This is a genomic window from Plantibacter sp. CFBP 8798, from assembly GCF_014841195.1.
Taxonomy (GTDB): domain Bacteria; phylum Actinomycetota; class Actinomycetes; order Actinomycetales; family Microbacteriaceae; genus Plantibacter; species Plantibacter auratus.
Window position 1 is genome coordinate 1 of record NZ_JACYTS010000004.1, and the last position, 112958, is coordinate 112958.

General features: G+C 69.5%; 109 protein-coding genes and 1 pseudogene (1 of these 110 running past the window's edge). 24 read left to right on the plus strand and 86 right to left on the minus strand.

The window, feature by feature from the left end:
• Nucleotides 1-392 precede the first annotated feature (392 nt).
• Both IFU30_RS17650 and tyrS read right to left on the minus strand, forming a co-directional pair.
• Nucleotides 393-2297 (minus strand): outer membrane protein assembly factor BamB family protein, encoded by a 1905-nt coding sequence (locus IFU30_RS17650; RefSeq protein WP_192006503.1) that lies wholly within the window; start codon nt 2295-2297, stop codon nt 393-395.
• Between the two features lie 43 nt (nt 2298-2340).
• Entirely contained in the window at nt 2341-3651 is a 1311-nt protein-coding gene (gene tyrS / locus IFU30_RS17655) for a tyrosine--tRNA ligase (protein ID WP_274500940.1), read from the minus strand.
• 168 nt (nt 3652-3819) lie between these two features.
• On the opposite strand from tyrS, the gene IFU30_RS17660 reads away from it, so the two are divergent.
• Together IFU30_RS17660 and IFU30_RS17665 are read left to right on the plus strand one after the other, a co-directional pair.
• Complete coding sequence (locus IFU30_RS17660) at nt 3820-4452, plus strand: DNA-binding protein (protein WP_192006507.1); 633 nt, start codon at nt 3820-3822, stop codon at nt 4450-4452.
• The gene (locus IFU30_RS17665; RefSeq protein ID WP_192006509.1) at nt 4449-5048 is read left to right on the plus strand and encodes a hypothetical protein; all 600 of its coding nucleotides are present in this window, start codon (nt 4449-4451) and stop codon (nt 5046-5048) included. Before IFU30_RS17660 ends, IFU30_RS17665 begins: the two co-directional genes overlap by 4 nt.
• A gap of 9 nt (nt 5049-5057) precedes the next feature.
• Here the strand turns inward: IFU30_RS17665 and IFU30_RS17670 are convergent, their stop codons facing one another.
• From IFU30_RS17670 to IFU30_RS17710, 9 genes are all read right to left on the minus strand, one after another.
• Nucleotides 5058-5675 (minus strand): DNA-3-methyladenine glycosylase, encoded by a 618-nt coding sequence (locus IFU30_RS17670; RefSeq protein WP_192006511.1) that lies wholly within the window; start codon nt 5673-5675, stop codon nt 5058-5060.
• A gap of 15 nt (nt 5676-5690) precedes the next feature.
• Complete coding sequence (gene argH, locus IFU30_RS17675) at nt 5691-7121, minus strand: argininosuccinate lyase (protein WP_192006513.1); 1431 nt, start codon at nt 7119-7121, stop codon at nt 5691-5693.
• A gap of 69 nt (nt 7122-7190) precedes the next feature.
• Entirely contained in the window at nt 7191-8132 is a 942-nt protein-coding gene (gene argF / locus IFU30_RS17680; RefSeq protein ID WP_192006515.1) for an ornithine carbamoyltransferase, read from the minus strand.
• Between the two features lie 35 nt (nt 8133-8167).
• Nucleotides 8168-9352 carry an acetylornithine transaminase gene (locus IFU30_RS17685; RefSeq protein ID WP_192006517.1) on the minus strand — a complete coding sequence of 395 codons (1185 nt, stop codon included), beginning with the start codon at nt 9350-9352 and terminating at the stop codon, nt 8168-8170.
• Nucleotides 9349-10254: an acetylglutamate kinase gene (gene argB, locus IFU30_RS17690; protein ID WP_079707058.1), complete on the minus strand. Its 906-nt coding sequence runs from the start codon at nt 10252-10254 to the stop codon at nt 9349-9351. The genes IFU30_RS17685 and argB overlap by 4 nt, the downstream gene beginning before the upstream one ends.
• 2 nt (nt 10255-10256) lie before the next feature.
• Entirely contained in the window at nt 10257-11426 is a 1170-nt protein-coding gene (argJ, locus tag IFU30_RS17695) for a bifunctional glutamate N-acetyltransferase/amino-acid acetyltransferase ArgJ (protein WP_192006519.1), read from the minus strand.
• Nucleotides 11423-12466, minus strand: coding sequence for an N-acetyl-gamma-glutamyl-phosphate reductase (gene argC, locus IFU30_RS17700; protein WP_192006521.1), 1044 nt, complete (start codon nt 12464-12466; stop codon nt 11423-11425). The genes argJ and argC overlap by 4 nt, the downstream gene beginning before the upstream one ends.
• Nucleotides 12467-12667: 201 nt before the next feature.
• The gene (locus tag IFU30_RS17705) at nt 12668-13357 is read right to left on the minus strand and encodes a response regulator (protein WP_192006523.1); all 690 of its coding nucleotides are present in this window, start codon (nt 13355-13357) and stop codon (nt 12668-12670) included.
• Nucleotides 13354-14637, minus strand: a complete 1284-nt coding sequence (locus IFU30_RS17710; protein ID WP_192006525.1) for a sensor histidine kinase — start codon at nt 14635-14637, stop codon at nt 13354-13356. Before IFU30_RS17710 ends, IFU30_RS17705 begins: the two co-directional genes overlap by 4 nt.
• Before the next feature lie 140 nt (nt 14638-14777).
• Between IFU30_RS17710 and IFU30_RS17715 the strand changes: the two genes are divergently transcribed.
• The gene (locus tag IFU30_RS17715; protein ID WP_192006527.1) at nt 14778-15425 is read left to right on the plus strand and encodes a hypothetical protein; all 648 of its coding nucleotides are present in this window, start codon (nt 14778-14780) and stop codon (nt 15423-15425) included.
• Between the two features lie 36 nt (nt 15426-15461).
• Nucleotides 15462-17021, plus strand: a complete 1560-nt coding sequence (locus IFU30_RS17720) for a helix-turn-helix domain-containing protein (protein WP_192006529.1) — start codon at nt 15462-15464, stop codon at nt 17019-17021.
• A 75-nt stretch (nt 17022-17096) separates the two neighbouring features.
• Here IFU30_RS17720 and pheT read toward each other — a convergent pair whose 3' ends face one another.
• The 10 genes from pheT to infC all read right to left on the minus strand — a co-directional run bounded on the left by pheT (nt 17097) and on the right by infC (nt 26458).
• A complete protein-coding gene (gene pheT, locus IFU30_RS17725; protein WP_192006531.1) occupies nt 17097-19610 on the minus strand; it encodes a phenylalanine--tRNA ligase subunit beta in 2514 nt (837 codons plus the stop codon).
• A 2-nt stretch (nt 19611-19612) separates the two neighbouring features.
• Nucleotides 19613-20653: a phenylalanine--tRNA ligase subunit alpha gene (pheS, locus tag IFU30_RS17730; RefSeq protein WP_124769496.1), complete on the minus strand. Its 1041-nt coding sequence runs from the start codon at nt 20651-20653 to the stop codon at nt 19613-19615.
• A gap of 91 nt (nt 20654-20744) precedes the next feature.
• Nucleotides 20745-21644: an amino acid ABC transporter permease gene (locus IFU30_RS17735; RefSeq protein WP_138944586.1), complete on the minus strand. Its 900-nt coding sequence runs from the start codon at nt 21642-21644 to the stop codon at nt 20745-20747.
• A complete protein-coding gene (locus IFU30_RS17740; protein WP_124769498.1) occupies nt 21641-22288 on the minus strand; it encodes an amino acid ABC transporter permease in 648 nt (215 codons plus the stop codon). The genes IFU30_RS17735 and IFU30_RS17740 overlap by 4 nt, the downstream gene beginning before the upstream one ends.
• A gap of 107 nt (nt 22289-22395) precedes the next feature.
• Nucleotides 22396-23292: a glutamate ABC transporter substrate-binding protein gene (locus IFU30_RS17745; protein ID WP_079707066.1), complete on the minus strand. Its 897-nt coding sequence runs from the start codon at nt 23290-23292 to the stop codon at nt 22396-22398.
• A 91-nt stretch (nt 23293-23383) separates the two neighbouring features.
• The gene (locus IFU30_RS17750) at nt 23384-24103 is read right to left on the minus strand and encodes an amino acid ABC transporter ATP-binding protein (RefSeq protein ID WP_079707380.1); all 720 of its coding nucleotides are present in this window, start codon (nt 24101-24103) and stop codon (nt 23384-23386) included.
• Nucleotides 24104-24324: 221 nt separating this feature from the next.
• A complete protein-coding gene (locus tag IFU30_RS17755) occupies nt 24325-25125 on the minus strand; it encodes a TrmH family RNA methyltransferase (protein WP_079707067.1) in 801 nt (266 codons plus the stop codon).
• Nucleotides 25126-25168: 43 nt separating this feature from the next.
• Nucleotides 25169-25555 carry a 50S ribosomal protein L20 gene (rplT, locus tag IFU30_RS17760; RefSeq protein ID WP_064294422.1) on the minus strand — a complete coding sequence of 129 codons (387 nt, stop codon included), beginning with the start codon at nt 25553-25555 and terminating at the stop codon, nt 25169-25171.
• Nucleotides 25556-25582: 27 nt separating this feature from the next.
• Nucleotides 25583-25777, minus strand: coding sequence for a 50S ribosomal protein L35 (gene rpmI / locus IFU30_RS17765; protein WP_056012069.1), 195 nt, complete (start codon nt 25775-25777; stop codon nt 25583-25585).
• 15 nt (nt 25778-25792) lie between these two features.
• Nucleotides 25793-26458 (minus strand): translation initiation factor IF-3, encoded by a 666-nt coding sequence (gene infC / locus IFU30_RS17770; protein WP_194719021.1) that lies wholly within the window; start codon nt 26456-26458, stop codon nt 25793-25795.
• Nucleotides 26459-26688: 230 nt separating this feature from the next.
• On the opposite strand from infC, the gene IFU30_RS17775 reads away from it, so the two are divergent.
• A complete protein-coding gene (locus tag IFU30_RS17775; protein ID WP_056012072.1) occupies nt 26689-27060 on the plus strand; it encodes a DUF1844 domain-containing protein in 372 nt (123 codons plus the stop codon).
• A gap of 27 nt (nt 27061-27087) precedes the next feature.
• On the opposite strand, the gene IFU30_RS17780 is transcribed toward IFU30_RS17775, so the two are convergent.
• The 4 genes from IFU30_RS17780 to hisB form a co-directional block, all read right to left on the minus strand.
• Nucleotides 27088-27915 (minus strand): SseB family protein, encoded by an 828-nt coding sequence (locus IFU30_RS17780; protein ID WP_192006533.1) that lies wholly within the window; start codon nt 27913-27915, stop codon nt 27088-27090.
• Nucleotides 27899-28645, minus strand: coding sequence for a bifunctional 1-(5-phosphoribosyl)-5-((5-phosphoribosylamino)methylideneamino)imidazole-4-carboxamide isomerase/phosphoribosylanthranilate isomerase PriA (priA, locus tag IFU30_RS17785; RefSeq protein ID WP_079707068.1), 747 nt, complete (start codon nt 28643-28645; stop codon nt 27899-27901). Before priA ends, IFU30_RS17780 begins: the two co-directional genes overlap by 17 nt.
• An 85-nt stretch (nt 28646-28730) precedes the next feature.
• Complete coding sequence (gene hisH, locus IFU30_RS17790; RefSeq protein ID WP_159879037.1) at nt 28731-29366, minus strand: imidazole glycerol phosphate synthase subunit HisH; 636 nt, start codon at nt 29364-29366, stop codon at nt 28731-28733.
• On the minus strand, nt 29363-29971 hold the full coding sequence (gene hisB / locus IFU30_RS17795) for an imidazoleglycerol-phosphate dehydratase HisB (protein WP_079707070.1): 609 nt from the start codon (nt 29969-29971) through the stop codon (nt 29363-29365). Before hisB ends, hisH begins: the two co-directional genes overlap by 4 nt.
• 110 nt (nt 29972-30081) lie before the next feature.
• Here hisB and IFU30_RS17800 point away from each other — a divergent pair, with 110 nt between their 5' ends.
• Complete coding sequence (locus IFU30_RS17800; protein WP_192006536.1) at nt 30082-31389, plus strand: SufS family cysteine desulfurase; 1308 nt, start codon at nt 30082-30084, stop codon at nt 31387-31389.
• Complete coding sequence (gene sufU, locus IFU30_RS17805) at nt 31386-31823, plus strand: Fe-S cluster assembly sulfur transfer protein SufU (protein ID WP_191941341.1); 438 nt, start codon at nt 31386-31388, stop codon at nt 31821-31823. The genes IFU30_RS17800 and sufU overlap by 4 nt, the downstream gene beginning before the upstream one ends.
• 34 nt (nt 31824-31857) lie before the next feature.
• Here sufU and IFU30_RS17810 read toward each other — a convergent pair whose 3' ends face one another.
• From IFU30_RS17810 to IFU30_RS17820, 3 genes are all read right to left on the minus strand, one after another.
• Nucleotides 31858-32937, minus strand: coding sequence for a histidinol-phosphate transaminase (locus IFU30_RS17810; protein ID WP_192006538.1), 1080 nt, complete (start codon nt 32935-32937; stop codon nt 31858-31860).
• 31 nt (nt 32938-32968) lie between these two features.
• Nucleotides 32969-34429, minus strand: a complete 1461-nt coding sequence (locus tag IFU30_RS17815; RefSeq protein ID WP_192006540.1) for an amino acid permease — start codon at nt 34427-34429, stop codon at nt 32969-32971.
• 89 nt (nt 34430-34518) lie between these two features.
• Nucleotides 34519-34911 (minus strand): LysM peptidoglycan-binding domain-containing protein, encoded by a 393-nt coding sequence (locus tag IFU30_RS17820; protein ID WP_137243224.1) that lies wholly within the window; start codon nt 34909-34911, stop codon nt 34519-34521.
• 271 nt (nt 34912-35182) lie between these two features.
• On the opposite strand from IFU30_RS17820, the gene lexA reads away from it, so the two are divergent.
• Entirely contained in the window at nt 35183-35881 is a 699-nt protein-coding gene (gene lexA / locus IFU30_RS17825) for a transcriptional repressor LexA (protein ID WP_064294432.1), read from the plus strand.
• Between the two features lie 84 nt (nt 35882-35965).
• On the opposite strand, the gene metE is transcribed toward lexA, so the two are convergent.
• Entirely contained in the window at nt 35966-38293 is a 2328-nt protein-coding gene (metE, locus tag IFU30_RS17830; protein WP_192006542.1) for a 5-methyltetrahydropteroyltriglutamate--homocysteine S-methyltransferase, read from the minus strand.
• Nucleotides 38290-39288, minus strand: coding sequence for a methylenetetrahydrofolate reductase (locus IFU30_RS17835; protein WP_192006543.1), 999 nt, complete (start codon nt 39286-39288; stop codon nt 38290-38292). Before IFU30_RS17835 ends, metE begins: the two co-directional genes overlap by 4 nt.
• A gap of 236 nt (nt 39289-39524) precedes the next feature.
• Between IFU30_RS17835 and IFU30_RS17840 the strand changes: the two genes are divergently transcribed.
• Nucleotides 39525-40439, plus strand: coding sequence for a hypothetical protein (locus IFU30_RS17840; protein WP_192006544.1), 915 nt, complete (start codon nt 39525-39527; stop codon nt 40437-40439).
• 9 nt (nt 40440-40448) lie between these two features.
• On the opposite strand, the gene hflX is transcribed toward IFU30_RS17840, so the two are convergent.
• The gene (hflX, locus tag IFU30_RS17845) at nt 40449-42053 is read right to left on the minus strand and encodes a GTPase HflX (RefSeq protein ID WP_228498742.1); all 1605 of its coding nucleotides are present in this window, start codon (nt 42051-42053) and stop codon (nt 40449-40451) included.
• 41 nt (nt 42054-42094) lie between these two features.
• On the opposite strand from hflX, the gene IFU30_RS17850 reads away from it, so the two are divergent.
• Nucleotides 42095-42718, plus strand: a complete 624-nt coding sequence (locus IFU30_RS17850; protein ID WP_192006546.1) for a class I SAM-dependent methyltransferase — start codon at nt 42095-42097, stop codon at nt 42716-42718.
• A 5-nt stretch (nt 42719-42723) separates the two neighbouring features.
• Here IFU30_RS17850 and dapF read toward each other — a convergent pair whose 3' ends face one another.
• The 16 genes from dapF to dapA form a co-directional block, all read right to left on the minus strand.
• Complete coding sequence (dapF, locus tag IFU30_RS17855) at nt 42724-43605, minus strand: diaminopimelate epimerase (protein WP_124769508.1); 882 nt, start codon at nt 43603-43605, stop codon at nt 42724-42726.
• A 9-nt stretch (nt 43606-43614) separates the two neighbouring features.
• Nucleotides 43615-44529, minus strand: coding sequence for a tRNA (adenosine(37)-N6)-dimethylallyltransferase MiaA (gene miaA / locus IFU30_RS17860; RefSeq protein ID WP_192006548.1), 915 nt, complete (start codon nt 44527-44529; stop codon nt 43615-43617).
• Nucleotides 44526-46127, minus strand: a complete 1602-nt coding sequence (gene miaB / locus IFU30_RS17865) for a tRNA (N6-isopentenyl adenosine(37)-C2)-methylthiotransferase MiaB (RefSeq protein WP_192006550.1) — start codon at nt 46125-46127, stop codon at nt 44526-44528. Before miaB ends, miaA begins: the two co-directional genes overlap by 4 nt.
• A 35-nt stretch (nt 46128-46162) precedes the next feature.
• Nucleotides 46163-47041, minus strand: coding sequence for a regulatory protein RecX (locus tag IFU30_RS17870; RefSeq protein ID WP_192006552.1), 879 nt, complete (start codon nt 47039-47041; stop codon nt 46163-46165).
• A 26-nt stretch (nt 47042-47067) separates the two neighbouring features.
• Nucleotides 47068-48210, minus strand: a complete 1143-nt coding sequence (recA, locus tag IFU30_RS17875; protein WP_079707085.1) for a recombinase RecA — start codon at nt 48208-48210, stop codon at nt 47068-47070.
• A gap of 281 nt (nt 48211-48491) precedes the next feature.
• Nucleotides 48492-48716 (minus strand): DUF3046 domain-containing protein, encoded by a 225-nt coding sequence (locus tag IFU30_RS17880; RefSeq protein ID WP_079707086.1) that lies wholly within the window; start codon nt 48714-48716, stop codon nt 48492-48494.
• Between the two features lie 92 nt (nt 48717-48808).
• Nucleotides 48809-49117 (minus strand): helix-turn-helix domain-containing protein, encoded by a 309-nt coding sequence (locus IFU30_RS17885; RefSeq protein WP_056012120.1) that lies wholly within the window; start codon nt 49115-49117, stop codon nt 48809-48811.
• A gap of 219 nt (nt 49118-49336) precedes the next feature.
• Nucleotides 49337-49852, minus strand: coding sequence for a CinA family protein (locus tag IFU30_RS17890; RefSeq protein ID WP_079707087.1), 516 nt, complete (start codon nt 49850-49852; stop codon nt 49337-49339).
• A complete protein-coding gene (gene pgsA, locus IFU30_RS17895) occupies nt 49849-50457 on the minus strand; it encodes a CDP-diacylglycerol--glycerol-3-phosphate 3-phosphatidyltransferase (RefSeq protein WP_192006553.1) in 609 nt (202 codons plus the stop codon). The genes IFU30_RS17890 and pgsA overlap by 4 nt, the downstream gene beginning before the upstream one ends.
• 2 nt (nt 50458-50459) lie before the next feature.
• Nucleotides 50460-53354 carry an FtsK/SpoIIIE family DNA translocase gene (locus IFU30_RS17900; RefSeq protein WP_192006554.1) on the minus strand — a complete coding sequence of 965 codons (2895 nt, stop codon included), beginning with the start codon at nt 53352-53354 and terminating at the stop codon, nt 50460-50462.
• A 77-nt stretch (nt 53355-53431) separates the two neighbouring features.
• Nucleotides 53432-53923 (minus strand): GNAT family N-acetyltransferase, encoded by a 492-nt coding sequence (locus IFU30_RS17905; protein WP_079707090.1) that lies wholly within the window; start codon nt 53921-53923, stop codon nt 53432-53434.
• A gap of 58 nt (nt 53924-53981) precedes the next feature.
• On the minus strand, nt 53982-55220 hold the full coding sequence (locus IFU30_RS17910) for an ABC transporter permease (protein ID WP_192006555.1): 1239 nt from the start codon (nt 55218-55220) through the stop codon (nt 53982-53984).
• Complete coding sequence (locus IFU30_RS17915; protein ID WP_079707092.1) at nt 55213-55917, minus strand: ABC transporter ATP-binding protein; 705 nt, start codon at nt 55915-55917, stop codon at nt 55213-55215. The genes IFU30_RS17910 and IFU30_RS17915 overlap by 8 nt, the downstream gene beginning before the upstream one ends.
• A complete protein-coding gene (locus tag IFU30_RS17920; protein ID WP_124769515.1) occupies nt 55914-56906 on the minus strand; it encodes an efflux RND transporter periplasmic adaptor subunit in 993 nt (330 codons plus the stop codon). The genes IFU30_RS17915 and IFU30_RS17920 overlap by 4 nt, the downstream gene beginning before the upstream one ends.
• A 147-nt stretch (nt 56907-57053) precedes the next feature.
• On the minus strand, nt 57054-58730 hold the full coding sequence (locus IFU30_RS17925; protein ID WP_064294449.1) for a ribonuclease J: 1677 nt from the start codon (nt 58728-58730) through the stop codon (nt 57054-57056).
• Between the two features lie 20 nt (nt 58731-58750).
• The gene (gene dapA, locus IFU30_RS17930; protein WP_124769516.1) at nt 58751-59728 is read right to left on the minus strand and encodes a 4-hydroxy-tetrahydrodipicolinate synthase; all 978 of its coding nucleotides are present in this window, start codon (nt 59726-59728) and stop codon (nt 58751-58753) included.
• Nucleotides 59729-59836: 108 nt separating this feature from the next.
• On the opposite strand from dapA, the gene IFU30_RS17935 reads away from it, so the two are divergent.
• The 4 genes from IFU30_RS17935 (at nt 59837) to IFU30_RS17950 (ending at nt 62252) form a co-directional block, all read left to right on the plus strand.
• The gene (locus IFU30_RS17935; protein ID WP_192006556.1) at nt 59837-60271 is read left to right on the plus strand and encodes a thioredoxin family protein; all 435 of its coding nucleotides are present in this window, start codon (nt 59837-59839) and stop codon (nt 60269-60271) included.
• Nucleotides 60268-60768, plus strand: coding sequence for a DUF4395 domain-containing protein (locus IFU30_RS17940; protein WP_192006557.1), 501 nt, complete (start codon nt 60268-60270; stop codon nt 60766-60768). The genes IFU30_RS17935 and IFU30_RS17940 overlap by 4 nt, the downstream gene beginning before the upstream one ends.
• Nucleotides 60769-60896: 128 nt before the next feature.
• Nucleotides 60897-61322 carry an OsmC family peroxiredoxin gene (locus IFU30_RS17945; RefSeq protein WP_079707096.1) on the plus strand — a complete coding sequence of 142 codons (426 nt, stop codon included), beginning with the start codon at nt 60897-60899 and terminating at the stop codon, nt 61320-61322.
• Between the two features lie 39 nt (nt 61323-61361).
• Nucleotides 61362-62252 (plus strand): TIGR01777 family oxidoreductase, encoded by an 891-nt coding sequence (locus IFU30_RS17950; protein ID WP_192006559.1) that lies wholly within the window; start codon nt 61362-61364, stop codon nt 62250-62252.
• 23 nt (nt 62253-62275) lie between these two features.
• Here IFU30_RS17950 and IFU30_RS17955 read toward each other — a convergent pair whose 3' ends face one another.
• The 15 genes from IFU30_RS17955 to IFU30_RS18025 all read right to left on the minus strand — a co-directional run bounded on the left by IFU30_RS17955 (nt 62276) and on the right by IFU30_RS18025 (nt 76840).
• A complete protein-coding gene (locus tag IFU30_RS17955; protein ID WP_197977658.1) occupies nt 62276-62698 on the minus strand; it encodes a hypothetical protein in 423 nt (140 codons plus the stop codon).
• Nucleotides 62699-62709: 11 nt separating this feature from the next.
• Nucleotides 62710-63528 carry a 4-hydroxy-tetrahydrodipicolinate reductase gene (gene dapB / locus IFU30_RS17960; RefSeq protein WP_159879073.1) on the minus strand — a complete coding sequence of 273 codons (819 nt, stop codon included), beginning with the start codon at nt 63526-63528 and terminating at the stop codon, nt 62710-62712.
• Between the two features lie 73 nt (nt 63529-63601).
• Nucleotides 63602-64204: a histidine phosphatase family protein gene (locus IFU30_RS17965; protein ID WP_071262315.1), complete on the minus strand. Its 603-nt coding sequence runs from the start codon at nt 64202-64204 to the stop codon at nt 63602-63604.
• Complete coding sequence (locus IFU30_RS17970; RefSeq protein ID WP_124769523.1) at nt 64205-65572, minus strand: M16 family metallopeptidase; 1368 nt, start codon at nt 65570-65572, stop codon at nt 64205-64207.
• Nucleotides 65573-65642: 70 nt separating this feature from the next.
• Nucleotides 65643-66722, minus strand: a complete 1080-nt coding sequence (locus IFU30_RS17975) for an aldo/keto reductase (protein WP_079002693.1) — start codon at nt 66720-66722, stop codon at nt 65643-65645.
• 194 nt (nt 66723-66916) lie between these two features.
• A complete protein-coding gene (locus IFU30_RS17980) occupies nt 66917-67996 on the minus strand; it encodes a hypothetical protein (protein ID WP_192006560.1) in 1080 nt (359 codons plus the stop codon).
• Nucleotides 67993-68595, minus strand: coding sequence for an ATP-binding cassette domain-containing protein (locus IFU30_RS17985; protein ID WP_159879079.1), 603 nt, complete (start codon nt 68593-68595; stop codon nt 67993-67995). The genes IFU30_RS17980 and IFU30_RS17985 overlap by 4 nt, the downstream gene beginning before the upstream one ends.
• Nucleotides 68586-69596 (minus strand): peptidoglycan-binding domain-containing protein, encoded by a 1011-nt coding sequence (locus IFU30_RS17990; protein WP_192006563.1) that lies wholly within the window; start codon nt 69594-69596, stop codon nt 68586-68588. The genes IFU30_RS17985 and IFU30_RS17990 overlap by 10 nt, the downstream gene beginning before the upstream one ends.
• A gap of 40 nt (nt 69597-69636) precedes the next feature.
• Entirely contained in the window at nt 69637-70227 is a 591-nt protein-coding gene (locus IFU30_RS17995) for a hypothetical protein (protein ID WP_192006565.1), read from the minus strand.
• The gene (locus IFU30_RS18000) at nt 70220-70480 is read right to left on the minus strand and encodes a hypothetical protein (protein ID WP_124769527.1); all 261 of its coding nucleotides are present in this window, start codon (nt 70478-70480) and stop codon (nt 70220-70222) included. Before IFU30_RS18000 ends, IFU30_RS17995 begins: the two co-directional genes overlap by 8 nt.
• A 129-nt stretch (nt 70481-70609) precedes the next feature.
• Nucleotides 70610-71452, minus strand: a complete 843-nt coding sequence (locus IFU30_RS18005) for an aldolase/citrate lyase family protein (protein WP_192006567.1) — start codon at nt 71450-71452, stop codon at nt 70610-70612.
• Nucleotides 71449-71946 (minus strand): MaoC family dehydratase, encoded by a 498-nt coding sequence (locus IFU30_RS18010; RefSeq protein ID WP_137243786.1) that lies wholly within the window; start codon nt 71944-71946, stop codon nt 71449-71451. Before IFU30_RS18010 ends, IFU30_RS18005 begins: the two co-directional genes overlap by 4 nt.
• A 7-nt stretch (nt 71947-71953) precedes the next feature.
• Nucleotides 71954-73120: an acyl-CoA dehydrogenase family protein gene (locus IFU30_RS18015; protein ID WP_064294458.1), complete on the minus strand. Its 1167-nt coding sequence runs from the start codon at nt 73118-73120 to the stop codon at nt 71954-71956.
• Complete coding sequence (locus IFU30_RS18020; protein WP_192006569.1) at nt 73117-75228, minus strand: acetyl/propionyl/methylcrotonyl-CoA carboxylase subunit alpha; 2112 nt, start codon at nt 75226-75228, stop codon at nt 73117-73119. Before IFU30_RS18020 ends, IFU30_RS18015 begins: the two co-directional genes overlap by 4 nt.
• A gap of 4 nt (nt 75229-75232) precedes the next feature.
• Nucleotides 75233-76840 carry a carboxyl transferase domain-containing protein gene (locus IFU30_RS18025; protein ID WP_342450894.1) on the minus strand — a complete coding sequence of 536 codons (1608 nt, stop codon included), beginning with the start codon at nt 76838-76840 and terminating at the stop codon, nt 75233-75235.
• Between the two features lie 105 nt (nt 76841-76945).
• Here IFU30_RS18025 and IFU30_RS18030 point away from each other — a divergent pair, with 105 nt between their 5' ends.
• On the plus strand, nt 76946-77578 hold the full coding sequence (locus IFU30_RS18030) for a TetR/AcrR family transcriptional regulator (RefSeq protein WP_192006573.1): 633 nt from the start codon (nt 76946-76948) through the stop codon (nt 77576-77578).
• Nucleotides 77579-77593: 15 nt separating this feature from the next.
• Here IFU30_RS18030 and IFU30_RS18035 read toward each other — a convergent pair whose 3' ends face one another.
• From IFU30_RS18035 to IFU30_RS18060, 6 genes are all read right to left on the minus strand, one after another.
• The gene (locus IFU30_RS18035; RefSeq protein ID WP_192006575.1) at nt 77594-77971 is read right to left on the minus strand and encodes a VOC family protein; all 378 of its coding nucleotides are present in this window, start codon (nt 77969-77971) and stop codon (nt 77594-77596) included.
• Between the two features lie 118 nt (nt 77972-78089).
• A complete protein-coding gene (locus IFU30_RS18040) occupies nt 78090-79433 on the minus strand; it encodes a dihydrolipoamide acetyltransferase family protein (protein WP_192006576.1) in 1344 nt (447 codons plus the stop codon).
• Nucleotides 79430-80476, minus strand: a complete 1047-nt coding sequence (locus tag IFU30_RS18045; RefSeq protein WP_192006578.1) for an alpha-ketoacid dehydrogenase subunit beta — start codon at nt 80474-80476, stop codon at nt 79430-79432. Before IFU30_RS18045 ends, IFU30_RS18040 begins: the two co-directional genes overlap by 4 nt.
• Nucleotides 80473-81621, minus strand: a complete 1149-nt coding sequence (pdhA, locus tag IFU30_RS18050) for a pyruvate dehydrogenase (acetyl-transferring) E1 component subunit alpha (RefSeq protein WP_192006580.1) — start codon at nt 81619-81621, stop codon at nt 80473-80475. The genes IFU30_RS18045 and pdhA overlap by 4 nt, the downstream gene beginning before the upstream one ends.
• Nucleotides 81622-81876: 255 nt before the next feature.
• Nucleotides 81877-84168: a polyribonucleotide nucleotidyltransferase gene (locus tag IFU30_RS18055; protein WP_192006582.1), complete on the minus strand. Its 2292-nt coding sequence runs from the start codon at nt 84166-84168 to the stop codon at nt 81877-81879.
• A 301-nt stretch (nt 84169-84469) separates the two neighbouring features.
• Nucleotides 84470-85552, minus strand: a complete 1083-nt coding sequence (locus tag IFU30_RS18060; RefSeq protein ID WP_192006584.1) for an FUSC family protein — start codon at nt 85550-85552, stop codon at nt 84470-84472.
• A gap of 117 nt (nt 85553-85669) precedes the next feature.
• Between IFU30_RS18060 and IFU30_RS18065 the strand changes: the two genes are divergently transcribed.
• Nucleotides 85670-86782, plus strand: a complete 1113-nt coding sequence (locus IFU30_RS18065) for an acyltransferase family protein (RefSeq protein WP_249404923.1) — start codon at nt 85670-85672, stop codon at nt 86780-86782.
• Here IFU30_RS18065 and IFU30_RS18070 read toward each other — a convergent pair.
• Nucleotides 86772-87692 carry an NADP-dependent oxidoreductase gene (locus tag IFU30_RS18070; protein ID WP_192006585.1) on the minus strand — a complete coding sequence of 307 codons (921 nt, stop codon included), beginning with the start codon at nt 87690-87692 and terminating at the stop codon, nt 86772-86774. The two genes, IFU30_RS18065 and IFU30_RS18070, sit on opposite strands and share 11 nt — an antisense overlap.
• Before the next feature lie 117 nt (nt 87693-87809).
• On the opposite strand from IFU30_RS18070, the pseudogene IFU30_RS18075 reads away from it, so the two are divergent.
• Nucleotides 87810-88295, plus strand: a pseudogene (locus IFU30_RS18075) (DedA family protein); the annotation flags it as partial.
• A gap of 144 nt (nt 88296-88439) precedes the next feature.
• Here the strand turns inward: IFU30_RS18075 and IFU30_RS18080 are convergent.
• The 5 genes from IFU30_RS18080 to IFU30_RS18100 all read right to left on the minus strand — a co-directional run bounded on the left by IFU30_RS18080 (nt 88440) and on the right by IFU30_RS18100 (nt 93274).
• A complete protein-coding gene (locus IFU30_RS18080; RefSeq protein ID WP_071262327.1) occupies nt 88440-89927 on the minus strand; it encodes an amino acid permease in 1488 nt (495 codons plus the stop codon).
• A gap of 248 nt (nt 89928-90175) precedes the next feature.
• A complete protein-coding gene (rpsO, locus tag IFU30_RS18085; RefSeq protein WP_056012204.1) occupies nt 90176-90445 on the minus strand; it encodes a 30S ribosomal protein S15 in 270 nt (89 codons plus the stop codon).
• Nucleotides 90446-90547: 102 nt separating this feature from the next.
• Complete coding sequence (locus IFU30_RS18090; protein ID WP_192006587.1) at nt 90548-91336, minus strand: hypothetical protein; 789 nt, start codon at nt 91334-91336, stop codon at nt 90548-90550.
• 148 nt (nt 91337-91484) lie between these two features.
• Entirely contained in the window at nt 91485-92114 is a 630-nt protein-coding gene (locus IFU30_RS18095; protein ID WP_138944621.1) for an FMN reductase, read from the minus strand.
• A complete protein-coding gene (locus IFU30_RS18100) occupies nt 92111-93274 on the minus strand; it encodes an LLM class flavin-dependent oxidoreductase (RefSeq protein ID WP_192006589.1) in 1164 nt (387 codons plus the stop codon). Before IFU30_RS18100 ends, IFU30_RS18095 begins: the two co-directional genes overlap by 4 nt.
• A gap of 151 nt (nt 93275-93425) precedes the next feature.
• On the opposite strand from IFU30_RS18100, the gene IFU30_RS18105 reads away from it, so the two are divergent.
• Together IFU30_RS18105 and IFU30_RS18110 are read left to right on the plus strand one after the other, a co-directional pair.
• Nucleotides 93426-94535, plus strand: a complete 1110-nt coding sequence (locus IFU30_RS18105) for a M4 family metallopeptidase (RefSeq protein ID WP_249404924.1) — start codon at nt 93426-93428, stop codon at nt 94533-94535.
• 41 nt (nt 94536-94576) lie between these two features.
• Entirely contained in the window at nt 94577-94849 is a 273-nt protein-coding gene (locus IFU30_RS18110; protein ID WP_064294474.1) for a protealysin inhibitor emfourin, read from the plus strand.
• A 33-nt stretch (nt 94850-94882) separates the two neighbouring features.
• Here the strand turns inward: IFU30_RS18110 and IFU30_RS18115 are convergent, their stop codons facing one another.
• On the minus strand, nt 94883-95923 hold the full coding sequence (locus IFU30_RS18115; RefSeq protein WP_192006591.1) for an LLM class flavin-dependent oxidoreductase: 1041 nt from the start codon (nt 95921-95923) through the stop codon (nt 94883-94885).
• Nucleotides 95924-96091: 168 nt separating this feature from the next.
• Between IFU30_RS18115 and IFU30_RS18120 the strand changes: the two genes are divergently transcribed.
• Entirely contained in the window at nt 96092-96724 is a 633-nt protein-coding gene (locus IFU30_RS18120) for a hypothetical protein (protein ID WP_192006593.1), read from the plus strand.
• A 36-nt stretch (nt 96725-96760) separates the two neighbouring features.
• Here IFU30_RS18120 and IFU30_RS18125 read toward each other — a convergent pair whose 3' ends face one another.
• Both IFU30_RS18125 and IFU30_RS18130 read right to left on the minus strand, forming a co-directional pair.
• A complete protein-coding gene (locus tag IFU30_RS18125; RefSeq protein ID WP_137243255.1) occupies nt 96761-97042 on the minus strand; it encodes a YdeI/OmpD-associated family protein in 282 nt (93 codons plus the stop codon).
• 84 nt (nt 97043-97126) lie between these two features.
• A complete protein-coding gene (locus IFU30_RS18130) occupies nt 97127-97558 on the minus strand; it encodes a pyrimidine dimer DNA glycosylase/endonuclease V (RefSeq protein ID WP_064294478.1) in 432 nt (143 codons plus the stop codon).
• 132 nt (nt 97559-97690) lie between these two features.
• Between IFU30_RS18130 and IFU30_RS18135 the strand changes: the two genes are divergently transcribed.
• A complete protein-coding gene (locus tag IFU30_RS18135; protein WP_192006594.1) occupies nt 97691-99007 on the plus strand; it encodes an MFS transporter in 1317 nt (438 codons plus the stop codon).
• Between the two features lie 3 nt (nt 99008-99010).
• On the opposite strand, the gene IFU30_RS18140 is transcribed toward IFU30_RS18135, so the two are convergent.
• Nucleotides 99011-99541, minus strand: coding sequence for an adenine phosphoribosyltransferase (locus IFU30_RS18140; RefSeq protein WP_124769542.1), 531 nt, complete (start codon nt 99539-99541; stop codon nt 99011-99013).
• Nucleotides 99542-99629: 88 nt separating this feature from the next.
• Nucleotides 99630-100004 carry an FKBP-type peptidyl-prolyl cis-trans isomerase gene (locus IFU30_RS18145; RefSeq protein ID WP_064294480.1) on the minus strand — a complete coding sequence of 125 codons (375 nt, stop codon included), beginning with the start codon at nt 100002-100004 and terminating at the stop codon, nt 99630-99632.
• Nucleotides 100005-100282: 278 nt separating this feature from the next.
• Between IFU30_RS18145 and IFU30_RS18150 the strand changes: the two genes are divergently transcribed.
• Complete coding sequence (locus IFU30_RS18150) at nt 100283-101185, plus strand: fumarylacetoacetate hydrolase family protein (RefSeq protein WP_192006596.1); 903 nt, start codon at nt 100283-100285, stop codon at nt 101183-101185.
• Between the two features lie 74 nt (nt 101186-101259).
• On the opposite strand, the gene IFU30_RS18155 is transcribed toward IFU30_RS18150, so the two are convergent.
• The 3 genes from IFU30_RS18155 to IFU30_RS18165 all read right to left on the minus strand — a co-directional run bounded on the left by IFU30_RS18155 (nt 101260) and on the right by IFU30_RS18165 (nt 105343).
• Nucleotides 101260-102738, minus strand: a complete 1479-nt coding sequence (locus IFU30_RS18155; protein ID WP_086474295.1) for an aspartate ammonia-lyase — start codon at nt 102736-102738, stop codon at nt 101260-101262.
• Nucleotides 102739-102915: 177 nt separating this feature from the next.
• A complete protein-coding gene (locus IFU30_RS18160) occupies nt 102916-103818 on the minus strand; it encodes a phosphodiesterase (RefSeq protein ID WP_137243258.1) in 903 nt (300 codons plus the stop codon).
• Between the two features lie 73 nt (nt 103819-103891).
• On the minus strand, nt 103892-105343 hold the full coding sequence (locus IFU30_RS18165; protein WP_137243259.1) for an NCS2 family permease: 1452 nt from the start codon (nt 105341-105343) through the stop codon (nt 103892-103894).
• A gap of 135 nt (nt 105344-105478) precedes the next feature.
• On the opposite strand from IFU30_RS18165, the gene IFU30_RS18170 reads away from it, so the two are divergent.
• Nucleotides 105479-106756: a uracil-xanthine permease family protein gene (locus IFU30_RS18170; protein ID WP_079707128.1), complete on the plus strand. Its 1278-nt coding sequence runs from the start codon at nt 105479-105481 to the stop codon at nt 106754-106756.
• A 158-nt stretch (nt 106757-106914) separates the two neighbouring features.
• Here the strand turns inward: IFU30_RS18170 and IFU30_RS18175 are convergent, their stop codons facing one another.
• The 4 genes from IFU30_RS18175 to IFU30_RS18190 all read right to left on the minus strand — a co-directional run bounded on the left by IFU30_RS18175 (nt 106915) and on the right by IFU30_RS18190 (nt 111307).
• Nucleotides 106915-107250 carry a peptidase gene (locus IFU30_RS18175; protein ID WP_192006598.1) on the minus strand — a complete coding sequence of 112 codons (336 nt, stop codon included), beginning with the start codon at nt 107248-107250 and terminating at the stop codon, nt 106915-106917.
• Nucleotides 107247-108425 carry an inorganic phosphate transporter gene (locus IFU30_RS18180; RefSeq protein WP_079707130.1) on the minus strand — a complete coding sequence of 393 codons (1179 nt, stop codon included), beginning with the start codon at nt 108423-108425 and terminating at the stop codon, nt 107247-107249. Before IFU30_RS18180 ends, IFU30_RS18175 begins: the two co-directional genes overlap by 4 nt.
• Nucleotides 108426-108569: 144 nt before the next feature.
• A complete protein-coding gene (locus tag IFU30_RS18185; RefSeq protein ID WP_192006600.1) occupies nt 108570-110414 on the minus strand; it encodes a DUF2207 family protein in 1845 nt (614 codons plus the stop codon).
• A gap of 53 nt (nt 110415-110467) precedes the next feature.
• Complete coding sequence (locus IFU30_RS18190) at nt 110468-111307, minus strand: aldo/keto reductase (protein WP_079707132.1); 840 nt, start codon at nt 111305-111307, stop codon at nt 110468-110470.
• Between the two features lie 77 nt (nt 111308-111384).
• On the opposite strand from IFU30_RS18190, the gene IFU30_RS18195 reads away from it, so the two are divergent.
• Nucleotides 111385-112958, plus strand: partial view of a S9 family peptidase gene (locus IFU30_RS18195; RefSeq protein ID WP_192006602.1) — the 5' portion only. The gene runs 529 nt beyond the window's last position; only the first 1574 of its 2103 coding nucleotides appear in the window; it begins with the start codon at nt 111385-111387; the stop codon falls past the right edge of the window.

Below are 112958 nucleotides of genomic sequence, written 5' to 3' on the forward strand. Positions count from 1 at the left end.
GTGCACGCTGTTGAGTTCTCAAGGATCGGATGCTCCTGCCTTTGGCCATCACGACCGCCCTGCAGGGCAACTTCTCTAACTTACCACTTCTTCGGTTCTTGTCAAGTCGAACCAGGAGCTGATCTGAGTGGACCGGAGTCCGTCTGATCCTCACCGCTTCGATGACCCGAGAGCTGGGAAGTTCCAACCTAGTCTTGAAGTGAGACGATCTCAAGTGTGAGTTTGACTCACGTGGAGATGCTCGGCTTTTGGCTGGGTATCAGTCCCACTTGAGGCCGGGAAGCTCTTCCGCTTCCCGCACCTTTGGGGTGACGAGTGATTACTTTACGCAGACCGCCAGGGGCTGGCAAATCATCGCTGCATCCCGGGCGTGTCGCCCGGATCCACGCGCTTCAGTCCCGATCAGCGTCACCGATGCCGAGGACGGCCGCTGAGCCGGAACCGGCCGCGACGGCCGTCGCGACGGCGAGTGGGCTCCCGCCCCAGGCGGTGAACGAGTACTCGTCTCCGGCGGAGTCGACCGACCAACTGCGCTCGCCCGTGGTCGCGTCGATCCCGACGAGCGTGCCGTCGAGCGTAAGCAGGAGGGTCCGATCGCTGTATCCGACGAGGCTGCCCTCGGCGTCCTGCTCCTGGTATCGGATCTCACCATCGCGAGCGCCGACCCCGGTGTATCCGCCTTCGCCGTCACCGAGCATGATCGTGTCGCCCACGGTGTAGGCGCCGTCCCAGGTGCTCGTCAGTCCGCTGCGCCACTCGACCTCGCCGGATCGCGGGTCGAGGCGACGGACCCGCTCCCCCGACTGATCGGCGACGACCAACAGCCCGCTCGCGTCGAGCACCACCGGCAGCGCCCCGGTCGCCTTCCAGCGCTCGGCGCCGGTGCGGTCGTCCACCCCGCGGATCGTGGTGTCGTTGCCGGAGTAGTCGATCGCGACGAGATCGCCGCCCACCTGCTGGTAGTACCAGGAGAGGTCGCCCTGCCAGTCGATGGTCGATCCGTCGTCGAGCGAGTAGACCGCACCGTCGTAGAAGAGCTTGTCGCCCGCGGTGGTCGCCCGCTCGCCGGCGTCACCGCTGACCTCCCAGACCGGGTCGGTCAGGTCCGTCGACCGGTAGCGGCCGACCGTCCCGGTGCCGTCGGCCGTGGTCGACGAGATGAGCAGGTCACCCTCGAGACCCGGGACGAACGCCGCCGGCGCGGCGAAGTCGGCGAAGCCGATCCCCTCGACACTCGAGTGCTCTTGCGAGGTGGACACCACGTGCCCGTCGCGACGGCTCACGGCCACCATGAGGTCGCCCTGACTCAGCACGATCGCGGCCGCATCGGGTGGGGAGACGACCACCGGTGCGTCGAAGCGGTCGAACTCCGGAGAGAGCTCGGTGACGCGACGGTCCCAGAGGGTGTGGCCGTTCGCCGTGTTCACCAGGGAGACCACCGTCTCGCCCGGAGCGTCGTCGAGGGCCGTCTGATCCAGTGGCCGGTCGGTCGACCACACGAGCAGCGCAGTGTTGGGGCTCGCGGTGTACCCGTTGAGGTAGAGCTCGTCGCCCGCGGCCACCTCGTCGTCCAGCGGATGCGCGAGTTCCCATGTTCCGACGGTCGGCTTCGTCGGGAGGTCGCGGAGGAGCGCGAGCCCCTCGACGCGGTGGGGAACGGCCGCGACCACGATGAGCACGACCGCGACGATCGCAGCGACCACGGCGAGTGCGAGTCCGCCGAGGAGGAACCATCGTCGGCGCGAGGGGGTCCGCTTGGCCGTGGTGGGCAACGAATCAGGGTGCCAGAGGGCGCGGGGCGCGGTCGCGGTCTGTTCCCCCGGTGCCTCCCCCGCGGCGCTTGCCGAAGCCGGCCCGGCCGCAACGGCTGTCGCCGCATGCAGAGCCGACGCCGGGGCCGGGTTGGTGGACTCAGCATCTGGAACCGGTGTCGGCACGGCGATCGCCGGGATCGACGTCGCGGTATTGGCGGGCGTGGGCTCAGTGGTGTCGACGTCCGGCGACGGCAGCCGATCGGCTTCACCCGCGGGGGCATCGGTCTCGACGTGGGGTGCATCGGTCTCGACGAGGTCGCCGTCGTCGGCCGGCGTGGGCCGGTCGTCCGTCGACTCCGACTCGGGCTCGTCCGCCGATTCGTCCACCGGCTCCGGCTCTGCCGCCTCGGCCTCGGCCAGGGTCTCCACCGTCGACAGCTCGCCCGTGCGCAGCGGCAGCATGGCCCCACAACTCGGGCACACACCGTCGCGACGGTCGACGATCTCGGTCCCGCACGCCTCGCAGAGCTGCACTCGGAGCATCCCCTTCAGGTTCGGTGACGACGGCGATGCCGTCGTCGGCGGATCAGGCGGGCGCTCCGTCGAGGAACAACCCGGCGAGAGTGCGCTTGCCGCGGCGCAGCACGGCCACCCCGCCCGTGAGGAACCGGTCGTCCAGGGTCGCGTCGACGTCGTCGATCTTGCGGTTGTTCACCGAGACGCCTCCCTGGGCGACCGCGCGTCGAGCCTCACCGAGGCTCGAGCACAGCTCCGTGTCGACGAGCGCCTGGATGACGAGCGTCTCCGCGGCCACCCGCGCGTTCGGCAGCTCCGTGACGGCCGACCGCAGCGTGTCCGCGTCGAGTGCGTCCAGATCGCCCTGACCGAAGAGCGCGGCCGACGCGGCGATGGCCGCATCCGTCGCGGCGACGCCGTGGACGAGCGCGGTGACGGCGTAGGCGAGGGTCTTCTGTGCCTCCCGCTTGAACGGTTCCGCCTCGGTCGCAGCCGCCAGTCGCTCGATCTCCACCCGATCGAGGAACGTGAACACCTTCAGCCGGGCGATGACGTCCGCATCGTCGGTGTTGACCCAGAACTGGTAGAACGCGTACGGGCTCGTCATGCTCGGGTCGAGCCAGACCGCGTTGCCTTCGCTCTTCCCGAACTTCGTGCCGTCCGAGTTCGTGATCAGCGGAGTCCCGATCGCGTGGACGGTCGCCCGCTCGACCCGGTGGATGAGGTCGGTGCCGCTCGTGAGGTTTCCCCACTGGTCGCTCCCGCCGGTCTGCAGGACGCAGCCGTATTCGCGGTACAGCTCGAGGTAGTCCATCCCCTGGAGGATCTGGTAACTGAACTCGGTGTAGCTGATCCCCGCCTCCGAGTTGAGGCGGGCGCTGACCGCGTCCTTCTTCAGCATCGTGCCGACGCGGTAGTGCTTGCCGATCTCCCGCAGGAAGTCGATCGCGGAGAGCGGCGCGGTCCAATCGAGGTTGTTGACCATGCGCGCGGCGTTGTCGCCCTCGAAACTGAGGAAGCGTTCGATCTGCGCGCGGAGCGACTGCACCCACTCGGCGACGGTGTCCGGCGTGTTCAGCGTGCGCTCGGCGGTCGGTCGTGGGTCGCCGATGAGGCCGGTCGAACCGCCGACGAGCCCGAGCGGGCGGTGTCCGGCCAGCTGCAGCCGACGCATGACGAGCAGCTGGACCAGGTTGCCCAGGTGGAGGCTCGCAGCCGTCGGGTCGAACCCGCAGTAGTAGGTGATCGGCGCTCCACCGAGCAGACGCTTCAGCTCCTGCTGATCCGTCGACACGTGGACGAGCCCGCGCCAGACGAGTTCGTCCCAGACGTCCTCGAAGGTCGGATCGTTGCGCTGGTCAGGAAGAGCGAGGTTCGACACGCTTGCAAGGCTATCAGCGCGGCATCGGCTGCCGGATCGGGCGCATCGGCACCGGCGCGATCGCGGCGACCGTGACATGCAGGAATTCCTCTCATTCGTCAGAGTTGTGGAAAAACCTGCACGTTGCGACTAGGGTGATCGAGCCGACCCACCGCCGAGAGGAGAGCCGTGTACGTCCTGACCGTCGATCAGATCGCGAGCCGGACCGGCCCTGATCGCGCCGCCGGAGTCATCGAGTCGATCAACGACCGGTTCTCGGAGAGCCTGCTCCTCCAGGCCGAACGCACGGCGGGCGACGAGTTCCAGCTCGCCACCGAGGACGCCGAGGTCGCGCTCGCCATCGCCCTCGACCTCCTCCGGGATCGCGGCTGGAGCGTGGGCATCGGACAAGGCGACGTCCGGCGTCCGCTCCCCGATTCAACCCGAGCCGCGACCGGTCAGGCCTTCTACGCCGCCCGGGAGGCCGTCACGCGGGCCAAGCGGGCGCCCTTCCGGTTCGCGCTCCAGGCGGCCGACCAGCAGGGCGGCGCCGACGTCGAAGCGCTCATCGTGCTCCTCCTCCACCTCCGCGACCGGAGGACCGCCGGCGGATGGGAGGTCGCCGACCTGCTCACGGCCGGCGTGACCCAGTCCGAGGCCGCGGCACGACTCGGCATCACCGAGAGTTCGGTCAGTCGCCGGGTCGCGGCCGCCGGAGTCCGAGCCGAAGCCGCGGCGACCACCGCGCTCATCCGCCTCCTGGCGAAGCTCGACCAGGACGCCTCCGTGCACCACCCCGACGACCGAAAGGACGAGCGATGAACCTCGTCACGCTCACGCCCATCACCTGGCCGACCGTCATCGGCCTCCTCGGAAGCGCGCTCGTCTTCCTCCTGCTGGCCCGGGTGCTGAGCGCGCGTCTCGCGGATCGTCTCATGGTCGCGGCGGCTGCCCTCATGGTGATCGGGGCCCTCCTGGTCGCGCTCGTCCCCTCGGTTCCACCGACCGGTCCGGCACTCGTGATCCTCGGCGTCTTCGTCCTCGCCGTCGCGGTCGCCGGCGGTGGTCCGGTCGCCTCCTTCGTCCTCGCCCTCGCGACGAAGGGCAGCGTCGCCCCCGGGATCCACGGCGGCATCCTCGTGGAGCACCGGAACCCGAGCGCGTCACAGGTGGTCGGACGTCCCATCGAGGTGCTGCGCGGCGGCACCGCCATCGGGATCCTCGAACGGCTCGCCCTCGTCGCCGCGTTGTTCTCCGGCTATCCGGAGGCGATCGCGGTCATCGTCGCGGTGAAGGGTGTCGGACGCTTCACCGAACTCGACTCGGCCGAGGCGCGCGAGCGGTTCATCATCGGCTCGCTCGCCAGCCTCCTCTGGGCTGCCGGGGTGGCGTCGATCCTGCTGCTCGCACGAGGCTGAGTCGGCGGGTCAGTCCACGGCCCTGGGCGAACGGCGGTAGGGCGAGACGGTCGTCTCCCCGGGGAGCACGAACCGCCACGGGTAGGCGGCTCCCCCACCGACCCCGCTGACGCCCGTCCGCGGACCGGTCGCCGAGGCGAGCGGGCGCTCGGGCAGGAGCAGGTCGAAGGGCGGCTCGGCGAGGTCGTCACCCGACTGGTCGAGCGCGATCCCGAGCGCCACGGTGAGCCGCGCCGGTCCTCTGGCCAGGTCGCGATCCGGCACCCGTTCACCGCGTCGCATCCGCGCGAGCTCCAGGCCCGCGACGACCTCGCCGGCGCGCAGGAGGACGGCCGACGCCGTGCCGACCGGTGAGCACACGACGTTGATGCAGACGTGCATGCCGTAGCTGAAGTACGCGTACAGATGACCGGGCGGACCGAACATCGGACTCGTGCGCGGCGTCGGACCGCGGTGCGCGTGGGATCCGGGATCCTCGCCGACCCCGAGATAGGCCTCGACCTCGGTGAGGCGGACCGACACGGTGCCCTCGGGCGTCGTGTGGGACAGCACCGCTCCGAGCAGCGCGGGCGCGACCTCGAGGGCCGATCTCGAGGTCAGCGCCCGCAGCGGACCGGCCGTCGTCATCGGACCCCGCCCCGTCTAGAGCGAGAGGGCCTGCGACAGCGCGCCCACCCGCCCGACGAGCGTCACGAGCTGGTCCTGGACCCGCTCCGGCGCCGTCCCGCCGGCGCCGAGTCGGCTGCCGATCGAGCCGTCGACGGTCAGGACGCTTCGCACAGCCGGCGTGAGGTGCTCCGAGACACCCGCCAGGGCGGCGTCGTCCGGTTCGTCGAGGGCCAGCCCGCGCTCCTCGCAGTACCGCACGAGCTCGCCGCTGATCTCGTGGGCGTCACGGAAGGCCACACCCTGCTTGACGAGCCACTCGGCGACATCTGTCGCGAGGGAGAACCCCTCCGGTGCGAGCTCACGCAGCCGTGCCGTGTCGAAGCGGAGCGTCGCCACCATCCCGGTGAACGCCGGCAGCAACACCTCGAGCTGGTTCACGGAGTCGAACACCGGCTCCTTGTCCTCCTGCAGGTCGCGGTTGTACGCGAGCGGCAGCGCCTTCAGCGTCGCCAACAACCCGGTCAGGTTCCCGATGAGTCGCCCGGACTTCCCGCGGGCGAGTTCGGCGATGTCGGGGTTCTTCTTCTGCGGCATGATGCTCGAGCCGGTCGAGTAGGCGTCGTCGAGGGTCACGAACCCGAACTCGCGGGTGTTCCAGACGATGATCTCCTCGGCGAACCGGGACAGGTTGATCCCGATCAGCGAGGTGATGAACGCGAACTCGGCGACGACGTCGCGGCTGGCGGTCGCGTCGATCGAGTTCTCGGTCGGCCGGTCGAGCCCCAGCTCGTGCGCGACGAGCACCGGGTCGAGCCCGAGGGAACTGCCGGCGAGCGCTCCGGAACCGTACGGCGAGGCGCTCGCCCGGGCGAGCCAGTCGCGGAGCCGTTCCAGGTCGCGGGTGAGCGGCCAGGCGTGCGCGAGCAGCTGGTGGGCGAGCAGCACCGGCTGGGCGTGCTGCAGGTGCGTGCGGCCGGGCATCACCGCGTCGGGGTGTGCTTCGGCCTGGGAGACGATCGCGTCGATCAGGTGGATGGCGTCGCGGGCGATCACCCGTCCGTGATCGATGAGGTAGAGCCGCACGAGCGTCGCGATCTGGTCGTTCCGGCTCCGTCCGGCGCGCAGCTTCCCACCGAGTTCCTTGCCGGCCCGTTCGACGAGCCCGCGTTCCAGCGCCGAGTGGACATCCTCATCGCTCTCCGCCGCGACGAACGTCCCGTCGGCCACGTCGGCGTCCAGGACGTCGAGGGCGGCGAGCATTCCGCGAAGCTCGTCCTCGTCGAGGTACCCCGCCGACGCGAGCGCTTTGGCGTGGGCACGCGAGCCCGCGATGTCGTATGCGGCGAGGACCCAGTCGAACTGTGTGGACTTGCTCAGACGGGCGAGTTCCGGCGACGGTCCACTCGCGAAGCGTCCACCCCAGAGGGCCCCGGATTCGCCTGCTCGGTTCTGCTGATCTGCCACGATGGGCCTCCTGTACTGCTGGCGTCCGGAGTGCTCCGGACTGGTCGGTCGGCCGCAGCCGGGGAAGGGTCAGGCCGCGGAGCCGGCGTGCTGCTGCTCGAGCAGCCACACGAGCAGGGCCTTCTGCGCGTGGAGGCGGTTCTCCGCCTCGTCCCAGATGATGCTCTGCGCCCCGTCGATGACCTCGGCCTCGACCTCGAAGCCGCGATCGGCGGGCAGGCAGTGCATGAAGACGGCGTCGGACGCCGCGAGCCCCATGAGCCTGCGGTCGACCCGGTAGCCGCCGAAGATGGCGACGCGTTGCGCCTTCTCGTCCTCCTTGCCCATCGACACCCAGGTGTCGGTGATCATCACGTCGGCATCCGCCGCCGCCGCGTCGGGGTCGGTGGTCACGAGCACGGAGCCGCCCGTCGTCGCGGCGATGCGCTCCGCGTCGGCGACGACGTCCGCAGCCGGGGCGAACTCGGCCGGGGCGGCGATGCGGACGTGCATCCCCGCCGTCGCGCCGGCCAACAGGTAGGAGTGGGCCATGTTGCTGGCTCCGTCGCCGAAGAACGACATCGTCAGACCGGCGAGTTCGCCCTTGTGCTCGCGGATCGTGAGGAGGTCGGCGAGGAGCTGGCACGGGTGGAAGTCGTCGGACAGCGCGTTGACGACGGGCACGGTCGTCCCGGCCGAGATCTCCTCGAGACCGGACTGGGCGTAGGTCCGCCAGACGATCGCCGCGACCTGACGTTCGAGGACCCGAGCGGTGTCTGCGGCCGTCTCCTTGCCACCGAGCTGGCTGTTGGCCGTCGAGATGATGAGCGGTGATCCGCCGAGGTCGGCGATCCCCACGGCGAAGGAGACGCGTGTCCGCGTCGAGGACTTGTCGAAGATGACCGCGACGGTCTGCGGGCCATCGAGCGGCTTCCGCGACCAGCGGTCGCGCTTCAGCTCGGTGGCGAGGTCGAGGATCTCGGCCTGCTCGGCCGGGCTGAGGTCGTCGTCGCGGAGGAAGTGACGGGTCATGGCTGGTGGTCCTGTTCGTGTGGGTCGATGGCCGGTCAGGCCTGGACGGCGTCGAGCGCCGCGCGGAAGAGGGAGGCGAACTCGTCGATCTCGGCGTCGCCGATGATGAGCGGCGGCGCGATCCGGATGCTCGTCGCGTTCGGGGCGTTGATGATGAGCCCACGGTCGAACGCAGCAGCAGACAGCTCGGCCGCCACCGGGGCGCTCAAGCCGATGCCGATGAGCAGCCCGTGTCCGCGGACCTCCTCGACGAGCGGGGAACCGATGGCGGTGATGACGGCCCGCAACTGCTCACCGCGCGCGGCGGCGTTCTGCACGAGACCGGCGTGCTCGATCTCCTCGAGCACCGCGTTCGCCGTCGCGGTCGCGAGCGGGTTGCCACCGAAGGTGCTGCCGTGCTGGCCGGGTCCGAACAGCTCAGAGGCGGCGCCGAAGGTGACGAGGGCGCCGATCGGCATGCCACCGCCGATCCCCTTGGCGACGGTGATCGCGTCCGGGACGATGCCGTCCCGCTGGAACGCGAACCACTCCCCCGTCCGACCGGCCCCGGTCTGGATCTCGTCGATGATGAGCAGCACGCCGTGTGCCTCGGTGAGTGCCCTGGCACGGGCGAGGTAGCCCTCCGGCAGGTCGATGACGCCGGCTTCGCCCTTGATCGGTTCGAGGATCAGCGCGGCGACCCGGTCGTCGATCGCCGCCTCGAGTGCCTCGATCGTGGTCGGGATGTGCTCGACGCCGCCCGGGAGCGGGTGGAACCCCTCCTGCAGGGCAGGCTTGCCGGTCAGGGCGAGCGCGCCGAAGGTCCGCCCGTGGAAGGAGTTCTCCAGGGTGAGGACCCGCGTCCGCGATCCGTCGCCGTGGTTGAGTCGGGCGAGCTTGAACGCCGCCTCGTTCGCCTCGGCACCGGAGTTCGCGAAGTACACCCGACCGCCCTCGTCCGCTCCGGCGAGACGCTTGAGTCGGGCCGCGAGCTCGAGCTGCGGCGGACTCGAGAAGTAGTTGGAGACGTGCGCCAGCGTGCTCGCCTGTCGCGTGATCGCACCGACGAACGCCGGATGCGCATGTCCCAGTGCGTTCACCGCGATGCCCGCGAGGAAGTCGAGGTAGCGGTTGCCCTCGGCGTCCCAGACATGGCATCCCTCACCGCGCGTCAGCATGGCGATCGGCGTGTTGAACGTGCGCATCATGTCGCGGTCGACGCGGCTCTTCCAGTCGCTCATGAGTCCTCCGGGACGACCTCGGTGCCGGAGCCGTTCTGGGTGAACACCTCGAGCAGGATGGAGTGGGGTACGCGGCCGTCGATGATGGCGGCCTTGGCGACCCCGCCGTCGACGGCGTCGAGGCAGGCGGTCATCTTCGGGATCATGCCCGATTCGAGCGTGGGCAGCATGGCTCGGAGCTCACTCGTCGTGATCTGCGAGACGAGCGAGTCGCGGTTGGGCCAGTCGCTGTACAGCCCGGCGACATCGGTCAGGATGACGAGCTTCGCGGCACCGAGTGCCACGGCGAGCGCCGCGGCGGCCGCATCGGCGTTCACGTTGAGCGTCTGGCCGGGCTGGTCGAGGTCGGGGGCGATCGAGGAGACCACCGGGATGTTGCCGGCGTCGAGGTAGGCCTGCACCGAGGTGGGGTCGACGCTGACGACGTCGCCGACGAGCCCGATGTCCACGGTCTCGCCGTCGACGACGATCGAGCGACGACGCCCGCCGAACAGGCCCGCGTCCTCGCCGGACAGTCCTGCGGCGAGCGGGCCGTGTTCGTTGATCCGCCCCACGAGCTCGGGGTTGACCTGACCGGTGAGGACCATCCGGACGACCTCCATGGCCTCGGGCGTCGTGACCCGGTACCCGCCGCGGAACTCGCTGTGGATGTCGAGCCGCTCGAGCATCGCGGAGATCTGCGGGCCACCACCGTGCACGACGACGGGCTTCAGCCCCGCGTAGCGCAGATAGACCATGTCCTCGGCGAACGCCTGCGCGAGCTCGTCGCTCACCATCGCGTTGCCGCCGAACTTGACGACGATCGTCTGGTCGCGGAAGGTCTTCAGCCAGGGAAGCGACTCGATGAGGGTGGCGGCCTTGATCGCCGCCTCCTCGGGAGAGTTGTCTCGATACTGGGTCATCATCAGCTCGCGTACGCGCTGTTCTCGTGCACGTAGTCGTGCGTGAGGTCGTTCGTCCAGATGGTGGCTCCCGTGTCACCGGCGTGGAGGTCGATGAGCACGTGCACGGCGCGCGGCGACAGGTCGACGAGGTCGCGCGACTGATCCGGCTCGCCGGCCGTGCACACCTGGACGCCGTTCATGGCCACGTCGATCCCGTACGGGTCGAACTCGGCACCCGTGGTCCCGACGGCCGCGAGCACCCGGCCCCAGTTCGGGTCGTTGCCGAAGATGGCCGCCTTGAAGAGGTTGCTGCGGGAGACCGCGCGGGCGACCTCGACCGCGTCGTCCTCGGACACCGCGCCGACGACCTCGATCGCGACGTCGTGGGCCGCACCCTCGGCATCGGCCTGCAACTGCAGGGTGAGGTCGCGACAGACCTCCGTCAGCGCCTCGGTGAAGGCGGACAGCTCCGGGGTGACGCCGCTCGACCCGGACGCGAGGAGCGACACCGTGTCGTTGGTGGACATGCAGCCGTCGGAGTCGAGGCGGTCGAAGGTGACACGGGTCGCGCTGCGGAGCGCCTGGTCGAGCTGGGCCGGCTCGAGCACGGCGTCGGTCGTGATGACGACGAGCATCGTCGCGAGCCCGGGCGCGAGCATGCCCGCACCCTTCGCCATGCCGCCGACGGTCCATCCGTCCGCGCTCCGCGCGGCCTGCTTCGGCTTCGTGTCGGTCGTCATGATCGCGGTCGCCGCGGCGAGGCCGGCCGCTTCGCTCGCACCGTCCTCGTCGGCGACCGCGCGGGTGGCGTCCCAGACGCCCGCGGTCAGCTTGTCGAGGTCGAGCTGTTCGCCGATGAGCCCCGTGGAGCAGACGAGGACGTCGCCGGCCGAGATCGCGAGTCGCTCCGCGACGGCCTCCGCGGTCGCGTGCGTCGTCTGGAAACCGCGCGTCCCCGTGTAGCAGTTCGCGCCGCCGGAGTTCAGGACGATCGCCGAGACGATGCCGTCCTGCATGACCTGCTCGCTCCAGAGGATCGGGTTGGCCTTGCACCGGTTGCTGGTGAACACCGTCGCCGCATGCTGCAACGGACCGACGTTCTGGACGACCGCGAGGTCGAGGCCCCCGGAGGTCTTGAGGCCGCAGGCGACGCCCGCCGCGAGGAACCCTGCTGCTGCTGTCACACTCACGGTGCCACTCCATTCACACTCAAGCCGGTCGTCTCGGGGAGCCCGAGCGCGATGTTCGCCGATTGGATCGCCGCGCCGGCGGTCCCCTTCACGAGGTTGTCGACGGCGGTCACGACGACGACCCGTCCCACCGTCTCGTCGACGGCGAGTCCGATCAGCGCAGTGTTGGCGCCGAGGACGTCGGCCGTCCGGGGGAACGAGCCCTCTGGCAGCACCTGGACGAACGGCTCGTCGGCGTAGGCCGTCTCCCAGGCCTCGCGGACCGCTGCCGCCGTGGTGCCCGGGACGATGCGTGCCGTCGAGGTGGCCAGGATGCCGCGCGACATCGGGACGATGACCGGGGTGAACGAGATGGAAGCGCGATCGGCACCGGCCGCCCGGAGGCTCTGCGTGATCTCGGGGATGTGCCGGTGGGTACCGCCGACGGCGTACGGATTGGCCGTGCCGAGCACCTCGCTCGCGAGCAGGTTGACCTTCAGGCTCTTCCCCGCGCCGGACGGCCCGACGGCGAGCACGGAGACGAGGTCGAGCGGCTCGATCACCCCCGCGGCGATGCCGGGCGCGAGGGACAGGGCGACGGTGCTCGCGTTGCATCCAGGAGCGGCGATCCGCTTGGTGCCCACGAGAGCGTCGCGCCCCCGACCGGTGGACGTCTGGAGCTCCGGCACACCGTAGGCCCAGGCGCCGAAGTAGTCGCCGCCGTAGAAGGCGTCCCAGTCGGCTTCGTCGACGAGCCGGTGGTCGGCTCCGCAGTCGACGACGAGCGTCTCCGGTGCAAGCGATGCCGTGACCTCTCCCGACTTGCCGTGCGGCAGGGCGAGGAAGACGACGTCGTGTCCCGCGAGCACCTCCGGCGTCGTCGCCTCGAGGACGAGATGCCGGAGTGATCGGAGGTGTGGCTGGTGGTCGACGAGCGGTTGACCGGCGTTCGCGTGCGCGGTCACCGTCCGGACGTCGAAGTCGGGGTGGTCGGCGAGCAGCCGAAGCAGCTCGCCTCCTGCGTAGCCGGATGCTCCGGCCACCGCTACAGAGAAGGACATGGCTCTACCTTATTGAGTGGACGCTCGAGGGGCGGAGGCGGCGACTCCTGGACGACTGCACGGTCACCTGGACCGTGCGAGCACCGGGGTCGCCTATCGTCGCTCTGCGGTAGCGCGTGCGGACACGGGACGGCGGAGGGCGCGGAGCGTGATCGCCCGCGAAGAACCCTGTGCCTGGAAACGTGCCATGTCGAGAGCGTACTACGACGACGAGGATGCCGACGAATCCGCGCCCGGCGCAGCCCGCTCCGCGATGAGCGCGGCCTGGACCCGCGACCGTGCGTCGAGCTTCACGAGGATCCGGGACACGTGCGTGCGGGCCGTCGCCTCGGACAGCCCGAGCGCGGTCGCGATCCCCGCGTTGCTCAGCCCCTCGCGCAACTGCTCGAGGACCTCACGCTCCCGCGGTGTCAGTGTGGCCAGACCGGGGTGCGGCAGCGCCGGCTCCGGCACGACCGGAGGTCTGGCCGCGGCGAGACGTTCGAGGACTCGGCGGGTCACCTCAGGGGCGAGCACCGCCTCGCCCGCATGCACTCGTCGGATCGCGTCGACGAGGCCGGCAGCGGAGACCGTCTTCACCAGGAAGGCGTTCGCCCCGGCCGCCAGCGCCTCGTCGACGTACCGGTCGAGCGCGAAGGTCGTGAGCATGATGATGCTCGGCGGCGGGGTGGCCGCAGCGAGGATGGCCGGGATCGCGTCGATCCCGGACGCACGCGGCATCTGGACGTCGAGCAACACGACGTCCGGTCGGTGTCGCACGGCTTGCGCGACGACGGCCTCCCCGTCCGCCGCCTCGGCGACGACCAGGATGTCGTCCGGCTCGTCGAGCAGCGCTCCCAGACCCGCTCTGACGGCGGCATGGTCGTCCGCGATGAGGACCGTGATGGTCATGACGCCCCTCCTGCGGTGACGACCGCGGGGGTGATCGGTGACACGGGGCTCGGCACGGTGAGCGCCGTCCGCCAGTCCGGACCGTCCGGCCCCGCGACGAGGTCGCCTCCGATCAGACGTGCCCGCTCGGCCAGGCCGACGAGGCCGACCCCACCGGACCCGGCGAGCACCGAAGAGGAGGTCGCCGTCGGCAGCGGGTTGCTGAGCGTGACGGACAGGGCACCGGGCGGGAGCGAGACCTCGACCCGGACGGAGGCACCCGGTGCGTGCTTCGCGGTGTTCGTCAGGCCTTCGACGAGCGTGCGGAGCCCGACGATCGAGGTCTGCGCGGGGACCTCGGCGAGCGCCGCGTCGTCCGGTGCCAGTACCTCCACCTCCAGTCCGTTGGCACGGGCGACCTCGACCGCGCGGCGGACCGACTCGGCCGTGAGTCGGTCTGGTGCCTGGGTCGGGTCGTCGGCCGACTGGTCACCGCGGAGCACGTCGATCATGGTGCGCATGTCGGCGAGCGCGTCGAGACTGCTCGTCCGGACGAGTACGAGGCTGCGCCGCAGCGCCACCGGGTCGGTGCCGTCGCGTCGTTCCAGGGCCGCCGCCGACTGCATCGCGATCGCCGAGAGGTGACCGGCGATGACGTCGTGCAGCTCCCGACTGAGCTCGAGCCGTTCACGGGTCACGGCGTCCTGCCGGAGCGCAGCCGCCGCCTGGGCGATCGTGTCCGCGCGCTCCCGCTGGCGTTCGGCCTCGAGACGGGGGTACCGGACCATCCTGCCGTACCAGATCGAGCTCGCCAGGATGACCGGGACGATGATGAGCGAGCCGAGGACCACGCCGCGACCGAGCCGGGTGACGGCCTCGACGTCGTCGGTGAACCAGATCACCGCGAAGACACCGACGGACACGACGGCGAGCGCGGTGCAGGCGAACGCGGCGACGTCCATGACCCGGGACCGCGAGTAGAGCGCCGCCGCATAGGCGAGGTCGGACACGACGATGAGCATCCCGAGGCCGCTGCCTCCGGTGGTGAGCGCCTCGGCGAGGGCGATCAGGACGCCGACGGCCAGCGTGGTCAACGGGCGTCGACGGCGGAGCAGGTGCACCGCCAGGATGGCGGCGAGGAAGACGAGGGTGAGGAGGAGCGGCGGTTCCGACACGGTCGTCCCCCAGGGGACATGGATCCCGAGGAGGGCGAACAGGAGTCCCATGGCCGCGCACACCGTGGTGATGACCGGCTCGCGGTGTCGATCCACCCATGCGCGCGGTCCTTCGAGAGCAGCCATACCTCCATCACACCAGCTCGCGCCACGCGGCGCGAGCGCCGGAGGGACGAGCCCGCGTACGCAGTTCCGCTGACCCCGTCGCCGGAGGATCAGCAGCACGGTCGATGTGGCATGGCATCACGCCGCGACACCATCGGAACATGGACAGCTTCACTGAACTCTTCGGCACGAGCCCACTCATCTGGGCCATCCTCGGCGCGGAGGCCGCGTTCTGGATCCTCCTCTTCGGCGGACTCGCGGTGCGCTACCTCCTCCGGCGGCACCGGGTCAGCGCGATCATGTTGATCGGTGTACCGGTCGTGGACCTCGTCCTCCTGGTCCTGACCGCGACCGACCTCGCGTCCGGCGAGGAGCCCAACGTCACGCACCTCCTCGCGACCATCTACCTGGGCTTCACGGTGGCGTTCGGCCACGCGCTCATCACGAAGGCGGACGTCTGGTTCGCACACCGGTTCGCCGGCGGTCCAGCACCGCGGCCGAAGCCGAAGTCCGGGCCCGCGTACGTCCGGGCCGCCTGGTCGGAGTGGCGTCGGGTGGTCCTCGCCGTCGCGATCGCGGTCGCCGGGCTCCTCTCGATGCAGGCCATGGTCGGCTGGACCGTCCCCGCGTCCTTCGCCCTCGCGAACGAGGATGTCATCTGGGGCATGATCATCAAGCTCGTCGCGATCACCGGCATCTGGTTCGCCGCAGGCCCGGTGTACGCCGTCCTCTTCCGGAGCTCCGCGCCCGCGCCTGACACCACGGAGCGGGTTTCGGATTCCGTTCCGACATCTCAAGGGCGTCCCTAACGGCGCTCTATCTCATATCTGAGATAGAGTGACGACATGGAAGACACGGCAACGTTTGAACGAACGGACCCTGCGGCACCGCTCCGGCAGGTCGGAGCACTCATCCGCGGCGCCCGTCAGGGACGCAAACTCACCCAGGCCCAGCTGGCGGAACGCGTCGGCACGAGCCAGAGCGCGATCAACCGGATCGAGCAGGGCAGTCAGAACATCAGCATCGACCTCCTGAGCCGGATCAGCACCGCGCTCGAGAGTGAGATCGTCAGTTTCGGCGAACAGAAGAAGAACTCGCACCTCCGCGTCCAGGGCGGCCGACAGCTGCACGGGACCATCGCGGTGCGTTCGAGCAAGAACGCCTCGGTCGCGCTCCTGTGCGCCGCGCTCATGAACCGCGGCCGCACCACGCTGCACGGCATCGCCCGGATCGTCGAGGTCGACCGCATCATCGACGTCCTGCGCAGCCTGGGCGTCTCCGTGGTCTGGTCGCCCGACGGCCAGGACGTCGAGATCCACGTCCCGGACGACCTCTCACTCGAGAGCATCGACGAGGACGCCGGTCGCCGGACCCGCAGTGTGCTCATGTTCCTCGGTCCGCTGCTCGGCCGTTACGGCACCTTCGCCCTCCCCTACGCCGGTGGTTGCGACCTCGGGACCCGCACCGTCGAACCGCACCTCATCGCGCTCCGGCCGTTCGGCCTGTCCATCGAGGCGACCGCCGGCTGGTACCAGGCCACCGTCGCCCCCGATGTACCCGAGGAGCTGAGCGTCGTGCTCACCGAGCGCGGCGACACCGTGACCGAGAACGCCATCATGGCCGCCGCGGTGCGCGACGGCGTCACGACCATCCGCAACGCCAGCCCGAACTACATGGTGCAGGACCTGTGCTTCTACCTGGAGCTCCTCGGCATCACCATCGAGGGCATCGGGAGCACGACGCTCCGGATCACCGGCCGCAGCGTCATCAACGAGGACGTGGACTACTGGCCGAGTGAGGACCCGGTGGAGGCGATGAGTCTGCTCACCGCGGGGATCGTCACCGACTCGGAGATCACCGTCACGCGCGTGCCGATCGAGTTCATGGAGATCGAGCTCGCGACGCTCGGCGAGATGGGACTGCGCTACACCCGCTCCCCCGAGTATGCGGCGGCGAACGGCCGCACCCGACTCGTCGACGTCACCGTGCACCCCTCGAAACTGCACGCCCCGATCGACAAGATCCACCCCATGCCGTTCCCGGGGCTCAACATCGACAACCTCCCGTTCTTCGCGGTCATCGCGGCCTGCGCCGAGGGCGACACGCTCATCCATGACTGGGTGTACGAGGGCAGGGCGATCCACCTCACCGACCTGACGCGACTCGGCGCGAACGTCCGCCTGCGCGACCCGCACCGCATCGACGTCTCCGGGCCGACGCACTGGTCCGGCGCCGAGGTGAGCTGCCCTCCCGCGCTGCGACCGGCCGTCGTCATCCTGCTCGCCATGCTCGCCGCGAAGGGCACGAGCGTGCTCCGGAACGTCGACATCATCGCTCGCGGGTACGAGCAGTTGCAGGAACGACTCATCGCCCTCGGAGCGTCGATCGAGACGTTCCGAGACTGAGTACGACCCTCGTCCGACGGACGCGGCCCCGCAGATCGTCGATCCGCGGGGCCGCTGTCGTTCGTCCGAACGGGATCAGTCCCGGATGGTCGCGCCGAAGCGCTCCGACGCGACAGCCGCACCGGCGAGCTTCGCATCGCTCGCCTCCGCGGCCGTCAGCGTGCGGTCGGGTGCACGGAACCGCAGGGCGAAGGTGAGGCTCTTGTGCCCGTCCGGCACGCCCGAACCGCGGTAGTCGTCGACGAGACGGACGTGCTCGAGCAGGGAACCGGCGCCCTCGCGGACGGCGTCGAGGACGGCTCCGGCCGCGGCAGTTTCCGGGACGAGCAGCGACAGGTCCTGCGTCGCCGCCGGCAGGGTGCCGATGCCGACCGCCTCGGGCAGTGCGTCGCCGAGCGCGATGATGCGATCCAGGTCGAGTTCCGCGACCGCCACGACGCGCGGCAGGTTCGCCTCCTCGGCGACCGCCGGGTGCACCTCCCCCGCGTACCCCACCAGGACGTCGCCGACATGCAGCGCCGCAGTCCGTCCGGGGTGCAGTGCCTGGTGGCTGCCCTGCGAGACGGTGATCTCGACACCGGTCGCCACCGCGACGGCCTGGACGGCCTCGAGCGCGTCCGCGATACCGGCCGCGACGGCGGGCTGGCCCGGCTGCTTCGCGACGGCGTTGCCGACCGCGAGGAATCCGAGATGACGCGGTTGGGCCGGGACCCCCGCCTCGAGCTCCTCGAGCTGGGCCTCGCTCGGACGGACCGCCGCCTGCGGGAGTTCGGCCTGGCCGAACGCGCCGTGACGGGACGGACGGAACACCGCGCCCACCTCGAAGATCGAGAGGTCGGTCAGACCGCGCGAGACGTTCCGGTGGGCCACCGCGAGGAGACCGGGCAGAATCGACGCACGGAGGAAGGGGGCCTTCGCGTCGAGCGGGTTCGCGAGCTTCACGGCTGGGAACGCACCCGGCTGCGGAGCGCCGAACCGCGCGTTCTCCTCGGCGGAGACGAACGGATAGGCCAACACCTCGGTCGCGCCGCCGTAGGCGAGCGCATCGGCGACCCCACGGCGCAACCGCTGCGAACGCGAGAGCCCACGTCCCGGAGGCGCGACGGGGAGCACCGACGGGATGCGGTCGTATCCGAGGATCCGCGCCACCTCCTCGGCGAGGTCCTCCTTGCCGGTGATGTCGTGGCGCCAGCTCGGCGGCGTCACGAGCAGGCCGCCATCGGTCGCCTCGACGGCCGCGCCGATCTCGGCGAGCGCGGATCGTGTCTCGTCCGCTCCGAACGTGACGCCGATGAGGCCGTTGATGTAGTCGTCGGGGAGCAGGATCGGCTCGCGATCCGGCGCCGTGGTGACGGTGAAGCCGAGGTCGTCCGTCCGGCCACCGGCCAGGTCGACGAGCAACTGCGCGACGCGACCGGCGGCCGCGACGGCGATCTGCGGATCGACACCGCGCTCGAACCGCTTCGAGGCCTCGCTCGGCAGCTTGTGGCGGCGCGCGCTCCGCGCGATGGACACCTGGTCGAAGTTCGCGGCCTCGATGAGGACGTTGCGCGTGGCATCGGTGATCTCGGTGTCGAGGCCACCCATCACGCCCGCGAGCCCGATCGGGCCCGAGTCATCGGTGATCAGCAGGTCCTCGTCGTGGAGCTTCCGCTCCTGGCCGTCGAGCGTGACGAAGGTCTCGCCCGCCCGCGCGCGCCGGACGACGATGCCGCCCGTGAGCTTGTCGAGGTCGTACCCGTGGATCGGCTGTCCGAGCTCGAGCATGACGTAGTTCGTGATGTCGACGACGAGCGACAGCGAGCGGATGCCGGCGAGCTTCAACCGCGCCACCATCCACGGCGGGGTCGGCTTCGTCGGGTCGACGTCGCGCACGACGCGGGTGACGAAGACGCTCGACCCGACGCGATCGCGGATCGGCGCCGCATCCTCGATCGTGACGGGGAAGCCGTCGAGTGGCCCGGTGAACGCCTCGGGGACGCTCGCCGCCGGGTCGCGGAAGGCCGCACCGGTCGCGTGCGAGTACTCGCGTGCGACCCCTCGGATCGAGAACGCGTAGCCGCGATCGGGCGTCACGTTGAGCTCGACCGCAGCGTCGTCGAGACCGAGCAGGCTGATCGCGTCGGTGCCGACGGGTGCCTCGACCCCGATTGTCGAGAGACGCAGGATCCCGTCGTGGTCCTCACCGAGACCGAGCTCACGAGCCGAGGCGATCATGCCGTCCGACACGTGGCCGTAGGTCTTGCGAGCGGCGATCGGGAACGGACCGGGCAGGACGGCGCCGGGCAGGGTGACGACCACCTGGTCGCCGACGAAGAAGTTGCCGGCACCGCAGACGATGCCCCGCACGGCGCCCTCGGCGTCACCCTCGGCGACGCGGACCTGGCACCAGCGGATGGTCTTGCCGTTGGTCTGCGGCTCCTCGACGTACTCGAGGACCTCCCCGACGACGATGGGACCGGTCAGCTCGAAGCGGTGGACGTCCTCCTCCTCGAGCCCGACGCGCACGAGCGCGGCGTGGACGTCTTCGGGGGTGGTCCCCGGGGCGAGTTCGACGAACTCCCCGAGCCAGCTCAATGGAACACGCACGACTACACCACCATCCCGAACTGCTGGGAGAAGCGGACGTCGCCCTCCACCATCTCTCGCATGTCCTGCACGCCGTCGCGCAGCATCAGACCGCGCTCGACGCCCATCCCGAAGGCGAAGCCCGAGTAGACCTCGGGATCGATACCGGCGGACCGGAGCACGTTCGGGTTGATCATGCCGCACCCACCCCACTCGATCCAGCGCGGTCCGTCCTTGAAGGTCGGGTGCCAGAAGTCGAGCTCGGCGCTCGGCTCGGTGAAGGGGAAGTAGCTGGGACGCAGGCGGACCTTCGCGTCGTCACCGAAGACGCTCTTCACGAAGTGATCGAGCGTTCCGCGCAGGTGCGCCATCGTCAGGCCCTTGTCGACGGCGAGACCCTCGAACTGCATGAAGACGGGCGTGTGCGTCGCGTCGAGCTCGTCCGTGCGGTAGACGCGCCCGGGGGCGAGCACGTACACGGGGAGCTCGCGCTCGAGCAGCGAGCGCACCTGGACCGGCGAGGTGTGCGTCCGCAGGACGAGGTGCGACTCCAGCGGCTCCACGAAGAAGGTGTCCTGCATCGCGCGGGCCGGGTGGTCGGCGTCGAAGTTCAGGGCGTCGAAGTTGAACCACTCGCTCTCAACCTCGGGCCCCTCGGCGATCTCCCATCCCATGCCGACGAAGATGTCGGACACGCGGTCCTGGAGCAGCGTGAGGGGGTGCCGGGCACCGGGCATGCGTCGCAGCGGCACGGCGGTGACGTCGATCGCCTCGGCGGCGAGGCGTGCCTCCGTCTCGGCGGCGACGATCTCGCCCTCGCGCTCGCTCAACGCCTTCGAGACGCGCCCGCGGGCCTGACCGACCAGCTTGCCGAGCGCGGCCTTCTGGTCGTTCGGCACGCTGCGGAGCGATCCGTTGAGGGCGGCGAGCGGTGACGCTTCGCCGGCGTGGGCTGATCGGACCGCTTTCAGGGCGGCCGAGTCGGTGGCTGCGGCGATCGCTTCGAGAGCGGCGTCGACCGCGGCGTTCACCGCTGGTTCGGAGATTGGGGATGCGTCGGACACGAGAGCCAAGTCTACCCAGGCGGTCGGCCCACATGGGCGACCGTCCTCGCCCCGACGGCGGCCCGATCGCCCGGGCTCCGTCGGGACGACGTCAGATGCTCGCGCCGGACGACTGGTTCCCCGCCTGGATGCCGAGGATCTTGGTCGTCGTGTCCTCGGTCACGGCCTGTTCCTTCGGCGTCCGCGGCGACCGTCGGGTACGCACCTCGACGATCTTCGCGACGCCCGAGAGGATCAGGCAGAGCACGATGTAGATCGAGCCCATCACGATGATCGAGGGGATGATCGGGCTGCCGTAGAGCGCCTGCGACCCGAACTGCTTCGCGAGGTAGAGGAGCTCCTGATAGGTGATCAGGAAGCCGAGTGCCGTGTCCTTGAGGGCGACGACGAGCTGGGCGATGATCACCGGCAGCATCGCGCGGATCGCCTGCGGGAACAGGATGAGGCGCAGGACGGCGGACTTCCGCAGGCCGATGGCGTAGGCGGCCTCGCCCTGCCCCTTCGGCAGCGACTCGATACCCGCTCGGAAGATCTCGGAGAACACCGCGCCGTTGTACAGCGTCAGCGCGATGGCGACGGCGACGAACGGCGTCACGAAGGTGAAGCCGAGGGGCGGCAGCCCGTAGTACATGAGCATCATCAGGATGAGGACCGGGACCGCCCGGAAGAACTCGATGAAGATCGTGAAGGGGACGCTGATGATCTTGTGGTCGGACAGTCGGCCGATCGCCAGCACCAGTCCGAGGACGACGCTGCAGACGGCGGCGACCGCGAACGCGGACAGGGTCGCACCCGTCGCCTGGAGGATCTGCTCCCAGACACGCGGGAAGGTGAAGAGCTTCCACTTCGAGGCGGTGAACTGTCCGGTCTCGATGAAGCGGAAGACGACGAAGGCGAGGATGCCGGCGACGACGAGCACCGTCGCCGCACCGATCCAGCGATAGCGGACGATGGCCTTCGGGCCGGGGGTGTCGAACAGGACGGAGCTCATCGCGCGATCCTCCACTTCTTCTCGAAGGCCCGTTGGGCGAGGGACAGGAGCGACACGAGCGCCACGAAGATGAGGGCGACCCACAGGAGACCGACGAGCAGCGGCTCACCGCGCTCTGACAGGTTCGCGCGGATCGCGCCCGCTTCGGCGACGGAGAAGCCGGCGGCGACCGTCGTGTTCTTGAGTAGGGCGATGAGCACGCTGAACAGCGGAGGCAGCACGGCACGGAACGCCTGCGGCAGGATGACGAGCGTCATGGTCTGTCCGAACGGCAGCCCGATCGCGCGTGCGGCCTCGGCCTGACCGATCGGCACCGTGTTGACGCCGGACCGCAGGACCTCTGCGACGTAGGTCGCGGTGTAGAGGCTCAGCCCGATGATCGCGAGCGTCGTGTAGCTCACTTCGGGGAGCCCGAGCTTCGGGTAGCCGAAGGCGAAGAAGAAGAGGATGAGGGTCAGCGGGGTGTTGCGCACCGTGTTGACGTACACGGTGCCGAAGAGGCGCATCGCCGGGACCGGCGAGACCCGCATGGCACCGACGATGGTGCCGAGGATGAGCGCGAAGAACCCCGACACCACGAAGAGCAGCAGGGTGTTGCGGAAGCCCGTGACGAAGAGGTCGAGGTTGTCGAGCAGGACGTTCATGTCGCGCACGCCTTTCGGGAGGGGGACGCCCCTGGCGGGCGCCTGGGCGGAGTCGACGGGACAGCTCCCCCGGACGGCCGCTGGTCGGCGGCCGCCCGGGGCGCTGCTTAGTAGTCGTCGACCGCCGGCTGGGTCACCTTGGTGCCGGAGGCGCCGAGGGTGGCGTCGTAGATCTTGGTCCAGGTGTCGCCGCCATCGGTGAACATCGTGTTGATGAAGTGGCGGAGGGCGTCGTCACCCTTCGGCAGACCGATGCCGTACAGCTCGGTGCTGAACGGCTCGCCCACGACCTTGAGGTCGTCGGGGAACTGCGCCGCGTACCCGATCAGGATCGCCTGGTCGGTCGTGACCGCGTCGACCTTGCCGTCGTTCAGGGCCTCGACACACTGCGAGTAGGTGTCGAACTCCTCCGTCTTGGTGTCGGGGAAGTTGTCCTTGATGTTCTGGATGGGCGTGGAGCCCGTCGCCGAACACACGGTCTTGCCGGCGAGGTCGTCCTCGCCCTTGATGTCGTCGTTGTCCGCGGCGACGAGCAGGCCCTGGCCGGTCTCGAAGTACGGTCCGGCGAAGTCGATCTGCTCCTTGCGCTTGTCGGTGATCGAGTAGGTGCCGACGTAGTAGTCGATGTCACCGTTCACGATGGCCGATTCGCGGTTGGCGCTCGGGATCGCCTTGAACTCGATCTTGTCGGCGTCGAAGCCGAGCGACGCGGCGATCCAGGTGGCCATCTCGACGTCGAAGCCGGAACGCTCGCCGGTGGCGGCGTCGAGGTATCCGAGACCGGGCTGGTCCTCCTTGACGCCGATGCGGACCTTGTCGGCCTTCACCATCGCGTCGTACGTGGGGCTGCCCTCGAGCTGGACGTCGGAGGCGACCTCGAAGAGTGCGCCGCCGTCGGACGCGCCGTCGGTCGATCCGGTGCCGGCGTCGCCGCCGCTGCACCCGCTGAGCGCGAGCGCTGCTGCAGCGACTCCCGCGGTGATGAACATGAGCCTCTTGCGCATGTTTTCCTTCCTTCCTTGGTGCCCGGGACGGGCCGATCGGTTGGTCAGTTCCGGGTCGCCGCGCGGGTCGCGCGATCCGGAGTCGGATGGGTCAGTGGGTGAGGAGCTTCGACAGGAAGTCCTTCGCCCGCTCGGATTGCGGGTTCGTGAAGAACGACTCGGGGTCGGTGTCCTCGAGGATCTCGCCGTCGGCCATGAAGACGACGCGGTCGGCGGCCTTCCTGGCGAAGCCCATCTCGTGGGTGACGACGATCATCGTCATGCCCTCGCTGGCGAGCTGCACCATGACGTCGAGGACCTCGTTGATCATCTCGGGGTCGAGGGCCGAGGTCGGCTCGTCGAACAGCATGACCTTCGGCTTCATCGCGAGGGCGCGGGCGATCGCCACGCGCTGCTGCTGCCCGCCGGACAACTGTGCCGGCAGCTTGTCGGCCTGCACGCCGATGCCGACGCGTTCGAGCAGCACCTTCGCCGCATCGTCGGCGTCGCGCTTCTTCTGCTTGCGCACCTTGATCGGGCCGAGGGTGACGTTCTCGCGGATCGTCTTGTGCGCGAACAGGTTGAACGACTGGAACACCATGCCGACGTCGGCGCGCAGCTCGGCGAGCTGCTTGCCCTCCTCCGGCAGCTTCTTGCCGTCGATCCGGATCTCCCCCGAGCTGATCGTCTCGAGCCGGTTGATCGTCCGGCAGAGGGTCGACTTGCCGGACCCGGACGGTCCGATCACGACGACGACCTCACCCTTGTTGACGGTGAGGTTGATGTCCTTCAGGGCGTGGAACTCGCCGTAGTGCTTCTCGACATTCTCCATGACGACGAGGGGCTCGCCGCGCCCTGCCTGGATCGGGTTGCTCGTGGTCTCGTATGCGCCGGCGGCACCGTGCGAGGCTGCTGCATCGGGTTCCGTCGGGCCGGAGTTCGGGGACACTGTTGGCTCCATGTAACCCAAACTAGGTGACCGTGTGTTTCGTGCGCATGACGGAAGCGCTACGGTTACCGTTTCGTAACCTCGACGGTCGACGCCTCAGGCGCTCACGCGTGCTGCGCGAACGCGCTCTCGAAGACGCACACCGATGCCGCCGTGGCCAGGTTCATGCTCTCGGCACGGCCGTAGATCGGTACCGTAACCGCACGGTCGACGAGCTCGAGGTGCTCGTCGGTGAGTCCCCTGGCCTCGTTGCCGAACACCCATGCCGTCGGCCGCGCGAGCACACCTTCCGACCGGGCCACGAGGAGGTCCTCGCCCTTGATGTCGGCCGCGAGCGTCTGCAGTCCCGCTGCACGGGCCCGTTCCAGCACGGCGGGCAGCTCGACACCGACCGCGACGGGCAGGTGGAAGAGCGAGCCGGTCGTGGAGCGCACGACCTTCGGGTTGTAGAGGTCGACGGTCCGTCCGCTCAGGACGACGGCGTCCGCGCCGGCGGCGTCGGCAGCTCGGATGATCGTCCCGAGGTTGCCCGGATCGCGGACCTCCTCCAGGATGACGACAAGCTGCGGCTCTCCGGCGAAGATGTCCTTGATCGAGGTCGGGAACTGCTGCGCGACCGCGATGAACCCCTGCGGGGTGACGGTGTCGGCCATCGACTCGAGGACCTGCTCGGTGACGAACTCGACCTCGAGTCCCGCATCGGTGGCCGCGGCCCCGATCTCGGTGTAGCGCTCGAGGGCCGTCGGCGTCGCATACAGCTCGAGGATCAGGTCGGGCCGGAACTGCAGGGCCTCCGAGACCGCCTGTGGTCCTTCGAGGAGGAACAGGCCGGTCTCCTGTCTCGCCGGACGCTTGGCGAGTTTGGCGACGGAACGGACGCGCGGTGACCGCGGATTGTCAAGCACGCACCCATCCTATGGGTCGCACTCCGGACAGACGAAACNCCGACTACGCGGAGACCTTGGGCGCCGAGGTGTCGGCGGGCAGCGCGGCCTTGGCCGACGCGACGAGGGCCGCGAAGGTGGCGGGCTCGTGCACCGCGAGGTCCGCGAGGATACGGCGGTCGACCTCGATCCCGGCGAGACCGAGACCCTGGATGAAGCGGTTGTACGTCATGCCGTTGGCGCGCGAAGCCGCGTTGATGCGCTGGATCCAGAGGCGACGGAAGTCACCCTTGCGCGCACGACGGTCGCGGTACGAGTAGACGAGGGAGTGAGTGACCTGCTCCTTGGCCTTGCGGTACAGACGCGAACGCTGACCGCGGTAACCGGCGGCGCGCTCGAGGATGACGCGACGCTTCTTGTGAGCGTTGACCGCCCTTTTGACTCTTGCCATGTTCCTAGTTCCTTACGGGTAAACGGTCTAGCGACCGAGCAGCTTCTTCATGACCTTGGCGTCGGCGGGCGCCAGCACCTGGTCCTGGTTCAGGCGACGGGTGCGACGGCTGGACTTGCTCTCCAGGTTGTGTCGCATACCGGCCTGCTGCTTCATCAGCTTGCCGCTGCCGGTGACCTTGAATCGCTTCTTGGCCCCGGAGTGGGTCTTCTGCTTCGGCATGGGATTCCTCGTTTCTTATCGGTTCTCGTCGGTGGATGACTCCACCGGAGCAGCCTCGTCGGCTTCGTCGGCTTCAGCCGGACGTGCCTTGGATGCCGCACGTTGTGCGTTGGCTTCGGCTTTCGCCTCGGACTTGTTCTTGAGTGGACCGACGACCATCACCATGTTGCGACCGTCGACCATGGGGGTGGACTCGACGGTGCCCCACTCGGACACGTCCTCGGCGAACTTCTGGAGCAGGCGGACGCCCTGCTCTGGGCGGGACTGCTCGCGGCCGCGGAACTGGATCATGGCTTTCACCTTGTCACCGGCCTTGAGGAAGCCCTCGGCGCGCTTGCGCTTGGTCTCGTAGTCGTGCTGATCGATCTTGAGGCGGAACCGGACCTCTTTGAGGATCGTGTTCGCCTGGTTGCGCCGGGCCTCTTTGGCCTTCTGCGCAGCCTCGTACTTGAACTTGCCGTAGTCCATGATCTTCGCAACGGGCGGCTTGGAGTTGGGTGCGACCTCGACGAGGTCGAGATCCGCTTCCTGCGCGAGGCGAAGGGCGACCTCGATTTTGACGACGCCGACCTGTTCTCCGCCGGGACCGACGAGTCGGACCTCCGGGACGCGGATACGGTCATTGGTACGGGGATCGCTGATGCGGAGCTCCTCTGACTGGGTGGGATGCCACGCGACCAGGTCCGATACCTGCGACGCGACGAAATCGGTTCACCACACACCCGTACCCTCCGCCGGTGTTCAGAACACCTGTCGGAAGGCACCACGCCCGACGACCCGAAGCGGTGAAGCGACAGGCGGAGCGTGACAACCCGGTAACCTTATGAAGCGGTCAAGCGCGGGTGGGAGAATCTCCTCTTTCGTACCGAGACATGTCTCGGAGCACCGCACGAGTCTAACAGAGGATCCACGTGAACAACACCACCAGCCCGTACGACCACGACGACGAGTCGGGAGGGGCCGATCAGGCCACCCGGGACATCGCCGACGTCCCTGCCGTCGAGGTCATCACCACCGCCGCCGTGCACCTCATGAGCGCCGCAGCGGTCAAGTGCGGCCTCGCGGACGCCCCCGACGCCCAGACGGACCTCGACGAAGCCCGCAAGCTCATCAACGCCCTCGCCGGGCTCATCACCGCAGGTGCCCCGGAGATCAGCGACATGCACGCCCGCTCGCTGCGCGACGGCCTGCGGTCCCTGCAGCTCGCCTTCCGGGAGGCGTCCACCATCCAGGATCCCATCGGCAAGGGTCCCGGCGAGAAGTGGACCGGCCCGGTCACCTGATCGCAGCGCGGTGCTCCGCCTCGCCGATCAGTCGGCGGGGCGGAGCGACACCGCGAGCGAGTCGACGCGCGTCGCGATGACCTCGTCCGCGGCCCAGCGCTGAGCGAGCCGCGCGAGCACCGCATCGAGCTCCTGCTGGGTCAGTCCCTGCAGCAGGCCGAGCTCGACCACGAGCTCGGATCCGGCGAGCTTCGCCTCAGGATCTCCGGCTCGCAGACGCACACTCACGACCGCGAGCTCCTGCTCGATCGACCGCTCGAACGCTTCGCGCACCAGCGGGTCCGCGAAACTGGGCGTCCACGGCTGCGACTGCGCGATCGCCCACAGCGCGGGGCGGCGTACGGCGAACTCGGTGCTCGACGTCGGATCGAGGACCACGACGTCCGTCTGCTCACTCGCGGCCGCCAGGGCGACCCGGACGCCGTCGGCCGGGATCGGCCTCGCCGTCCGGTTCCAGGCGGACATCGCCTGCACCGAGCTGAACACCGGGAGCACGGTGCGGCCGTCCGGACCGGTCACCGTCACGATGGACAGCTCCTGCGACTTGTCGACCAACTGGCCGTGCTCGTTCTCGCCGGCCTCACCGAGGTGGGCCACGAGCGGGATGAGCAGACGGGAGTCCCGGAACGCGTCGACGACCTCGGCCTCGCCGACCTCGCCGGCCCGGAAGCGTCGGAGGGACTCGATCAGCCGCTCAGGCGCACTGCCGTCGTCACCGGAACTCGCGTTCGGCTGGAAGCTCCGACCAGCCCAGGGCTGGCCGGCCGAATCGGCGCCACCCGCCGCATGGTGGGCATGCCCGCCCGACGGACCGTGCCGGTCGGGCTCGGAGGATTCGTCAGCGGCCCGAGACATCCAGCGCCTCGGCCAGGGTGAACGCGCCGTTGTAGAGCGCCTTCCCGATGATGGCGCCCTCGAGCCCCAGGGGGACCAGCTCGCGCAGGGCGACCAGGTCGTCGAGGCTCGAGATGCCGCCGGAGGCCACCACCGGCCGCTCCGTGCGCTCGAGCACCTGTCGGAGCAGTTCGATGTTCGGCCCCTGCATCGTGCCGTCCTTCGTGACGTCCGTCACGACGTAGCGTGCGCAGCCCGCCTCCTCGAGACGGTCGAGGACCGTCCACAGGTCGCCGGCGTCCTGCGTCCAGCCGCGAGCGGCGAGCGTCGTGCCACGGACGTCGAGGCCGACCGCGATCGCCTCGCCGTACTGGGCGATGACACTCGCGGCCCACTCGGGGTTCTCGAGCGCCGCGGTCCCGAGGTTGACGCGTGCGACGCCCGTCTCGAGCGCCTGCTCGAGGGAGGCGTCGTCGCGGATGCCGCCCGACAGCTCGATGTTGACGCCGCGCGCCTTCGAGATGACCTTGCGGATGATCGACCGGTTGTCGCCACGGCCGAACGCGGCGTCGAGGTCGACGAGGTGGATCCACTCCGCCCCCTGACGGGCCCAGTCCAGGGCCGCGTCCACGGGCTCACCGTAGTTCGTCTCCGAACCGGCCTCGCCGCGCGTCAACCGGACGGCCTTGCCGTCCACGATGTCGATCGCGGGGAGCAGCGTCAGTCCGGCCGTCGTGTTGAACTCGTTCATGATCCACCGTCTCTTCGGGAGCTGCGAGCCCCTCGGTTCCCGGCGCACAGCATGCCTCGCGGCACAAGCACCTGATCCTAGTCGGCTACAGGGTGCCGAGCCAGTTGGACAGCAGGCGGATGCCGGCGTCGCCCGACTTCTCCGGATGGAACTGCGTCGCCGACAGCGGACCGTTCTCGACGGCCGCGAGGAACGGCACCCCGTGCGTCGCCCAGGTGAGCCGTGGCTCGGGGAACGGCGGCATGACCTCGAGGGTCCACTGCTGTGCGGCATAGGAGTGGACGAAGTAGAAGCGTTCGTCGGCGAGGCCGTCGAAGAGCACGGACCCCGCGTCCGGCGACACCGTGTTCCATCCCATGTGCGGCAGGACGGGCGCTTCGAGTTCCGTCACCGCTCCCGGCCACTCCCCCAGGCCGTCGGCCTCGGACCCGCGCTCCAAGCCGCGCTCGAACATGACCTGCATCCCCACGCAGATGCCGAGGACCGGACGGCCTCCCGCGAGACGGCGGTCGATGACCTCGTCGCCGTGCGAGGAACGAAGGGCGCCGATCACCGCATCGAAGGCACCGACCCCTGGCACGACGAGACCGTCGGCGGCCTGGGCGGCCTGGCGGTCGCCCGTCAGCACGACGTCGGCGCCGGCGAGCTCGAGGGCCTTGACGGCGGAGTGCACGTTGCCGGAGCCGTAGTCGAGGACGACCACCGACGGGCGTGCACTCACAGCGCGCCCTTCGTCGACGGGATGCCCTGGACCAGGGGGTCGAACGCCTTCGCCTGCCGGAAGGCCCGCGCGAACGCCTTGAACTCCGCTTCGGCGATGTGGTGCGGATCGCGACCGCCGAGGACGTTCACGTGCACGGTGAGGCCCGCGTTGAAGGTGATCGCCTCGAAGACGTGACGCACCATCGAACCCGTGAAGTGCCCGCCGATGAGGTGGAACTCGAATCCGGCCGGTTCCCCGCCGTGCACGAGGTACGGACGACCGGAGATGTCGACCACGGCCTGCACGAGCGCCTCGTCGAGCGGGACCAGCGCGTCGCCGTACCGCGAGATGCCGGCCTTGTCGCCGAGCGCCTGACGGATCGCCTGGCCCAGGACGATACCGACGTCCTCGACCGTGTGGTGGACGTCGATGTCGACATCGCCCGTCGCACGGACGGTCAGGTCGGTCAGCGAGTGCTTCGCGAAGGCCGTGAGCAGGTGGTTGTAGAACGGGACGGAGGTCTCGATGCTGCTCGTGCCGGTGCCGTCGAGGTTCAATTCCAGCTCGATGCTGGACTCGCTCGTCGCGCGCTGGATCCGGGCCGTGCGCTGCTGGGTGGTCATGGGATCCAGTGTATCGAGCGCACCGGCGCTGCACGCCGTGTGTCGACGGGTGGGCATCGTCGCGTCATGCGGCTGCACCAGGGCGTGGCGACGCCTATCGTTGAGAGGTCATGACTTCCACACCCAGCATCGCCCCGGCCGTCCCACTCGACGCGACGGAGATCGCCGCTCTCCGTGAACGGTTCCCGATCCTCGCCCGCGAGATGAACGGACACCCGCTCGTCTATCTGGACTCCGGAGCCACCTCGCAACGCCCGATCGAGGTCATCGACGCGGAGCGTGACTACTCGACGCACCAGAACGCCGCCGTCCACCGTGGCGCCCACCTCCTGGCCGCCGAAGCGACGGAGCTCTTCGAGGACGCGCGCGCGACCGTCGCCGCGTTCATCGGTGCCGACGAGCGGGAACTCGTCTGGACCTCCGGCGCGACCGCAGCCCTCAACCTCATCGCCGGGGCCATCGGGAATGCGAGCGCCGGCCTCGGTGGTGCCGCCGCCGAGCAATTCCGCCTCGGCCCAGGCGACGAGATCGTCGTCACGGAACTCGAACACCACGCGAACCTCATCCCCTGGCAGCAACTCGCCGCACGCACCGGTGCGACCCTCCGTCACCTGCCGGTCGACGACCACGGCGTGCTGCGTCTCGACGCCGCAGGCGACGTCATCGGCGAACGCACGCGCATCATCGCGTTCGCACACGTGTCCAACGTCACCGGGGCGATCGCGCCGGTCTCCGAGCTCGTCGCCCTCGCCGAACGCGTCGGCGCGCTGACCGTGCTCGACGCCTGCCAGTCCGTCCCGCACCTGCCCGTCGACGTCCCGTCCCTCGGCGTCGACTTCCTCGTGTTCTCCGGCCACAAGATGCTCGGTCCGAACGGCATCGGGGCCCTGTGGGGTCGCCGCCGGCTGCTCGATGCCCTTCCCCCCTTCCTCACCGGCGGGTCGATGATCACGACCGTCACACTCGACGGCGCGGAGTTCCTGCCCGCCCCGCAACGGTTCGAGGCCGGGACCCAGCCGGTGTCGCAGGCGATCGCCCTCGCGAGCGCCGTCCGGTTCCTGCAAGCGGTCGGCATGGACCGTGTCCACGCCACCGAGGCGGCCTACGGACAGCGACTCGCGGCCGGACTCGCCGCCATCCCCGGCGTCACGCTCATCGGCCCGCCGCCCGGAACTCCTCGCGCCGGGCTGGCGAGCTTCGACCTCGCCGGCGTGCACGCCCACGACGTCGGTCAGTTCTTCGACGATCGCGGCATCGCGGTGCGCGTCGGTCACCACTGCGCGCAACCACTCCACCGCCGGTTGGGCCTCACCGCGTCCACCCGCGCGAGCAGCTACCTCTACACGACGGAGGCCGAGATCGACGCCTTCCTCGAGGCCGCCACCCTCGTCGGTCCGTTCTTCGGGGTGTCCCGATGAGCGGCCTGGAGAGCCTCTACCAAGAGCTCATCCTCGACCACGCCCGCCAGCGCCACGGCTTCGGGTTGCGGGACGCGCCCGCCGCCGAGTCGCACCAGCTCAACCCCACCTGCGGCGACGAGGTCACCCTGCAGCTCCACCCCGGGCCCGACGGTCGTCTCGCACCGATCGCCTGGGAGGGGCACGGCTGCTCGATCTCGCAGGCGTCGAGCTCCTGCCTGAGCGACCTCGCAGCAGGCCTCACGCCGGCCGAGCTCCAGGCCCTGGTCGACGAGTTCCGCACGGTCATCCGCTCGCGGGGCACGCTCGAGTTCGACGAGGAACGGTTCGGAGACGCCGCGGCGTTCAGCGGCGTCTCGCGCTACATCGCCCGCGTGAAGTGCGCCATGCTCCCCTGGGTCGCCGCCGAGGAGGCCATCTCCCGCCTGCCGTGAGCAGGCGCCCCACCTCCGCCCGGCCGAGGGATGGTCAGGCGGGGCTGATCGCCGCCAGGGCCTCGAGGAACGCGGTCGTCTCCGCTTCGGTGCCCGCGGTCACCCGCAGGTGGTTCGGGATGCCCACGTCACGGATGAGGATCCCCCGCGCCAAGAGCGCCTCGAACGCCGCGTGCGGATCGGCGACGCCGCCGAACAGCACGAAGTTGGATCCGCTCCGCTTCGGGTCGTAGCCGAGACGGCCGAGCTCGACGACGAGGCGATCGCGCTGGGTCCGGATGTCGTCGACCATCGCGAGCATCTCGTCGGCGTGCCGGAGCGCGGCGGTCGCGGCCGCCTGCGTCAGGGCGCTCAAGTGGTACGGGAGCCGGACGAGTCTCAACGCGTCGACGACCGCGGGGTCGGCGGCGAGGTACCCGAGACGGACCCCGGCGAAGGCGAACGCCTTGCTCATCGTCCTGGAGACGATCAGGCGCGGACGCCCCTCCAACAGCGTGAGCGCGCTCGCCTCGTCGTCAGGAGCGAACTCCGCATACGCTTCGTCGACGATCACCATGCCCCGCGAGGCCTCGTAGACCGCGGCGATGGTCTCGAGCGACAACGGTGTTCCGGTGGGGTTGTTGGGCGAGCAGAGGAACACGAGGTCGGGATCCGCCTCGGCCACCTGACGCGCGGCGGTCTCGGGCGAGAGCTCGAACTCGGCGTCGCGCGTCGCGGGGATCCACCTGGTGCCGACACCGGCGGCCAGGAGCGGATACATCGAGTACGTCGGCGTGAACCCGAGGAGCGATCGCCCGGGACCACCGAAGGCCTGCAGGATGTGCTGGAGCACCTCGTTCGACCCGTTCCCCGCCCAGATCTGCTCCGGGGACACCCCGTGACCCAGGTATCCCGCCAGTGCCTCCCGGAGTTCCGTGAACTCGCGATCGGGGTACCGGTTCACCGTGAGGACCGCCGAGGCGAGCGAGGCGACGATGTCGTGCGCGACCGCCTCGGGGATCGGGTGCGTGTTCTCGTTGACGTTGAGCGCCACCGGCACCAGGGCCTGGGGAGCGCCGTACGGGCGCTGTCCTCGGAGGTCGTCGCGGATGGGGAGGTCGTCGAGAGCGGTCACTCCACAATGCTAGCCACTCCGACCGGCGCGCTCACTCCGCCTGACGCTCCTGACGAAGGACCTCGTGCCGGGGGCTCGCCGGGTTCAACAGCGAGTGGCGTCGCCCGTAGGCGAAGTACACGATGAGACCGATCACGAGCCAGACCCCGAACCGCAGCCAGGTCTCCCAGTGCAACTGCAGGATCAGGAAGCCGGACGCCAGGACGCCGAACGCCGGGACGAACGGCATCAACGGCAACCGGAAGGAGCGGGGCTCGTCCGGCTTCGTGTACCGGAACACGATCACCGACACGCAGACCACGATGAAGGCGGCCAGGATGCCGATGTTCGTGAGGTCGGCGACCTGCTTGATCGGGAACACCCCGGCGAAGACGGCTGCCGCGCCGCCGGCGATCCAGGTCACCCGCTGCGGCACGCCTCGCCGGTCCGTGCGCGAGAACCACCGCGGAAGGAGACCGTCACGACTCATCGAGAACCAGACACGGGTGACGCCCAACAGGAACGTCAGCATCACGGTGAGGATCGACAGGACGGCGAACACGGAGATGATCGTCGCCACCACGGGCAGGCCGACACTCTGGAACGCCGATGCGAACCCGGCGGTGGGGTCGATGTCGGTGTAGTTCTGCATACCGGTCAGGACGAGGGTGGCCGCGACGTACAGGAGCATGGCGACGATGAGGGAGAGGATGATCGCCTTCGGCATGTGCTTCTTGCCGTCCTTCGCCTCCTCGGCCGCCGTGCTCATCGCGTCGTATCCGAAGACCGCGAAGAAGACCGTCGCGGCACCGGCGAACACCGGCCCGAAACCGCTGGGGAGGAACGGATCGTAGTTCTCCCCGTTGATGTAGAAGACCCCGAGGCCGATGATGAACAGGATGAGCAGGACCTTGATGCCGACCGCGATGAGCTCGAATCGACCGAAGGCCTTCGTCCCGCGACTCAGGATGAAGGTCACGAGGAGACAGACGAAGATGGCGGGGAGATTGACGAGGCCGCCCTTCCCCTCGTCGGCGGTCGAGGTCATCCAGGCCGGCATGTGGATCCCGATGCCGGACAGGAAGGCGTCGAAGTAGCCGGAGATCCCGATCGCGACCACCGCGACGATCGCGATGTACTCGAGCAACAGGTCCCAGCCGATGAACCAGCCGATGATCTCGCCGAGCGCCACATACCCGTAGGTGTAGGCGGACCCGGCTCTCGGGATCATGCCGGCGAACTCCGCGTACGACAACGCCGCGGCCGCGGAGGCGAGACCCGCGATCAGGAACGAGAAGAGGACGGCCGGCCCGACAGCGGGCGAGGCCTCGCTCCCATGAGCGACGAGTCCGGCGAGGGAGAAGATCCCCACCCCGATGATGCCACCGACCCCGATGGCCGTGAGTTGCCAGAGCCCGAGGCTCTTGAACAGCTTCGAACCGGAGGTCTCATCCTCGATCTCCGCGATCGGCTTCTTCCGGAGCAGCGAGCGGCTCCGATCGTCTGTACTCATGCTTGCCTCCGACGATGCTGCGGGCGTCGTTGCACCGCGCCATCGACGATAGCTGAGAACCAGCGCGGAGTGACCCGCCGATTGTCGGCCTACTCCGCCGCGTACCGCTGCGGGATCGCCAGGCGCTGCCCGGGCTCGACACCGGCGGTGCTGAGCTGGTTGAGGTTCATGATCTCGGCGATGACGTCGCGCGGGTCGGCGTCGGGCGCGATGGACTCGGCCAGCTGCCAGAGCGACTCGCCCGGGTCGACCGTGATGTACGTGAACGTGGCTCCCGCCGCCGCCGTGTTGGCCGCGGCACCGCCTGCGGAGAGTCCGACGACCGCGACGCCGATGACCAGCGGGATGGCGGCGAGCGTGGTGAAGACGACGCGGCCGCGCTTCGTCAGGCGGAGTCGGCGTGTGGACGGTGCGTCTGACGCCGGTGCCTGCGCCGTCCGTGCGGGAAGCGCCCGGTGGGACCCGATCAGTGCTGCGCTCATGTCAACCCTCCAAGAGTGTGCTCATCATGTGATGAGGACTCGTACCCGACACTCGACCAGGAGTGCCGGATACGAACCTGTGTTCCGAATATATCTTCGATTGTTCGAATACTCAACCCTGTCTTCGTACCTGAGACGCGCGGGATCGGCGACACGCTCGAACAGATGTTTGTCTGGACGAGCTGGTGCGGATACAGTTTCGAGTGTTGGAAGCAGTACACCACCACCCACCGACATCGGTCACCGACAGCCGATCAGGGCAGGAGCGAAGATGGCAGCGAACACGACGGGCGACGGAGCCCGGGAGCGCCAGATCGGCGGCACCCGGCGACGGAAGAGCCTGAGCGACAAGCAGCTGGCGATCCTCGACGTCATCCAGCGTTCGGTCTCACAGCGCGGATATCCGCCGAGCATGCGCGAGATCGGCGACGCCGTCGGGCTCGCCTCCCTGTCGAGTGTCACGCACCAACTCGGACAGCTCGAACTCAGCGGATACCTCCGACGCGATCCCAACCGTCCCCGCGCCATCGAGGTGCTCATCGACCTGCCGAGCGCCGTCGAGGGCAGCGACCCCGACTCCGCTCCCCCGGTCGGCGACGCAGCCATGGTCCCGCTCGTCGGTCGCATCGCCGCCGGCATCCCGATCACGGCCGAGCAGCAGGTCGAGGAGATCTTCCCACTGCCGCGTCAGCTGGTCGGCAAGGGCAGTCTGTTCATGCTGAAGGTCGTCGGCGACTCGATGGTCGACGCCGCGATCTGCGACGGCGACTGGGTCGTCATCCGCGAGCAGAAGACCGCCGAGAACGGCGAGATCGTCGCGGCCATGCTCGACGAGGAGGCGACCGTGAAGGTGTTCCGCCAGCGCGACGGCCACACCTGGCTGCTCCCCCGGAACTCGGCCTTCGAACCGATCCTCGGCGACCACGCCGAGGTCCTCGGCAAGGTCGTCGCCGTGCTCCGGACGGTCTGACCGACCGGACCACTCCGCTACACCGACGAGGGCCGGGACGATCCGTGGATCGTCCCGGCCCTCGTCCGTGCAGGCCCCTCGACGTCAGCCGGTCGCACCGACCCGTGCGCGGACCGCACGCGTGGCCTCGACGATGTTGGCGAGGGAGGCGACCGTCTCCTCGTACCCTCGCGTCTTGAGTCCGCAGTCCGGGTTCACCCAGACCTGTCGCTGCGGGATCCCCTCCAGCGCGATCTCGAGCAACGCGGTCACCTCCGCGACGCTCGGCACCCGAGGCGAGTGGATGTCGTAGACGCCCGGGCCGATGCCGTGGTCGAAACCACTCGCCCGGATGTCGGACACGACCTCCATCCGAGACCGTGCCGCCTCGATGCTCGTCACGTCGGCGTCCAGTCGTCGGATCGCGTCGATCACCACCCCGAACTCGGAGTAGCAGAGGTGGGTGTGGATCTGCGTCTCGGCGCGCACGCCCGCGGTCGCCAGCCGGAAGGAGCCCACCGACCAGTCGAGGTACCGCCCCTGGTCGGCCCGCCGGAGCGGGAGCAGTTCGCGGAGCGCGGGTTCGTCGACCTGGATGATGCGGATGCCCGCCCGCTCCAGGTCGGCGATCTCGTCACGCAGGGCGAGGGCGACCTGGTTCGCCGTCTCGGCGAGCGGTTGGTCGTCGCGCACGAACGACCAGGCGAGGATCGTCACCGGGCCCGTGAGCATGCCCTTCACCGGCTTGGTGGTCAACGACTGCGTGTACGCCGACCACTCGACCGTGATCGGCGCCGGCCGCGAGACGTCACCCCACAGGATCGACGGACGGGTGCATCGCGAACCGTAGGACTGCACCCACCCGTGCTCCGTCACGGCGAACCCGTCGAGGTGCTCGGCGAAGTACTGGACCATGTCGTTGCGCTCGGGCTCACCGTGGACGACGACGTCGATGCCGAGGTCCTCCTGCAGCGCCACGACGCGCCCGATCTCCGCGCGCATCGTCTCGACGTAGGCCTCCTCGTCGAGCGTTCCGGCGACCCGCTGCGCGCGGGCGCGACGGATGTCGCCGGTCTGCGGGAAGGAACCGATCGTCGTCGTCGGGAGGAACGGCAGGCCGAGCGCCTGCTCCTGCGCCGTGGCGCGCTCCTGGTAGTCGTCTCGGGTGAAGTCCGCTGGTGCGAGCGCTGCTGTCCGTGCGCGGATGGCGGCATCGACAACCCCGGGCGCGGCGAGCCGATCGTCGAGCGCGGACGACGCTGCGGTGAGCTCGGCCGCGATGGCCGCGCTCCCTTGGGTGAGACCGCGTGCGAGGACCGCGATCTGATCCACCTTCTGGTCGGCGAAGGCGAGCCAGCTCCGGAGACGCTGGTCGAGCTTCGTCTCCACCGACACGTCGTGCGGGACGTGCAGGAGCGACGTCGAGGTGGATACCGCGAGCTGCGGGAAGCGCTCCCCCGCGCGGGCCAGGAGATCGGCCGCGGCCGCCAGGTCGCCACGCCACACGTTGTGGCCGTCGATCACTCCCGCGACGACGGTCTTCGTGGCGAGTCCGGGAGACGAGTCCGGCAGGCCTCCTCGGACGAGGTCGACACCGACAGCCTCGACCCCCGAGTCGGCGAGCACCGGGAGGGCGTCGCCCAAGGCGCCGTAGGGAGCCGCGACGAAGATCGCCGGGCGGTCCGACACGGCGGACAGGACGGCCGTCGATCGTTCGAGCGCTGCGAGGACCGTCGACCTCGGCACGTCGAACGTCTCCGACACGAGCGCGGGTTCGTCGAGCTGCACCCAGGGCGCGCCGGCAGCCGCGAGGCGCTGGAGGAGTTCCGCATAGACGGGCAGCAGCGCCTCCAGTCGGTCGATCGGGGCGAATCCCTCGGAGGCCCCGTCGGCCGCCTTGGACAGCAGCAGGAACGTCACGGGGCCCACGATGACCGGCCGCGTCACGTACCCCTCGGCGAGGCCCTCGCGGAACTGCTCGACCACTCGGTCGTCGGAGAGCGCGAACGGCGTCGACTCGCCGATCTCCGGGACGAGGTAGTGGTAGTTCGAGTCGAACCACTTCGTCATCTCGAGCGGGGCGAGGTCGCCGGCGCCACGAGCGATCGTGAACGCCCCGGCGAGGTCGACCCGGCCGTCGGCCCCGACGAGCGACGAGAAGCGCTCCGGGACGGCGCCGACGGTGAGCGCGGCGTCCAGGACCTGGTCGTAGAACGAGAAGCTCTCGGGGATCGCGGCGTTCGTCGGATCGAGGCCGAGCCCCGCGAGGCGGGCACGCGTGGCGGCGCGCAGCTCGGAGGCCGTCCGCTCGAGCGCTTCGGCCTCGATCCGGCCGGCCCAGAAGGACTCGACGGCGCGCTTCAGCTCCCGGTTCGGCCCGATGCGCGGGTAGCCGAGGATGGTGCCGACGGGGAATGCGGAGGTGGGGTTCATCGTGCGTCCTTGCTGGTGAGTGGATCGGGGATGGGATGACGGACCGGTCGGTCGCCTTGCACGGGGATGCCGGCACGGTGCAACACGTCGAGCACCGTCCGATGCTGGTTGAAGGCGTAGAGGTGGACGCCCGGCGCGCCGCCCGCGACGACGTCGCGGATGAGTCGGGCGGAGTAGTCGATGCCGATGTCGATCCGTCCCGCTTCGTCCGGCTCGACCTCGAGCGCGATGGCCAGGTCGCTCGGGAGCGCCTCGCCGCTGAGCTCGAGCACCCGACGCAGCCGCGCCGGACTCGTGATGGGCATCACGCCCGGCAGGATGGGCATGGTGACGCCGTGACGTCTCGCACGTTCGGCGAAGGCGAGGTAGTCGTCGGCATGGAAGAAGAGCTGGGTGATGGCGAGCGTCGCCCCCGCCGCCTGCTTGGCCAACAGGGTGTCGAGGTCCTGCGTCGTCGACCGTGAGCGCGGGTGACCGTTGGGGAACGCGGCGACCGCGATCCGCGGCCGATGGCGTCGACCGAGCTGCACCGCGCCCGGGAGTCCGGCCAGCGACCCCTCGGCGTACGGCTCGTGCTCGGCACTGACCCGGCCGATGAGCTGCACGAGTTCCGCAGCACTCCCCAGATCACCGAGGAAGGCGTCCCCCTCGACGGCTCCGGCGGGCGGGTCGCCGCGGAGCGCGAGGAAACTGTGCACCCCGGCATCGAGGAAGTCCTTGATGAGTCGGCTGGCCTGCGCGTGCGTCGAGCCGACGCACGTGAGATGGGCCATCGGGTCCACCGAGGTCGACGTCCGGATGCTCCGCAGCACGTCCAGGCTCGCCGTTCGCGAGGAACCACCGGCGCCGAAGGTGACCGAGATGAACTCCGGCCCGGCGGCGGCCAGTTGCTCGACCGTCCGAGCGAGCGCGAGGCCGCCGTCGAGCGTCTTGGGCGGGTACAGCTCGAACGAGAAGGGGGTGCGCCCGGGACAGGCGGGCTCCGTCGTGATCATGAGGTCTCGTCTCGGTGGCAGCGGATCGAGAGCCGGCGACCACGCAGCACGCAGCGGTTCCGCTGGTGTGTCGTGGGCGGGTGCCGGGCTCGGCTGTCGCTCCGATTCCGCCGGTGAGGGCGGGTACGATGCGCACGACGATAGCAACGCCCGACGATCCGCGCGACGGACATCTGTCCGACAGCGTCATCCTGCGACACATTCCCCCGGCGGCGCTCCGGTCCTACGCTGATGCCATGACCATGGGCACCAGGCACCGGGGCGCCGAGCGCCGAGCACTCGCCTCGCGCGTCATCGCGTCCTGCGGGGCGGTGGTGATCGCCCTGTCCGGGTGCACGACCGCCGGCTCGCCCGTGCCGACGGCGACACGCGCAGCCTCAGCCGAGGACCTCGTGGTCGAGTTCCGTCAGAACCGGGACCAGTACGCGAGCGACGCCGCGATCGTCCGGGTCGGCAACGGCGGCGACCACGACATCACGATCGTCGGACTCGAGCTGTCGGGGTCGGCGTTCACCGCGCCGACCGTCCGGGACCGCTCCTCGACGATCCGCGCTGGACAGACCACGGACCTCGCCGTCGAGCTGCCACCGATCGACTGCGACGCACGCGACGGGGACGTGCAGGTCGATCTCCTGCTCCGACTCGACGACGACTCGATCCTGTCCGCCGCCGACCTCCCCGATCCGACGAACGCGCTGCAGCGGATCCGTGCCTCGACGTGCACGGTGGCGGCCGTGCAGCGCATCGCCGAGGTGGCAGCAGCTCCCGGGATCCGCCTCGAGGGTGCCGGAGCCACGACGGTCGCCGTCCTGACGATCACTGCCGTGCCGACCGGGGCCCCGGGTCGGCTGGAGCTCGTCGCGCTGCGCTCGACCGTCCTGCTGCGACCGGCGCCGACGGACGGCGGCGGTGACCCACCCCAGGACTGGCCGCTCAGCCTGACCGTGGACGCCGCCGACGGTCCGCAGTCCATCGAACTGCGGATCGTGCCGACCCGGTGCGACCCGCACGCCCTGGCGGAGGACAAGGTGGGGACCCTGTTCCCACTCGTCGTGCGGATCGACGACGGCCCGGAGGCCGTCATGACCCTGCCGCTCGACGCCGACACGGCGGAGGCGCTCAAGGATGCCGTCCGCGCGCACTGCGCGTGAGGAGTCGGGTCAGCCGGCCACGGCGGGTGCCGGGACGACCTCGGCGAACGGCGCGAGGGCGGCGGCGAGCTCGGCACCGACCAGGGCGTGCACGATCGTGCCACGCTCGTCGTAGTCCGTCGACAGCACCTTGCCGCGTTCGTGCAGCAGCGTGACCAGGTCTCCGCGGTCGAAGGGCACGATGACGTGGACCTCATTGCTCGGCGACGGGATCAGCGTCTCGATGCGCTCCATGAGCTCGTCGATCCCGAGACCGGTGCGGGCCGATACGAAGACGGCGTCCGGGACGAGACCGCGGAGCACGAGCAGCTGGCCGTCGTCCACGAGGTCGGCCTTGTTGAACACGACCAGCTCGGGGATGTGCCGAGCTCCGACCTCACCGATCACATCTCGCACGGTGGCGATCTGGCCGGCAGGATCGGGGTGCGCGGCGTCGACGACGTGCACGATGACGTCGCTGTCGGCGACCTCCTCGAGCGTCGAGCGGAAGGCCTCGACCAGCTGGTGCGGCAGGTTGCGCACGAAGCCGACCGTGTCGGCCAGGGTGTACTCGCGTCCGTCGGAGGTCACGTTGCGTCGGACCGTCGCGTCGAGCGTCGCGAAGAGCGAGTTCTCGACCAGGACGCCGGCCTTCGTGATGCGGTTCAGCAGGCTCGACTTGCCGGCGTTCGTGTACCCCGCGATCGCGACCGACGGCACGGTGTTGCGGCGACGGTTCGCGCGCTTGGCCTCGCGCGCCGGCTTCATCGCCGTGATCGACTTGCGCAGTTTCGCCATCCGGGTGTGGATGCGGCGTCGGTCGAGTTCGATCTTCGTCTCACCGGGGCCCCTCGACCCCATACCGGCACCGGCACCACCGACCTGGCCACCGGCCTGACGGCTCATGGACTCGCCCCAGCCGCGGAGGCGGGGCAGGAGGTACTCGAGTTGGGCGAGCTCGACCTGTGCCTTGCCCTCCCGGCTCTTCGCGTGCTGGCTGAAGATGTCGAGGATGACCGCCGTGCGGTCGATCACCTTCACGCCGACCGCGTCCTCGAGGGCGCGACGCTGGCTGGGTGCGAGTTCCGTGTCGGCGATCACCGTGTCGGCGCCGAGCGCCTGGACGATGGACTTCAGTTCCTGGGCCTTGCCTCGACCGAGATACGTGCTCGGGTCCGGGTGCGGTTTGCGCTGCAGGAGCCCGTCGAGCACGACGGCGCCGGCGGTCTCCGCGAGCGCTGCGAGTTCGCGCAAGGAGTTCTCCGCGTCGTGGAGCGCACCCTGCGGGTAGACGCCGATGATGACGACGTTCTCCAGCCGGAGCTGCCGGTACTCGACCTCGGTGACGTCCTCGAGCTCGGTCGAGAGCCCGGCGACGCGACGGAGGGCCTGTCGGTCCTCGCGGTCGTACTGCTCGCCGTCGTCGGAGCTGCCGCCCGATGCATCGCCGGTCTGCAACGCCGCGGCACCGCTGCCGAACAGGGTGTACCCGCTCGATCGGGACGCGGCGCTCGTGAGCACGCGTGCGACGACGTCGTCGGGATCGGTGACCGAGGCGTCGTCCACCACCGCCTCGACATCGACATCGGTGTCGTCTGCGTGGTCCTGGGGTGCGTCCATCGGTGGTCTAGGCATCGCGTTAACCCTACTTCCTCCTGGTCCGGTACCGTTCCTGTATGTCGAACGAGCACTACTTCACCGCCGAACCCGCGAGCGAGTTGCAGCTCAAACCGATCACCGCACGGCTCGGCGGCGTCGACCGTTCGCTCGTCTCGGCGGGCGGCGTCTTCAGCCCGGGCCACCTCGATCAGGGCACCCAGGTGCTGCTCGCGAACACCCCTCCTCCCCCGCCGACGGGCGACCTCCTCGACATCGGCTGCGGCTGGGGCCCGATCGCCCTGTCGCTCGGGCTCGCGTCGCCGGACGCGACCGTCTGGGCGGTCGACGTGAACGAGCGCGCGCTCGACCTGACCCGGATTAACGCGGAACGCCTCGGGCTCGCCAACATCCGTGCCGTCCTCCCCGACGACGTCCCCGACACGGTCCGCTTCGCGACCATCTGGTCGAACCCACCGATCCGCGTCGGCAAGGACGAACTGCACCGCATGCTCATGCACTGGTTGCCGCGGCTCGAGGACGAGGGCGACGCCTGGCTCGTCGTACAGAAGAACCTCGGCTCGGACTCACTGCAGAAGTGGTTGCAGGAGCAGCTGCCGACGTCGTTCCACGTCGGACGTGCGGCCATAGCCAAGGGCTTCCGCGTCCTGCACACCCGGCGCCGGGAGCTCCGTTCGGCCTGACCGGCTCAGGCCAGGGTGATCGTCCCGGAGTAGACGAGCGTCGCAGGTCCGGCCAGCACCACGTGCTCGCCGTCTGCGCCGGGAACCATGCGCACCCCGAGCGCTCCGCCCGGCACCTCGACGCGCCAGTCGTTCGGAGCCGCCGCGCCCGCCCAGTGGCGGAACGCGAGCGCCGCGGCAGCCGTCCCGGTGCCACAGCTCAGGGTCTCGCCGCTCCCGCGCTCGTGGACGCGCATGCGGATCCGTGCCACGCCGTCGGCGATGAGCGGCTCACCCGGGACGACCAGCTCGACGTTGGCACCGTGCGGCGGTACGGGGTCGAGCTGTGGGACGTACTCCAGTTCCGCTCCGTCGAGTTCGGCGGCGTCGGCGACCGCGACGACGATGTGCGGGTTGCCGACGTCGATCCCGATCCCCGGGCGCGCCACGGGCAGCCCCTTCACCCGGACGAGCGTCTCCCGCTCGTCGAGGCTCCAGCGGCCGAGGTCGACGGCGTAGCCGAGCGGGTCGTAGCCGACCATCCGGACGCCGGCGCGGGTGCCGATGGCGAGCTGTTCGCCGGGGGCCAGCTCGACGAGCCCGCTCTCGAGCAGGTAGTGCAGGAACACCCGGATGCCGTTGCCGCACATCTCCGCGACCGAACCGTCGGCGTTGTGGTAGTCCATGAACCACTCCGCGGCAGGGTCTTCAGCGAGCACGGCCGCCCCGGCATCGAGGTGCGCGGACCGGACGGCGCGGATGACGCCGTCGGCCCCGATCCCGAAATGCCGATCGCAGAGCGCCGCGATCTGGCCCGGATCGAGGGCCTCCTGGCCGTCGGGATCGGAGAAGAGCACGAAGTCGTTGCCCGTGCCGTGGCCCTTCGTGAAGGAGAGTGTCGACGCCATCCGACCAGTCTACGGGCGCACTCGGCGGGCCAGCTCACTCGCCTCGGCGCTGCCGCCGTCCACCCAGGTGATCGCCGGATAGCGCTTGAACCAGCTGACCTGACGGCGCGCGTACCGCCTCGTCAGACGCTGGGTCTCGGCGATCGCCTGCGCTTCGGTGAGCTCCGACCGCAGTTGCGCCACCGCTTGCGCGTACCCGATCGCACGGGCGGCGGTGACGCCCTGCTCGAGGCCGTGCTCGAGCAGCTCAGCAGTCTCCGCGACGAGTCCTGCGGCCCACATCGTCTCGACGCGCCGGTCGAGGCGCTCGACGAGGACCTCTCGCGGCGTCGAGACCCCGATGACCTCGACCGGCCGCCATGGGACGGGGCGTTCCGGAAGCGCTGCACCGTGGCCGCGCTCGGCCAACTCGTGGACTTCGAGTGCGCGCACGACCCGGCGGGCGTTCGCCGCATCGATGCGGTCGGCGGTCGCGGGATCGGCCAGGCGGAGCCGCTCGATGAGCGCCGGGAGCCCCTCCTCCTCGAGTTCCCGTTCCAGGCGCTCGCGCAGGGCGCGGTCTCTCGGGGGGAACCGGAAGTCATGGATGACGCTCGAGACGTACAGCCCGGAACCGCCGACGAGGATCGGCGTCACCCCACGCGCGGTGAGCTCGTCGATCACCGCGCGAGCCGTCGGCTGGTACCAGGCGACGGACGCCTCCTCCGTGACGTCCAGGACGTCGAAGAGGTGGTGCGGGATCCCGCGCCGCTCCTCCATGGGCAGCTTCGCGGTCCCGATGTCCATGCCGCGATAGAACTGCATGGCATCGGCGTTGACGATCTCGGCTGGACGCCCCGCCTCGCGGAGAGCGGTCGCCAGCTCGAGCGACAGTGCGGACTTCCCCGTCCCGGTCGCTCCGACGACCGCGAGGAAGCCGGTCACCGACGTTCGCCGTCACTCGGGTCGTAGATGGGCGACGTGGTCACGCCGACGGTCGGCGCCCCGATGCGCAGGCCCGGCAGGCCGAGCGAGACCCGGCCGGGCTCCGACGCACCGGCCGGCGTCGGCACGCCGCAGGAGTCGGCCTGAGCTCGATCCCAGGCGTCTCCGGCACGCGTCCGACGGACCCGCAGGGGCTCGCCACCGGGTGCGTCGGCGATGAGGTGGAAGGACGCGGCCTCGGTGATGGTCACGGTCACGACGTCGCCCGGTCGCGGCACCTCGGAGCCCGCCGGCACCTCGAAGTGGACGAGCCGTGAGTCCTCGGCCCGCCCGCTCAGTCGATGCGTGGCGTCGTTCTTGCGACCCTCGCCGACCGCGACGAGCAACTCGACCTGCCGGCCCACCTGGCGCTGGTTCTCCTCGAGACTGATGCGGTCCTGCAACGCGATGAGGCGCTCGTACCGTTCCTGCACAACGGCCTTCGGGACCTGATCGGGCATGGTGGCCGCCGGAGTCCCGGCACGGATCGAGTACTGGAAGGTGAAGGCGCTGGCGAACCGTGCGGCCTCGACCACGCGGAGGGTCTCCTGGAAGTCCTCCTCCGTCTCGCCGGGGAACCCGACGATGATGTCGGTGGAGATGGCCGCATGCGGGATCCTGGCACGGACCCGATCGAGGATCCCGAGGAAGCGCTCGGACCGGTAGGAGCGACGCATCGCCTTGAGGATGCGGTCGGAACCCGATTGCAGCGGCATGTGCAGTTGTGGCATCACATTCGGCGTCTCGGCCATCGCATCGATCACGTCGTCGGTGAAGGCGGCCGGGTGCGGGCTCGTGAACCGGACGCGCTCCAAGCCCTCGATCGTGCCGGCCGCCCGCAGGAGCTTGCCGAACGCTTGACGATCCCCGAACTCGACACCGTAGGAGTTCACGTTCTGCCCGAGCAGCGTCACCTCGATGGCGCCGTCCTCGACGAGGGCGCGCAGCTCACCGAGGATCTCGCCCGGGCGACGGTCCTTCTCCTTGCCACGGAGCGACGGCACGATGCAGAAGGTGCACGTGTTGTTGCACCCGACGGAGATCGAGACCCAACCGCTGTAGCTGGAATCGCGTTTGGTCGGGAGGGTGGAGGGGAAGGTGTCGAGCGACTCCAGGACCTCCAGCTGGGCCTCGTCGTTGTGCCGAGCCCGCTCCAGCAGCGACGGCAGTGAGCCCATGTTGTGCGTCCCGAAGACGACGTCCACCCACGGGGCCTTCCGGAGGATGACCTCTTTGTCCTTCTGCGCCAGACAACCGCCGACGGCGATCTGCATGCCGCTGCGCTGCTTCTTGATCGATGCCAGGTGGCCGAGGTTGCCGTACAGCTTGTTGTCGGCGTTCTCGCGGACCGCGCAGGTGTTGATGACCACGATGTCGGCCTGCTCGCCGTCCGCCTTGACGTAACCGGCTGCCTCGAGCGACCCGCTGAGCCGCTCGGAGTCGTGCACGTTCATCTGGCACCCGTAGGTGCGGACCTCATAGCTCCGCTGCCGACCTGACTCGTCGATCGCGGCGGGTGAGGCGCTGATGACCGTGGGCGTCTCGACGATGCTGCTCATACCGGCAGTCTACGCGCGGCCTGAGATGCCTCCGGTCAGCGGAAACTCACGCCGGAACGCTTCGACCCCGACAGGGCACGCGAGCACGCCTCACGGATGATCGCCGAGCCATATCCGCGTCTCGCGAGATAGGCCGACAAACGTCGCTCGGCCGTCGCCTGATCGAGGGAGCGCAGTTGACCAGCACGCTTCTCGGCGACGACCAGCGCTCGTCGGAGCTCGTCGTCGTCGTCGATGGCCTCCAGTGCCTCGGAGACAATCGAGGCGTCGATGCGTCGCGAGGAGAGCTCGCGGCCGATCACCGCACGGGACTGCCCCTTGCGGGTGTGCAGGCTCTCGACGAGCTGCCGGGCGAGTTCGGCGTCGTCGAGATAGCCGCGTCGGCGGAGCTCGGCGAGGACGTGTTCGACTTCGTCGGGTGCGGCGTCGTGGCCGCGGAGGAGTTCCGCGATCTCCCACTCGGAACACCCGCGGCGGGCGAGTCGTCGGACCGCGAGCAGGTCGAGTTCGGCCAGCCGGACCTCCGGATCGACGGGAGCATCGACCTCATCGACTTCGGCGCGGTCGTCTGCGTCGTCGTCCTCCGGCGCCTCGACGACCGAGGTCCAGGCGAGCGTCCGCGGGGCGGGCTCGGGTGGTGTCGTCGGGCTCGTCGCTACGGGGGCATCGCTCGATGCGTCGCCCGGCGGGGTGGCCTCCGTCTCGTCGCGCTCGGTGGACGTCCGTCGCAACGGAGCGACGGGACGCACGACGGGCGCGGCAACGACAGGAGCGTCGTCGGTCTGCCCGACGAACCAGCCGTCGGGCTCGGCAGCTGGATCGGGCGCCGGACGGCGCCCGAACAGCGAGGTCACGGGGGCCACGCGCTCCGACGACTCGTCGGCCGGACCGGCGGGAGGGAAGGAGACGACCATGGTGACCTCGCTGTTCGGGGCGTGCGTTACGCGCTGCGCTTCGCGGCGGACTTCGGTGCGCCGGCGGCTGCGAGCTGCGGGGCTCCACCGGTCGCCGCCTCGAGCGCGGCGGCCTCGGCAGCAGCGACCTCGGCTGCGGCGGCATCCGCGGCCTTCTTGGTTGCGGCACCCTCGGCACCGACACCGAGCTTGCCGAGGATCCGGCGCTCGATCTCAGCGGCGATGTCCGGGTTCTTCAGCAGGAAGTTCCGGGCGTTCTCCTTGCCCTGACCGAGCTGATCGCCCTCGTAGGTGTACCAGGCGCCGGCCTTCTTGACGATGGCGTGCTCGACACCGAAGTCGATCAACGACCCTTCGCGGGAGATGCCCACGCCGTACAGGATGTCGAACTCGGCCTGCCGGAAGGGCGGAGCCATCTTGTTCTTGACGACCTTCACGCGCGTACGGTTGCCCACGGCCTCCGTGCCGTCCTTCAGCGTCTCGATGCGACGGATGTCGAGGCGGACCGAGGCGTAGAACTTCAGGGCCTTACCACCGGCGGTCGTCTCGGGGCTGCCGAACATCACACCGATCTTCTCGCGCAGCTGGTTGATGAAGATCATCGTCGTGTTCGTCTGGTTCAGGCCACCGGTCAGCTTGCGCAGTGCCTGCGACATGAGGCGGGCCTGCAGACCGACGTGCGAGTCACCCATGTCGCCCTCGATCTCGGCACGGGGCACGAGCGCGGCGACGGAGTCGATCACGATGAGGTCGATGGAACCCGAGCGCACGAGCATGTCGGCGATCTCGAGCGCCTGCTCACCCGTGTCGGGCTGGGAGACGAGCAGCGAGTCGATGTCGACGCCGAGCTTCTTTGCGTACTCGGGGTCGAGTGCGTGCTCCGCGTCGATGAAGGCGGCGATGCCGCCGGCACGCTGGGCGTTCGCGATGGCGTGCAGCGTGAGCGTCGTCTTACCTGACGACTCAGGCCCGTAGATCTCGACGATGCGGCCTCGCGGGAGCCCTCCGATGCCGAGCGCGACGTCGAGGGCGATCGAGCCGGTGGAGACGACCTCGACCGGTGCGCGCTCGTCGCTGCCGAGGCGCATCACCGAGCCCTTGCCGAACTGACGGTCGATCTGGGCGAGTGCGGTTTCGAGGGACTTCTCGCGTTCAGCTGGACTTGGCATGGTGTGCTTCTCTCTGCTCGGTGTCGGGTGCCTATAGGCTGTCGCCGCGTGTTCCGGGACCCGCTTCTGCTGAAGGTCGGGGCCCGAGGGCGACAAGGCGTCGGTCGTTCCTGATGTCTCCGACGGTACGCGCCACCACCGACATGCACCGGTGGACGGCTCGATCCGTGCAGAACGCACTCACGAATGATCCTGTGGAGGACACTAGCACCACTAGAACGGATGTTCGATACCGATCGGGCGGCGTGTCGAAGACCGCTTCGCCCGTGGCGCTGGACGCGCTACGCGCCCGGCTGCAGCCGTCCGACGCCGTGGCGTCGCTCGTCCGGCACGTCGGTCGCGGTACAGAGCGCGATCCAGACGTCGCGGGGCGGGACACCGGCGCGCAACGCCTCCTCGGCGGTCTTCGAGCCGAACTCGGTGAGTCCGAGATCACCGGTGAGTACCGCTCCGTACGCCGCGCCGAACTCGTCGGCGACGGCCGTCCTGAACTCACTCAGCTTCATTCCTGCTCCTGTCCCTTCCTCCGTCGTCCGTCCGGACGCGGAAACGCCCCGGGAGAGGGATCCCGGGGCGTTCTGCTGCCGTGCTCGCTCGATCAGCGGGAGACGAGTTCGTCCAGCTCGTTGACCAGTTCGTCCGGAACGGTGTCCGGGATGTTCGGGGAGAGACCCTCGATGACCGCGAGGCGGTCTCCGACCTCTCGCATGATGACGGAGATGGGGGTGTCGAGGGCGTCGGCCACCGAAGCGAGGATCTCGCTCGACGCCTCCTTCTGGCCTCGTTCGACCTCGCTCAGGTATCCGAGTGCGACGCTCGCCTTGCTCGCCACCTGGCGCAACGTGCGACCCTTCTGCAACCGGAAGTCCCTCAGCACGTCGCCGATCTCTTGACGGACTAGAACCACGTGACCCTCCCTCTGTGCTCTACGACCTCGTGTCGTACAGCGCTCTGCTTCTCCAACGCGGATTCACGTCGTCCCAGCTGATCGCCGTCTCGTTCGTGGATGGCCAACATTACAACCACCGTATGCCGAACAGTAACCAGGATCACTGGGCTTTTCTTGTGAATACGTCATCTGTAACGCGATGGAAACGGACGGTATTCCGCCGAACGGAGCCGGCGTTCACTGGAGTGCGCCGAGTTCGCGCACGAGGGCTTCCAACGCCAGCTCCACGGTCCGGTGTCGGATCTCCTGGCGGCCTCCGTCCAGGGTGAGCGGCACCACCCGTCCACCCGCTCGCGTCACGATGCCCACGAAGACCGTCCCGACGGCCTGGCCGTCCTGCGGGTCCGGTCCTGCGACGCCGGTCGTGGCGATACCGACGTCTGCCGGAAGCCCGTCGATCGCCAGGGCACGGCGCACGCCGTCCGCCATCTGGAGGGCCACCTCCGGGTGCACGGCGCCATGGAGCGCGAGGAGGCCGGCGTCGACTCCGAGCAACGAGTGCTTCAGGCGGGTGTCGTACGCGACCACACCGCCTCGGACCGTCGCGGACGCGCCGGGCACGCTGATGAGCGCCGCGGCCAGCAGCCCGCCGGTCAGGGACTCCGCGACACCGATCGTCAACCGGGCGTCGATGAGCGCGTGGACCGCCGAGGCGGCACCGGCGTCGGCCGACTCGACAGCGTCGGACGTCATCGCTTGACCTGCCGGTCGGCGCGAGACCCCCGGACGGCGGTGACGACGTAGTCGATGCCGCTGGCGATGGTCAGGAGCACGGCGATGGTCATGAAGACCCCGTTCACCCAGAGCACCCAGTCACCGAGGAGCACCCAGAACGGCGCGAGGGCGAGTGAGATCGCGACGGCCTGTGCCAGGGTCTTGAGCTTCCCCATCCACGCGGCGGCGACGACATGGTCGGAGATCACGATGAAGCGGTGGACGGTGATGCCGATCTCGCGCACGAGCACGACGGCCGTGACCCACCACGGCAGTTCGCCGAGGATCGACAACGCGACGAGCGCTCCGCCCGTCAGCACCTTGTCGGCGATCGGGTCGAGGATCTTGCCGAGGTCCGTCACGAGGTTGCGACTGCGGGCGATGTGTCCGTCGATGCCGTCGCTCGCGATCGCCACGACGAAGAGCAGGGAGGCCCACCACCGCAGTGCGCCGTCGGAACCGTCGTCCGCCAACAGCATCCACATGAACACCGGTGCGAGCACGATCCTCGCGACGGTGATCGCGTTCGGGAGGTTCCAGTTCGAGATGCGTGGCTCAGCAGCCGACGCGTTCGATGCCGTCATGTCTACTCCCGACCGGTGAGACTCCAGGCGTCTTCGTCAGAACCGCCCTCGACCTCAGGATAGTCCTGGAACTGGGCCTCGACCGGGTCCGCACCGTAGGGGTCGGGCTCGACGCCGCCGACAGTGCCGGCGACCGGGGCTGCCGCGGCGGCTGTCGAAGCCGCCGCCGCTGGGGCCGGAGCGGCCGAACCGTCGTCCTCGCCGCGCAGACGGGCCAGGACACCCGGCAGCTGCTCCGCGGTGACGAGGACGTCGCGGGCCTTCGAGCCCTCGGACGGGCCGACGATCTCGCGCGACTCCATGAGGTCCATGAGCCGGCCGGCCTTCGCGAAACCGACCCGCAGCTTCCGCTGCAGCATCGAGGTCGATCCGAACTGCGTCGATACCACGAGCTCCGCTGCGGCGAGCAGGAGTTCGAGATCGTCGCCGATGTCCGCGTCGATCTCCTTGCGCTCGGCGACGGCCTGGACGTCCTTCCGGTACTCCGGCCGCGCCTGGTTCGTGACGTGTTCGACGACCCGCTGGATCTCGTTCTCGCCGACCCATGCGCCCTGCACACGGATGGACTTGTTCGCACCCATCGGCAGGAACAGGGCGTCGCCCTGACCGATGAGCTTGTCGGCGCCCGGCTGGTCGAGGATGACCCGGGAATCGGTGACGCTCGTGACGGCGAAGGCGAGGCGCGAGGGGACGTTCGCCTTGATGAGGCCGGTGACGACGTCGACCGATGGACGCTGCGTCGCGAGGACGAGGTGGATACCGGACGCGCGGGCCAACTGCGTGATGCGGACGATGGAGTCCTCGACGTCGCGGGGGGCGACCATCATCAGGTCGGCGAGCTCGTCGACGACGACCAACAGGTAAGGGTAGGGCTTCAGGACGCGTTCGCTGCCCGAGGGGAGGACGATCTCGTTGGCCACGACGGCCTTGTTGAAGTCGTCGATGTGCCGGTAGCCGAAGCTCGCGAGGTCGTCGTACCGCATGTCCATCTCCTTCACGACCCACTGCAGCGCTTCCGCCGCCTTCTTCGGGTTCGTGATGATGGGCGTGATGAGGTGCGGGACGCCCGCGTACGGCGCGAGCTCGACGCGCTTGGGGTCGATGAGGACCATGCGCACCTCGCTCGGCTTGGCGCGCATGAGCAGCGAGGTGATCATCGAGTTCACGAAGACCGACTTGCCGGAGCCGGTCGACCCGGCGACCAGGAGGTGCGGCATCTTCGCGAGGTTCGCGACGACGTAGCCGCCGCCGACGTCCTTGCCGACGCCGATCGTCATCGGGTGGTTGCTGTTCGTGGCCGCCGTCGAGCGCAGGATGTCGCCGAGGGTGACGATCTCGCGGTCGGTGTTCGGGATCTCGATGCCGATGGCGCTCTTCCCCGGGATGGGCGAGAGGATGCGGACCTCGTTGGACGCCACGGCGTAGGAGAGGTTCTTGCTGAGTGCCGTCACCCGCTCGACCTTGACGCCCGGGCCGAGCTCGATCTCGTACTGCGTCACGGTCGGGCCGCGCGAGAAGCCCGTGACCTTCGCGTCGACGCCGAACTGGTCGAGGACGCTCGTGATCGCAGCGACCGCTTCGTCGTTGGCCGCGCTGTGCGTCTTCGCTGGCTCACCCGCCGCCAGGGTCCCTGCGGACGGGAGACGATACGGCGTGTCGTCCTGGCCCGGCTGCGCCATCGGGCGCGCGGAGAAGTCGATCTGGTCGGGTGCACCGAGGAGCGCCGGGTCGAGGTCTTCGATGACCTCGGTCGCGCCGGGGATGCTGTCGTCGTGCAGACCCGTCTGCGGTTTGATCTCGCCCGTGTTGAACCGCTTGACGGCGCTCTCCGCCGCTTCGAGGTCGCCGAGGAGCTCGGAGCCGAAGGCGTCGTGCACCGGAGCGGCCTTTGGCGACGCGGCAGGCACGGCCACCGGTTCGAGCGGCGAGTCGAACCCGCCGGACGGCTTCTCGAGACCGAGGAGCTCGGTCATGTTGTCGCCCATGAGCGGGTCCTCGAACGTCGGGTCGTCCTCGCGACGGCTCGTGTTGCGACGCCACCACGGCAGTGCCGCCGGCTCGTCGGGTTCCTCGTCGAGGTCGTCGAGTCGCTTCGTCCGCGCGCTCTTCGGCTCCGCGGGCTCTCCTTCTGGTGCCTCCGGCTGCTCGCCGAACATCCAGGTGGAGAACTGCCGCACGCGGGCACCGACGCGGTTCGGGGGCGTCTTGGTCACGATGAAGAGGCTGAGGAGGATCAGGAGCGAGATGAGGACGGTCGCGCCGATCGGGGTGATGATCGCTGCGAGCGGAGCGCCGAGGATCCACCCGAGGAGACCGCCGGCCTGCGCCAGCGCAGGCAGGCCCTGACTCGGGTTCGGCTGGCCGCCGTGGATGTGGCAGAGCGCCGAGATGCTGATGAGAAGCAGACCGAGGCCGATGCTGATGCGGCCGTTGTCGTCGACCGAGGCCGGGTGCCGGAACAGCCAGACCGCGAACACGATCATGATGACCGGGAGCACGAAGGCGAGTCGGCCGAAGAGGCCGCCGAACGACCAGGCGTCGAAGGTCTGGGCGACCGGGTCGGCCGCGCCGAACCACTCGACGACGGCACCGACGACGGCCAGCAGGAAGAGCAGGAAGGGGAAGCCGTCGCGACGGTCCTCCTTGGCGATTCGCTCGGGGCCGAGGGCTCTGACCGCTCCACCGACGCCGTGCGCGAGACCGAGCCACATCGAGGTCAGCACACTGCGCTGCTCCTCGGCGGACGGATAGGCGACGGTCTTCTGCTGCTTCGTCGTCGACGCGCCCGCCTTGGTGCCGGGCTTGGTGTTCGTCTTCGTGCTCGTGGTGCGCGACGAAGCGCCGCTCGGCGAGGAAGCGCTGCGCGAACGGCTGGTCGAGTTGGAACGTGCGGCCATGCGTTCACGGTACTCGTCGCCACCGACGCAGCCCGGCAAGCTGGCGGGGTGTCCACGATCCGCGATCCGCCGGGCGGTCAGCGCAGATTCAGGACCATCGTGTCACGGGTCCCCCGCCGGTCCACGGTCGCGAACCCCTCGGTGCGGTACAGCGAGACGGCGTGGTTCGCCCGCTCCACGCTCAGGCTGATGCGCTGGTACCCGGCCGCTCTGGCGAGCTGCACGGTCGCGCGGAGCAACTGCCGGCCGACACCCTGGGCGCGGTGGATCGGACTGACCCCCAGGATGAGTTCGGGGACGCCGCCCGCCACGTACCCGAACCCGGGTGCATCGGACGGGAAGAGTCGATACCAGCACGCCCCGACGGGCGCACCGTCCTGCCCGACGGCGACGACCCCGGCGTCGCCGGGGCGACGCCAGCCGTGCACATACCGGGTGTGCTGCGCATCGGCGAGGACGGCGGACCGGGGACGGGGCGCGACGGCGTTCCAGTTCGCCGCCTCGACCATCATGTCGGTGAGGACGCGCACATCAGCCACCGCGGCGTCGCGGATCGAGTAGACCGCCATGGACGGATGGTACGCCACCGGTGTTTCGAGCAGATGACGCGCGAGGGGTCGCCGTCGGTCAGTACCGGATGGCGTCGATCACCTTCACGCGGACGGCGACGAGCGCCGGGAGGAGCCCGGCGATCGCCCCGACGGCCGTGGCACTCACCAGCCCGAGGACCGCCGCCTCGATGGGGAACGGCGGGAAGTCCGTCACGAGCCCTTGACCGATGAACTGCTCGACGATCGGACTCTTCACGACGGCGACGGCGAGCATGACGCCGATGACCCCGGCGACGAAGGTGGCTACGACACTCTCCATCATCACGGCGAAGAACACCCGCGGCGCGGTCGCCCCGAAACTGCGTCGGATCCCGATCTCGCGGATCCGCTGGCGGACGGTGACGAGCGAGAGGTTGATCAGCCCGAGGGCTCCGAGCAGGAGGATGAGCCCGGCGACCGCGCCGACCACGAGCTTCAACGACAGGAGCGGGTCCTCCCCCGTCTGGCCGAAGTCGTTGCGGAACACGTCGACGCTGTACGCGTCACCGAGTTCGGCACGCAGGTCGGACTGGATCCGCTGGGTGAAGGCCTCGGCGTCCGCGTTCGGGACCCAGAACTCGAACTGCGGCAGCTGACCGGGCTGCCCCATGCCCTCCTCGGCGCCGGACACCGGACCGATGAGCGCCGTCCCCGCGGGCAGGATCGACAGCTGCGGTTCGGTGTCCCACTCGTTGCTCGCGTACACCCCGACGATCACGGCCGTGACCGGGTGCTCACCGTGGACCGTGACCGTGGGGTGCGTCTCGATGGGTGGTGAGCCCAGGCGCTGCCAGAACGCCGGGTTCACGACGATCGCGGGTGCGAGGCGGTCGCCGTCGTCCTCCTGGAACCAGGCGCCCTCGTCGAGTCTGATGCGGTGCATCTCGCCGTATGGGACGTCGACGACGGTGGACTGCACCGGCACGGTCCCGTCGGCGAACTGCACGTTCAACTGGGTGCTGCCGGATTGCGAGACGTACCCGATGCCGTACCGCTCGGCGAGGTCGTGCACCGCCGTGATGTAGGTCTCCGGGTCGGGTTGCTCCGTTCCGGTGCCGTAGGCCGACGCCATGAGCGTGGCGGGCCGGCCGCCGTAGCGTTCCTGCGACTCGGTCTGGGCCTGCGCCGCGAGCGACGACATGCCGACCATGCTCGTGAGGGCGCACACCGCGACGCCGACGCCGATGAGCGAGAGGATGACCCGGCCACGATGGATCCGCAGCTCCTGGGCGGCCTCGACGACCGCTCCGACGATCGAGGTCAGGATCCTAGACATCCGCTGCCTCCAGTTCGTGATCGGGGGTGAGCACGCCGTGGTCGAGACGGTGGTGGGTCGTCGCGAGTCGGGCGATCGCCCGGTCGTGGGTGATCGTCACGAGGGCGGCGCCCGTGGAGGTCGCCACCTCGTCGAGCAGGGACATGACTGAGGTGCCGGTCTCGACGTCGAGAGCGCCGGTCGGCTCGTCCGCGAGGATGAGCCGTGGCCCGCGGACGAGTGAGCGCGCGATCGCGACGCGCTGCTGCTCGCCGCCGGACAGTTTCGTCGGCATCGCATCGAGGCGGTCACCGAGTCCGACGCGTTCGAGCATCGCGGCGGCGATCTCGCGGCGACGCCAGAACGAGCGTCCACTCGCGTAGAGGAGCGGCGTCGTGACGTTCTCGAGCGCGGTCCGGCCCGGCAGGAGGTTGAACTGTTGGAAGACGAAACCGATCTGGGCGCCGCGCAGTCGGTCGCGCGCGCCGGAGCCGAGGCGTTCCGCCGGCCGTCCGTCGAAGACGAGCGACCCGGAGGTCGGCTTGTCGAGCAGGCCGAGGAGGTTCAGGAGCGTCGACTTGCCCGAACCCGACCGACCGACGATGGAGACGCGATCGCCCTCGTGCACCTCGAGGTCGACGCCGTCGAGGATCGTCAGCGGCGGCGCATCGGGGATCTGGACGACCCTGGTGACCCCGCGGAGTTCGAGGAGCGTCACCCGACCGACCCGTCGCAGGCCATGCTGCCGTCCGGAAGCGTGGTGCACCCTTCGGGCGCGGGTGCGACGGCTCCAGGGACGAACTGGAGCACCGAGTCGCCTTCGGCGACACCGTCGACGATCTGCACCTGCTGTCCGTCGTTCAGTCCCAGCGTGACCGGCCGTTCCTCCTGCGCACCGTCGGCGCCGACGACCCAGACGGTCCCGGTCCCGGCCGAACCCTTGACCGCGGTCGTCGGGAGCACGAGGACGTTCTCGGCGACGCCGCCCGCGAGTTCGATCGTCGCGGCGAGTCCGGCGAAGACCCGGACGTCACCGGGCACCGCGCAGGTGACGGCGGTTCCGCCGGCACCGGGTGTCTGCCCGGATCCACCACCCGTCGTCGGCTCCTCCTCGTCGCCACCGCTCGACGGCGTCGTGACGCGCACCGCCGGACAGACGAACGGGGCCGGGCCGCCGTTGATGGTGACCGTCGCCTCGCCGGGGATGGTGAGCAGACGGTACTGCTTGTCGGCGCTCAACGCCCCGGTGATGGAGAACGTGGCCGGCGACACCTGCGCCACCGCGTCGCCGATTTGCACCGACTGCCCGTGGATGAGCTTGACGTTGCCGAGGGTGCCCGCGACCGGCGCGGTCACCTGCACGTACCGCTCCTTGCCTTCCTCGTCGATCGTCTTGACGTCGAGGATGGGATCGCCCTCCGCGAGGACGGCGCCCTTGGCCGCGAACACCTCGTCAACGGTGCCGGCGACGGTCGACTTCGCCGTGCTGGCCGGGTCGGCGACGACCTGGCCCTCCACCGAGACGGTGTTGACCACGGTGCCGAGGGCCGCCTGGACCTGTGGTTCCACGAGGCTCCCGGTCGGCTGCGTCGGCCCCTCCTCCTGCGGTGCGTCCGGGAAGAACGCGACCTTCACGAGCGCCACCGCGATCGCGGCGAAGACGAGCAGTTTCAGAATGGGGAACACCCAGGTGCGGACAATGCCCACGCCGACCTCCGGAATCCACCGCAGTCGGAGTGACGAGCGGCCATAGGGGATTCCAAGGTAGCAACGCGGAAGGCGGCCGGACATCACCCTCGCGAATGATGTTCGACCGCCTCCTGGCGGGTGGGACCGAGCGGACCCGACCCGTGATCAGGCCTCGATGACGAGCGGGACGATCATCGGGCGGCGACGGAAGGACGTGTTGACCCAGCGGCCGACGGTCCGACGGATCACCTGCGACAGCGCGTGCGTGTCGCGGACGCCGTTCTCCGCCGCCTCGGCGAGTGCCTTGGCGACCTTCGGCTTGATGTCGGCGAAGACCTTGTCATCCTCGGCGAAGCCCTTCGCGTGCACCTCGGGGCCGGAGATGATGTGCCCGGTCTTCGAGTCGACGACGACGATGACCGAGATGAAGCCCTCCTCCGCCAGGATGCGACGGTCCTTGAGGTCGGCGTCGGTGATCTCGCCGACGGTCGAGCCGTCGACGTAGACGAGCCCAACGTCGAGCTGGCCGACGACCTTCGCGACGCCGTCCTTCAGGTCGATGACGATGCCGTCCTCGCCGATGAAGGTGTTCTGCGCCGGGACACCGCTGTCGATCGCGAGCTTCTGGTTCGCGACGAGGTGACGGTACTCGCCGTGGACCGGGAGCACGTTCTTCGGCTGGAGGATGTTGTAGCAGTAGAGCAGCTCACCGGCGGCTGCGTGACCGGAGACGTGGACCTTCGCGTTGCCCTTGTGGACGACGGTGGCGCCGAGCTTCGTCAAGCCGTCGATGACCCGGTAGACCGCGTTCTCGTTGCCCGGGATGAGGCTCGAGGCGAGGATGACGGTGTCGCCCGGGCCCGGCTCGATCGCGTGGTCGAGGTTCGCCATCCGACTGAGGACGGCCATCGGCTCGCCCTGTGACCCGGTCGACATGTAGACGATCTTGTCCTCGGGGAGGTCCTTCGCCTTCTTGTAGTCGATGAGCAGGCCCTCGGGGACGTTCAGGTACCCGAGGTCGGCTGCGATCCCCATGTTGCGCACCATGGAACGACCGAGGAACGCGACCCGGCGGCCGTGGGCGTGAGCCGCGTCGAGGACCTGCTGGACGCGGTGCACGTGACTCGAGAAGCTCGCGACGATGACACGGCGCTCGGACTTCGCGATGACCTGGTCGAGGACCGGCCCGATGGACCGCTCGAGCGGTGTGAAGCCCGGCACGTCGGCGTTCGTCGAGTCGACGAGGAAGAGGTCGACGCCTTCTTCACCGAGGCGGGCGAAGGCGCGGAGGTCCGTCAGGCGGCCGTCGAGCGGCAGCTGATCCATCTTGAAGTCACCGGTCACGAGGACGGTGCCGGCGTCAGTGTCGATGAACACCGCGAGCGCGTCCGGGATCGAGTGGTTGACCGCGACGAACTCGAGGTCGAACGGCCCCAGCGCCTCGATCTGGCCCTCCTTCACCGGCAGGGTGTAGGGGACGATGCGGTGCTCCTTGAGCTTCGCCTCGATGAGCGCGAGCGTCAGGCCGGAACCGATCAGCGGGATGTCCTTGCGGAGCTTCAGGAGGTACGGCACGGCGCCGATGTGGTCCTCGTGACCGTGCGTGAGCACGACGCCGACGATGTCGTCGAGCCGGTCCTTGATGGAGGTGAAGTCGGGCAGGATCAGGTCGACGCCCGGCTGGTGCTCTTCGGGGAAGAGCACGCCGCAGTCGACGATCAGGATCTTGCCGTCGATCTCGAAGCAGGTCATGTTCCTGCCGATCTCGCCGAGTCCTCCGATGGGGATGACGCGGAGCGTCCCCGGCTCGAGGACTGGCGGATCGATGATGGTATTGGGCATGTAGCCCCCCTCTGGTTTGTCTAGCGAGTCGTACCGGCGACCTTGGGCAGCGCGCCACCGGCGGCGGCGTTGCGGTCTGGCCGGAAGTTGCGGAAGTCGACGCCTGGGATGTCCTTCACCAGGTCGATCTCATCCTCGATCTGCGCGGCCTCCCACTCCTCCGGACCGACCAGCGGTAGACGTACCCGCGGGCTCTGGATCCGGCCGAGGCCGTGCAAGATGTATTTGGCGGCGACGGTGCCGGGGACGTGGGTCATGACCGCGCGCACGAGGGGCTCGAGCTGCCGGTGCGCCGCGGTGGCCGCGGCGAGGTCGCCGGAGTTCACCGCGTCGACCATGTGTCGGTAGGGCGTCGGCGCGATGTTGGCCGTGACGCCGATGAGGCCGGTGCCACCGATGGCGAGCGTCGGCAGGGCGTTGGCGTCGTCGCCCGCGAAGTACATGAGGTCCGTCTGGTTCATGACCCGGCTCACCTCGCTGAGGTCGCCCTTGGCGTCCTTCACCGCGAGGATGTTCGGGTGCTTGGCCGCGCGCAGGATCGTCTCGTAGGTGATGGGGATGCCGGTTCGCCCCGGGATGTCGTAGAGGATGACGGGCAGATCCGTGGAGTCGGCGATCATGCGGAAGTGGGTCAGCACGCCGGCCTGGGTGGGCTTGTTGTAGTACGGGGTGACGATCATGTTGCCGTCGGCACCAGCCTGCTCGCTCTTCTTCGCGAGCTCGATCGCGTGGGCCGTCTCGTTGGAGCCACCACCGGTGATGATCTTCGCGCGCCCGCCCGCGACGGCTTTGCCGACCTCGACGAGCTTGACCTTCTCCGGGTCCGTCAGCGTGGACGTCTCACCCGTGGTGCCGGTGACGACGATGCCGTCGGCCCCCGCGGTCACGACGTCGTCGATGTGTCGCTCGACGGCCTTCCAGTCGACCTCGCCGTCGGCGGTGAACGGCGTCACCAGGGCGACGAGGACTTGACCGAAGGGGTTCTCTGCACGCGACACCCTCTCAGGCTATCGGGTTTCCCTCTTGCGGGTCACCACCCGCACGGCCGTCACCTCGCGTCACACGGGCTCAGGGACCGGCACCCGGAACCTATGCTGACGGACACCATGTCCCCGCTGCCCGCCCTCTCGCTGATCCTCGTCCTCGTTCTGTCCGCGACGGCGGTGGGTCTGGTCGTGCGTGCACGGAGCGGGCGTGCGTCGCACCGCACCGACGGGGACCGACTCTCGTCGGCGGCACTCGGGACGACCGCTCCGCTCGGCCGATCGGCGACCCTGGTGCAGTTCAGCACCGAGTTCTGTGCGCAGTGTCCCGGGACCAGACGACTACTGCACGAGCTGGCCGACGGGGAGCCGGGTGTGGGCGTCCTCGACGTCGACCTGACCCACCGTCCCGACCTCGCCGACCGTTTCTCCGTCCTGCAGACGCCCACCGTCCTCCTCCTCGACCGCGTGGGGATCGTGCGCGGTCGGTTCTCCGGGGCCGCACGCCGTGCGGTGCTCGCCGGCGAGCTCCAGTCCGTCCTCGGGAGACCAGCATGACCTCGAACCCGCCAGCAGCCCCGCCGACCGGCATCGACCCGCGCAGCCCGCGGTTCGGTGCGACCATCACCGCCGTGCTCCTCCTCGTCGCCGTCTTCCTCGCGCTGACGGCGCCGTTCGCCGACACGCTGGCCGCGCGGGCAGTCCAACCGGCCTTCGTCCTCCTCGTCGTCATCGCGGCGCTGTTCGCGTGGGGCGCGTTCGCCGGGATCCGACGTCACCCGTACGGTGTCGTCTTCCGGCGCCTCATCCGTCCGAGACTCGGCCCGCCCGTCGAACTCGAGGCACCCGAACCACCGACCTTCGCGCAAGGCGTCGGGCTGGTGGTGGTCGCGATCGGACTCGTGCTGCACCTCATCGGGGTGCCGGGATCCCTCGTCGTCTCCGCCGGTGCAGCGTTCGTCGCCGCCTTCCTCAACGCGGCGTTCGGGTTCTGCCTCGGCTGCCGCCTGTATGTGATCCTCCTCCGCGCCCGCGTCGTCGGACGACAGGCGTGACGGTGGCCTGCAGCACCTGACGACACCGTTTGTCGACGGGGTGACCACCCAGGTCGATCCGGTTAGGCTGACCCCACGAACACCAGCGCCGATGCGCTCCTGCACGGCCCGACGATGGAGGTTGCACCATGGCGGTAACAAGCGAAGCCACGACGGTCTGGAACGGCACGCTCTTCGAGGGATCCGGGCACACGAGCCTCGACACCTCCGAGGCGGCCGAGTTCGCCGTCGACTGGAAGGCACGCTCGGAGGGATCCAACACGACGACGACCCCCGAGGAACTGCTCGGGGCTGCTCACGCCTCCTGCTACTCGATGGCGTTCGCCAACGAACTCACGAGCGCCGGATTCCCGCCGGAGCGCATCCAGGCGACCGCGGCGGTCTCCTTCACCCCCGGCACCGGCATCACCGGCAGCCACCTGCTCGTCAGCGCGGTCGTACCCGGCATCTCCGAGGCCGACTTCGAGCGCATCGCCACGGCGGCGAAGGAGGGTTGCCCGGTCTCGCAGGCGCTCGCCGGCATCCCGATCACCCTCGAAGCCAGCCTCGCGTAACCACCACCGTCCAGCAGCACGAGCAGGAAGGCGACGCGCATGCGCATCGTGATCGGCGGAGCCTCCGGGCTCATCGGAACGGCGCTCGGGCGCTCCCTCGAGACCGACGGCCATGACGTCGTCCGGCTCGTACGACGTCCGGCGCGTGGTGCCGGAGAAGCGGAGTGGGATCCGCTGGCAGGCGTGCTGGATCCAGCGGTCCTGAGCGGCGCCGACGCGGTCGTCAACCTCTCCGGTGCCTCCCTCGGCAAGCTGCCGTGGACGGCGGCCTACCGGTCCACGATCCTCTGGTCACGACTCAGCGCCACCCGGACACTCGTCGACGCCATGAACCGGGCGGAGCAGCCACCGGCCGCCTTCCTCAGTGGTTCGGCGGTCGGGTACTACGGCGACCGTCCCGGAGAGACCCTCACGGAGGACTCCTCCAGAGGGGCCGGATACCTCGCCGACGTCGTCGTCGCCTGGGAGGACTCGGCGCTCGCGGCGCCCGACGCCGTCCGCACCGTGCTGCTCCGCAACGGTATCGTCGTCGACCTGGCAGGCGTGCTCAAGCCGCTGGCACCGCTCACCCGGTTCGGGGTCGCCGGTCCGCTCGGTTCGGGCCGCCAGTTCTGGCCGTGGATCGGGCTGCAGGACGAGGTCCGGGCGATCACCCACCTCCTGACCTCGACGCTCTCCGGACCGGTGAACCTGTGCGGTCCGCAGGCCGCCCGTGCCGACGACCTCATGTTCGAGCTCGCCAGACGGATGAACCGGCCCTATCTGCTCCGCGTCCCGAAGTTCGCCCTCAAGGCGCTCCTCGGCCACGCCGCCGACGGACTGCTGCTGAGCGATCAGCGCGTCGAACCTCGTCGGCTCCTGGACGACGGCTTCACGTTCAGCACGCCGACCGTCGAGCAGGCGTTGGCCGAAGCACTCGCCCGGGACTGAACGACGGGACGCCGCCGCTCCGGTCAGCTCCGCGAGAGCCGGATCGCCTGCCGGATGGCCTGCCGTGCTCGGCGGCGGTCTCCGGCACCGTCGTAGACGAGTCCGAGTCGGTACCAGGATCGCCAGTCGTCGGGAGCGGCCTCGGCCGCGTCACGGTACTTCGGGAACAGCTCGTCTGCGGCATCACGCATCGGCCGGCCGCTCTCGCGGGTCTCGACCTGCTCGGGCGGAAGGCCGCCCTCGGCCTCGAGGCGGACGCCGAGGCGCTCGGCGCCCAACCCGAAGGCGATCTCGCGCCAGAGCGCCCAGACGCCGAGGATCGGCAGGACGACGAGCGCCGCACCCATGGCGATGCCGACAGGTTCGCCCGTGCCGAGGAGGACGACGGCACGGTACCCGACGAGGACGATGTAGAGGACGAGCAGGGCCGCGATGATCGCGACCATGACGCGGGTCTTCACAGGGCGCTGGCCGCCGCGGCTTGGCCGGAGACGTGCTCGGGCGCCCCCTGGGCGGGCCGCCGACCCGCCGGCCCTGGGCGATCGAGTCCGAGGTCGAGCAGACTGTCGAGACCGACGGTGACCCCCTGGGCGTCGCGGGCGGCCACGAGGGCGAGCCGGATGCCCCGCTCGTAGGACGCGGGCGAGATCGTGTCGTGCGTGATCGTGACGAGTTCGTCGACGCCACCGAACACGACCTCCTGGCGGGCGACGACACCCTGGAGCCGCAGGCTGTGGATAGGGATGCTCGAGACCTGCTGTCCCCTCGCCCGCTGGTCGGTGTGCGGAGCGGCGACGGGCCCACGGTCGCCACGAGCGGCCATCATCAGCTCGGCGGTGCGCACGGCGGTCCCGGAGGGCGAGTCCACCTTCGTGTCGCGGTGGGACTCGATGATCTCGATCGAGTCGAAGAAGCGGGCCGCGACGGTCGCCAGACTCGTCGACAGGACGGACCCCAGCGAGAAGTTGGGGATGATGACGACGCCCTGCTCGGGCAGCTCGGCGAGCCGGCGGTCGAGTCGCTGGATACGCTCGGCCGACCAACCGCTCGTCCCGACGAGCACGTTGATGCCCTGAGCGACGGCGTGGTCGACGATCCGCTGGCTGACACCCGGGACCGTGACGTCGACGACGAGGTCCGCCCCGTCCATCTCGCTCAGCTCGCTCGACGAACCGAGCGACGCGACCAGCTCGAAGTCGTCGAGTGAACCGATGATGCTGGTGAACAGTCGGCCCATCTTGCCGCTCGCGCCGGCCAGCGCCACTCGTGTCGTCATGCCCTCAGCTTACGTGTTGCCCGCGCGCGCCGTCCTCGGGCGGAGGCCTGCCGATCTGCTCCCCCGCCGCCGACTAGACGATGTGCGGCTCGGGAAGACCCGTGCGGAGCTCCATGGGGAGGTGCGCGAGGTCGTTGTGGGTGATGAGGCTCCACGGACGCCCGGCGCGCTGGTGCAGCACCGTCAGTCCGCCGTTGGCCTGGTTGATGCTCACCCAGCGCCATGCGGGCGCCTGGAGCGCCTCGCGGACGAGCCACCCGATGACGAAGTTGTGCGTGATGAGCAGCTCGTGATGGTCACCGCGCTTCGGCGAGAGGAACTCGGCGGCGGCGTCGGCCATCTGCGCCTCGCCCGCCTCGATCTCCGCCTCGGTGATCGAGCCGAAGAAGGGGTCGAACGCCGACGGCGTCTCCGGTGTGCGACCGCTCGGGACGCAGTCGAAGAGCAGTGACGACGGCTCCGGTGTGACCGCCGGCATCCGCTCGGCGATGATCTGGGCGGTCTCCGCGGCACGCTGCAACGGCGAGTGCCACGCCGCGGTCATCGGGACACCGCCGAGGCGCTCCGCGAGCAGCTGTGCCTGACGCCGACCGCGTGCCGACAGTGGTCCGTCGGGCAAGCCGTGCTCAGCGTGCTGCTGCTCGCCGTGTCTGACGAGATACAGGTAATGGGACATTCAACGCACCCCCGCGATGATCGGAGCGAAGGTGTCCTCGTCGACGGCTCCGACCGCCGACACCGTGATGGGCTGCGCGGCGAGGTGCTGCGCGAGCTGCTGGACGTCGTCCTGACCGACGGACTGCAGGCGACGGATGCTCTCGTCGAGGTCGATGAACTCGCCGAGGGTCAGCTCCGCTCGACCGAGGCGGCTCATACGCGAGTCCGAATCCTCCAGCGCCAGCGCCGAGGCGCCGCTCAGCTGACCGAGCGCGCGCGACAACTCCTCGTCCGTCACACCGTGCTCGGCGAGCCGGTGGAGCTCGGCGAGCATGAGCTCGGCCACGGTCGCCGCCTTCGCCGTGGAGCAGGCGGCAGCGAGGCCGAAGACGCCGGCGTCCGAGTAGCTGCCGGCGAACGAGTACACGGAGTAGGCGAGCCCGCGCCGTTCTCGGATCTCCTGGAACAGGCGGCTGGACATGCCGCCGCCGAGGATGGAGTTGAGCATGCTCATGGCGAATCGTCGCTCGTCGCCCGCGATGAGGCCCGCTCCGCCGATCTGCAGGTGGACCTGCTCGGTGGGTCGGTGCACGACCGAGAGCGGCGATCCGCCGACGACGGCAGCAGGAGCGAGGGTCCGACGCGCGACCGGTGCGGCCACCGCGTCCGCCGGCCAGCCCGCTTGCACGAGCGCCCCCGACACCTGGGCGACGAGCGCGTCGTGGTCGACGGCGCCGGCCGCCGTCACGATGACGTCGTTCGCGCGGTAGTTGGCTCGGTAGTGCGCCACGACGGCGTCCCGGCCGACCTCGATGATCGACTGCGGGTGACCGCCGATGGGACGCCCGAGCGGGTGCTCGCCGAGCACGCGCTCGAAGAACCGTTCGTTGGCGACGTCCCCTGGATCGTCGTCCATCATCGCGAGCTCTTCGAGGATGACGCCGCGTTCGTTCTCGAACTCCTCCGGGTCGAGTAGCGAGGAGGTGAGCATGTCGGTGATGACGTCCACCGCCATCGGCAGGTCGCGATCGCGCACCTTGGCGTAGTAGCAGGTGTGCTCCTTGGCCGTGAGCGCGTTGTGCTCGCCGCCGACGGCGTCGAAGGCGACCGCGATGTCGAGGGCGGAACGCGACGGCGTGCCCTTGAACAGGAGGTGCTCCAGGAAGTGCGTCGAGCCGAAGGTCGCCGGTCGATCGGCGGTCGCCGGTTGTTCGTCGCGGGAGCCGACGGCCACCCAGTAGCCGATCGTCGCGCTGCGGCTGCCCGGCATGTGTTCGCTCAGGATCCGCAGCCCGTTGGGCAGGACCGTCCGGCGGACGAGCGCGTCCCCGGATGCGGTGAACGCGAGCTCGGGACGAGTGAGCGGAAAGTCGACGGCGGCGTTCATCACCCCAACCATACGTCAGGTTCCCGGGCGTCGCGCGCGAGCGACCGTGCGCAGGCGACCGCCGGTCGACTCAGCGCAAGCGACCGGAGACGCGGTCGAGCTCGAGGATCTGCCCACGGCTCAGCCGCACGTCGGCCGCCGCGATGAGCGAGTCGACGTGAGCCGGCTGGGACGCGCTCGCGATGGGCGCGACGACGCCGGGACGTGACATGGCCCAGGCGAGCGCCGCCGAGGCGACCGTGCAGCGGTTCTCCTCCGCGATCTCGTCGAGGACGTGCAGGACCCGCAGTCCACGGCGGTGGAGATGGGTAGCGGCGCGACTGCCGCGGGTGCTCGGGTCGAGGTCGGAACGAGTGCGGTAGCGGCCCGTCAGGAAGCCGTTCGCGAGGGCGAAGTAGGGCAGGACACCGAGGTGCTGGGCCGTCGCGACGAGCGCGAGGGTGCTCTCGTACGGCTCCCGGTGCATGAGGCTGTAGTGCGTCTCGAGCGCGACGAACTGGGTGAAGCCGCTCGCCGAGAGGATCCGCGCCTCCATCAGCCGTTCAGGGGTCGTGTTCGAGGTGCCGAGGTAGCGGACCTTGCCGGTCTCGATCAACCAGTCGACCGTCCCGAGGCTGTCGGCCAACGGGATGCTCGGGTCGTCGTCGTGGAAGGACAGCAGGTCGATGTGGTCGGTCTGCAACCGTTCGAGCGCCGCCTCGACCGCGCGGATGATGCTCACCGAGCCGAGACCCGGGTAGTCGGGGTGCCGGCCGATCTTCGTCGCGACGACCATGTCGTCCCGGTTGCGGCGCTTCCGCATCCAGTTGCCGATGAGGATCTCGCTGCGTCCGCCCGCGTAGCTGTCGGCGGTGTCCACCATGTTGCCGCCGGAGTCGTGGAACCGGTCGAGAATGTCCGATGTCGTGTCGGGGTCGACGGTCCACCCGAACACGCTGCCGCCGAGCACGACCGGGAAGACCGACAACTCGGAGTCGCCGATCGTGCGCCTCGGTGCTTCAGAGGGCTCGGGGTCCTGGACGGGCGTCGGGAAGGACGGGTGCGGGACGAGCTGCTCGGGACGCCGACTCGCGTCGTCGTCGACGCCGTCCGCTGCTCCGCCGACGAGAGAACTGCCACGGGTGCTCGACGAGCGCCAGAGGTGTGGCATCCCCTGCCCCTCTCTCGGTCCGCCGACCGGTGACGCGCTGCACCGTCGGGATCCGTGCGTGGAGCGACGGGCCGGTGCTTGCTCACCAGGCTAGAGGAGACCGGCGACTTCGGCTGGACGACATCACGACCGGGTGGCAACTGATTCGTAACGATTCCCCTTTCCACCCGGGGCGGCCCTTCAACGGGGCGACATCACCGTTCCTTGAAGTACCGGAAGAGCTGCTCCTCCTTCGTGAGCGCCACCCCGCCGATCACTCCGCACAGGACGGCGGGCACGGCGACCACGGCTGGTCGGATCGCGATCCCAGCGACCACTCCAAGGCCTTCCTGGGGCGCGATCTCCAGGAGCAGCAGGATGGCGGACACCGCCATCACTGCAGCGCCGACGGCCCAGCAGAGTGTTTCGCAGACGAGTTGCAGCACCTGCGACCCGACCGGCACCCCTGCATGACGCGCGGATGCCAATTCGATGCGGCGGGTTCGGGTCGCGACGAACCCGATTGCGGCGGCGATGACGATTCCGACGAGCGGCGCGAATCGAGAGAGACGCTCGGCGTACCGCGCGGCGCCGTCGAAGTGTGCGCCGAGCGTGCTGTTGAGCTGCGCGAGCCGGGGCGGCGATGCATCCGTTGCCCCAGCCCCTGGGAGGAGGACGGTGCGCAGCGCATCGGTCGACGATTGCGACTGCGGCCAGGTGTCGATCCAACATTCGTCGAACGGTCCGATCGCCGCTGTCGGAGCAATGAGCGCGTATCCGAGGCCAGGCCGGCGGCCGTCCTCCGCGGAGGTAAAAACGGCTCCGACCTCGACCGTGCCGCTCATCAACGGGAGCTTGTCACTGGCATCGAGTTCGAGGGCCTCTGCGAGCGCGGCCGAGACGAGCACGCCACGGTGGGGGCGCGGCGTATCGAGCGCAACGAAACCGGAGAAACCCGGACTGGCCTCGAACGTCGGTACGGACGAACTCGGAAGCGCCAGCAGGCGTTCGTTCTCAGTCGACGGCCTCATGGCTCCCGCAGCGTCGATGCCTGGGATCGTCGTGAGCCGGTCGCAGGCTGGCCCGTCGATCTGTTGGGGGGCGATGTAGACCAGGGTCGCCCCACCCGCACGTCGGTAGACGTCGGCAGCAGTCAGGAGTTGGGACATCGTGCCGATCTCAGCCAAGCCCAGCACAAGGACGGCGGCGAACAACACACAACCGAGCATCGTCGCCTTCGTCGTGCCGGACTGCACGTCGAGCGCTGCTTCTCGGAGGGTCGATGCCCACCTCATCGCGCTGCACCGAGTGCGATCTCGTCCGTGCATGCATCGCGCGTGCGCTCATCGTGCGTCGCGATGACGACGATGGTCCCGTCGGATGCGATCGACCCGATCGCCTCGTTCACTGAGACGGCCGTGCGCTGGTCCAGCTGAGCGGTCGGCTCGTCCACTAGCAACAGGTGGGGATGCGTCGCAAGTGCGCGGGCGAGCATCAGGCGCTGCGCTTCCCCGCCCGAGAGGTGTCGAAACTGACGCAGGCTGACTGCGGCGAGACCCACCGTCTCCAGGTCGGCGAACGCGCTCTGCCAAGCATGGTCGTGATCCGCGCCGCGCGCGAGGTAAGGGAGCGCGACGTGGTCGAGAGCAGTCCGTCTCGCAACTCCGTGCGGATTCTGGAACACCCAACTGGTCACCGCGACGTCCTCGCGCACGATCACACCCTTCGTCGGGCGCAGCCAGCCGGCGAGCAGACTGAGCAACGTGCTCTTGCCCGAACCGGATGGCCCGGTCACCGCGTACACGCACCCCGGTACCAAGCGGAACGAGAGGTCTTCAAACAGCCAGTCGCCCTGTGGGAAGCGCAGGGACAGGCCCTCGGCCGTCAACCGCATGGTCGACCGGGAGGGAGCCGAACATCGACTACCACGACCTCGGCGTCTGCTGGCACAACGACGTAGCTCTGACCGAGACCTGATCCGACGACCTCGACGACGACGGTGTGACCGGCACTGGAGATACACCCCGTCGAACCGTCTAGTCCGAAGACCGCAGCGGGTGGCACGGTGGTCACCGTCACCGGCGATGCGAGCTCAAGGTCGACGATGAAGTCCGTGCCATCGTCCGCTGCAACCCAGGCTGCGAATTCAGACGACCGGCCGAGTTCGTGAAGTGCTGCAGGATCCGCGATGGCCCCCTGATCGTCCACCGCAACCCGGACTTCGCCGGCGACGATGACCCGTGGGCCAGGAGCGAGCGTGTCAGGTAGCGCGGCGACACGTGCATTGGCGATGACCGGCGGCGCAACGAACAGCGCGTCATCCGGCGCGACGGATGCACCGAGAACTGTCGGACAGCTCGTGATCGCCGTCGCAGGTGCGGGGATCCAGACGAACGCCTCCCGAGGTATGACGCTCCAGTCGCTGCTGTCCACGCCGTTGCGCTGCGCGAGGTCGCGAGCCGCGCGCAGGGTCAGAGGGCCGAACTCGCCGTCGGCATCCAGCGAGTAGCCCAGTCGATTCAGCTCGGTTTGGAGGCCTCTGACATCGCTTCCGACGGAGTCCGGTCCGAGGTCCCGCCACAGCGGCGCGCCCGACGCGAGGTAGACCAGGGACCGCCCGTTGATCGCTATGCCCGATTCACCGGACTGCGCCTCGCCGCCGACTGCGCAGCTCGTCCGCGTGATGAATCCGCCTACCGGCGTGACGATCTCACCCTGCGACTGGGTCTCAAAAGCGAGCGTGACGCTGCGTACGTCGAGGTACTTCGTACTGGTCACGGGTACCTCGCCTACCGGGACCGCCCCGCCGATCGCCGGCGGCGCAGCCTCGGGACGAGCGACCCCGACGACCGTCACCCCGAGGAGAGCTCCCAGCACGAGCAGCGAGGGGATCATGAGCCACACGGACGGCGGAAGCCGACGACGAGCGCGGTCGTCATTCAAGGAGACCCAATGGGTCGCGGATGCAGGACCCGAACACTGGGTCATCGTTGTCGAATGGGAGTGATTCCTGCTTCGCATCTGAGGCGAGGTCCTCGCCGGAGTACCCGGGTTCGACGAGCCCCGCATCGACCAGACATGCCGCGATGATGGCGTCTTCATCGCGCGCATCCGGATTGCGGGCAAGATCGCGGCGCAGACTGCTGACCGCGTAGAAGTCCGGCGTGCACGCGTCCAGCGCTGCGTCCGAAGCGGCGTCCGGCTTCGGCATGTCTGGGAGCGCGATCGCGCCGTACGCATCGTCGAGCGTCACCCTCACTCCCCTGTCCTGCATGCAGCCGATAAACGCGTCGCTGGTCTCCGCCCATTCGGCGTCGGAGATCGCACCATCCTCGAGGATCGCTCGGACAACGTCACTGCCAGCTCGATATGTGTCCGCGAACTCCGACGCCCACGGTCCCGTGAACTCCGGCACGTCTCCGGCACTCCCGGCAACGATGTCTGACGGTCCGAAGTCTGCGGCGCACCCGTTCGACGCGAACAACATGAGCGCTGCGAATACGGGGACGGTCCAGAGCCTACGCATTGCGGTAGGAGTAACCCGTCGCACCATCCCAACACAGCTGCTGTTTGGACCACTGCCCGGCGCGAGCGGGATTCCCGAGATGTGTACTCGACCCGAACGAAACGTGCACGATATTCAGGCACGTGGCGTTCTTCCCCTGCCACATGCTCAGATTGTCGACCCTGCAGGCAGCCTGCGCTGGAGCCGCGGCAGTCAGCGATACGCCCGTGACCAGAGCCGCCATCGCGACAAGACCGAACAGCTTCTTTTTCATCTCAACCCCCGTTGTTCCTGAAACGGCAGCCTATTGAGATAGGCCGCCGTCGGCCCGATTTCGAGCCAGGTCCAACATATCCAAAATATAAGATATGAGCAGTCGGCATTTTTGGGGACGGGGCAAGGCTCAGCTCCCAGAAACCTCCCCGGCACGCGCGAGAAGTGCGCGTGCGTGCCTCAGGAGCGGCTCGTCGACCATGCGCCCGGCATGCCGGAAGGCGCCGATGCGGTCGGCGGCAGCCGCCAGTAGCTCCCTCGCCGCGCGCACTGCCTCGGGGTCCGGACGGTAAGCGGCCTGGATGATCGGGACCTGCGCGGGATGGATGCACGCCGTCGCGACGAAGCCGACCGCACTCGCATCCTCCGCCTCTACCGCAAGCGACGCTTGGTCAGTGAGGTCGAGATGGACGGCATCGATCGCGGCGACACCGGCGGCCCCCGCTGCGAGCAGGACGTGCGATCGAGCGGCGCCCACGACGTCGCGGTAGCGTCCGTCAGAGCGCCTGCTGCTCGTGCCGCCGAGTGACGCCACCAGGTCCTCAGCGCCCCACATCACGGCGACGACCGAGTCGTGCGCGACGATCGATTCGGCGCGCACGACTCCGGCGGCCGTCTCGCATAGCGCGACGATCGCAACCCCCGGCAGGGCGCGGGCCAGGTCGTCGAGCTGCGCGACGCTCTCGGTCTTCGCGAGCATCACCGTTCGATAAGCCGTTGTCGCCACGGCGGCGACGTCGGCCGCGAAGTCCGGGCCATCCGCTGGATTCACCCGCACGATCGTCAGGAGCGGGTCCAACGGATGCTCCACCATCGCTACGCGACCGATCGCCTTGCGCGCCGCATCGACGGCGTCCTCGAGATCGAGGATGACGGCATCCGCACGCTCGGCCGCTTTCGCGAAGCGATCCGGACGGTCTGCTGGGACGAAGAGGATCGCCGGCCCCAGGTCGAACGCCGCGGCGCCGGTCACGATGCACCCGAGCACTGGACGAGCGTGCTCCTGGTCGCGGTCGCGACGACGACGCCGTCCTGGTTCCGACCCGTGTGGAGCAGGGTGACGACACCCTCGCCCGGCCTTGACGACGACAACCGTTTCGCCGTCACGAGCGTCTCGGCGTACAGCGTGTCGCCGTGGCGCATCGGGTTCGGGAAGGCGATGTCGGTGAAGCCCAGGTTCGCGACGATCGTCTGCTCGGTGAGCTGCGCGACCGACAGCCCCACGAGCGTCGAGAGGGTCAGCATCGAGTTCACGAGCCGTTCCCCGAAGGGCCCGGTCGCAGACCACGCGGCATCCACGTGCAGTGATTGCCCGTTCATCGTGAGGGTCGAGAACAGGACGTTGTCGGCTTCCGTGAGGGTGCGCCCGGGGCGATGGCGGTAGGTCGCACCCACCACGAACTCCTCGAAGTACAGACCTCGCTGCTCGATCACGGGGCCGGACGACGTCTCGGATGAGTCGGTCATCATGAGCTCACGACGCGAAGCCGAGTTCGCGGGCGATGATCATGAGCTGCACCTCAGTGGTGCCCTCACCGATCTCGAGGATCTTCGAGTCCCGGTAGTGCCGCGCCACCGGGTTCTCGTTGAGGAACCCGTAGCCGCCGAAGATCTGGGTCGCGTCACGGGCGTTGTCCATCGCGGCCTCCCCGGCGACCATCTTCGCGATGGAGGCCTCCATCTTGTAGGGCGCTCCCCGGAGCATGCGCGACGCGGCGTCGTAGTAGGCCTGCCTGGCGGTGTGGACCCGAGCCTGCATCTTCGCGATCCGGAAGGCGATCCACTGGTTGTCACCGATCGCCCGACCGAACACGACCCGCTCCTTGGCGTAGCGGATCGCCTCCTCGAGGCAGCCCTGGGCCGCTCCGACGGCGAGCGCGGCCACGGCGATCCGTCCACCGTCGAGCGCCGTGAGGAAGTTGGCGTACCCGCGCCCGCGTTCGCCGAGCAGGTTACCCTCCGGCACGCGGACGTCCTCGAACCGCAGCGGGTGGGTGTCGGAGGTGTGCCACCCGACCTTGTCGTAGGGCGGTAGCGCGGTGAAGCCCGGCGTCGGGACCGGCACGAGGATCGACGACAACTCCTTCGTCACCCGGCCGTCGGATCGGACCCGCTCCCCCGTGACGGCCGTGACCGTCACGAGACGGGTGATCTCGCTCCCGGAGTTGGTGATGAACTGCTTCGTGCCGTTGATCACCCACTCACCGTCGACGAGCTCGGCGGTGGTCTCCGTCGCGCCTGCATCACTGCCGGCACGCGCCTCGGTGAGGCCGAACGCGGCGAGCGCCTGCCCGCTCGCGAGCTGCGGGATCCATTCCTCGCGCTGGGCGTCGGTGCCGTACAGGTAGATCGGCATGGCTCCGAGGCCGACGCCGGCCTCGAGGGTGACGCCGATGCTCTGGTCGACGCGTCCGAGCTGCTCGACGGCGAGGCAGAGCGCGAAGTAGTCCATCCCCCCGCCGCCGAGTTCCTTCGGGAACGGCAGCCCGAAGAGTCCCAGCTCCCCCATCTGCGCGATGATGTCGTACGGCAGACGCCGTTCCGTGTCGTACTGATAGGCGGCGGGCGCGACGACCTCGTCGGCGAACGCCTTGACCGTGTCGACGATCCGCTGGTGCTCGGGGCTGAGCTCGGTGTTCATGCTGATGCTCCGTTCGTGGGTGCTGCATCGGTTGGGGCTGCGTTGAGGTGTGCTGCGACGGGGTCTGCGGCGATCGTCGCGACCGACTGACGGGTGGCGACCGTGCCACCCGTGGCGACGTGGAGGGTGACCGTGCCGTCGGTCGTGGCGGTGAGGAGGTGCTCCATCTTCATCGCTTCGACGGTGACCAGCGGCTGACCGGCGGTGACGGCGTCGCCGCTCGTGACGTGCACGGCCGTGACGGTGCCGGGCATCGGCGTCCGCACCTCCGGATCGACCGCACCGGCCGCAGTCGGATCCCCGCCGGCTGGGAGCGCCCCACGCGGGACCACCTCGACCAGACTGATGGCACCGTCGAGCGCGATCCATCGTTCGTCCCCCACGCGGACGGTCTCCAACGGGGTGCTGACACCGTCGTGCTCGAACCGCAGGGTGCCGTCCGACCGGCTGAGGACCGCGGCCCGGGTCGGTGCCGCGTCATCGACGGAGACGCTCGCGTCGTCGTTCGACCCACGCACCTCGATGCGGACGATGCGTCCGTCCTCAAGACGCAGGTGCTGTCGCGTCGGTGCTGCCGCGCCGAGGCGCCACCCACCCGGATCCGACCACGGCGTCCCGAGGCCGGCGGTCCGCGCTGCGGCCTCGAATCGTCGGTCGTCCGTTTCGGCGAGCGCCACTGCGGTCAGGACCCGCTCGGATGTCGCGGCGGACGGGCTGTCGTCGAGCAGGTCGGCGATGAGACCGGTGTGCAGTCGTCCCGCGACGACGTCCTCGTCGGCGAGGAGCCGCCGGAGGAAGCCGAGGTTCGTGCGGACACCGAAGACCACCGTCGCCGCGAGCGCTGCGTCGAGTCGCCGGAGCGCGGTCTCGCGATCCTCGGCCCAGCACACGATCTTCGCGAGCATGGGGTCGTACCAGGGGCCGACGAACTGCCCGGCGACGATGCCGCCGTCGACGCGGACGCCCGGCCCCTGCGGCAGACGCACCCGCTCGAGCACCCCGGTCTGGGGCAGGAAGCCGCTCGACGGGTCCTCCGCGTACAGCCGTGCTTCCACCGCGTGACCACGCAGGACGACGTCGTCCTGCGTCATCGTCAGCGGTTCACCGGCGGCGACGCGCACCTGCCACTCCACGAGGTCGAGCCCCGTGACGAGCTCGGTGACCGGATGCTCCACCTGCAACCGCGTGTTCATCTCGAGGAAGGCGAACTCGTCGGGTCGGTCGTCGGCGACGAGGAACTCGACGGTCCCCACCCCTCGGTAGCCGACGCTCCGGGCGACCGTGCAGGCCGCCTCGCCGAGTCGCGCCCGCTGCCCGTCGTCGATGAGCGGCGACGGGGACTCCTCCACCACCTTCTGGTGCCGACGCTGGAGCGAGCACTCACGCTCCCCGAGGTGCACGACCGCACCGTGGGCGTCCGCGAGCACCTGCACCTCGATGTGCCGGGGTCTCGTGACGAACCGCTCGAGGAGGAGCGTGGCGTCGCCGAAGGCCGCCTCGGCCACCCGGTGCGCGGAGGCGATGGCCGATGGGAGCTCCTCGGCGCGCTCCACCACCTGCATCCCCTTGCCGCCGCCACCGCCCGCCGGCTTGACGATGAGCGGGAAGCCGATGGCGACGCCGGCACGGACGAGCGCGTCGTCGTCGAGCGAGGCGTCGGCGACGCCCTCGATGATCGGGACGCCTCGAGCCGCGACGTGGTCCTTCGCCCGGATCTTGTCGCCCATGAGGACCAGGGCGCGCTCGTCCGGTCCGATGAAGACGATCCCGGCAGCGGCGAGCGCCCTCGCGAGCGCGGGTTGTTCGGACAGGAAGCCGTAGCCCGGGTGCACCGCCTCGGCCCCGGTCGTGACGGCGGCCCGGACGACGGCGTCGACGTCGAGGTAGCTGTCCGCGGCGGGCGCGGGTCCCAGGCGGACGGCGCGGTCCGCGAGCCGGACATGCGGGGCGTCGCGGTCAGCGTCGCTGAAGACCGCGATGCTCTCGATGTCCATCGCTGTGAGCGTGCGGATCACACGACAGGCGATCTCGCCGCGGTTCGCGACGAGGACGGAGCGGAAGGGACGCGCGGATGCGTGGCCCGGCCGGTTCGGTGTCTGGATCGTCATGCCGTCACATCCTGAAGAGGCCGAAGCCGGGTTCTGGCAGGGGCGCGCGGGAGCACACCTCGAGCGCGAGTCCGAGGACCGTGCGGGTCTGGGCGGGATCGATGATGCCGTCGTCCCAGAGCCGCGCGGTCGAGTAGTACGGGTTGCCCTGCTCCTCGAAGTCGGCGAGGATCGGCGCCCGGAAGTCATCCTCCGCCTGGGCGGTCCACACCTCACCGCGAGCCTCGAGCTGGTCGCGCTTGACGGTCGCGAGGACACTCGCCGCCTGTTGTCCCCCCATGACGGAGATGCGCGCGCCCGGCCACATCCAGAGGAACCGGGGATCGTAGGCGCGGCCGCACATGGAGTAGTTGCCGGCGCCGAACGAACCACCGATCACGACCGTCAGCTTCGGCACCCGGGTGGTCGCGACCGCGGTGACCATCTTCGCGCCGTGCTTGGCGATGCCTCCGGCCTCGGCGTCACTGCCGACCATGAAGCCCGAGATGTTCTGGAGGAACAGCAACGGGATGCCGCGCTGGTCGGCGAGCTCGATGAAGTGAGCGCCCTTCAGGGCCGACTCGCTGAAGAGCACGCCGTTGTTCGCGATGATGCCGACGGGGTGCCCGTGCAGCCTCGCGAACCCGGTCACGAGGGTGTCGCCGTACTCGCGTTTGAACTCCGAGAAGTCACTGCCGTCGACGAGCCGCGCGATCACCTCACGGACGTCGTAGGCCGTCTGCAGCTCCGCCGGCACGACGCCGTACAGCTCTGCCTCCGGGACGACCGGCGGCACACTGGGACGCACCTCCCACGCGCGCGGGTGGGGCGCCGGCAGCGTCGCGACCGCATCCCGGAGGATGTCGAGCGCGTGCGCGTCGTCGTCGGCGAGGTGGTCCGTGACCCCCGACACCTGGGCGTGGAGGTCGCCGCCGCCGAGTTGCTCCGGCGTCACGACCTCGCCGATCGCGGCCTTCACGAGCGGTGGACCGCCCAGGAAGATCGTGCCCTGACCGCGGACGATCACGTTCTCGTCGCTCATGGCGGGGACGTACGCGCCTCCGGCGGTGCAGGACCCGAGTACGGCGGCGAGTTGCGGGATGCCGGCCGCCGACATCCTGGCCTGGTTGAAGAAGATCCGACCGAAGTGGTCCCGATCCGGGAAGACTTCGTCCTGCGTCGGGAGGTTCGCTCCCCCGGAGTCGACGAGGTACAGGCAGGGCAGCCGGTTCGCGGCCGCGATCTCCTGGGCCCGGAGGTGCTTCTTCACCGTCATCGGGAAGTACGAGCCACCCTTCGCGGTCGCGTCGTTCGACACGACGAGCACGTGTCGTCCGTGGACGAGGCCGATCCCAGCGATGACCCCGGCGCCGGGAGTCGCGTCGTCGTACATGCCGTGCGCGGCCAAGGGCGCGATCTCGAGAAAGGGGCTCCCCTCGTCGAGCAGACGGTCGACCCGATCGCGCGGCAGCAGCTTCCCCCGGGCGACATGCCGCGCCCGCGACGCCTCCGGTCCGCCCAGGGCCGCGGTCGCCATCGTCTGCTCGAGCACCGTCACGAGCTCCCGCTGCGCCGCCTCCTGCTCGCGGAATCGGGCTGAGGTGGGATCGGCACCGCTCGTGAGGGTGGGCACTCGGGCTCCTGTCGTCGTCGACCGTGAGTGCATTCAGTTACTCACCACTCACTGAAAGTGAGGTTACAGTTCATTAACTGAAAAAGTCCACCCCGAGGAGATCCGATGACCGGTCGTGACACACCGTCCCCGAACCCGCCGCACCTCGGGCGCTCGGAGGCGAAAGCGGCACGTCGCTCGGCTCTCCTGCGGTCAGCAGCCGGACTGTTCGCCGAGCGCGGCTTCGCCGGGGTGTCGATGGAGGACCTCGGAACGGCCGTCGGCATGAGCGGACCCGCCGTCTACCGCCACTTCCCGAGCAAACAGGCCGTCCTCGCGGCACTCCTCGTCGGCGTCAGTCAGGATCTGCTGGACGGCGGGACCCGCGAGGTCGAGCAGGCTCCAGACAGCGATCGGGCACTGCGTTCACTGGTCACCTTCCACGTGGCCTTCGCCCTCGACGACCCCGACGTGATCCGCATCCAGGACCACGACCTCGACAGCCTGGCACCGGACGACCGCCGCGCGGTCCGCACCCTCCAGCGGCGGTACGTCGAGCGGTGGGTGGACGTCCTCACGACGCTGCATCCCACGATCCCCGCGACGGAACTGCGGGTCCGCGCGCTCGCGGGCTTCGGACTGATCAACTCCACGTCCCACAGCACCTCCCTCGGCAGGAACGAGGCCGGGACACCCGACCGCGAAGCGGTGCGTTCGACGCTCGAGCGGATGGCACTGGCCGCCCTGCTCGCCGCGTGAGGACGCGGGACAGGGTCAGTCGACGAGCACGGACAGGACGTTCCCCGCTGGATCGGTGAACCACGCGATGTCCGGGCCGTTCCCGCGCATGATCCCCTTCGCATCCGTCGGCAGGACGTCGTCGGGGTAGAGCTTCGTCACCACACCGCGGGCCTGCAGCTCGTCGACCGCCGTATCGATGTCGTCGACCACGAGGTTCAGCACGGTGAACGAGGCTGGTGTGTGGTCAGGCTTCGCGTAGACGAGCACCGACCCGCCGGCGGGCAGCGCCACGTCCAGGAATCCCATGGCGTTGTCGGTGACCGTGAGACCGAGGACGTCGCGGTAGAACGCCCTCGCCGCGTCGATGTCGTCGACCGAGAACCCGCTGAAGACATCCGTGTAGGTGACCATGAGCCGCTCCTTTGCTGATTCCCGATGCGTACACGATGCACGATGCCACGTCGCGGCCGTCGCGTCCAGGCCCGAACGACCGCCGGGGCCGGCGAGCGCGAGGGCCTGGACTCGACGATCACACCATCGTCAGGACCATCGCCGGATCGGAGAGCATCGTCCCGAGGTCGACGAGGAAACGGGACCCCTGCGCTCCGTCGATGAGCCGATGGTCGAACGACAGCGACAGCGTCACGACGTGTCGCAGCGCGACCTGCCCCTCGAACTCCCACGGCTGGCGACGGACGGCACCGAGCGCGATGATCGCCGCCTCACCGGGGTTCAGGATGGGCGTCCCCGCATCGACGCCGAAGACGCCGACGTTGGAGATCGTGATCGTCCCCCCTCGCAGTTCCGCCGGAGCGGTGCGTCCCTCGCGGGCCGTGCGCACGAGGTCCGCCACGGCGTCCGCGAGTTCGAACAGGCTGAGCTCCTCGGCCCGTGCGATGTTCGGGACGAGGAGTCCCCGCGGCGTCGCTGCGGCGATCCCGAGTCCGACGTGCCCGTACTCGACGATCTCCCCGGCAGCCTCGTCCCAACTCGCGTTGACCGCGGGAGTACGTCTGACGGCGATGCACACCGCTTTGGCGAGGACGGTCAGGATGTTGACCCGGTGGTCCCCGGTCCGAGGCGAGCGGGCGAGCGCGGCCAGCAGCGACATCGTCGGCGTCACGTCGACCGTCAGGAACTCCGTGACGTGGGGAGCCGTGAACGCGCTGCTCACCATCGCCTCGGCGGTCCGACGCCTGACCCCCGTGATCGGCCGACGCACCGACCCGTCGGCCGCCGTGGACGTCGCCTCTGGGGTCCCGGCCGGTGCCGCTGCCGCTCCGCGAGCACGCTCCGGCAGCTGCCCACTCAGGCCGGTCGCAGCGCGCTCGACCTCCTCACGCGCGATCCGACCACCGACGCCGGTGCCGACGAGCGTTCCGAGGTCGACGCCCAGATCACGGGCGAGTCGCCGGACCGGCGGTGTCGCGCGGGGCCGAGAACGCTCCGGCACCGGGGCGGTGTGCGCCGGGGCAGGTGTGTCATCGCCGGCGGACCGGGCACGGCGCCGTGGCCGTTCACCGCTCGCCGTGCGAGGACCGTAGCCGACGAGGACCGGCTCGCGGTCCGCGGCCCCACTCGGACGGTCGACCTCCGCTCGGTCGGCCTCGGGGACCGACGGGGGCGGAGCGGTCTCACCATCGGGGGCGAAGTCGACGAGCGCCTCGCCGACGAGGACCGTCGTCCCCGGTTCGACGTGGAGCCTCGTGACCACGCCGGCGGTCGGCGCGGGCAGTTCGACGAGCGCCTTCGCGGTCTCGACCTCGGCGATCACCTGGTTGAGCTCGACGTGGTCGCCGACGGCGACGCGCCAGGACACGAGTTCGCTCTCGGTCAGACCTTCACCGAGATCGGGCAGGGAGAACCGCTTCATCGCCGTCCCTCCCCACCGGTCACAGGCCGGGCATCGGCCCTGCCCACAGCGGAGGCCGAGGACCGACGCCCCAGTGCGCGATCCACCCCGTCCAGGATCCGGTCGAGGTCCGGGAGAAAGTGGTCCTCGAGCGCCGACGCGGGATAGGGGGTGTCGAACCCCGTCACCCGCACCGGGGCCTCTTCGAGAAGGTCGAAGCAGCGTTCGGTGATCGAGGCCGCCAGCTCGGCTCCGACCCCTCCGGAGCGTTGCGCCTCGTGCGTGATGACGAGTCGCCCGGTCTTCTCGACCGAGGCGGCGACCGCGTCGACGTCCAAGGGCGCGAGGGATCGGAGGTCGATCACCTCCAGGTCGACACCCTCGTCGGCCGCGGCCTCCGCAGCCTCGAGCGCCGTCTGGACGAGCGGACCGTAGGCGACCAGCGTCGCGTCCGTGCCGGCGCGAACGGTCCGCGCACGGGTGAACGCGAGCGGATCGGCGGGGAGGTCGTCGAGGACCTCACCCTTCGTCCAGTACCGCCGCTTCGGTTCGAAGAACAGCACCGGGTCGTCGCACGCGATCGCCTGACGGATCATGGTGTGCGCGTCCTGGGGGTCCGAGCACGTCACCACGCGCAGTCCCGCCGTGTGCGCGAAGTACGCCTCCGGGGACTCGGAATGGTGCTCGACGGCGCCGATGCCTCCGCCGTACGGCACGCGGATGGTGACCGGCATGCGCACGGCGCCCTTCGTCCGGTAGTGCAGCTTCGCCAACTGCGCGACGATCTGGTCGAAGCCCGGATAGATGAACCCGTCGAACTGGATCTCGCACACCGGGCGGAAGCCTCGGAACGCCAGACCGATCGCCGCTCCGATGATCGCCGACTCCGCCAGCGGCATGTCGACGACGCGATCGGCGCCGAACTCCGCCTGGAGGCCGTCGGTCACCCGGAACACCCCACCGAGCCTGCCGATGTCCTCGCCGAGCAACAGGACCCGGTCGTCATCGGCGAGGGCGTGGTGCAGTCCGGTGTTGATCGCCTTGCTGAGGGTGAGCGCGGTCATCTGGCACCGCCGTCGAACATCGCGAGGTACGAGCGGTACTCCTCGCGTTGCCGTTCGAGCCCGGGGTGGGCGGTGGCGTAGACCTCGTCGAAGAGCGAGAACGGGTCAGGTGCGGGCAAGGCGAGGCACCCCGCACGGACCCGGGCGGCAGCCGAGTCGGCGACAGACGCGACGTGGGCTCGGGCCGTCTCGTCGAGGACCCCCTCGGACTCCAGCAGACGCTCGAGACGGGCGATCGGATCCTTTGCACGCCACGACGCGACCTCGCTCTCGTCCCGGTACCGCGTCGGATCGTCCGAGGTGGTGTGCGGCCCCATGCGGTAGGTGACGGCCTCGATGAAGGTCGGCCCACCACCGGAACGTGCGCGGTCGACGGCGATCCGCATCGCCGCCGTCACGGCGAGCACGTCGTTGCCGTCGACCCGCATGCTCGGCACCCCGAAGCCCGGTGCCCGGTCCGCGATGGGGCGCTGGGCCTGCAGCCCGACGGGCTCGGAGATCGCGTACTGGTTGTTCTGGCAGAAGAAGACCACGGGTGCCTGGAAGCTCGCGGCCAGCACCAGCGCCTCGTTCACGTCGCCCTGACTCGTCGCCCCGTCGCCGAAATAGGCCACGGCCACCGCGTCGGACCCGTCGCGCTGACAGCCCATCGCATAGCCCGTCGCATGGAGCGTCTGGGCACCGATGATGACCGCCGGCGTCGCCATGCCGACCGCGAACGGATCCCAGCCCGACAGCGCGGTCCCCCGCCACATCGCCATCAGTTGGTCGAGTTCGACGCCCCGGCAGTAGGCGACGGCCTGTTCGCGGTAGCTCGTGAACACGAAGTCCCCGCGCCGCAGGACCCGCGCCGACCCCACCTGGGCGGCCTCCTGCCCGAGCGACGGCGGCCACAGACCGATCTCGCCCTGCCGTTGCAGAGCCGTCGCCTCCGTGTCGATGCGACGCGTGACGACCATGTCCTCGTAGAGCGCGAGCAGCTCCGCGTGACCGAGGTCGGCGACGAAGAGATCGTAGAGGGCGTCCTCCTGACGGACGCCGTCCGGATCGAGGAGCTGGACGCACCCGTGGTCGACCGGGACCGGTTCGCGTGCATCACCGCCCCGCTCGTCGGAATCCTGCGGGAATTGGGTGTGAGTCTCCATCGACACGATGCACGCCGCCTTGAGTTCGGTGACCTCACGGCGGTGCCTCGTGAGCGATGCCGTGCCCTCGCGTCATCGCGAGGTGGTCCGAGGCTACGCCGGATCACCCTGGCGCTCAACCGTCGACACTCCGCGCAACGGCGAACGCCCGCCCCGCAGAGGCGGGACGGGCGTTCGGGTGCAGCTTAAGGCTTAGCCTTCGGCCGGGGCCTGCTCTGGAGTCGCCTCCCGAGCAAACGACCGTTCGACCGAGATTTAGCCTTCGGCCGGGGCCTCGGGGCCTTCGCTGGCAGCGTCGCTGCCGTGCGTGTCGGCCTCATCGGCGACGACCGGAGCGAGCGAGAGCTTGCCGCGGTCGTCGATCTTCGTGATCTCGACGAGGATCTTCTGGCCGACGCCGAGCACGTCTTCGACGTTCTCCACACGCTTGCCACCGGCGAGCTTGCGGACCTCGGAGATGTGCAGCAGGCCGTCCTTGCCCGGGAGCAGCGAGACGAACGCGCCGAACGCGGCGATCTTGACGACGGTTCCGAGGAACTGCTCGCCGACCTCCGGGTTGGTGGGGTTCGCGATCGCGTTGACCTGGGCGCGAGCGGCCTCGGCCGACGGACCGTCGACGGCGCCGATGTAGACGGTGCCGTCCTCCTCGATGGAGATGTCGGCGCCGGTCTCGTCCTGGATCGAGTTGATCGTCTTGCCCTTCGGGCCGATCAACTCGCCGATCTTGTCGACGGGGATCTGGACGCTGATGACGCGAGGCGCGGTCGGCGCCATCTCGTCGGGAGCGTCGATCGCCGCGTTCAGCACGGAGAGGATCGTCGTGCGGGCGTCCTTGGCCTGCTGGAGCGCACCGGTCAGGACCGAGGTCGGGATGCCGTCGAGCTTCGTGTCGAGCTGGATGGCCGTGACGAACTCGGAGGTACCGGCGACCTTGAAGTCCATGTCGCCCAGGGCGTCTTCGGCGCCGAGGATGTCGGTGAGCGCCGCGTAGCGGGTCTCACCGTCGACGACGTCGGAGATGAGGCCCATGGCGATACCGGCGACGGGTGCGCGGAGCGGCACACCGGCGTTCAGCAGCGACAGGGTCGAGGCGCAGACGGAGCCCATCGAGGTCGAACCGTTGGACCCGAGGGCCTCGGAGACCTGACGGATCGCGTAGGGGAACTCCTCGCGGCTCGGCAGCACCGGCACGAGTGCGCGCTCGGCGAGGAAGCCGTGCCCGATCTCGCGACGCTTCGGCGAGCCGACCCGGCCGGTCTCACCGGTCGAGTAGGGCGGGAAGTTGTAGTGGTGCAGGTAGCGCTTCTTCGTGACGGGCGACAGCGAGTCGATCTGCTGCTCCATCTTGAGCATGTTCAGCGTGGTGACACCCAGGATCTGGGTCTCGCCGCGCTGGAAGATCGCGGAACCGTGGACGCGCGGGATGACCTGCACCTCGGCGTCGAGCGGACGGATGTCGGTCAGGCCACGGCCGTCGATGCGGATGCCCTCGCGGAGGACACGGCCGCGCATGACGACCTTCGAGACGGACTTGTACGCCGCCGAGAACTGGGTGAGCACCTCGGCGTCGAGCGAACCGGCCTCGACGCGCTCGGTGATCTCCGCCTTGACGCGGTCCTTGAGGGCGTCGTCGGCGTTCTGGCGCTCGATCTTGTCGGCGATCTGGTAGACGTTCACCAGTTCGTCGTGTGCGAGACCGGCGACGGCGTCGTAGCTCTCCTGCGTGTACGGGAGGAACACGGGGTAGGCCGCGATCTCCTTGGCCGCCTGAGCGGCGAGTTCGCTCTGCGCCTTGGCGAGCTGCTTGAGGAACGGCTTGGAGGCCTCGAGACCGGCCGCGACGACCGCCTCGTCGGGCTTCGTGGCGCCGCCCTTGATGAGGTTCCAGCTGTTCTCGGTGGCTTCCGCCTCGACCATCATGATCGCGACGTCTTCGTTGCCGTTGGCGTCGGTCACGATGCGACCGGCGACGATGATGTCGAAGACTGCTTCCTCGAGCTGGTCGACCTTCGGGAAGGCGACCCACTGGTCGGCCTCGCCGGCCTGGCCGGGGATCAGCGCAAGACGGACGGCGCCGATCGGACCGGAGAACGGCAGACCCGAGATCTGGGTGGACATCGACGCCGCGTTGATCGCGAGGGCGTCGTAGAACTCACCCGGAGCGATCGAGAGGACGGTGATGACGATCTGGACCTCGTTGCGGAGGCCGGTGACGAACGACGGGCGCAGCGGCCGGTCGATGAGGCGGCAGACGAGGATCGCCTCGGTCGAGGGGCGGCCCTCACGACGGAAGAACGAACCGGGGATCTTGCCGGCGGCGTAGGAGCGCTCCTCGACGTCCACCGTGAGGGGGAAGAAGTCGAAGTTGTCCTTGGGGTGCTTTCCGGCCGAGGTGGCCGAGAGGAGCATGGTCTCCTCGTCGAGGTACGCGGCGATCGCGCCCTGTGCCTGCTGCGCGAGGCGGCCGGCTTCGAACCGGACCGTGCGCTTGCCGAACTTGCCGTTGTCGAGAACGGCCTCGGCGAACTTGATTTCTGGACCTTCCACAGGTCTCTCCTTCGTACGTGTGCGCTCCCGTCGAGTGACGGGCCGCGCGTCCCGAATGGACGCGCCGTCGAGCGCGGTCGTGCATGATGCAGCGCGCAACACAGCCGCAGTACTTGCTCAAGCCGCCCGGTCTTCCGGGACTTGGCTGGCCACCAGTAGAACACCACCCGCGGATCGCGAGGGATACACCACCGAGGACCAGCTTCCTGTCGGCTGGCTGTGCGCGGAGCGGACCATCACGGTCCGCCGTCGGTCAGCCTAGCAGAGGGGGGTTCGGCGATCCCCGGAACGACACGGATCCTCAGGTGATGGGCGGGGTGCCAGGGGCGTCCGGAGACGCCGCGCGCCGGTGGTCGCGTCCCCAGGACACGAGCAGAAGGAGCATTGCGACGGCCGCTCCGAGGAGGGTGTCGAGCACGCGCTCCCCCACGATCGCGAGCACCGGCTGCGTCGACGAGGACGTGCTGATGATGAGCACGAGCGGCGTGATGAAGACGAGCGCCAACGCGTAGTGCCGGATGACGACGAGCTCGATCGTGAACTGCAGGGCGGCCAGCACGAGCGCGAGGATGTAGCCGTGCGGCTGGAGCGAGGCCACGGCGAGGAAGATCCCGGCGCCGACGACCGTCCCGAGCACGCGGTGCACGCCGCGTGTCGCGCTCAGGGTGCGCGAATGCCCGACGCTGAGGATCGCGACGGCGGACCCCGCGATCCAGTACCCGTGACCGAGGCCGAGGACCGCTCCGAGGATCGCACTGATCGCGAGCGCGACCGTGAGGCGGGTCGCGATCCGGCGGTCGGTCGCGCTCAGCCGGTACTCGGGGAACAGCACGCGCATCGGCGTCGGCTTCCCCGCGCCGCGGCGGACCGCCGGCACGAGCAACGGCGCGACGACCACCAGCGAGGCGAAGGCGGAACCGGCCGCCACGAGCAGGATGACCAGTCCGCCGTCGAGCCCGGCGCCGCCGATCGGGACGGGCGCGGTCAGGTGGCCGGCGATGCCGAACACGAGGATGAAGAACAGCGCGCCCGGAGGGCCGAGGACGATGCCCTGCACCAGCCAGATCACCACCGACCCGACGACGATGAGGCCGATCGCGGTCAGCGGCCGTGAACCCGACATCGCGACACCCAGCGCCCCGGCCGTGACGAGTCCTGCTCCGATGAGCGGCAGCACCCGCAGTCGGTCCCGGCGGCTGAGGGGCGCGCAGTAGAGCGCGGTGAACGCCCCGAGGCCGGTGAGCAGGCCGAGCGGCGTGAGTCCGAAGAACGTCGCGACCGCGACCGGCACGGCCATCGCGATGGCCGCGGTCAGGGCGGCGGGCCAACGTTTCGGCGACGGCGCGAAGCTGATCAGCGAGGTCTTCAGACCGCGTTCAGCCATCCGGTCCTCCGCTCTCGTGCAACCATCCAACGCTACGCCATCTTGAGCCCGGCGCCCGGGCCCCGCCGTCGCGCGGGCCCTCCCGGGCTACGCTGGTGCGGACCCCAGGAGGTGACGTTGACGCATCCCGCGCCGGCAGCCGCTCGCCCGAAGCAGCGCGTCCCGTTCTGGGACAACGCCCGTTTCGCGTGCATCACGCTCGTGGTCATGGGCCACGCGATCCAGCGACTGACCTCCGAGTCCGATCCCGCGCTCGTCGTGTACCTGTTCCTCTACGCCTTCCACATGCCGGCGTTCGCGATCATCAGCGGGTACTTCTCGAAGTCGGCCCCTCCCGGACGACGACAGATGCGTCGGGTGATCACGGACATCCTCCTGCCCTACCTGATCATGGAGGGGATCTGGTCCCTCGTGCAGTTCCTCGTCGAGGGCAAAAGCGCGTTCAACCCGACCCAACCGTCGTGGACCCTCTGGTTCCTCCTCGCGCTCGGCATCTTCCGCCTCGTCCTGCCCTATCTCGCGCTCCTGCGCTGGCCACTGCTCTGGAGCGTGGTGATCTCGATCGGCGTCGGCTACCTGGACAACGTCGACAGCACGTTCTCGCTCTCGCGCGCACTCGGGATCCTCCCATTCTTCGTGCTCGGGTGGCAGATCAACCGGTGGCGGCTCGTGGACCGCTGGCGCCTCGTCCGCACGAGGGCCTGGTGGATCCGGATCGCCGCCGCCGTCGTCCTCATCGCTTGGGCGGTCGTCCTCGTCGTCGGGATCGACCTGTGGCGGCGCATCGACCTGCGCTACTGGTTCTTCTACGACCGGGGGTACACCGCGCTCGGCAACGAGGACGGGACGGGCGGCCTGGTGCGACTCGCGGCGATCCTGCTGGCCGTCGTCCTCACCGCGGCGTTCTTCGTGCTCGTCCCCCGCGGCCAGTCGTGGATCACCCGGTACGGACAGTCGACGATGTACGTCTACCTGCTGCACTCCTTCGTGCTCTACCCGCTGCGCGAATCGGGCGTCCTCACTGACACGGGCAACCCGGACCTCGTGCTCGTCGGTCTGCTGGTGCTGTCGGTCCTGATCGTCGTCGTGCTGTCCAGCGGACCCGTGCGCCGCATCACGAGACCGCTCATCGAACCCCGCGCGGCGTTCATCTTCAGTCGCAAGCGGGCCTTCGACCCGGAGCCCCCTCGAAGCGACCCGACCGGGTCGCGCCGCGACGTCACGAGGTGACGAGGACGACCTTCCCGCGGACGTGACCGTCGATGAGGTGACGGTAGGCGTCGACGACCCGCTCGATGGGCCACACGCTGTCGATGGGGAGGACGATCTCACCCCGCGCGATCGACTCGCCGAGCGCTGCCAGCTCGTCGAGCGTCGCGTCCTGTCCGCCGACGCCGCGGAACCCGTGCTCGGCGGCGAAGGGTCGGTCCGCGATCGTGTTGACCCGCTCCGGCGCGACGCCGAGGTCGCGCGCCAGCTCGAGGGTCGGCCGGCCGTGCGTGTCGATGACGGCGGTGATCCCGCCAGGGGCCGCCTCGAGGACACGCTCGCGCAGGCCGTCGCCGTACTGGACGGGGATGATGCCGAGACCGCGGAGGAACTCCTGGTTGGCCGCACCGGCGGTGCCGAGCACGACCGCGCCGGTCCGTCTGGCGAGCTGCGCCGCGAGCACGCCGACCCCGCCGGCCGCAGCACTCACGAGCACCGTGTCCGGCTGCTGGACGCCGACGGCGGCCACCGATGCGATCGCCGCGCGTCCCGCGATGTCGAGGGCACCTGCCTGCTCGATGGTGAGCCCGTCCGGCACGTGATGGAGGATGCCGGCCGGAGCGATGAGGAAGTCCGCCTGCGCGTGGAACCGGTGTCCGCCGTAGACGTGGTCGCCGGTCGCGAATCCCTGGACGCCGCTCCCCACGCCGTCCACCACCCCGGCGAAGTCGTTGCCGTTCCCGCTCGGGACGTCCCGGCCGAAGGAGGCGAGCGCTTCGGGTGATGCCGCGAGCTTGTGGTCGACGGGGTTGAGGCCTGCGACGCGGACACGGACGCGGACCTCGTCGTGGCCGGGCACCGGGATGTCGCCCTCGACGAGGTGGAACACCTCGGGGCCACCGAACCGGTCGAACCGCACGAACCTCGCCATGATGCCTCCTCCGCCGGCTTCCGCCGACCTCCATGCTCACACGCTTCCCGGGCGAGGACCACCCTGCCCGCAGGGGACGTCACGCGCCGTTCACCCGGCCGAGCGAGAATCGCGGACATGGCATGGGTCGATGAGCTGCAGACGGCGATCACGGCGTGGTTGCTCGAGATCGCCGCGTCAGGCTGGGTGTTCCCGGCACTGTACCTGCTGACGGTCGCCGACGCGTTCCTGGTCGTCCTGCCGAGCGAGACCGCAGTGACGGCGCTCGGCGCGATCGCGGCGTCGAGCGGCTCGCCGGACCTCGCCCTCCTCATCGGCGTGGCCTGGGCGGGCGCCGTGACCGGCGACGTGTCCTGCTACCTCCTCGGACGACGGATCGGGACCACACGGTTCGCCTGGATGCGGCGCCCGCGGGTCGCGGGCGCGATCGGACGTGCGGGCGTCGCACTCGAGCGCCGCGCCGCTGCAGCCATCCTCACCGCGCGCTACATCCCGTTCGCGCGCATCGCGGTCAACCTCGTCGCCGGGGCGAGTGGCCTCCGCCCCCGTCGGTACCTTCCGATCACCGTCCTCGCAGGGCTCGCCTGGGCACTGTGGAACGTGGGCGTCGGAGCCGTCGTCGGCCGGTTCCTCCCGGATCAGCCGGTACTCGCGACCGCCGTCTCGATCGTCGTCGCCGTCGGCCTGGGCGTGACCGTCGACCGGATCAGCGCGGCCCTGGCCGCACGACGGCGACGGACGCAGGCCTCACTCGACGAGCTCGCCCCGCGCCTTCTTGCCGACGATGGAGTGCCGCCGGCTGTAGGCGAAGTAGATGATGAAGCCGAGCGCCAGCCAGACGAGGAACCGCACCCAGGTGAGCGTCGTCAGGTTGAGCATGAGCCAGACGCAGAGCACCGCTGAGAGGATCGGGAGGAACGGCGACCACGGGACGCGGAACGCGCGTGGCAGCTTCGGGTACTTCTTCCGCAGGACGATCACGGCGATGCTGACGAGCACGAACGCGGAGAGCGTGCCGATGTTGATCATCTCCTCGAGGATGCCCACGTCGGTCAGGCCGGCGATCAGCGCGACGAGCGCGCCGACGATGAGCTGCACCCGCACGGGTGTCTTGCGCTTCTCGGAGGTGACACTGAGTGAGCGCGGGAGCAGGCCGTCGCGGCTCATGGCGAAGACCACGCGGGCGAGGCCGAGCAGGAGCACCATGATGACGGTCGTCAGGCCGGCGAGGATGCCGATCGAGATCACCTGCGCCGCCCAGTCCGCGCCGACCGCGATGAACGCCGTCGCGAGTGAGGGGTCCTCAGCCTCGGCGAGCGTCGTGTACGGCACCATGCCGGTGAGGACGAGGCTCACGCCGACGTAGAGGACGGTCACGATGGCGAGGCCACCGAAGATGCCGCGTGGCAGGTTGCGCTGCGGGTTCTTGACCTCTTCCGCGCTCGTGGCGACGACGTCGAACCCGATGAAGGCGAAGAAGACGAGTGAGGCACCGGCGAGCAGACCGAAGACGCCGTACTGCGCGGGCGCGGCCCCCGTCATGAAGGAGAACAGCGACTGCGACCAGGCGTCGGACGCCCCGCCCTTCGTCGGGACCTCGTCGGGGATGAACGGCGTGTAGTTCGCCGCCTTGACGAAGAAGGCGCCGACGACGATGACGAAGATGACGATCGCGACCTTGATGATCGTGAAGACGCTCGCGACACGCGAGGACAGCTTCGTCCCGAGGACGAGCAGGGTCGTGAAGATCGCGACGATGACGAACGCGCCCCAGCTGACCTTGAGCCCGAAGACGTCGAGCTCGCTCGGCACGTCCCAGCCCCAGAGCAGGAAGACGTTGCTGAGGTAGATGCCCCAGTACTTGGCGATGACGGCGGCCGCCGTGAGCATCTCCAGGATGAGGTCCCATCCGATGATCCACGCGAGGAGCTCACCGAGGGTGGCGTAGGTGAAGGTGTAGGCGGAGCCGGCGACGGGCACGGTGGAGGCGAACTCCGCGTAGCACATGATGGCGAGGGCACAGGTAACGGCCGCGAGGATGAACGCGAGCGACACGGACGGGCCCGCGTAGTTGCCCGCGGCCTTGGCGCCCACGGAGAAGATGCCGGCGCCGACCGCGACCGCGACACCCATGATCATGAGGTCCCAGGTGCCGAGGGTGCGCTTCAGACTGCGCCCTTCGACGCTGGAATCCGCGAGGGAGTCCTCGATGCTCTTCGTCCGCCAGATGCTCATGGTGCTCCTTGCCGTGGTGCGGTACCTCGCGGCCTCGCTCGAAGCCGACTCTCGACCTTGCCAGATGAGCAGGCTGAGGTCGAGTCGCAGATGGGATGTTCCCCAGCTGCCGGGTTCCTGGTACAACACGAACGGGCCGCCATCCCGGAGGATGACGGCCCGTCACGAAGAAGCTCGCCGTGTCAGCGCCCTTCGACAGACTCAGGGACCGTGGGTCTCGTGAGCTGGCGGAGGGTTCAGAGTGCTGCCTAGCGGCGGAGTCCGAGGCGCTCGATCAGCGAGCGGTAGCGCTCGATGTCGACGGCCTGGAGGTAGCCGAGGAGGCGGCGACGCTGTCCGACCAGGAGCAGCAGGCCACGACGCGAGTGGTGGTCGTGCTTGTGCTCCTTGAGGTGCTCGGTGAGGTCCTTGATGCGGCGGGTCATGACCGCCACCTGGACCTCGGGGGATCCGGTGTCACCTGGGTGGGTTGCGTACTCTTCGATGATCGCCTTCTTACGGTCTCCTTCAAGCGCCATAGTGGTGATCCCCTCTCTGTTCGTTGCGCGGTGCCCGTCGCCTGATGCGTGGGCTCTCTTGATCCGCGGCCGTTCGACGGCAACCTTGTGATTCTAGCAGGTTCAGAGCGTGGGAGGTTCGCGGTGCGTCGAGCGCCGCTTCGCGTTGGCCCGTTCCTCCGCTTCGCTGGCTGCAACCCGGCGTCGGCGACGCAGCACGAGGATGAGGGCGAGCGCGATGAGGTCCAGGATCAGGAAGGCGAGGAGCAGCCAGACCCAGAGCGGCGGTCCGGCACCGGCGTTCGGCGCGGGCTCCGCTGCCGCCTCCGCAGCCTCGGCCGTCGTCGTGGAGTCGTAGACGAGCCGAACCGGGTCGCCGAGCGTGGCCCCGCCGTCGGCGTTCGTCGACACGAGGGCGAGGGTGATGTCGTACTCCCCTGCGTCCGCACCGCGCAGCCACTGGGTCATGTTGATCCTGGTGGACCATCCGCCGTCGCTCCCGATCTCGACCGGCTGACCGTCGAAGCGGAACTCGGTCGCCCCCGTCCCGCCGGTGGACTGCAGGTCGCACGACGCGTCGTCGGCCGTGGAGCTGCTGAAGCAGGCCTTCGCGGAGTCGTAGAGGTCGATCGAGCGCCAGTAGGACAGCACGACGTCGGCGCCCGTGTCGGCGGTGCCGGTGACGTCGAATCCGCTCACCTGCTCGCCGTCCAGGGTGTAGTCGACGCGGTAGACAGTATCGCCGTCGGTCGGGCTCTCGATTGTGCCGGTGCCGGCCGCCGACGCGGGAGCGGATGCGGCGAGGGGCAGGACGAGGGATCCGGCGCCGATCGACACCGCCACCACGGCGAGCGCCGCGGCACGAGCGGCACGCTGCAGCAGCGAACCGAGTCGACGCGCTCCGGGGATCACCTGGCCACCACTCCCTCCGGCGACGCCGGACGGCGACGCACGCCACCAGTATCCCAAAGACCGGGGCGCTGAGCCTGGGAACGACGGAGGCGGGAACCGCACCCGGCGATCCCCGCCCGCATCGGGGCGATCGGACGGAGACGTCCGATCAGGCCCCGAGACCGCCGAGCAGCTCGGAGAACGGGCGATCGAGCGCGAACGGGTCGTCCAGGCGCCCGGAACGGTCCGAGGCCGCCACGAGTGCGCTCAACTCGCCGGCCGCGCGGTCGATCCGCGCCGGCAGGGCGCTGACCTGCGCGTCGCCCGACCCCCAGTCCTCGGAGGCCGCGAACACGGCGGTCGGCACGGTCACCGCCCGCAGATAGGCGAACAAAGGACGCACGGCGTATTCGAGGGCGAGCGAGTGCCTGGCCGACCCACCCGTCGCACCGAGGACGACGGGCACCCCGGTCAGGGCGGTCGGCTCCACCACGTCGAAGAACGACTTGAACAAACCGGAGTAGCTGGAGGAGAAGATCGGCGTCACCGCGATCACGCCGTCGGCGGCGGTCATGGCTTCGATCGCCTCGGACAACCGTGGACTGGGGAACCCGGTCAGCAGGTTGTTCGTGATGTCCTGCGCGAGGTCGCGCAGCTCGATCGACGTCGTCCGGGCCTCGTACCCGTCCTGCTCGAGGCGCGCCACGGTGGCGTCGCGGAGGCGGTCGGCGAGGAGACGCGTCGACGACGGCTGGCTGAGACCGGCCGACACGACGGCGAGCGTGCGCTTCGCGGTCATCGGTTCGCCCCGACCGCCGCCGCGCCGAACGCCGAACCGGATGCGACCCGGCTCGTCTCGACCACACCGGAGCGCGAAGCGAGTTCCGCCTCAGCGGCCGCGACCATCGACGCGTGCGTCGGCGCCTCCGGCACGTCGGCCGGACGATCCTTCGCGAACTCCTTGCGCAGCACCGGCACGACCTCGCCACCGAGGATCTCGAGCTGGTCGAGCACCGTCGCGAGCGGGAGCCCGGCGTGATCCATGAGGAACAGCTGACGCTGGTAGTCGCCGAAGGTCTCGCGCATCCCGGCGTACCGGTCGATGACCTGCTGCGGGCTGCCGACGGTGAGCGGCGTCTGCTCGGTGAAGTCCTCGAGCGTCGGCCCGTGACCATACACGGGGGCGTTGTCGAAGTACGGCCGGAACTGGGCGACGGCGTCCTGCGAGTTCTTCGCCATGAACGCCTGACCGCCGAGTCCGACGATCGCCTGCGCGGCCGTGCCGTGTCCGTAGTGCTCGAACCGCTGACGGTACAGCTGGATGAGGCGCATGTAGTGCTCCTTCGGCCAGAAGATGTTGTTCGCGAAGAAGCCGTCGCCGTAGTAGGCCGCCTGCTCGGCGATCTCGGGGCTCCGGATGGAGCCGTGCCACACGAAGGGTGGCACACCGTCGAGCGGTCGCGGCGTGGACTGGAAGCCCTGCAGCGGGGTGCGGAACTGGCCCTGCCAGTCGACGTAGTCCTCGCGCCAGAGGCGGTGGAGCAACGCGTAGTTCTCGATCGCGAGGTTGATACCCTCGCGGATGTCCTTGCCGAACCAGGGGTAGACGGGCCCCGTGTTGCCGCGGCCCATGATGAGGTCGACCCGGCCGCCGGCCAGGTGCTGCAGCATGGCGTAGTCCTCGGCGATCTTCACCGGGTCGTTCGTGGTGATGAGCGTCGTGCTCGTCGAGAGGATGAGGTCCGTGGTCTTCGCCGCGATGTAGCCGAGCATGGTCGTGGGACTCGACGGGACGAAGGGCGGGTTGTGGTGCTCGCCGGTCGCGAAGACGTCGAGACCGACCTCCTCAGCCTTCACAGCGATCGCGACCATCGCCTCGATGCGCTCGTGCTCGGTGGGCGTGATCCCGGTGGTCGGGTCGGTGGTGACATCCCCCACCGTGAAGATTCCGAATTGCATCATGCGCTCCCACTCGTTCTTTCATGCGTTTGCATGGATATTCAGGACAACGGCGTTCACGCCCGCGCTATTCCCGGCCCGTTCGGCATCCTGTCCACAGCGCGCCGCGCGAGCCGTACGCCGTGTCGGCGGGCTATGGCAGGATCACCGCATGAACGGCTCACCGAACCCTTCGTCCAGCATGCCGACACCGGCCCCTCGGCACGTGTGCGGCATCGTCCCACCCTGGTTGCTCGAGCGCATCGCCGAACTCGACGCTCCGCAGCTGGCGCGTGCCGCCAGTGCCGCGCGGTACTCGCTGCTCGCCACGCGACCATACCGCTTCCCCGAGCCAGGGTCGGAGCGGGCCACTGATCCCGTGCGTAGCGCCACGGCCGGCAAGCGTCCGGTCGGCACCCCGGAGCGCAGCATCCACGACGCCCGGCGGACCGAGACCCTCCCGGGCACGCTCGTCCGATCGGAGGGTGAGCCCGCCACCACCGACGCCGCGGTCTCCGCCGCCTACGACGGCCTCGGAGACACCCACGCCCTCTTCGCCGAGGCGTTCGCACGCGACTCCATCGACGGCCGCGGGCTGCCCTTGCTCGCCACGGTGCACTACGGCGACGACTACGACAACGCGTTCTGGAACGGCGAGCAGATGGTCTTCGGCGACGGCGACGGCGAAGTCTTCCGCAGCTTCACGAGCTCCTTGAGCGTCATCGGCCACGAGCTGGCCCACGGCGTGACGCAGTACACGGCGAACCTCCTCTACGAGGGGCAGCCCGGAGCGCTCAACGAACACGTGTCCGACGTCTTCGGCGCCCTCGTCGAACAGCACGCGCGCGGCCAGGACGCGGCATCGGCGTCCTGGCTCATCGGCGAAGGGCTCTTCACGGACGAGGTCGAGGGCAACGCACTGCGTTCCATGCTCGCCCCGGGTACCGCCTACGACGACGACGTCCTCGGCAAGGACCCGCAGCCGGCGCACTTCGACGACTACATCGAGACGACCGACGACAACGGAGGCGTCCACCTCAACTCCGGCATCCCCAACCGGGCGTTCGCGACGCTCGCCGTCGCCCTCGGCGGAAACGCCTGGGAGCGTGCGGGGCTCATCTGGTACGACACCATCGTCGGCGGCCTGTCGGAGCGCGCCGACTTCGCGACCTTCGCCGCGGCGACGATCGCTGCGGCCGCCGCCAGGTTCGGTGTGGACTCGGAGGAGCACACCGCGGTCGGGCAGGCGTGGGCGCTCGTCGGTATCGAACCGTCCGCCTGAGCGTCGTGGCAGCGCCCGGGCTCGCGGAGTAGCATCGCGGCATGAAGGTCACGGTGACGAGGAGCGGCGGTGTAGCCGGTCTCACCCGACGCTGGGAGGTCGTCGTCGACGAGCAGCCCGACGTCGACCGGTGGATCGTCCTGCTCGACCGCCTCCCGTGGGACGACACCCCACAAGGGCCACCGGTCCCGGATCGGTACGTCTACCGCATCAGATGCGCGCCCAAGGAGGCCACCCTCGGCGAGCAGCAGCTCACCGGTCCCTGGCAGGAACTCGTCGAACGGGTGCGCGCCGTCCAGCCGCCACGCGACTGACGATTCTTCGCCAGTCGCGCGACGCCGACGGCGTCAGTGCTGCGGGAAGCGCTCCGCCAGCAGTTCGATCGTCCGCTCACGTGCGGGTGCCGAGTTCGACGATGTGCCCTCCCGTGCCGACCCGACGGGCGACACCATGACCTCGTCGACACCGAAGCGGTCGGCGAGACCCTGCAGCTCCGCCGCAGCCTGGTCGGCGTCGCCGATGATCCAGGCAGCGCGCATCTGCTCGACGAAACCGAGCTCGAGATCGCTCTGCTCGGTCGCGGCGGCCTCTTCGACGGTCGCGATGGGTCCGAGCGGCTTGCCGGAACGCAGTCTCGCCATCTGCTGCAGGTTGGGGAGCGCCAACGCTTCCGCCTCGGCGGCCGTGTCGGCGACCACGGCGTTCGCGGTCAGGAAGGTGCGAGGCGCGTCGAGATGTGCGGACGGCTGGAAACTCGACCGGTAGAGCTCGAGGGCCCGAGCCGTCCCCTGGCCGGAGAAGTGATGCGCGAAGACGTAGGGCAGTCCGAGTGCTGCGGCGAGCGCCGCCGAGTAGTCGCTCGAACCGAGCAACCACACGTCCGGCACACTGCCTGCCTTCGGCGTTCCCCGCAGGGCGTACTCCTCGCCGGAGGTCATCCGCACGCTCGCACCGTCGACGCCGAGGAGGGCGACGATGTCCTGCACGTTGTTCGGGAACCGGTCGACGTCGCTCGTGTTGCCGGACTGGCGGAGCACGGCGGAGATGACGGGGTCGCTGCCCGGTGCCCGGCCGAGGCCGAGGTCGATGCGACCGGGCGCGGAGGCCTCGAGGAGCGCGAACTGCTCGGCGACGACGAGCGGCGCGTGGTTCGGGAGCATCACGCCGCCGGAGCCGACCCGGATCCGCTGCGTGGCGGCGGCCAGGATGCCGATGACGACCGCGGGGTTCGTCGATGCGACGGACGGCATGTTGTGGTGCTCGGCCACCCAATACCGGTGGTACCCCAGCTCGTCGGCGCGCTTCGCCAGGGCGATCGTCGCTGCGAGGGCAGCCGCGGTGTCCTGGTCGGTGCGGACGGGGATGAGATCCAGTATCGAGAGTCGCATGGTCACCTTTCGTCGCGCTGCCGAACGGCGACAGACGCATCAGGGTGCAGCGCTCGGGCGGCCTGACATATTCCGCCTCGGTCACCGCAGTGGATTCCCAGGGCGATCCAAGCCGGATGCCACACCTGACGCGTACGCTGGACGCCCGCGACCATGAAGGAGCACAGCATGGGATTCCTCGATCGACTGCTCGGACGCCCCGACTCCGATGGACCTGTCCAGGGGACGGGCGGCGCGAGCCCGGCCTCGGCCCCCGCACGGACGGAGGACGAGATCGCCGTCGAACGCTACCGCTACCTCCTGCGGACCGCGCCGCCGGAGACCATCGAACAGGTCCACCAAGAGGCCTTCACGAAGCTCACCCCCGAGCAGCGGGGCATCCTGTACCGACAGCTGTCGGAGGACGCCCCGACCGGTGAGGCACCGGCAGACGACTCCCCCAAGGCCCTCGCGCGTTCGGCCACCCGGGCCGAAGTGCGGCAGCCCGGGACCCTCGAGCGCACCCTCGGTCCGCAGGGCGGCGGGATGAGCTTCGGCAGCATGCTGGCGAGCTCCATGCTCGGCACCATCGCCGGTGTCGTGGTCGGTTCGGCCATCGCGCAGGCGTTCATTCCGGAAACCGTCGGAACCGATGCCGCAGCCGATGCCGGCGCCGATCAGGGTGGTGCCGAAGCCGAAGCCGGGGCCGGAGACGGCGCGGCGACCGACACCTCCGCCGACGGCGGCGGCTGGGGTGACGGTGGATTCGGCGACGTCGGTGGCGGCGGCGACTTCGGTGGCGGCGGCGACTTCGGGTTCTGAGCCCTGCCGACGCCCGGGCGCGGCGTCATGCGTCCGTCAGCGCCGCTGACCACCCGCGGTGCGCGCAGGAGCGGCCGTCCGGAGCTCCACGGCCCGCTGGGCGAGCAACTCGATGACCGCTTCGATCCGTGCATCCCGGTGCGCGTCGTCGGATCGCTCCACCCACGTCGCGAGTTCCCGCTGTGCGCTGTTCGGCAGGCCGCGGAAGAACGACAATCGACCGGCGTCGTCGATCGCCTCCTCGAGGTCCGGCCGCAGCCGCACCACCGTGCCGGTCGCCGAGAGCGGCGCGGCTCCCACATCAGCGTGTCTGCCCATGCCGCAACGGTAGTGGGTCAGGCGGCAACCGTCGAGCAGCTCGGTCCTGACCGACCTCGGCCGGGTCTTCGGGCCGTCAGGCCCTCAGGCGAGTTCCCACGAGGCGACGCCACCGCCGACGACGACGAACACCGGGTGCGGCTGCGGTCGCCAGACCTTCGCCCATCGGGACGCGACGTCCGGGCTGCGTCCGAGCAGGTGCCGCCGCAGATTGCCCCATTCGTAGTCGAGCTGGCCGTCGGTCACGACGAGGGGGTCCCGGAGGACGCCGGAGGCGACGACCCGCGCGCGGTCGAAGACGATGTCGCGCTCCTGCGCCTCGTCGGCGACACCGTTGAGATAGGCCGCGATCGCCTCCAACGGTTCGTCGGCCTCGAGGAAGCGCTGGAGCTGCGGGTGTGCACGGAGGCTCGATCCTGGCTCCTGCAGGACCCGCTGGGCGATCAGCCCTTCACGCCAGGACGACGTCAACGCTTGGGCGTCGAAGTACCGGGGATGGATCGACCAGAGACGCATGTCTCCATCCTGCCCGAGGGCACTGACAACCGACTCCGGGCAGCCCCTGCCCCTCGCCGCCGAGCCCTGCCGCGACGCGCGTAGGCTGAGGTGCATGTCTGAGCGCGCCACATCCCGTCACCCGATGCCCCGGTGAGCGCTGCACCCGGATCCGGTCGGCGCGGGCTCCTCGTCGATCTGAGTCCACTCCGGGAGAGTCCCGCCTTCGCCCGCCTGTGGATCGGCGGGGCGATCACCGGGATCGGCGGCCAGATGACCATCGTCGCCGTCGGCCTCCAGGTCTACGACCTCACCGCGTCGACGTTCGCGGTCTCGCTCGTGGGCGTCATCGCCCTCATCCCGATGATCTGCTTCGGGCTCTACGGGGGCATGCTCGCGGACGCGTTCGACCGACGCACGGTCGCCCTGACGGCCGCCGTGGTCACGTGGGTGTCCACGGCGATCATCGCGGTGCTCGCCTGGAGCGGTTCGGAGCTGGTCTGGCCCCTGTACCTCCTCACGACGATCAACGCCGTGTCGACGACCGTCGTCGGGACGACGCGGCAGGCGATCCTCCCCCGACTGCTGCCGGCCCGCCTCCTACCGTCCGCCGCGGCGTTGTCCGGCATCGCCGCGGGGGTCATGGTGACGGTCGGACCAGCACTCGCCGGCGTCCTCGTGGCCGGCGTCGGATTCCGCTGGACCTACACGATCGACGTCGTGCTGTTCGTCGCCGCCTTCCTCGGGATCGCGTCGCTGCCGAAGATCCTGCCCGAAGGCGGCGTCAGTCGACTTCCGGGCCTCACGAGCCTGGTCGACGGCTGGACCTTCCTCCGGACGGCCCCCAACGTCCGGATGACGTTCATCGTCGACATCGTCGCGATGACGTTCGGCAACCCGCGGGTGCTCTATCCCGCCGTCGGCACCCTGTTGCTCGGCGGCGGCGCGATCACCGTCGGGGTCCTGACCGCGGCCGGCGCGGTCGGCACCCTCCTGTCGAGCCTCGTCTCCGGACGACTCGGCCGGATCGACCGCCAGGGCCGCGCCATCGAGCGGGCCATCATCGTCTACGGGCTCGCCATCGCCTGCTTCGGCGCGGTCCTCGCGTGGGTCACGTTCTCCGGAACGGCGACGCACGATGCCGCCGACGCGAACCTCCCCGCCATCGTGATCGCGGCGATCGCCCTCGCCGTCGCCGGAGCGGCCGACAACATCAGTTCGATCTTCCGGATGACGATCCTCCAGGCGGCCGTGCCCGATGCCGTGCGGGGCCGGTTGCAGGGCGTCTTCACCGTCGTCGTGACCGGTGGACCCCGCGTCGGCGACCTCTACATCGGCCTCGCGGCTTCGGCCTTCGCGCTCTGGGTACCGGCGCTCGCCGGCGGACTCCTGGTCGTCGTCCTCGTCTGGACGCTCGTCCGCGTCCAGGGGGCCTTCCGCCGCTACGACGCCCGGACGCCGACGCCGTAGCGTCTAGGCGGGAGCCGTGGCGATCGAGAAGACGTCGCGACCGCTGAGCGAGGCTCGGCCGGGCAGTCCCTCGAGCTCGAGCACCAGCCCGAGCCCTGCCACCTCGTATCCGGCGCGCTCGATGAGGTTGACCGCCGCACCGCAGCTGCCGCCCGTCGCTAGCACGTCGTCGAGGATGAGCACGCGCGTCCCGGCCGGTAGCTGCTCAGTGCGCAGTTCCAGGGCGGCGGCACCGTACTCGAGTCCGTAGTCCTCGCGGAGCACCTCACCCGGCAGCTTGCCCGCCTTGCGGATGGGGACCAGTCGCGTGTGGGTCGCGTACGCGACGGCCGCGGCGAGCAGGAACCCACGGGCCTCGACACCGGCGACGGCGTCGAAGCGACCCTCGAAGCGCGCCGCCAGCTCGTCGATGATCGCGCGGAAGGCGTCCGCGTCGGCGAAGACCGGGGTCAGGTCGCGGAACAGGATGCCGGGCGTCGGGAAGTCCGGAATGGTCGCCGTCAGGCGGTCGACGTACTGGGTTGCGGTGGTCATGTGGTCCTCGTTCGGTCTGGGAGACATGCGACACCCCTCGCCTCAGCGACGCGTCGGTCGAGAGAGACGAGGGGTGACCTGCGGATGGTTACTTGACGCCCAGGAGGTCGATCACGAAGACGAGCGTCTGGCCGGAGAGCTGGTGGCCGCTGCCGGCCGGGCCGTAGGCGAGCTCCGGCGGGACCGTGAGCTTGCGACGGCCGCCGACCTTCATGCCGGGGATGCCGTGCTGCCAGCCCTGGATGAGGTTGCGCAACGGGAAGTTGATGGACTGCCCGCGGCTCCAGGAGGAGTCGAACTCCTCGCCGGAGTCGTAGCCGACGCCGAGGTAGTGGACGTCGACGGTCGAGGAGGCCTGGGCCTCGTCCCCCTCGCCGAGGAAGATGTCCTCGATGACGAGTTCGGTGGGGGCCGGGCCCGTGGGGGCGTCGACCTCGGGCTTGGTACGTGCTGAATCGGTCATGACCCCATCCAAGCAGTTCCGCCCGATCGGTTCACGCGGATTTCGCTGAGCGCGTGACAGGGGCTTGCGGGTCGCCGCTCCCGGGTGCATGCTGTGTGCAGATCAACTCATCGCCCGGGCGACTCGCAGGCATTGCCGCAGCACCGGGCGATGAGTCTGTCCGGTGCCGCCGCCCGAGGATCCGCCTCGCATCCCGTTCCGTCGTGTCCGGGCACCCGCAGCTCGGACCGGTATGTCCACAACGCCCGCGCCCGACGCGCCTGCGATACCGTAGACGGGTGAAGTTCGCCCATTTCGTCGCCACAGACCACCAGCCGAGTACCCCCGCAGAGCCGCGGGTCCGACTCGCCGTCATCAGCGACACCGGGGCGGTGTTCCTCGACGAGATCCTCGAGGACGCCCCGCGCGACCTCCAGGAGCTCATCGAGCGCGGCCCGGCCGAGCTGGACCGTGTACGGAGCTTCGTCGAGACGTCGCTCGCCCACGGTGTCAGCGGAGAACCCCTCGACGGGCTTGTCCACGCATCCGCGGTCCTCCGTCCGCCGACGATCCTCGCGGTCGGGCTCAACTACTCGGCGCACTCGCAGGAGCTCAACCTCAAGACCGACAACGCCCCCACCATCTTCGGCCTGTGGGCGAACTCGCTCACCGGTCACGAGGGCACCACGAGCTGGCCAGCGGCGATCAGCGAGCAGGTGGACTACGAGGCGGAGCTCGGTGTCGTCATCGGCCGGGCCGCTCGCGACGTCGATGCGGCCGACGCCCTCGGATACGTGTTCGGGTACACCGTCGTCAACGACATCACCGCCCGCAACATCCAGTACTCCGAGGCGCAGTGGTCGCGCTGCAAGTCCTTCGACGGGTTCACCCCGACCGGCCCGGTCGTCGTGACCGCGGACGAGATCCCCGACCCGCAGGAGCTCCACATCTCGACCGTCCTCGACGGCGTGACGCTCCAGGACTCCTCGACCAGTCACATGGTCCGCAGCGTCGCGACGCTCATCGAACACTTGTCGGGCTCCGCGACCCTCCTGCCCGGAACGCTCATCTCGACGGGCAGCCCGGGCGGCGCGGGATACTCGCGCGACCCGCAGGTCTTCCTGACCGACGGCGCGACGGTCACCGTGTCCGTCGAAGGCGTCGGATCGCTCACGACGCACTGCACGGTCACCGCCGGGTAGCGACTCCCCCACAGCACACGACGAAGCCGTCCGGACCCTGGTCCGGACGGCTTCGTCGTGTACAGCCGCGTCGGTCAGCGACTCGGGTCGGAGTCCGCGCCCGGGATCGGCAGGTCGATGATCGGGATGGCCGAGGTGATGGCCTCGATCCCCGAGAGCCGCGCGGGCGAGAGCTGCTTCGTCACCTCGTCGCGCGTCATGAGGTTGGCCTCGACCACGAGGTCCGCGACGTTGCGGCCCGTCAGCAGCGCGGTCTTCGCGAGCGCCGCAGCCGACTGATACCCGATGAACGGGGTCAGGGCGGTGATGACGCCGACGGACGCGCCGACCATCACCTCGAGCCGTTCCTCGTTCGCCGTGATGCCGTCGATGCAGTTCACCCGCAGCGTCTTGCACGCCTGTGCCATCCAGACGATGCTCTGCAGCAGCGAGTGGGCGATGACCGGTTCGAAGGCGTTGAGCTGCAACTGCCCGGCCTCGGCCGCCATCGTGACCGTCATGTCGGCGCCGACGACGCTGAACGCCACCTGGTTCACGACCTCCGGGATGACCGGGTTGACCTTGCCCGGCATGATGCTCGATCCGGCCTGTCGGGGCGGCAGGTTGATCTCGCCGAGGCCTGCCTGCGGACCGCTCGACAGCAGACGCAGGTCGTTGCAGATCTTAGAGAGCTTGATGGCACTCCGCTTCAGGGTGCCGCTGAACGACATGAACCCGCCGGCGTCGCTCGTCGACTCGATGAGGTCGGGTGCCGTGGTGAGCGCGAGGCCCGTGATCTGGTTGAGGTGACGGACGACGGCCTCCGCGTAGCGCGGGTCGGCGGTGATCCCCGTTCCGATCGCGGTGGCGCCGAGGTTGACCTCGGCGAGCAGCCAGAGGGTCTCGTGGAGGCGGTCGTAGTCCTCGTTCAGCGTCGTGGCGAAGCCGTGGAACTCCTGCCCGAGGGTCATCGGGACGGCGTCCTGGAGCTGCGTGCGCCCGACCTTGAGGACGTGGGAGAACTCGACGGACTTCGCGCTGCACGAGTCGCGCAGCAGGCCGAGCTCCGTCAGGAGGAACTGCAGCGAGAACGCGAGCGCGATCTTGATCGAGGTCGGGTAGACGTCGTTGGTGGACTGCGACCGGTTGGTGTCGTCGAGCGGGTGCAGGAACTGGTATTCGCCCTTGGCGTGGCCAGCGAGCTCGAGCGCGATGTTCGTGATCACCTCGTTCGCGTTCATGTTCGTCGACGTACCTGCGCCGCCCTGGATCACACCCACGATGAACTCCTCGTGGAAGTCACCGTCGATGATGATCTGGCACGCGCGGTCGATGAGGTTCGCCTTCGCCGGGTCGAGGACCCCGATCTCGGCGTTCGCGCGGGCGGCGGCCTGCTTGACGCTCGCGATGGCGACGACGAGGTCGGGGTAGACGGAGATCGGACGCTTCGTGATGGGGAAGTTCTCGAGCGCGCGTGCCGTGTGGATGCCCCAGTACGCGTCGGCCGGGATCTCCATTGAACCGAGTGAATCCGACTCCGTCCGAGTCTCGTCGCTGTTCGTCCTGTCCGCCATGTCGTCGTCTGCTCCAAGGGTGGTGGGGGTGCTGCTGCTGGTGGTGCTGATCGTCACTCGTGGCTCCGTTGCCTGGTGGGTGGATGTCCCTTCCAGCGTAGCCGGGTGCGATCCGCGATGCCTCTGCGGTGTCTTGGACCCGAGACGGTTCCGTGCCTGCGGTTCAGCGACCGTGGGTCACCGCTTGCGCGAGAACGCCTCCAGCCGCTCGGCCGGGCTCAGGGCGGCCATGCGGTCGATGAACGCCGCACTGAAGGTGTCGGCGGTGGTGTAGTCACCGAGTGGGACCGTGGAGTGGGTGATGCGGTCGTCGTAGACGTGCACGAGGTTGAAGGACTGACCGCCGAACATCCCGTTCACCTCCACGGACGGGAGCGAGAGGTTCATCGAGTAACAGCTCGCGCTGGCGACCTGGACGGGGATGCCGGCGAAGGTGCTCGAGGTGGAGTAGTGCAGATGGCCGCCCAGGATGGCCCGGACGTCGCTCCCGCGCAGCACGGCCTCGAGCCGGTGCTGGTCGCGGAGCTCGAGGATGTCGAAGAACGGGATACTCGACGGCACCGGCGGGTGGTGCATGGCGAGGATGCTGCCGAGCGGCGCCGGCGTGGCCAGCACCGACTCCAGCCACTGCAGCTGGCTGTCCTCGAGCTCGCCGTGGTGCCACCCCGGGACGGTCGAGTCGAGGCCGATGACGCGCAAGCCGCCGAAGTCCCAGACGGCGTCGAGCGGCTGCTCCCCTGCCGGCAGGTCGAGGAGCTCCGTCCGCATGACCGATCGTTCGTCGTGGTTGCCCATGAGCCAGACGATGGTGGTGCCGAGTCGCTCGGCGACGGGCTCGACCCGCTCCCGGAGCCGACGGTAGGCGTCGGCCTCTCCGCGGTCCGCGAGGTCGCCCGTGAACACCATCGCGTCGGGCCGGAGCTGCATGCGCTCGATCTGACGGAGGGCCTGCTCAAGGTTGGCCTGCACGTCGACCGCGTCGTAGAGGCGTCGGCCGTCGGCCAAGAGGTGCGGGTCGCTCAGATGGACGATGACCCTGTCGGGAGCCGGGTACTGACCGAAACGGACGTCGGAAGTCATGGTCCGAGTCTAGGAGTCACCGCCGACGTGCTCCGCCGCGGTCGACCACCCGAGGGCGGCCGACCGCGGACGGTCAGGACGCGACGCCGAGGAGCTGCTCGATGGGTCCGCGGGCGAAGAAGACGAGGAACCCGGCTGCGACGACCCACAGCAGCGGGCTGATCTCGCGCGCCTTCCCGGACAGGGAGCGGAGCACGACCCAGGCGATGAAGCCGGCGCCGATGCCGTTGGCGATCGAGTAGGTCAGCGGCATGACGACGACCGTCAGGAACACCGGGAGCGCGACCGAGAACTCGGTCCAGACGATGTCCTTGATCTGCGACATCATGAGCGTCCCGACGATGACGAGCGCGGCGGCGGCGACCTCGGAGGGCACGATCTGCGTGAGCGGCGTGAAGAACATGGCGAGCAGGAACAGCGCGCCGGTCACGAGGTTCGCGAGGCCGGTCCGTGCCCCTTCGCCGATGCCCGCACCGGATTCGATGAAGACGGTCGAGGAGGAGGACGAGGTCGCGCCACCGGCGACCGCACCGACACCCTCGACGATGAGCGCCGAGCGGAGTCGCGGGAAGTCGCCCTTGGCGTCCGCCACACCGGCCTCCTTCGAGAGCCCGGTCATCGTGCCCATGGCGTCGAAGAAGTTCGTGAACACGAGGGTGAAGACGAGCATGAGCGCGGCGAGGACGCCGATGCGCTCGAAGCCGCCGAAGCTCACCTGGCCGAGCAGGCTGAGGTCGGGCACCCCGACGACCTGGGTGGGCAGGGTCGGGACGCTGAGGTTCCAGCCACCGGGGTTCTCGCCGCCGTTGGAGGCGCCGACCTTGAAGACGGCCTCGGCGATGATGGCGATGATCGTGGAGGCGACGATGCCGATGAGCAGGGCGCCCTTGATCTTGCGCGCGACGAGCACGCCCGTGAGCAGCAGGGAGATGACGAACACGGCGGTCGGCACGGTGGCGACCGAGCCCTCGATCCCGAGGCCGACGGGCGGCGAACCGGCGCCCGTCGAGCGGACGAAGCCGGCGTCGACGAAGCCGATGAAGGCGATGAAGAGGCCGATGCCGACCGTGATCGCGATCTTCAACTGGATGGGCACCGCGTTGAAGATCATGGCGCGGAGTCCGGTCGCCGCGAGCAGCACGATGATCAGCCCGTTGATGACGACGAGGCCCATCGCCTCGGCCCAGGTGACCTGACCGACGACGCTGACCGCGAGGAACGAGTTGATGCCGAGGCCGGCCGCGAAGGCGAACGGCAGCCGCGCCACGAGACCGAAGAGGATCGTCATGACGCCGGCGGTCAGGGCGGTCACGGCGGCGACCTGGGCGAAGCCGAGCTCGCCACCGGTGACGTCGGCCGAGCCGCTCAGGATGATCGGGTTGAGGATGACGATGTAGGCCATCGCGACGAAGGTCACGAGGCCGCCGCGCACCTCGCCTCCGACGGTCGAACCGCGCTTGCTGATCTCGAAGAAACCGTCGAGACGCTCTCGGAACGAGCGCGGAGCGGTGGGCGTCGTGGTCACTGGACCTCCTGGGTCTGCATCGAAGCAACCAGCGTACCGGCACGGCGGACCGCCCCGCGACGACCGGGATGCGAGGGTGCCGCTACGATCGGCTGGACCCCTTACCCAGCACCCTCCTCACGGAATCGAGCTCACATGGCGCTGCCCTGGACTCTGCACGGCGACGGCAAGCACGTCCCGACCCACGCGATCGTCGGCCCCGGAGAACGGCTCACCTGGCCGCGGACCATCGGCCTCGGCATGCAGCACGTCGTCGCGATGTTCGGCGCCACGTTCCTCGTCCCCGTGCTGACCGGGTTCCCGCCCACCACGACGCTGTTCTTCTCGGGTGTGGGCACCATCCTGTTCCTCGTCATCACCAAGAACCGCGTGCCGAGCTACCTCGGCTCGTCATTCGCCTTCATCGCCCCCATCTCCGCCGCGGTCGCGAGCCAGGGCATGGGCAGCGCCCTCTTCGGCATCCTCGCGGTGGGGCTCCTCCTGGCGCTCGTCGGCGTCATCGTGCAGGTCACGGGCACCGGGTGGATCGATGCGCTCATGCCGCCGGTCGTCGCCGGTGCCATCGTCGCGCTCATCGGGTTCAACCTCGCCCCCGCCGCGAAGAACAACTTCGTGGCCGCTCCGATCACCGCCCTCGTGACGCTCGCGGCCGTCATCCTGTCGACCGTCGTCTTCCGCGGGATCCTCGGCCGACTGTCGATCGTCATCGGTGTCGTGGTCGGGTACATCGTCGCGGCGATCCGTCAGGAGATCGACTTCTCGAAGATCGCGGACGCCGCGTGGGTCGGCCTCCCCGAGTTCCACCTCGCGGACAACCCGATCTCGAACCCGGCGGTCTGGGCGGTCCTCCCGGCGTTCCTCCCCGTCGTGCTCGTCCTCATCGCCGAGAACGTCGGCCACATCCGCGGCGTCGCGCAGATGACCGACGCCTCGGTGAACAAGCAGACCGGTCGCGCGCTCCTGTCCGACGGTCTGGCGACGATGCTGGCCGGCTTCGGCGGCGGTTCGGGCACGACGACCTACGGCGAGAACATCGGCGTCATGGCGGCGACGCGGGTCTACTCCACGGCGGCCTACTGGGTCGCCGGTCTGTTCGCGGTCCTCCTCGGCCTCTCCCCCAAGGTCGGTGCGGTCATCAACACGATCCCGGCGGGCGTCCTCGGCGGCGTCACGACGGCCCTGTACGGACTCATCGGGATCATCGGGGTGAAGATCTGGCTCGACAACAAGGTCGACTTCTCGAAGCCCGTCAACCAGTTCACCGCCGCGACGGCGCTCATCATCGGCATCGCGGACTTCACCTGGGTGGCGGGTGGCGACGTCAGCTTCAACGGGATCGCGCTCGGCACGATCGCCGCGATCGTCATCTACCACGTGATGACGACCATCGGTCGCTGGCGGAAGACCGCCTGACCCGTCCGGTGCGGGTGCGTCAGCGCGGTGCGCTGGCGTCAGCGCGGGTCGTACGCGCGAGCGCGGGTCTCTGGAGCCCCGCGCTCACGTGTGTGACCCGCGCTCACGCCGGGTAGGTGCGGTTCGCGTCAGCGCGGTGCGCTGGCGAACCCCAGGGGTCAGCCCTGGTGGAAGAACGGCACGATCAGGTAGATGCCGAAGAGGACCGCCCCCGCACACAGGGCGAAGCAGGCGTAGGCGCCGGCGCGGGCCAGGTTCTGCTGCGCGGGGGTCAACGGGTTCTTCCGGGCGGCCTTCGCTGCCCGCTTCGCCGCCTTCGCGGCCTCCTCCGGCGTGATGACCGTGATCGCGTCGGTGAACTCGGCCGGCGCCACCACGGGCACGCGCCCGGCGGTGGTCAGGAGCCGGAGCCCGAGGGAGTACAGACTGACGATCGCGGTCGCACCGATGAGCGACGTCGCGAAGACGATCAGGAATGCTGCCCAGTCGATCACTTCTTCACCTTCTTGGGCTTGGGGTTGCGCTTGATCTTGACCGCACGACCGGAGTCGGCGACCTCACTGACGACGTTGCTGTGGTCGACCTGGTTCCGGCGCGAGATGAGGAAGATGGTGAGGATGACACCGACCCCCACCACGGCGTCGATGATGATGCCGACGAGGCCGAGGTGGGCGACGGCGGCGGCGAGTGCCCCGACGATGCCGGCCGCGGGCAGGGTCATCAACCAGCCGAGGGCGATGCGCCCGGCGGTCCCCCAGCGCACCTTCGATCCGCGTCGCCCGAGGCCGGAGCCGATGACGGAGCCGGAGGCGACCTGCGTGGTGGAGAGGGCGAAGCCGAGGTGGCTCGACGCGAGGATCGTGGCGGCGGTGCTCGTCTCGGCCGCGAAGCCCTGCGCCGGCTTGACGTCGGTGAGCCCTGTGCCGATGGTCTTGATGATCCGCCAGCCGCCCATGTAGGTGCCCAGCGCGATGGCGAGGGCGCAGACGACGATGACCCAGAGCTCGGGGCCGGTGCCGACCGCCTGCACCCCGACCGCGATGAAGGTGAGCGTGATGACACCCATGGTCTTCTGTGCGTCGTTCGTACCGTGCGCGAGGGCGACGAGGGACGAGGAGAAGATCTGCGCGTACCGGAACCCGTCGCGGCCGTCGGGCTTGCCGTCATAGCGGCGCGTGATCCGATAGGCGAGCTTCGTCGCCGAGTAGGCGACCAGACCCGCCGTGACGGGGGCGATCAACGCCGGGAGGATGACCTTGGAGAGGACGACACCGAAGTCGATCGAGCCGAAGCCGGCGCCGACGATCGCCGCGCCGATGAGCCCGCCGAACAACGCGTGGCTGGAGGACGACGGCAGGCCGAGGAGCCAGGTCAGCATGTTCCAGACGATCGCGCCGATGAGTCCGGCGAAGATCAGCTCCGGTCCGATCCGGATGCCGCCCTCGCCCTCCCGGATGAGCCCGCCCGAGATGGTCTTCGCGACCTCCGTGGACAGGAACGCACCGACGAGGTTGAGGATCGCGGCGAGCAGCACGGCGGTCTTCGGTTTGAGGGCGCCCGTGGCGATCGGGGTCGCCATGGCGTTCGCCGTGTCGTGGAACCCGTTCGTGAAGTCGAAGAACAGTGCCAGTGCGATGACCAGCACGACAGTCAGGGTAACGAGTTCCACTGGTGTCTTTCTCGAGGCGGAGCGAATACGGACACAGTGCTCCCCGACGAGATGTTTGGGGGGAATTCACGTGCTGGATACGGGCGGTTCACCCGCCGTACACGATCCTTACACCCTGCCCGGTCGAGGTCAACTCGACGCCGATCAGCGCCCGCCGCCGCCTCCGCCGCCTCCGCCGCCGCCCGCGAAGCCGCCGCCCGTCGAGCCGCCGGACGAGCTCGCTCCCCCACTGGTCGACCAGGACGCCGACGTACTCGACGCCGATCCGGAGAAGCCGGAGAACGCGTTCGCGAACATCGCCGCCTGGAACGGGGTGTTCGAGGCGTACCACGACGGCGCACTCCCGGCCTGCTCGTAGCGGATACCGAGTTCCTTGGCCCACTCGCGCTCCACGCCCCAGAGCACGGCGAAGGGCAGGAGCCGTTCGGTGACCCGGACGAGCTGGCCGGGGTCGCCGAGGTCCACCCGTTCGGCACCGTCGGGGCTCTGCAACATGCGGAAGCGGTCCTGCTCCGCCAGCGCCAGGTAGTCGCGGAGGCCGAGCAACTCGTCCCGCGCATCGGCACCGGTGGCGGTGAGCGGTTTCGGTGCGATGGCCAACACGATCCCGGCGAGCAGCGCGATCCCGGTCACGAAGAGCGCGGCGACCGACCAGCCGTTGTCCGCTCGCTGGGAGTAGGCGACCCCGAAGAAGACGATCCCGGCGACGCCCAGGACGGCGAGCGCCCCCACGATGATCCACGCCCGCCCGGAGGAGACCGAGCGTCGGAGGCCGAGGTCGAGGGCGTTCCGCTTGGCGGCCGCGAGTTCCGCGGTGACCGCCTTGCCGAGCGCCGGGTCGACCTCCTTCATCTCCCGCGGTCGGTTCCGGTCGGGGAAGAGCGCGGCGAGCACGCGCCGTTCCTGCTCATCCGTCGCGCTGTCGTCGAGGTACTGCAGGGAGTAGTCCTTCTTGCCCGGTCCGTCCACGATCCGGAGCTTGCCGCGGACGGCGAGGCTGACGATCTCGGCGGCCATCGACGAGGCGGCGCGACCGGCGAGGTCGCCCGCCAGCAGGAGGTTCATCTGCTTCGGGGCGGAGTACTGCGGCATGATGACGCCACGACCGGGGTGGTCCCGCCAGAAGCGCAGTCGGATCCACAAGAGCGCTCCGAGCCACGCGGCCGACAGCGCGCCGAGGACGATCGGGACGATGGAGAAGACCGGTGCCTCGCCGGGGCGGGCCGGTTGGACGAACGTGCCCGGTTCGAACCCGATCGCGACCGTCAGCGTCTGCCGGGCCTGCAGCGGGACGGAGGAGGTCGTGAAGACGTCTCCGTCGGCGTCCTCCGCCTGGGAGAGGTCGCACGGCGAGCTGTCGTCGGGATCCCCGCGGTAGCAGGCGCCGTCACCGGTGAGCGCGTCGGCGATGTCGGGCGCGACCCGCACCGTCATACTGGCGTCGGCGAACGGCTGGTCCCAGCCGGTCCCGGGTGCGTCCCAGTAGAACTCGTCGGAGCGTGTGTCGCGATAGGCGCCGACGACGCCGCGCTGTGTGTAGGTGATGACGTAGCTCTGCGTGCCGCGCACGTAGTCGTCCGTCCCGAGCGACAACTCGAGGAAGTCGCCGTCGCGGTCGGTCTCCCACTCCACGGGCGCACCGTCGGCGTCGGTCACCGAGACGATCTCCGTGTGCAGTGGTGCCCGGTCGAACTCGTCCGGGATCGCTCGGATGATGCCCTTGTTCTGGTCGGAGTCGGGGAACTCCGCGACGAAGGTCTCGACCGCGCGCAGCTCGGCTTGACCGTCGCCGCCACGGCTCAGGGTGTAGTCGCCGTCGAAGGACGCGAAGGTGAAGTCGGACACGTCGGTCCGAGCGTCGGCCGCGGCGGGCGGCGTGCTCGCCAGGGTCGCGACGAGTGGTGCACCCACCGCCAGGGCCAGGGCGACGAGGAGCACCCGCGACGAGCGGGCACGGACCGGGGACAGGCGACGACGTCTGGGCTTCACCCGGCCAAGTCTAGGAGGGGTGCCGGCGGGCGCGCGGACGCGCCCGCCGGGACTCACATCTCCTCGTGGGTGTTGGGGTCTCCGTCGAAGAGCCTGCCGTCGGTCCGCCCGAGTGCGGTGATCGCCTGCACCTCGGTGTCGCTGAGCTCGAAGCCGAACACGTCGATGTTCGTGCGCTGGCGTTCCGGGGACGCGGACTTCGGGATCGGGAGCACGCCGCGCTGGTGGTGCCAGCGGAGGACGACCTGCGCCGGTGAGACGTCGTGCGCCGCGGCGGCCGCTGCGACGGGTTCCTCGGCGAACGGCGCCTGTGCCTTGCCGAGCGGGCTCCACGCCTCGGTGACGATGCCGTGCTCGCGGTGGAAGGCGAGGAGCTCCTCCTGCGGGAAGTACGGGTGCAGCTCGACCTGGTTGACGGCCGGCAACACACCCGTCTCGTCGGCGAGGCGGGTCAGGAACTCCTCGGTGAAGTTCGAGACGCCGATGCTGCGGACGAGGCCCTCGCGCTGCAGCTGGATCATGGCCTTCCACGACTCGACGAAGCGGCCGACGGAAGGGTTCGGCCAGTGGATGAGGTACAGGTCGATGTGGTCGAGGCCGAGCGAGGCCAGGGATCCGCGGCACGAGGTGATGGTCTCCTCGAAGCCGTGGTCGCGGCCGGGCAGCTTCGTCGCGACGACGAGTTCGTCGCGGGGGACGTCGGTCTCGCGGACCGCGGCGCCGACGGCGTCCTCGTTGCGGTAGTTCACGGCGGTGTCGATCAGTCGGTAGCCTGCGTCGATGGCGGACAGCGTGGCGTCGGTGCCCTCGCGGCCTCGCAGGGGGTATGTGCCGAAACCGATCGCGGGGACGCTCGAACCGTCGTTGAGCGCGAATGTTGGGATGGTCGTCATCACCCCACGCTAGACCCGGCGGCCCTCCGATGGCTCCGAGCGGGCTGGGAGGGCGGCGCCTCGACTAGCGTTGGACCATGGCGAAGCTCTCTGCCCCCCGTGCCCAGACCCGACCGACCGAACGCACCCACCACGGCGACACCGTGGTGGACCCGTACGAGTGGCTCCGTGAGAAGGAGTCACCGGAGGTGATCGCGCACCTGGAGGCGGAGAACGCCTACACCGAGCAGGAGACGGCCCATCTGGCCGGACTGCGCGAGCGCATCTTCCAGGAGATCAAGAGTCGCACGCTCGAGACCGACCTCTCGGTCCCGACCCGTTCCGGTGCGTGGTGGTACTACGGCCGCAGTGTCGAAGGCCGCCAGTACGGCATCCAGTGCCGCATCCCGGTCGCCGACCCGGAGGACTGGACGCCGCCGACCCTGCCTGAGGGCGGCGCGGCCCCCGGCGAGCAGATCATCCTCGACGCCAACGTCGAGGCGGAGGGCCACGAGTTCTTCTCCCTCGGCAGCTTCGACGTGTCGGACGACGGCACGCGACTGCTCTACGGCGTCGACGTCGAAGGCGACGAGCGGTACACCGTCCGTGTCCGGGACCTCGCGAGTGGCGTCGACCTCGACGACGAGCTCCTCGGGACCGCGGGCGGGGCGGAGTTCTCCCCCGACGGCACCGCCATCGTCTACACGACGGTCGACGAGAGTTGGCGCCCCGACACCGTGCACCTGCACCGGGTGGGGACGTCCCAGGACGACGACACGGTCCTCTTCCACGAGCCCGACGAGCGGTTCTGGGTCGGCGCCGGATTCACCCGCAGCCGCGCGCTGCTCCTGATCGAGGCCGGCTCCTCGGTCACGAGCGAGACCCGGCTCGTCCCCGCCGACGCACTGTCCGAGGAGGCGCGGATCGTCTGGCCGCGGACCGACGGCGTCGAGTACAGCGTCGAACACCGGGTGGCCGACGGCGCAGACCGGTTGCTCATCCTGCACAACCGGGACGCGCCGGACTTCGAGCTCGTCGAGGTGCCACTCTCGGATCCGCTCGGCACGGCGCGGGTCGTCGTCGCGCACAGCAGCGAGCGCCGGCTCGAGGACGTTGAGGCGTTCGAGGCCGTGACCACCGTCTCCTATCGGCGCGACGGCCTCACGCGTATCGGCCTGCTCGACCCGACGAGTGGCGACATCGACGAGATCGCCTTCGAGGAACCGCTGTCCACCGTGGGCTGGCACGGCAACAACGAGTGGGCTCAACCGATGCTCCGGTTCGGATACGGGTCCCTCGTGACGCCGTCCACGGTGCTCGAACTCGACGTCCGGTCCGGCGAACGCTTCGTGCGCAAGCAGCAGCCGGTCCTCGGCGACTACGACCCGGCAAACTACGAGCAGTTCCGGGAGTGGGCGACTGCCGTGGACGGGACCCGTGTGCCGGTCTCCATCGTGCGCCGGGTCGGTGTCCAGGGGCCCGGGCCGCTCCACCTCTACGGGTACGGCTCGTACGAGGCCAGCATGGACCCGTCCTTCTCGATCGCGCGGCTGTCGATGCTCGACCGCGGCGTGACCTTCGCGATCGCCCATGTGCGCGGCGGCGGCGAACTCGGGCGTCACTGGTACGAGGACGGCAAGAAGCTCCACAAGCAGAACAGCTTCAGCGACTT

Excerpts from the sequence above, each read along its gene's own strand:
- IFU30_RS17670 (WP_192006511.1), bottom strand. The coding sequence starts at position 5,675 with ATGACGACGGCCGGTCCGCTGCGGGCGCTGACCTCGAGATCGGCCCTC.
- IFU30_RS17880 (WP_079707086.1), bottom strand. The coding sequence starts at position 48,716 with ATGAAGCTGAGTGAGTTCAGGACGGCCGTCGCCGACGAGTTCGGCGCG.
- IFU30_RS17985 (WP_159879079.1), bottom strand. The coding sequence starts at position 68,595 with ATGCGGTTGACGGCCGAGGGCCTGTCCCTGCGCTTCCCACAGGGCGAC.
- IFU30_RS17840 (WP_192006544.1), top strand. The coding sequence starts at position 39,525 with ATGACCATGGGCACCAGGCACCGGGGCGCCGAGCGCCGAGCACTCGCC.
- rpsO (WP_056012204.1), bottom strand. The coding sequence starts at position 90,445 with ATGGCGCTTGAAGGAGACCGTAAGAAGGCGATCATCGAAGAGTACGCA.
- IFU30_RS17835 (WP_192006543.1), bottom strand. The coding sequence starts at position 39,288 with ATGATCACGACGGAGCCCGCCTGTCCCGGGCGCACCCCCTTCTCGTTC.
- IFU30_RS18045 (WP_192006578.1), bottom strand. The coding sequence starts at position 80,476 with ATGACCGCGCTCACCCTCAGCAAGGCGATCAACACCGGACTGCACCAC.
- sufU (WP_191941341.1), top strand. The coding sequence starts at position 31,386 with ATGAGCGGCCTGGAGAGCCTCTACCAAGAGCTCATCCTCGACCACGCC.
- IFU30_RS18160 (WP_137243258.1), bottom strand. The coding sequence starts at position 103,818 with ATGACTTCCGACGTCCGTTTCGGTCAGTACCCGGCTCCCGACAGGGTC.
- IFU30_RS18190 (WP_079707132.1), bottom strand. The coding sequence starts at position 111,307 with ATGACGACCATCCCAACATTCGCGCTCAACGACGGTTCGAGCGTCCCC.
- IFU30_RS18105 (WP_249404924.1), top strand. The coding sequence starts at position 93,426 with ATGAACGGCTCACCGAACCCTTCGTCCAGCATGCCGACACCGGCCCCT.
- IFU30_RS18020 (WP_192006569.1), bottom strand. The coding sequence starts at position 75,228 with ATGACGATCCAGACACCGAACCGGCCGGGCCACGCATCCGCGCGTCCC.
- IFU30_RS17910 (WP_192006555.1), bottom strand. The coding sequence starts at position 55,220 with ATGTCTAGGATCCTGACCTCGATCGTCGGAGCGGTCGTCGAGGCCGCC.
- IFU30_RS18040 (WP_192006576.1), bottom strand. The coding sequence starts at position 79,433 with ATGAAGCGGTTCTCCCTGCCCGATCTCGGTGAAGGTCTGACCGAGAGC.
- pdhA (WP_192006580.1), bottom strand. The coding sequence starts at position 81,621 with ATGGAGACTCACACCCAATTCCCGCAGGATTCCGACGAGCGGGGCGGT.
- IFU30_RS17980 (WP_192006560.1), bottom strand. The coding sequence starts at position 67,996 with ATGAGGTGGGCATCGACCCTCCGAGAAGCAGCGCTCGACGTGCAGTCC.
- IFU30_RS17685 (WP_192006517.1), bottom strand. The coding sequence starts at position 9,352 with ATGAGCGACTGGAAGAGCCGCGTCGACCGCGACATGATGCGCACGTTC.
- IFU30_RS18015 (WP_064294458.1), bottom strand. The coding sequence starts at position 73,120 with ATGAACACCGAGCTCAGCCCCGAGCACCAGCGGATCGTCGACACGGTC.
- IFU30_RS17650 (WP_192006503.1), bottom strand. The coding sequence starts at position 2,297 with ATGCTCCGAGTGCAGCTCTGCGAGGCGTGCGGGACCGAGATCGTCGAC.
- pgsA (WP_192006553.1), bottom strand. The coding sequence starts at position 50,457 with ATGACGGCATCGAACGCGTCGGCTGCTGAGCCACGCATCTCGAACTGG.
- IFU30_RS18000 (WP_124769527.1), bottom strand. The coding sequence starts at position 70,480 with ATGAAAAAGAAGCTGTTCGGTCTTGTCGCGATGGCGGCTCTGGTCACG.
- IFU30_RS18125 (WP_137243255.1), bottom strand. The coding sequence starts at position 97,042 with ATGGGCAGACACGCTGATGTGGGAGCCGCGCCGCTCTCGGCGACCGGC.
- IFU30_RS18110 (WP_064294474.1), top strand. The coding sequence starts at position 94,577 with ATGAAGGTCACGGTGACGAGGAGCGGCGGTGTAGCCGGTCTCACCCGA.
- IFU30_RS17955 (WP_197977658.1), bottom strand. The coding sequence starts at position 62,698 with ATGGTCGCGATCATCGCGGCCCTGCTCGTCCTCTACATCGTCCTCGTC.
- IFU30_RS17965 (WP_071262315.1), bottom strand. The coding sequence starts at position 64,204 with ATGTCCCATTACCTGTATCTCGTCAGACACGGCGAGCAGCAGCACGCT.
- IFU30_RS17705 (WP_192006523.1), bottom strand. The coding sequence starts at position 13,357 with ATGACCATCACGGTCCTCATCGCGGACGACCATGCCGCCGTCAGAGCG.
- IFU30_RS18030 (WP_192006573.1), top strand. The coding sequence starts at position 76,946 with ATGACCGGTCGTGACACACCGTCCCCGAACCCGCCGCACCTCGGGCGC.
- hflX (WP_228498742.1), bottom strand. The coding sequence starts at position 42,053 with ATGCCTAGACCACCGATGGACGCACCCCAGGACCACGCAGACGACACC.
- IFU30_RS17935 (WP_192006556.1), top strand. The coding sequence starts at position 59,837 with ATGTCCCCGCTGCCCGCCCTCTCGCTGATCCTCGTCCTCGTTCTGTCC.
- miaB (WP_192006550.1), bottom strand. The coding sequence starts at position 46,127 with ATGAGCAGCATCGTCGAGACGCCCACGGTCATCAGCGCCTCACCCGCC.
- IFU30_RS17995 (WP_192006565.1), bottom strand. The coding sequence starts at position 70,227 with ATGCGTAGGCTCTGGACCGTCCCCGTATTCGCAGCGCTCATGTTGTTC.
- metE (WP_192006542.1), bottom strand. The coding sequence starts at position 38,293 with ATGAACCCCACCTCCGCATTCCCCGTCGGCACCATCCTCGGCTACCCG.
- IFU30_RS17950 (WP_192006559.1), top strand. The coding sequence starts at position 61,362 with ATGCGCATCGTGATCGGCGGAGCCTCCGGGCTCATCGGAACGGCGCTC.
- argF (WP_192006515.1), bottom strand. The coding sequence starts at position 8,132 with ATGACCCGTCACTTCCTCCGCGACGACGACCTCAGCCCGGCCGAGCAG.
- priA (WP_079707068.1), bottom strand. The coding sequence starts at position 28,645 with ATGAACGAGTTCAACACGACGGCCGGACTGACGCTGCTCCCCGCGATC.
- IFU30_RS17710 (WP_192006525.1), bottom strand. The coding sequence starts at position 14,637 with ATGGCTGCTCTCGAAGGACCGCGCGCATGGGTGGATCGACACCGCGAG.
- IFU30_RS17800 (WP_192006536.1), top strand. The coding sequence starts at position 30,082 with ATGACTTCCACACCCAGCATCGCCCCGGCCGTCCCACTCGACGCGACG.
- IFU30_RS18100 (WP_192006589.1), bottom strand. The coding sequence starts at position 93,274 with ATGCAATTCGGAATCTTCACGGTGGGGGATGTCACCACCGACCCGACC.
- IFU30_RS17970 (WP_124769523.1), bottom strand. The coding sequence starts at position 65,572 with ATGAACGCCGCCGTCGACTTTCCGCTCACTCGTCCCGAGCTCGCGTTC.
- IFU30_RS17940 (WP_192006557.1), top strand. The coding sequence starts at position 60,268 with ATGACCTCGAACCCGCCAGCAGCCCCGCCGACCGGCATCGACCCGCGC.
- IFU30_RS18095 (WP_138944621.1), bottom strand. The coding sequence starts at position 92,114 with ATGACCGCGAAGCGCACGCTCGCCGTCGTGTCGGCCGGTCTCAGCCAG.
- IFU30_RS17745 (WP_079707066.1), bottom strand. The coding sequence starts at position 23,292 with ATGCGCAAGAGGCTCATGTTCATCACCGCGGGAGTCGCTGCAGCAGCG.
- argB (WP_079707058.1), bottom strand. The coding sequence starts at position 10,254 with ATGACCCAGTATCGAGACAACTCTCCCGAGGAGGCGGCGATCAAGGCC.
- rpmI (WP_056012069.1), bottom strand. The coding sequence starts at position 25,777 with ATGCCGAAGCAGAAGACCCACTCCGGGGCCAAGAAGCGATTCAAGGTC.
- IFU30_RS17975 (WP_079002693.1), bottom strand. The coding sequence starts at position 66,722 with ATGCCACACCTCTGGCGCTCGTCGAGCACCCGTGGCAGTTCTCTCGTC.
- IFU30_RS18080 (WP_071262327.1), bottom strand. The coding sequence starts at position 89,927 with ATGAGCATCTGGCGGACGAAGAGCATCGAGGACTCCCTCGCGGATTCC.
- IFU30_RS17890 (WP_079707087.1), bottom strand. The coding sequence starts at position 49,852 with ATGACGTCCGACGCTGTCGAGTCGGCCGACGCCGGTGCCGCCTCGGCG.
- IFU30_RS18010 (WP_137243786.1), bottom strand. The coding sequence starts at position 71,946 with ATGACCGACTCATCCGAGACGTCGTCCGGCCCCGTGATCGAGCAGCGA.
- IFU30_RS17665 (WP_192006509.1), top strand. The coding sequence starts at position 4,449 with ATGAACCTCGTCACGCTCACGCCCATCACCTGGCCGACCGTCATCGGC.
- argC (WP_192006521.1), bottom strand. The coding sequence starts at position 12,466 with ATGTCCTTCTCTGTAGCGGTGGCCGGAGCATCCGGCTACGCAGGAGGC.
- IFU30_RS18060 (WP_192006584.1), bottom strand. The coding sequence starts at position 85,552 with ATGGCTGAACGCGGTCTGAAGACCTCGCTGATCAGCTTCGCGCCGTCG.
- rplT (WP_064294422.1), bottom strand. The coding sequence starts at position 25,555 with ATGGCAAGAGTCAAAAGGGCGGTCAACGCTCACAAGAAGCGTCGCGTC.
- IFU30_RS18170 (WP_079707128.1), top strand. The coding sequence starts at position 105,479 with ATGGCGCTGCCCTGGACTCTGCACGGCGACGGCAAGCACGTCCCGACC.
- IFU30_RS17750 (WP_079707380.1), bottom strand. The coding sequence starts at position 24,103 with ATGGAGAATGTCGAGAAGCACTACGGCGAGTTCCACGCCCTGAAGGAC.
- recA (WP_079707085.1), bottom strand. The coding sequence starts at position 48,210 with ATGCCAAGTCCAGCTGAACGCGAGAAGTCCCTCGAAACCGCACTCGCC.
- IFU30_RS17850 (WP_192006546.1), top strand. The coding sequence starts at position 42,095 with ATGTCGAACGAGCACTACTTCACCGCCGAACCCGCGAGCGAGTTGCAG.
- IFU30_RS18130 (WP_064294478.1), bottom strand. The coding sequence starts at position 97,558 with ATGCGTCTCTGGTCGATCCATCCCCGGTACTTCGACGCCCAAGCGTTG.
- IFU30_RS18145 (WP_064294480.1), bottom strand. The coding sequence starts at position 100,004 with ATGACCGATTCAGCACGTACCAAGCCCGAGGTCGACGCCCCCACGGGC.
- IFU30_RS17720 (WP_192006529.1), top strand. The coding sequence starts at position 15,462 with ATGGAAGACACGGCAACGTTTGAACGAACGGACCCTGCGGCACCGCTC.
- hisB (WP_079707070.1), bottom strand. The coding sequence starts at position 29,971 with ATGACCACCCAGCAGCGCACGGCCCGGATCCAGCGCGCGACGAGCGAG.
- IFU30_RS17900 (WP_192006554.1), bottom strand. The coding sequence starts at position 53,354 with ATGGCCGCACGTTCCAACTCGACCAGCCGTTCGCGCAGCGCTTCCTCG.
- lexA (WP_064294432.1), top strand. The coding sequence starts at position 35,183 with ATGGCAGCGAACACGACGGGCGACGGAGCCCGGGAGCGCCAGATCGGC.
- IFU30_RS18115 (WP_192006591.1), bottom strand. The coding sequence starts at position 95,923 with ATGCGACTCTCGATACTGGATCTCATCCCCGTCCGCACCGACCAGGAC.
- IFU30_RS18155 (WP_086474295.1), bottom strand. The coding sequence starts at position 102,738 with ATGGCGGACAGGACGAACAGCGACGAGACTCGGACGGAGTCGGATTCA.
- dapB (WP_159879073.1), bottom strand. The coding sequence starts at position 63,528 with ATGACGACACGAGTGGCGCTGGCCGGCGCGAGCGGCAAGATGGGCCGA.
- IFU30_RS18035 (WP_192006575.1), bottom strand. The coding sequence starts at position 77,971 with ATGGTCACCTACACGGATGTCTTCAGCGGGTTCTCGGTCGACGACATC.
- IFU30_RS17870 (WP_192006552.1), bottom strand. The coding sequence starts at position 47,041 with ATGGTCGTCTCCTTCCCTCCCGCCGGTCCGGCCGACGAGTCGTCGGAG.
- IFU30_RS17820 (WP_137243224.1), bottom strand. The coding sequence starts at position 34,911 with ATGAGCGCAGCACTGATCGGGTCCCACCGGGCGCTTCCCGCACGGACG.
- dapF (WP_124769508.1), bottom strand. The coding sequence starts at position 43,605 with ATGGCGTCGACACTCTCCTTCACGAAGGGCCACGGCACGGGCAACGAC.
- IFU30_RS17990 (WP_192006563.1), bottom strand. The coding sequence starts at position 69,596 with ATGATCCCCTCGCTGCTCGTGCTGGGAGCTCTCCTCGGGGTGACGGTC.
- IFU30_RS18140 (WP_124769542.1), bottom strand. The coding sequence starts at position 99,541 with ATGACCACCGCAACCCAGTACGTCGACCGCCTGACGGCGACCATTCCG.
- IFU30_RS18070 (WP_192006585.1), bottom strand. The coding sequence starts at position 87,692 with ATGGCGAGGTTCGTGCGGTTCGACCGGTTCGGTGGCCCCGAGGTGTTC.
- IFU30_RS17740 (WP_124769498.1), bottom strand. The coding sequence starts at position 22,288 with ATGAACGTCCTGCTCGACAACCTCGACCTCTTCGTCACGGGCTTCCGC.
- IFU30_RS17780 (WP_192006533.1), bottom strand. The coding sequence starts at position 27,915 with ATGTCTCGGGCCGCTGACGAATCCTCCGAGCCCGACCGGCACGGTCCG.
- IFU30_RS18120 (WP_192006593.1), top strand. The coding sequence starts at position 96,092 with ATGGGATTCCTCGATCGACTGCTCGGACGCCCCGACTCCGATGGACCT.
- IFU30_RS17815 (WP_192006540.1), bottom strand. The coding sequence starts at position 34,429 with ATGAGTACAGACGATCGGAGCCGCTCGCTGCTCCGGAAGAAGCCGATC.
- IFU30_RS17945 (WP_079707096.1), top strand. The coding sequence starts at position 60,897 with ATGGCGGTAACAAGCGAAGCCACGACGGTCTGGAACGGCACGCTCTTC.
- IFU30_RS17925 (WP_064294449.1), bottom strand. The coding sequence starts at position 58,730 with ATGCCCAATACCATCATCGATCCGCCAGTCCTCGAGCCGGGGACGCTC.
- IFU30_RS17715 (WP_192006527.1), top strand. The coding sequence starts at position 14,778 with ATGGACAGCTTCACTGAACTCTTCGGCACGAGCCCACTCATCTGGGCC.
- IFU30_RS17735 (WP_138944586.1), bottom strand. The coding sequence starts at position 21,644 with ATGAGCTCCGTCCTGTTCGACACCCCCGGCCCGAAGGCCATCGTCCGC.
- IFU30_RS17905 (WP_079707090.1), bottom strand. The coding sequence starts at position 53,923 with ATGGCGGTCTACTCGATCCGCGACGCCGCGGTGGCTGATGTGCGCGTC.